Origin of the sequence: Nitrobacter sp., from assembly GCF_047149785.1 — a bacterium.
Lineage (GTDB): Bacteria > Pseudomonadota > Alphaproteobacteria > Rhizobiales > Xanthobacteraceae > Nitrobacter.
Genome location: NZ_BAAGBE010000001.1, coordinates 2,057,765 through 2,172,595 on the forward strand (window position 1 = coordinate 2,057,765; position 114,831 = coordinate 2,172,595).

98 protein-coding genes, 1 tRNA gene and 3 pseudogenes (2 of these 102 only partly in view) are annotated in these 114,831 nt (G+C 62.5%); 53 read left to right on the forward strand and 49 right to left on the reverse strand.

Translation table 11 applies throughout. The annotated features are described in order from the left end of the window. Both wrbA and hemE read left to right on the forward strand, forming a co-directional pair. Positions 1-426: the 3' portion of an NAD(P)H:quinone oxidoreductase gene (gene wrbA / locus ACMDCM_RS09490; RefSeq protein ID WP_412773332.1), read on the forward strand. 174 nt of this gene lie to the left of the window's left edge; 426 of the gene's 600 nt are visible here — the last part of the coding sequence; its start codon lies off the left edge, out of view; it ends in the stop codon at positions 424-426. Positions 427-739: 313 nt separating this feature from the next. Further along, positions 740-1,708 carry a uroporphyrinogen decarboxylase gene (hemE, locus tag ACMDCM_RS09495; RefSeq protein ID WP_412774717.1) on the forward strand — a complete coding sequence of 323 codons (969 nt, stop codon included), beginning with the start codon at positions 740-742 and terminating at the stop codon, positions 1,706-1,708. Here the strand turns inward: hemE and ACMDCM_RS09500 are convergent. After that, on the reverse strand, positions 1,701-1,985 hold the full coding sequence (locus ACMDCM_RS09500) for a sulfurtransferase TusA family protein (RefSeq protein ID WP_412773333.1): 285 nt from the start codon (positions 1,983-1,985) through the stop codon (positions 1,701-1,703). The two genes, hemE and ACMDCM_RS09500, sit on opposite strands and share 8 nt — an antisense overlap. A gap of 103 nt (positions 1,986-2,088) precedes the next feature. Further along, positions 2,089-2,628: a peptide-methionine (S)-S-oxide reductase MsrA gene (msrA, locus tag ACMDCM_RS09505; protein ID WP_412773334.1), complete on the reverse strand. Its 540-nt coding sequence runs from the start codon at positions 2,626-2,628 to the stop codon at positions 2,089-2,091. Positions 2,629-2,946: 318 nt separating this feature from the next. On the opposite strand from msrA (ACMDCM_RS09505), the gene ACMDCM_RS09510 reads away from it, so the two are divergent. Then, positions 2,947-3,177 (forward strand): hypothetical protein, encoded by a 231-nt coding sequence (locus ACMDCM_RS09510; RefSeq protein ID WP_412773335.1) that lies wholly within the window; start codon positions 2,947-2,949, stop codon positions 3,175-3,177. Between the two features lie 106 nt (positions 3,178-3,283). Here the strand turns inward: ACMDCM_RS09510 and ACMDCM_RS09515 are convergent, their stop codons facing one another. Then, entirely contained in the window at positions 3,284-3,997 is a 714-nt protein-coding gene (locus tag ACMDCM_RS09515; protein ID WP_412773336.1) for a glyoxalase superfamily protein, read from the reverse strand. Between the two features lie 639 nt (positions 3,998-4,636). On the opposite strand from ACMDCM_RS09515, the gene ACMDCM_RS09520 reads away from it, so the two are divergent. Both ACMDCM_RS09520 and ACMDCM_RS09525 read left to right on the forward strand, forming a co-directional pair. Next, the gene (locus ACMDCM_RS09520; protein WP_412773337.1) at positions 4,637-6,181 is read left to right on the forward strand and encodes a tyrosinase family protein; all 1,545 of its coding nucleotides are present in this window, start codon (positions 4,637-4,639) and stop codon (positions 6,179-6,181) included. 96 nt (positions 6,182-6,277) lie between these two features. Then, on the forward strand, positions 6,278-6,661 hold the full coding sequence (locus ACMDCM_RS09525) for a hypothetical protein (protein WP_412773338.1): 384 nt from the start codon (positions 6,278-6,280) through the stop codon (positions 6,659-6,661). 333 nt (positions 6,662-6,994) lie between these two features. On the opposite strand, the gene ACMDCM_RS09530 is transcribed toward ACMDCM_RS09525, so the two are convergent. Beyond that, positions 6,995-8,029: a response regulator transcription factor gene (locus ACMDCM_RS09530; RefSeq protein ID WP_412773339.1), complete on the reverse strand. Its 1,035-nt coding sequence runs from the start codon at positions 8,027-8,029 to the stop codon at positions 6,995-6,997. Positions 8,030-8,237: 208 nt separating this feature from the next. After that, on the reverse strand, positions 8,238-8,780 hold the full coding sequence (locus tag ACMDCM_RS09535; RefSeq protein WP_412773340.1) for a hypothetical protein: 543 nt from the start codon (positions 8,778-8,780) through the stop codon (positions 8,238-8,240). Between the two features lie 199 nt (positions 8,781-8,979). On the opposite strand from ACMDCM_RS09535, the gene ACMDCM_RS09540 reads away from it, so the two are divergent. The 6 genes from ACMDCM_RS09540 to pabB all read left to right on the forward strand — a co-directional run bounded on the left by ACMDCM_RS09540 (position 8,980) and on the right by pabB (position 18,706). Beyond that, positions 8,980-9,531 (forward strand): hypothetical protein, encoded by a 552-nt coding sequence (locus ACMDCM_RS09540; RefSeq protein WP_412773341.1) that lies wholly within the window; start codon positions 8,980-8,982, stop codon positions 9,529-9,531. Between the two features lie 288 nt (positions 9,532-9,819). Further along, positions 9,820-10,686 (forward strand): hypothetical protein, encoded by an 867-nt coding sequence (locus ACMDCM_RS09545; RefSeq protein ID WP_412773342.1) that lies wholly within the window; start codon positions 9,820-9,822, stop codon positions 10,684-10,686. Between the two features lie 131 nt (positions 10,687-10,817). Then, positions 10,818-12,737: a hypothetical protein gene (locus tag ACMDCM_RS09550; protein ID WP_412773343.1), complete on the forward strand. Its 1,920-nt coding sequence runs from the start codon at positions 10,818-10,820 to the stop codon at positions 12,735-12,737. A 36-nt stretch (positions 12,738-12,773) separates the two neighbouring features. Further along, the gene (locus tag ACMDCM_RS09555; protein ID WP_412773344.1) at positions 12,774-14,786 is read left to right on the forward strand and encodes a type I secretion system permease/ATPase; all 2,013 of its coding nucleotides are present in this window, start codon (positions 12,774-12,776) and stop codon (positions 14,784-14,786) included. Positions 14,787-14,824: 38 nt separating this feature from the next. Beyond that, a complete protein-coding gene (locus ACMDCM_RS09560; protein WP_412773345.1) occupies positions 14,825-16,168 on the forward strand; it encodes an HlyD family type I secretion periplasmic adaptor subunit in 1,344 nt (447 codons plus the stop codon). A gap of 405 nt (positions 16,169-16,573) precedes the next feature. Further along, entirely contained in the window at positions 16,574-18,706 is a 2,133-nt protein-coding gene (gene pabB, locus ACMDCM_RS09565; protein WP_412773346.1) for an aminodeoxychorismate synthase component I, read from the forward strand. A gap of 52 nt (positions 18,707-18,758) precedes the next feature. Here pabB and ACMDCM_RS09570 read toward each other — a convergent pair whose 3' ends face one another. The 3 genes from ACMDCM_RS09570 to ACMDCM_RS09580 all read right to left on the reverse strand — a co-directional run bounded on the left by ACMDCM_RS09570 (position 18,759) and on the right by ACMDCM_RS09580 (position 20,892). Continuing rightward, the gene (locus tag ACMDCM_RS09570) at positions 18,759-19,019 is read right to left on the reverse strand and encodes a hypothetical protein (protein WP_412773347.1); all 261 of its coding nucleotides are present in this window, start codon (positions 19,017-19,019) and stop codon (positions 18,759-18,761) included. A 45-nt stretch (positions 19,020-19,064) separates the two neighbouring features. Continuing rightward, positions 19,065-19,427, reverse strand: a complete 363-nt coding sequence (locus ACMDCM_RS09575) for a hypothetical protein (protein WP_412773348.1) — start codon at positions 19,425-19,427, stop codon at positions 19,065-19,067. Between the two features lie 319 nt (positions 19,428-19,746). Continuing rightward, positions 19,747-20,892: a PcfJ domain-containing protein gene (locus ACMDCM_RS09580; RefSeq protein WP_412773349.1), complete on the reverse strand. Its 1,146-nt coding sequence runs from the start codon at positions 20,890-20,892 to the stop codon at positions 19,747-19,749. A 767-nt stretch (positions 20,893-21,659) separates the two neighbouring features. Here ACMDCM_RS09580 and ACMDCM_RS09585 point away from each other — a divergent pair. From ACMDCM_RS09585 to ACMDCM_RS09605, 5 genes are all read left to right on the forward strand, one after another. Beyond that, complete coding sequence (locus ACMDCM_RS09585) at positions 21,660-22,889, forward strand: thiamine pyrophosphate-dependent enzyme (protein ID WP_412773350.1); 1,230 nt, start codon at positions 21,660-21,662, stop codon at positions 22,887-22,889. A 302-nt stretch (positions 22,890-23,191) separates the two neighbouring features. Further along, complete coding sequence (locus tag ACMDCM_RS09590; protein ID WP_412774718.1) at positions 23,192-23,443, forward strand: hypothetical protein; 252 nt, start codon at positions 23,192-23,194, stop codon at positions 23,441-23,443. An 84-nt stretch (positions 23,444-23,527) separates the two neighbouring features. Next, positions 23,528-23,857 (forward strand): hypothetical protein, encoded by a 330-nt coding sequence (locus ACMDCM_RS09595; protein WP_412773351.1) that lies wholly within the window; start codon positions 23,528-23,530, stop codon positions 23,855-23,857. A 344-nt stretch (positions 23,858-24,201) separates the two neighbouring features. Next, positions 24,202-25,443, forward strand: coding sequence for a DUF4403 family protein (locus ACMDCM_RS09600; protein WP_412773352.1), 1,242 nt, complete (start codon positions 24,202-24,204; stop codon positions 25,441-25,443). Positions 25,444-25,527: 84 nt separating this feature from the next. After that, the gene (locus tag ACMDCM_RS09605) at positions 25,528-26,037 is read left to right on the forward strand and encodes a DUF6790 family protein (protein WP_412773353.1); all 510 of its coding nucleotides are present in this window, start codon (positions 25,528-25,530) and stop codon (positions 26,035-26,037) included. Between the two features lie 371 nt (positions 26,038-26,408). On the opposite strand, the gene hisN is transcribed toward ACMDCM_RS09605, so the two are convergent. Then, positions 26,409-27,194 carry a histidinol-phosphatase gene (gene hisN, locus ACMDCM_RS09610; RefSeq protein WP_412773354.1) on the reverse strand — a complete coding sequence of 262 codons (786 nt, stop codon included), beginning with the start codon at positions 27,192-27,194 and terminating at the stop codon, positions 26,409-26,411. 492 nt (positions 27,195-27,686) lie between these two features. Continuing rightward, complete coding sequence (locus tag ACMDCM_RS09615; RefSeq protein ID WP_412773355.1) at positions 27,687-28,574, reverse strand: N-formylglutamate amidohydrolase; 888 nt, start codon at positions 28,572-28,574, stop codon at positions 27,687-27,689. Between the two features lie 186 nt (positions 28,575-28,760). Between ACMDCM_RS09615 and cpdR the strand changes: the two genes are divergently transcribed. Both cpdR and ACMDCM_RS09625 read left to right on the forward strand, forming a co-directional pair. After that, positions 28,761-29,120, forward strand: coding sequence for a cell cycle two-component system response regulator CpdR (gene cpdR, locus ACMDCM_RS09620; protein WP_009797255.1), 360 nt, complete (start codon positions 28,761-28,763; stop codon positions 29,118-29,120). Between the two features lie 75 nt (positions 29,121-29,195). Next, positions 29,196-29,270, forward strand: a tRNA-Val gene (locus tag ACMDCM_RS09625). 73 nt (positions 29,271-29,343) lie between these two features. Here ACMDCM_RS09625 and ACMDCM_RS09630 read toward each other — a convergent pair. Further along, entirely contained in the window at positions 29,344-30,288 is a 945-nt protein-coding gene (locus tag ACMDCM_RS09630) for an alpha/beta hydrolase (RefSeq protein ID WP_412773356.1), read from the reverse strand. A 222-nt stretch (positions 30,289-30,510) separates the two neighbouring features. Here ACMDCM_RS09630 and ACMDCM_RS09635 point away from each other — a divergent pair, with 222 nt between their 5' ends. The 4 genes from ACMDCM_RS09635 (at position 30,511) to ACMDCM_RS09650 (ending at position 38,532) form a co-directional block, all read left to right on the forward strand. Beyond that, entirely contained in the window at positions 30,511-30,972 is a 462-nt protein-coding gene (locus ACMDCM_RS09635) for an Hsp20 family protein (RefSeq protein ID WP_412773357.1), read from the forward strand. Between the two features lie 484 nt (positions 30,973-31,456). Continuing rightward, the gene (gene gltB, locus ACMDCM_RS09640) at positions 31,457-36,265 is read left to right on the forward strand and encodes a glutamate synthase large subunit (protein ID WP_412773358.1); all 4,809 of its coding nucleotides are present in this window, start codon (positions 31,457-31,459) and stop codon (positions 36,263-36,265) included. 223 nt (positions 36,266-36,488) lie between these two features. Continuing rightward, the gene (locus ACMDCM_RS09645) at positions 36,489-37,943 is read left to right on the forward strand and encodes a glutamate synthase subunit beta (RefSeq protein ID WP_412773359.1); all 1,455 of its coding nucleotides are present in this window, start codon (positions 36,489-36,491) and stop codon (positions 37,941-37,943) included. 298 nt (positions 37,944-38,241) lie between these two features. Then, the gene (locus ACMDCM_RS09650; RefSeq protein ID WP_412773360.1) at positions 38,242-38,532 is read left to right on the forward strand and encodes a hypothetical protein; all 291 of its coding nucleotides are present in this window, start codon (positions 38,242-38,244) and stop codon (positions 38,530-38,532) included. 116 nt (positions 38,533-38,648) lie between these two features. Here ACMDCM_RS09650 and ACMDCM_RS09655 read toward each other — a convergent pair whose 3' ends face one another. Together ACMDCM_RS09655 and ACMDCM_RS09660 are read right to left on the reverse strand one after the other, a co-directional pair. Further along, positions 38,649-40,271, reverse strand: a complete 1,623-nt coding sequence (locus ACMDCM_RS09655) for an SGNH/GDSL hydrolase family protein (RefSeq protein ID WP_412773361.1) — start codon at positions 40,269-40,271, stop codon at positions 38,649-38,651. A 143-nt stretch (positions 40,272-40,414) separates the two neighbouring features. After that, positions 40,415-41,854, reverse strand: a complete 1,440-nt coding sequence (locus ACMDCM_RS09660) for a lytic murein transglycosylase (protein WP_412773362.1) — start codon at positions 41,852-41,854, stop codon at positions 40,415-40,417. Between the two features lie 293 nt (positions 41,855-42,147). On the opposite strand from ACMDCM_RS09660, the gene galU reads away from it, so the two are divergent. The 6 genes from galU to ACMDCM_RS09690 all read left to right on the forward strand — a co-directional run bounded on the left by galU (position 42,148) and on the right by ACMDCM_RS09690 (position 46,442). Beyond that, the gene (gene galU, locus ACMDCM_RS09665) at positions 42,148-43,023 is read left to right on the forward strand and encodes a UTP--glucose-1-phosphate uridylyltransferase GalU (protein WP_412773363.1); all 876 of its coding nucleotides are present in this window, start codon (positions 42,148-42,150) and stop codon (positions 43,021-43,023) included. Between the two features lie 5 nt (positions 43,024-43,028). Beyond that, positions 43,029-43,298 carry a DUF7662 domain-containing protein gene (locus ACMDCM_RS09670; RefSeq protein WP_412773364.1) on the forward strand — a complete coding sequence of 90 codons (270 nt, stop codon included), beginning with the start codon at positions 43,029-43,031 and terminating at the stop codon, positions 43,296-43,298. Positions 43,299-43,413: 115 nt separating this feature from the next. Continuing rightward, positions 43,414-44,526 carry an acyltransferase family protein gene (locus tag ACMDCM_RS09675; protein ID WP_412773365.1) on the forward strand — a complete coding sequence of 371 codons (1,113 nt, stop codon included), beginning with the start codon at positions 43,414-43,416 and terminating at the stop codon, positions 44,524-44,526. A 167-nt stretch (positions 44,527-44,693) separates the two neighbouring features. Then, complete coding sequence (gene msrA / locus ACMDCM_RS09680) at positions 44,694-45,407, forward strand: peptide-methionine (S)-S-oxide reductase MsrA (RefSeq protein WP_412773366.1); 714 nt, start codon at positions 44,694-44,696, stop codon at positions 45,405-45,407. Between the two features lie 21 nt (positions 45,408-45,428). Further along, complete coding sequence (gene msrB, locus ACMDCM_RS09685; protein WP_412773367.1) at positions 45,429-45,842, forward strand: peptide-methionine (R)-S-oxide reductase MsrB; 414 nt, start codon at positions 45,429-45,431, stop codon at positions 45,840-45,842. Positions 45,843-46,154: 312 nt separating this feature from the next. After that, on the forward strand, positions 46,155-46,442 hold the full coding sequence (locus tag ACMDCM_RS09690) for a hypothetical protein (protein WP_412773368.1): 288 nt from the start codon (positions 46,155-46,157) through the stop codon (positions 46,440-46,442). A gap of 186 nt (positions 46,443-46,628) precedes the next feature. Here ACMDCM_RS09690 and ACMDCM_RS09695 read toward each other — a convergent pair whose 3' ends face one another. Beyond that, on the reverse strand, positions 46,629-47,186 hold the full coding sequence (locus ACMDCM_RS09695) for a DUF4112 domain-containing protein (protein WP_412774719.1): 558 nt from the start codon (positions 47,184-47,186) through the stop codon (positions 46,629-46,631). Positions 47,187-47,465: 279 nt separating this feature from the next. Here ACMDCM_RS09695 and ACMDCM_RS09700 point away from each other — a divergent pair, with 279 nt between their 5' ends. After that, entirely contained in the window at positions 47,466-47,684 is a 219-nt protein-coding gene (locus ACMDCM_RS09700; protein WP_412773369.1) for a hypothetical protein, read from the forward strand. Between the two features lie 17 nt (positions 47,685-47,701). On the opposite strand, the gene ACMDCM_RS09705 is transcribed toward ACMDCM_RS09700, so the two are convergent. Then, the gene (locus ACMDCM_RS09705; protein WP_412773370.1) at positions 47,702-49,243 is read right to left on the reverse strand and encodes a hypothetical protein; all 1,542 of its coding nucleotides are present in this window, start codon (positions 49,241-49,243) and stop codon (positions 47,702-47,704) included. A 55-nt stretch (positions 49,244-49,298) separates the two neighbouring features. After that, positions 49,299-50,591, reverse strand: coding sequence for an adenylosuccinate synthase (locus ACMDCM_RS09710; protein WP_412773371.1), 1,293 nt, complete (start codon positions 50,589-50,591; stop codon positions 49,299-49,301). A gap of 320 nt (positions 50,592-50,911) precedes the next feature. On the opposite strand from ACMDCM_RS09710, the gene ACMDCM_RS09715 reads away from it, so the two are divergent. Next, positions 50,912-52,480, forward strand: a complete 1,569-nt coding sequence (locus ACMDCM_RS09715) for a S10 family peptidase (protein ID WP_412773372.1) — start codon at positions 50,912-50,914, stop codon at positions 52,478-52,480. 216 nt (positions 52,481-52,696) lie between these two features. Here the strand turns inward: ACMDCM_RS09715 and ACMDCM_RS09720 are convergent, their stop codons facing one another. The 17 genes from ACMDCM_RS09720 to ACMDCM_RS09800 all read right to left on the reverse strand — a co-directional run bounded on the left by ACMDCM_RS09720 (position 52,697) and on the right by ACMDCM_RS09800 (position 70,752). Continuing rightward, a complete protein-coding gene (locus ACMDCM_RS09720; RefSeq protein WP_412773373.1) occupies positions 52,697-52,897 on the reverse strand; it encodes a hypothetical protein in 201 nt (66 codons plus the stop codon). A gap of 80 nt (positions 52,898-52,977) precedes the next feature. Next, a complete protein-coding gene (serA, locus tag ACMDCM_RS09725; RefSeq protein ID WP_412773374.1) occupies positions 52,978-54,567 on the reverse strand; it encodes a phosphoglycerate dehydrogenase in 1,590 nt (529 codons plus the stop codon). A gap of 123 nt (positions 54,568-54,690) precedes the next feature. After that, positions 54,691-55,863, reverse strand: coding sequence for a phosphoserine transaminase (locus ACMDCM_RS09730; RefSeq protein WP_412773375.1), 1,173 nt, complete (start codon positions 55,861-55,863; stop codon positions 54,691-54,693). Between the two features lie 172 nt (positions 55,864-56,035). Beyond that, the gene (locus ACMDCM_RS09735; protein ID WP_412773376.1) at positions 56,036-56,428 is read right to left on the reverse strand and encodes a hypothetical protein; all 393 of its coding nucleotides are present in this window, start codon (positions 56,426-56,428) and stop codon (positions 56,036-56,038) included. 218 nt (positions 56,429-56,646) lie between these two features. Further along, complete coding sequence (locus ACMDCM_RS09740) at positions 56,647-57,462, reverse strand: outer membrane protein (RefSeq protein ID WP_412773377.1); 816 nt, start codon at positions 57,460-57,462, stop codon at positions 56,647-56,649. A gap of 207 nt (positions 57,463-57,669) precedes the next feature. Continuing rightward, the gene (locus tag ACMDCM_RS09745) at positions 57,670-58,524 is read right to left on the reverse strand and encodes an outer membrane protein (RefSeq protein WP_412773378.1); all 855 of its coding nucleotides are present in this window, start codon (positions 58,522-58,524) and stop codon (positions 57,670-57,672) included. A 402-nt stretch (positions 58,525-58,926) separates the two neighbouring features. Then, positions 58,927-60,174 carry an MFS transporter gene (locus tag ACMDCM_RS09750; protein ID WP_458575140.1) on the reverse strand — a complete coding sequence of 416 codons (1,248 nt, stop codon included), beginning with the start codon at positions 60,172-60,174 and terminating at the stop codon, positions 58,927-58,929. Positions 60,175-60,315: 141 nt separating this feature from the next. Continuing rightward, positions 60,316-61,662, reverse strand: coding sequence for a phosphoglucosamine mutase (gene glmM, locus ACMDCM_RS09755; protein WP_412773380.1), 1,347 nt, complete (start codon positions 61,660-61,662; stop codon positions 60,316-60,318). Between the two features lie 211 nt (positions 61,663-61,873). Then, complete coding sequence (locus tag ACMDCM_RS09760) at positions 61,874-62,074, reverse strand: hypothetical protein (RefSeq protein ID WP_412773381.1); 201 nt, start codon at positions 62,072-62,074, stop codon at positions 61,874-61,876. Between the two features lie 90 nt (positions 62,075-62,164). Continuing rightward, entirely contained in the window at positions 62,165-64,045 is a 1,881-nt protein-coding gene (feoB, locus tag ACMDCM_RS09765; RefSeq protein ID WP_412773382.1) for a ferrous iron transporter B, read from the reverse strand. Next, on the reverse strand, positions 64,042-64,359 hold the full coding sequence (locus ACMDCM_RS09770) for a FeoA family protein (protein ID WP_412773383.1): 318 nt from the start codon (positions 64,357-64,359) through the stop codon (positions 64,042-64,044). The genes feoB and ACMDCM_RS09770 overlap by 4 nt, the downstream gene beginning before the upstream one ends. 113 nt (positions 64,360-64,472) lie before the next feature. Then, positions 64,473-65,327, reverse strand: a complete 855-nt coding sequence (locus ACMDCM_RS09775; RefSeq protein ID WP_412773384.1) for a shikimate dehydrogenase — start codon at positions 65,325-65,327, stop codon at positions 64,473-64,475. Positions 65,328-65,481: 154 nt separating this feature from the next. Then, positions 65,482-65,751 carry a helix-turn-helix domain-containing protein gene (locus ACMDCM_RS09780; protein WP_412773385.1) on the reverse strand — a complete coding sequence of 90 codons (270 nt, stop codon included), beginning with the start codon at positions 65,749-65,751 and terminating at the stop codon, positions 65,482-65,484. A gap of 137 nt (positions 65,752-65,888) precedes the next feature. Next, on the reverse strand, positions 65,889-67,964 hold the full coding sequence (locus ACMDCM_RS09785) for an elongation factor G (protein ID WP_412773386.1): 2,076 nt from the start codon (positions 67,962-67,964) through the stop codon (positions 65,889-65,891). A 121-nt stretch (positions 67,965-68,085) separates the two neighbouring features. After that, positions 68,086-68,565, reverse strand: coding sequence for a DUF992 domain-containing protein (locus ACMDCM_RS09790; RefSeq protein WP_412773387.1), 480 nt, complete (start codon positions 68,563-68,565; stop codon positions 68,086-68,088). A gap of 153 nt (positions 68,566-68,718) precedes the next feature. After that, complete coding sequence (locus ACMDCM_RS09795) at positions 68,719-69,300, reverse strand: DUF992 domain-containing protein (protein WP_412773388.1); 582 nt, start codon at positions 69,298-69,300, stop codon at positions 68,719-68,721. A gap of 249 nt (positions 69,301-69,549) precedes the next feature. Then, positions 69,550-70,752 carry a pyridoxal phosphate-dependent aminotransferase gene (locus tag ACMDCM_RS09800; RefSeq protein ID WP_412773389.1) on the reverse strand — a complete coding sequence of 401 codons (1,203 nt, stop codon included), beginning with the start codon at positions 70,750-70,752 and terminating at the stop codon, positions 69,550-69,552. Positions 70,753-70,984: 232 nt separating this feature from the next. Here ACMDCM_RS09800 and ACMDCM_RS09805 point away from each other — a divergent pair, with 232 nt between their 5' ends. The 4 genes from ACMDCM_RS09805 to ACMDCM_RS09820 all read left to right on the forward strand — a co-directional run bounded on the left by ACMDCM_RS09805 (position 70,985) and on the right by ACMDCM_RS09820 (position 74,676). Further along, positions 70,985-72,280, forward strand: coding sequence for a glycosyltransferase family 87 protein (locus ACMDCM_RS09805; protein WP_412773390.1), 1,296 nt, complete (start codon positions 70,985-70,987; stop codon positions 72,278-72,280). 174 nt (positions 72,281-72,454) lie between these two features. Continuing rightward, positions 72,455-73,108 (forward strand): glutathione S-transferase family protein, encoded by a 654-nt coding sequence (locus tag ACMDCM_RS09810; protein ID WP_412773391.1) that lies wholly within the window; start codon positions 72,455-72,457, stop codon positions 73,106-73,108. Between the two features lie 188 nt (positions 73,109-73,296). Next, positions 73,297-73,461, forward strand: coding sequence for a hypothetical protein (locus ACMDCM_RS09815; RefSeq protein WP_412773392.1), 165 nt, complete (start codon positions 73,297-73,299; stop codon positions 73,459-73,461). A 60-nt stretch (positions 73,462-73,521) separates the two neighbouring features. Next, complete coding sequence (locus ACMDCM_RS09820) at positions 73,522-74,676, forward strand: PQQ-dependent sugar dehydrogenase (protein WP_412773393.1); 1,155 nt, start codon at positions 73,522-73,524, stop codon at positions 74,674-74,676. A 26-nt stretch (positions 74,677-74,702) separates the two neighbouring features. Here the strand turns inward: ACMDCM_RS09820 and ACMDCM_RS09825 are convergent, their stop codons facing one another. The 3 genes from ACMDCM_RS09825 to aceA form a co-directional block, all read right to left on the reverse strand. Beyond that, entirely contained in the window at positions 74,703-75,287 is a 585-nt protein-coding gene (locus tag ACMDCM_RS09825; protein ID WP_412773394.1) for a hypothetical protein, read from the reverse strand. A gap of 213 nt (positions 75,288-75,500) precedes the next feature. Beyond that, positions 75,501-75,707, reverse strand: coding sequence for a DUF4170 domain-containing protein (locus tag ACMDCM_RS09830; protein WP_292617362.1), 207 nt, complete (start codon positions 75,705-75,707; stop codon positions 75,501-75,503). Positions 75,708-75,722: 15 nt separating this feature from the next. Then, positions 75,723-77,030, reverse strand: a complete 1,308-nt coding sequence (gene aceA / locus ACMDCM_RS09835) for an isocitrate lyase (RefSeq protein WP_412773395.1) — start codon at positions 77,028-77,030, stop codon at positions 75,723-75,725. 369 nt (positions 77,031-77,399) lie between these two features. On the opposite strand from aceA, the pseudogene ACMDCM_RS09840 reads away from it, so the two are divergent. From ACMDCM_RS09840 to ACMDCM_RS09850, 3 genes and pseudogenes are all read left to right on the forward strand, one after another. After that, positions 77,400-78,089, forward strand: a pseudogene (locus ACMDCM_RS09840) (helix-turn-helix domain-containing protein); the annotation flags it as partial. Positions 78,090-78,637: 548 nt separating this feature from the next. Further along, on the forward strand, positions 78,638-78,811 hold the full coding sequence (locus tag ACMDCM_RS09845; protein ID WP_412773396.1) for a hypothetical protein: 174 nt from the start codon (positions 78,638-78,640) through the stop codon (positions 78,809-78,811). 450 nt (positions 78,812-79,261) lie between these two features. After that, positions 79,262-79,500: pseudogene (locus tag ACMDCM_RS09850) on the forward strand (short-chain fatty acyl-CoA regulator family protein); the annotation flags it as partial. 26 nt (positions 79,501-79,526) lie between these two features. Here the strand turns inward: ACMDCM_RS09850 and ACMDCM_RS09855 are convergent. After that, positions 79,527-80,093 carry a c-type cytochrome gene (locus ACMDCM_RS09855; protein WP_412773397.1) on the reverse strand — a complete coding sequence of 189 codons (567 nt, stop codon included), beginning with the start codon at positions 80,091-80,093 and terminating at the stop codon, positions 79,527-79,529. Next, positions 80,080-81,360: a sulfite dehydrogenase gene (gene soxC / locus ACMDCM_RS09860; RefSeq protein WP_412774720.1), complete on the reverse strand. Its 1,281-nt coding sequence runs from the start codon at positions 81,358-81,360 to the stop codon at positions 80,080-80,082. The genes ACMDCM_RS09855 and soxC overlap by 14 nt, the downstream gene beginning before the upstream one ends. A 527-nt stretch (positions 81,361-81,887) precedes the next feature. Here soxC and ACMDCM_RS09865 point away from each other — a divergent pair. After that, positions 81,888-83,177 (forward strand): lytic murein transglycosylase, encoded by a 1,290-nt coding sequence (locus ACMDCM_RS09865; RefSeq protein WP_412773398.1) that lies wholly within the window; start codon positions 81,888-81,890, stop codon positions 83,175-83,177. A gap of 134 nt (positions 83,178-83,311) precedes the next feature. Beyond that, positions 83,312-83,815: a DUF1993 domain-containing protein gene (locus tag ACMDCM_RS09870; protein ID WP_412773399.1), complete on the forward strand. Its 504-nt coding sequence runs from the start codon at positions 83,312-83,314 to the stop codon at positions 83,813-83,815. 41 nt (positions 83,816-83,856) lie between these two features. Here the strand turns inward: ACMDCM_RS09870 and glpD are convergent, their stop codons facing one another. The 9 genes from glpD to ACMDCM_RS09915 all read right to left on the reverse strand — a co-directional run bounded on the left by glpD (position 83,857) and on the right by ACMDCM_RS09915 (position 97,772). Continuing rightward, the gene (gene glpD, locus ACMDCM_RS09875) at positions 83,857-85,389 is read right to left on the reverse strand and encodes a glycerol-3-phosphate dehydrogenase (protein WP_412773400.1); all 1,533 of its coding nucleotides are present in this window, start codon (positions 85,387-85,389) and stop codon (positions 83,857-83,859) included. 158 nt (positions 85,390-85,547) lie between these two features. Then, positions 85,548-85,784 carry a hypothetical protein gene (locus tag ACMDCM_RS09880; protein ID WP_412773401.1) on the reverse strand — a complete coding sequence of 79 codons (237 nt, stop codon included), beginning with the start codon at positions 85,782-85,784 and terminating at the stop codon, positions 85,548-85,550. Positions 85,785-85,977: 193 nt separating this feature from the next. Next, the gene (locus tag ACMDCM_RS09885; RefSeq protein ID WP_412773402.1) at positions 85,978-86,427 is read right to left on the reverse strand and encodes an acyl-CoA thioesterase; all 450 of its coding nucleotides are present in this window, start codon (positions 86,425-86,427) and stop codon (positions 85,978-85,980) included. Between the two features lie 45 nt (positions 86,428-86,472). Further along, positions 86,473-88,563 (reverse strand): 3-hydroxyacyl-CoA dehydrogenase NAD-binding domain-containing protein, encoded by a 2,091-nt coding sequence (locus ACMDCM_RS09890; protein WP_412773403.1) that lies wholly within the window; start codon positions 88,561-88,563, stop codon positions 86,473-86,475. A gap of 206 nt (positions 88,564-88,769) precedes the next feature. After that, positions 88,770-90,053, reverse strand: coding sequence for an acetyl-CoA C-acetyltransferase (locus ACMDCM_RS09895; protein WP_412773404.1), 1,284 nt, complete (start codon positions 90,051-90,053; stop codon positions 88,770-88,772). Continuing rightward, positions 90,053-92,317 carry an acyl-CoA dehydrogenase gene (locus ACMDCM_RS09900; RefSeq protein WP_412773405.1) on the reverse strand — a complete coding sequence of 755 codons (2,265 nt, stop codon included), beginning with the start codon at positions 92,315-92,317 and terminating at the stop codon, positions 90,053-90,055. The genes ACMDCM_RS09895 and ACMDCM_RS09900 overlap by 1 nt, the downstream gene beginning before the upstream one ends. A 361-nt stretch (positions 92,318-92,678) precedes the next feature. Further along, entirely contained in the window at positions 92,679-93,284 is a 606-nt protein-coding gene (locus ACMDCM_RS09905) for a TetR/AcrR family transcriptional regulator (protein WP_412773406.1), read from the reverse strand. A gap of 19 nt (positions 93,285-93,303) precedes the next feature. Beyond that, positions 93,304-96,438 carry an efflux RND transporter permease subunit gene (locus ACMDCM_RS09910; RefSeq protein ID WP_412773407.1) on the reverse strand — a complete coding sequence of 1,045 codons (3,135 nt, stop codon included), beginning with the start codon at positions 96,436-96,438 and terminating at the stop codon, positions 93,304-93,306. Positions 96,439-96,665: 227 nt separating this feature from the next. Continuing rightward, positions 96,666-97,772, reverse strand: coding sequence for an efflux RND transporter periplasmic adaptor subunit (locus ACMDCM_RS09915; RefSeq protein ID WP_412773408.1), 1,107 nt, complete (start codon positions 97,770-97,772; stop codon positions 96,666-96,668). A gap of 515 nt (positions 97,773-98,287) precedes the next feature. On the opposite strand from ACMDCM_RS09915, the gene ACMDCM_RS09920 reads away from it, so the two are divergent. The 5 genes from ACMDCM_RS09920 to ACMDCM_RS09940 all read left to right on the forward strand — a co-directional run bounded on the left by ACMDCM_RS09920 (position 98,288) and on the right by ACMDCM_RS09940 (position 103,530). Beyond that, positions 98,288-100,384 carry a methyl-accepting chemotaxis protein gene (locus ACMDCM_RS09920; RefSeq protein ID WP_412773409.1) on the forward strand — a complete coding sequence of 699 codons (2,097 nt, stop codon included), beginning with the start codon at positions 98,288-98,290 and terminating at the stop codon, positions 100,382-100,384. A 228-nt stretch (positions 100,385-100,612) separates the two neighbouring features. Beyond that, positions 100,613-100,828 carry a CsbD family protein gene (locus tag ACMDCM_RS09925; RefSeq protein WP_412773410.1) on the forward strand — a complete coding sequence of 72 codons (216 nt, stop codon included), beginning with the start codon at positions 100,613-100,615 and terminating at the stop codon, positions 100,826-100,828. 252 nt (positions 100,829-101,080) lie between these two features. Continuing rightward, positions 101,081-101,851 (forward strand): oxygen-dependent tRNA uridine(34) hydroxylase TrhO, encoded by a 771-nt coding sequence (gene trhO, locus ACMDCM_RS09930; RefSeq protein WP_412773411.1) that lies wholly within the window; start codon positions 101,081-101,083, stop codon positions 101,849-101,851. Further along, complete coding sequence (locus ACMDCM_RS09935) at positions 101,844-102,056, forward strand: SlyX family protein (RefSeq protein WP_412773412.1); 213 nt, start codon at positions 101,844-101,846, stop codon at positions 102,054-102,056. Before trhO ends, ACMDCM_RS09935 begins: the two co-directional genes overlap by 8 nt. 157 nt (positions 102,057-102,213) lie before the next feature. Next, positions 102,214-103,530 carry a DUF3422 family protein gene (locus ACMDCM_RS09940; protein WP_412773413.1) on the forward strand — a complete coding sequence of 439 codons (1,317 nt, stop codon included), beginning with the start codon at positions 102,214-102,216 and terminating at the stop codon, positions 103,528-103,530. A 54-nt stretch (positions 103,531-103,584) separates the two neighbouring features. Here ACMDCM_RS09940 and ACMDCM_RS09945 read toward each other — a convergent pair whose 3' ends face one another. Beyond that, the gene (locus ACMDCM_RS09945) at positions 103,585-104,571 is read right to left on the reverse strand and encodes an NAD(P)H-dependent flavin oxidoreductase (RefSeq protein ID WP_412773414.1); all 987 of its coding nucleotides are present in this window, start codon (positions 104,569-104,571) and stop codon (positions 103,585-103,587) included. Between the two features lie 217 nt (positions 104,572-104,788). Between ACMDCM_RS09945 and ACMDCM_RS09950 the strand changes: the two genes are divergently transcribed. The 5 genes from ACMDCM_RS09950 to ACMDCM_RS09970 all read left to right on the forward strand — a co-directional run bounded on the left by ACMDCM_RS09950 (position 104,789) and on the right by ACMDCM_RS09970 (position 111,624). Then, positions 104,789-105,421 (forward strand): DUF2478 domain-containing protein, encoded by a 633-nt coding sequence (locus ACMDCM_RS09950; RefSeq protein WP_412773415.1) that lies wholly within the window; start codon positions 104,789-104,791, stop codon positions 105,419-105,421. A 157-nt stretch (positions 105,422-105,578) separates the two neighbouring features. After that, positions 105,579-105,866 (forward strand): hypothetical protein, encoded by a 288-nt coding sequence (locus ACMDCM_RS09955; RefSeq protein WP_412773416.1) that lies wholly within the window; start codon positions 105,579-105,581, stop codon positions 105,864-105,866. A gap of 232 nt (positions 105,867-106,098) precedes the next feature. Further along, complete coding sequence (locus ACMDCM_RS09960) at positions 106,099-109,359, forward strand: tetratricopeptide repeat protein (RefSeq protein WP_412773417.1); 3,261 nt, start codon at positions 106,099-106,101, stop codon at positions 109,357-109,359. A 257-nt stretch (positions 109,360-109,616) separates the two neighbouring features. Then, complete coding sequence (locus ACMDCM_RS09965) at positions 109,617-110,435, forward strand: formate/nitrite transporter family protein (protein WP_412773418.1); 819 nt, start codon at positions 109,617-109,619, stop codon at positions 110,433-110,435. A 232-nt stretch (positions 110,436-110,667) separates the two neighbouring features. After that, on the forward strand, positions 110,668-111,624 hold the full coding sequence (locus ACMDCM_RS09970) for an NAD-dependent epimerase/dehydratase family protein (protein ID WP_412773419.1): 957 nt from the start codon (positions 110,668-110,670) through the stop codon (positions 111,622-111,624). A gap of 216 nt (positions 111,625-111,840) precedes the next feature. On the opposite strand, the gene ACMDCM_RS09975 is transcribed toward ACMDCM_RS09970, so the two are convergent. Beyond that, positions 111,841-112,050 (reverse strand): cold-shock protein, encoded by a 210-nt coding sequence (locus tag ACMDCM_RS09975; protein WP_412773420.1) that lies wholly within the window; start codon positions 112,048-112,050, stop codon positions 111,841-111,843. Between the two features lie 222 nt (positions 112,051-112,272). Between ACMDCM_RS09975 and ACMDCM_RS09980 the strand changes: the two are divergent. From ACMDCM_RS09980 to kaiC, 4 genes and pseudogenes are all read left to right on the forward strand, one after another. Then, positions 112,273-112,504: pseudogene (locus tag ACMDCM_RS09980) on the forward strand (hypothetical protein); the annotation flags it as partial. Between the two features lie 571 nt (positions 112,505-113,075). Further along, positions 113,076-113,729, forward strand: coding sequence for a response regulator transcription factor (locus ACMDCM_RS09985; RefSeq protein WP_412773421.1), 654 nt, complete (start codon positions 113,076-113,078; stop codon positions 113,727-113,729). Between the two features lie 182 nt (positions 113,730-113,911). Further along, positions 113,912-114,199 (forward strand): circadian clock KaiB family protein, encoded by a 288-nt coding sequence (locus ACMDCM_RS09990; protein ID WP_412773422.1) that lies wholly within the window; start codon positions 113,912-113,914, stop codon positions 114,197-114,199. Beyond that, positions 114,196-114,831: the 5' portion of a circadian clock protein KaiC gene (kaiC, locus tag ACMDCM_RS09995; protein ID WP_412773423.1), read on the forward strand. The gene runs 849 nt beyond the window's last position; the window shows 636 of its 1,485 coding nt (coding positions 1-636); its start codon is at positions 114,196-114,198; the stop codon falls past the right edge of the window. Before ACMDCM_RS09990 ends, kaiC begins: the two co-directional genes overlap by 4 nt.

Consider the following 114,831-nt stretch of genomic DNA (forward strand, 5'->3'; position numbering starts at 1 on the left):
CCGCTGGCGAAGATCGAGGACCTCGCCAACTATGACGCGATTGTTGTCGGCACCGGCACCCGGTTCGGCCGGATGCCGTCGCAGATGGCGAACTTCCTTGATCAGGCCGGTGGCCTGTGGGCCAGGGGCGCGTTGCACGGCAAGGTCGGCGGCGCGTTTTCATCGAGCGCGACCCAGCATGGCGGCCAGGAAACCACGCTGTTCTCGATCATCACCAACCTCCTGCACTTCGGCATGATAATCGTGGGCCTCAATTACGGCTTCGCCGGCCAGATGGGCGTCAACGAGGTCACCGGCGGCGCGCCCTATGGCGCGACCACCATCGCCGACGGCGACGGCAGCCGCCAACCGAGCGCGAACGAACTCGAAGGCGCGCGCTATCAGGGCAGGATGATCGCCGAGACGGCGACGAAACTGCACGGCTGATGACGGTGATGACGGCGGAGCGGCGTTCTCAAAGCGCGAGCGCCGGACCGTTATCCTGCCATTGCTGTCGGCGAAAGCTTCATTGACCCCTCGCACGGCGAGCGCGCGGCGACCGCGTTTTGGTTCGCGACCGCAGCCTTTCGCACCAAACGCCCACAAGCACTGCGAACGCCGTGGCCAAGACCCTGCGGGTCGTGTATCAGACCACCAGGAAACACACCCATTCACGGAACACGCCTTGGCACGGGATTCGACCATCAAGCCATTTCTCGAGGTGCTTTCGGGCCGCCGCCAGACCGTGCCGCCGATCTGGATGATGCGCCAGGCCGGCCGCTATCTGCCCGAATATCGCGAGTTGCGCGCCAAGGCCGGCGGCTTTCTCGACCTCTGCTTCACGCCGGAATTCGCCGCCGAGGTGACGTTGCAGCCGGTCCGCCGCTTCGCCTTCGACGCAGCGATCATTTTCTCCGACATCCTCGTCATTCCCTACGCGCTCGGGCGCTCGGTGCGCTTCGAGGCCGGAGAAGGCCCGCGGCTTGATCCGCTCGATACCCCGGACAAGGCCGCAACGCTTGCGCGCGAAGCCGACATGACGAAACTCGAACCCGTGTTCGAGGCGCTGCGCCGCGTCAGGCGCGAGCTCGATTCAAGGACCGCACTGATCGGTTTCTGCGGCGCGCCGTGGACGGTCGCGACCTATATGGTCGCCGGACAGGGTACGCCCGATCAGGCGCCCGCGCGGATGATGGCCTATCGCCACCCGGACGCTTTCGCGAAAATCATCGATGCCATCGTCGACAACTCGATCCGCTATCTGCTCGGCCAGCTCAAGGCCGGCGCGGATGCGCTGCAGATTTTCGATACATGGGCGGGCGTGCTGCCGCCGCGCGAATTTGCGCGGTGGTCGATCGAACCCACCAAACGCATTGTGGCAGGCGTGCGAAAACAAGTTCCGGATGCGAAGATCATCGGATTTCCCCGTGGCGCCGGCGCGCTGCTGCCGTCCTATGTCGAGGCGACCGGCGTCGATGCGGTCAGCATCGACTGGACGGCGGAGCCGTCATTGATCCGGGACAAGGTCCAGAACCGGGTCGCCGTTCAGGGCAATCTCGATCCGCTGGCGCTGATCGCGGGCGGCGCCGCGCTCGACCGCGCGGTCGATGACGTGCTGACGAATTTTGCCGGAGGCCGCCTGATCTTCAATCTCGGCCACGGCATTCAGCCGGAAACGCCGATCCCGCACGTCGAACAGATGATCCGCCGGGTCCGCGGGATCACTTGACGTAGGGACACCAGGACCGCAACGAGAAGCGGGCGTCCAGCGGCACCGGACCTCCGCCTTTTTTGATCAAAAAAACGATCCGTCGCTCCGCGCGTTCGGTGATTTCCACGGAATCGCCGGTCTCCCGGACCAGGTTCGGAATATCGATCACCGAGAGCGGGTCGGTGCAATGCACCTCCAGCCGGTCGCCGGGCGTCAGCGATTTCAACGCCTTGCGGGTCTTGAGCGCCGGCATCGGGCACTTCAGCCCGGTGAGATCGAGTTTCGTTATCAGCATCCCATGAACATGGCGAATCCAGATGGGACCGTCAACCGGCGGCCCGTCATGTCTGTCTTACATTGGCTCCAAAAATCCCCGTCGAGAGAAATTCCCGCCGCCCTCACCGGCCTTCGCGAGCCATCGCCTGACCGGCTTCCCGCCGGTGCAGCAGCTTCCAGTTTGGCCGGACGAAATGGCAGGTGTAGCCGTCCGGATAGCGTTCCAGGTAGTCCTGATGCTCGGGCTCGGCCTCCCAGAACGGTCCGGCCGGCGCAAGCTCGGTGACGACCTTCCCCGGCCAAAGACCTGACGCGTCAACGTCGGCGATGGTGTCTTCGGCGATCCGCCTCTGCTCCTCGCTGGCGTAGAAGATCGCGGAACGATAGCTCGGGCCGCGGTCGTTGCCCTGCCGGTTCGGCGTAGTCGGATCGTGGATCTGGAAGAAGAATTCCAGCAGTTGCCGGTAGCTCAGCGCGGTCGGATCGAAGACGATTTCGATGGCCTCGGCATGGCTGCCATGATTGCGATAGGTCGCGTTCGGCACCTCGCCGCCGGTGTAGCCGACCCGGGTCGAGATCACGCCGGGATGCCGGCGAAAGAGGTCCTGCACGCCCCAGAAACACCCGCCGGCGAGGACTGCGCGTTCCGTCGAAGCTGTCATACCACCTCCTCTTCTGGCGGCCATCTCCGCCGCATGCCATACCGGATCTGGATATCGGACAGTCGGCTATCAAGCCGTCTGCGCCGACGAGACGACCTGAAATCCGCAAATCTACGGCTTTTTCTGCCGCTTCTGCTTGGGAGCGGCTATGAAGGCGGCCATGAAGAAACAGAGGCCCGAACGTATTGCCGGCCCATTGCATATCCCGGCCATCCCCGCAACCCGGATTCGCCAGTTGCATAACGGCCCGATGCCGAGCTATTCGGAAGGCCAGTCGAGGCCTATTGTCTGAGCCTTCGAATCAAAATGAGGATCGGGATGCCCTTCAAGGTTGACGACACGAAGTTCGCGCTGGACGATCACGCCCCCTTCGGAAAGCTGTGGGGCAGGTTTTTGATCGATGTGGTGGATAGCGATACCGATACCAGGCGGACAATCCAGCTCGAGGTTCTTCTGGAGAAGAGCGACCGGTATCCGTTCTTTCATTATGAAAAGCTGGGGCGGGCAGAAGCCAAGAAATTGCTGAGCACAGTCGCGGAACAATTGTAGGTTCCTCGTCGCTCGTCCAGTCCGACAGCCCTGCTTTTGAACGGTCAGGCAGGGGCATCGCTTTTTCCCGCCGCAGTCGGAGCGAGCCCCCCCCCCGAGATCGTCCTCACCGAATGCGCCGCGCATTGCTCCCTGCTTGCCGCTTTGGGCAATGTCGCGCTCGCGCCGGAAGGCGAGCCGCCAATCCCGCCCGCGATTGCTGTTCGGCTTTCCTGGTTCGATAGCGCTGTGAACGATGTTCGGCGTCGCTCCAATGGCTGGGCGATCGTTCCGTAACCGCCCAGATGTGGCCGAAAGGATCGAAAAACGTCGCGCCGCGAACGCCTTCGATGCTCGATTGCGGCTTGTCTCGAACCGTGGCCCCGGCGACGATCGCTCTGCGGAGCACGTCTTCGACGTTGTTCACCGCCAGACGAAGGATCACGTTGACCGCACCCCTCTCCTTCGGGAAGAACGGCCCTCCCCGCCATGGCTCAGCCTCTCGTCGCGGATTTGCCCCTGCAATTGAAATGACGGTTTCCCCGACGCGCAGGTCAAACCCAACCCATAGATTGTCCGGGCTATAGATGGCAGTTGAAGACGTGTCGAAGGCGTCCTCATAGAATCGAACAGCCTCGGCCTGCCGGCCATGCTCTATGAAAATCGTCAAACTTAGCGACAGATCGCTATCGCATGCGGCCTTCAACACGTTCCAGTCCGAGAAGCCGGCCTGGCTCGCAACAATTTCAAGACAATCACTATGCGACAGATACATGCCTCGCTCGGCGAGCGCATGACGCATCGCCTTCGCCATGGACTTATAACGCGTGAGGCTCTCCATGATTGGCTCCCCTTGGCTGGGCGCATTCGATGTCAGTGCTCGCATTGCTGACGGTCGCCCGGACAGGGTCCAACCTGGGAAGCTTGTGCATTCACCATTCCGAAGGAAGCGAGCGGCAGGCTGCACGGCCTGTTCGCGATTATATCAAGATTCGTTCAATAGCACGAACGCCGATCTCGGAACGAACGCAAGGTCCATCGATCGCGCGGAGCTGGCATTTCCACTTCATCGAGCGATTCTAAGAACACGATAAGCAAGCGCTCCGCGATCAAACTATCTCAATCCGATTGAGTTCGCCGGATTAGCTTAACTGGGCATTTATCAAACGGCAGCAAGCCGGGGGGTATCAAGTACGCCGTCGCCGAAACGTTGTTGACTACATCTGTCAGCACGCGCTCTCTGTTGCACGCCTGTTGCTAACCGGGGGTGCCATGGCTTCCGCAATCAAGCAATATACGAGCTTGTCGGAAGCGGCCGGTGGGAAAAACGCCCGGCTTTCCGCTGCGGGATCTGCCCGCCGCGCTACCGAAAACGCAGCCGCGTCGGAGTGCGAACGGCATCGGCCTACGAACTCCAATCATCAACCTTCTGCAAGCAGATGTCCGACACCGGCTTTCGAGCCGAAAAGGGGGTGACGACATGACGACGACACGACGAACGGTTCTCCTGCAAGGCGGCGCGATCGGCGCCGGACTCATCGCCGCGAACACGTCAGTAGCGCGGGCGCTCGCTGCGACGAAGCCACCTCCGATCCGGCGTTCGCTGCAGGGACTTGCCTGGAACGATCCGATCGTTGCGACTTATCGAGACGCGGTCGGTATCCTGAAGCAGAAGCCCGCCAACGACAAATTCAACTGGGTCCAGCTCGCGAACTTCCACGGCAACATCAATACCGGATTCCGCTACTGTCCGCACGGCGACTGGTACTTCCTGCCCTGGCACCGCGCGTTCACGGCGATGTACGAACGCATCGTCCGAAGTGTGACGAAAAACCAGGACTTCGCCATGCCCTCCTGGGACTGGACGGCGAATCCGACGCTTCCCGAAGTGTTCCTGCCGGAAAAGACGCCCGACGGAAAGACGAACTGGCTGTGCGTGAACGAAGACGGCAGGAAGCGGACGTGGCCGCCGACCAAGCCGATGCCGGCGAACATCGTCGGACCTTCCGTGCTCAAGACCATCCTCAATGCGTCTCCCTATGAGATCTTCGGGACCAGCCGGCCCGCCGGCCAGAATTCACTCGATCCACACTGGATAACTGGCGGGGGCGGCGTGCAGGGCACGCTCGAAGCGACGCCGCACAACCAGGTCCACAACAATATCGGCGGCTGGATGCCGACGGCCGCATCGCCGCGCGATCCGATATTCTTCATGCACCACGGCAATATCGACCGGATATGGGCGCTGTGGAATCTCAAGCATGCGAACAGCACCGACCCGCTCTGGACCAACATGCCGTTCAAGGACAATTACCTCAATCCGGACGGAACGTTCTGGTCGCCGAAAGTGTCTGATCTCTTCGTTCCCGAGGCGCTCGGCTACAGTTACGGGTTCAAGGCTCCGACGGCGGCGATCGCCAGCGCCGCCCGAACGATAACCCTGGAGCGTTCGCTCAATACGATCCTCGGAGCGCCGACTGCCAACGTCAATACCGACAAGATCGCGACCGCCGTGGTTGAAAACACCAGGAGCGCAATGCCGGGGGCGGCGCTGGCGCTGACAATCGAAGTTCCGCCGGCTGCCCTGCAAGGTGTCGTGCGAAGCGTTCCGGTTGGCTCGGGGTTCGAGACGATGGACTTCTCCGCAGCCCGGGACGCATCGGCGCGCGGAAATCATGCACTGGCCATTCTTCGTCATGTCGCCATCACCGACCCGAGCTCGACGACGGTGCAGATTTATCTGGGCGACGAACCCGTTCCGGCCGATGCTTCCTCGTCGGATCCCCGCTATGTGGGAAGCTTTGCCGTGCTTGATCACGGCGGCGGTGGTCATGGCGCCCACGGCGACCATGAACTTCCATCCTTCGTCCTCGATCTGACCGATGCACTTCAGCGCGTCTACGGATCCGCCGGAACGATTCCCAACGCCATCGGGTTACAAATCGTCGTAAGCGACGAGACCGGAAGCGGCAAGGCCGGCAGCGCAACGCCGCAACGTGTCGAGGTCGCCCTGATTTCGGGATAGCGTACGGCGCGAGGGAAGACGGTGCCGATGAAGCAGGCGATAAGTTGTGCGATTCGAACCGTCTTCGTTGCCGTGGCGGCGTTATCGATGATCGAGATGGCTGCAGCGCAAGATCGCGACAATGACGTCCGCGCGAACGTCGACACGCCGGCGCGGGTCGCGATTGCATCCTCGCGCGATCCGTCACGGCGCACGGACGGGCGGCTTGTCATCACCGTGACGGGTTTCACGCCGTCTGAAAACGGACCCGTGGAAGCCGTCGTGCTGATACCCTGCGGAGCGGAGGAGCGGGAGATTGGCCGGTTCGGCATCTTCCCGCAACAATCCTTCAGGGCGGGACGAAACGCCAATGCCCAGCGTTTCGGCTTTGCCTTGCCGAACGCCTGCAAGGCGCCGTCGCGGGTCACCATTCGTATCGAGCCCAGCTCCGGTGATGGGAGCGGCGCCGAACTCGTCATTGGCAGCGCCGAACTCGAATAGGACGGCCGGCTTTACGGGCTTGGAGTCAAGCCAATCAAGAGAGCTTCTCGATACGCACAAGCCGCCTGTCCCCCGAGTTCGACAAAAATAACTTCGGCCGCAACGGCTGATCGATAATCCGTTCGATGATATATTGTCGCGTCGGCACTCAGCCGAGAATGACGTCTCCCTATAGCGTTTTCAAGCGAAGCATGTCCCCGGGGCTCGACCCGAGAATCGATACCGGTTCGCGTGAAGAAAACGCGTCAAAACAAAAAGCTGGAGCCCGTCTTCGATTCCATCAAAGCCGGAATAATTCCAAGGTCACGAACTCATAAACGGGATTGCCTGTCCTCACTTGTTCGAGCCGGACTTTTGATCCACGATTCTGTCGAACAAGCTGCTCACCATCATCGCAACCTCGGTCCGGTTCCGGGCGTTCAGCTTGCGCATGATATGACGGATATGAACCTTCACCGTGCTTTCACGCATCCCCAGTTCATAAGCAATCTGCTTGTTTGCCTTGCCCCGGCAGAGCGCTTCGACGACCATGATCTGTCGCGCGGTGAATAGCTGGCTTTCGCCGTTACCGGCGTTCTGGAACGACGACATCACGCTGATCGGCACGAACGTACCACCCGCCTCGACCAGCCGCACGGCTTCGACGGCGATACCAAGCGTCATGCTTGTCGGAATATAGCCACGCGCGCCGCTCTCGATGGCGCGCATGATCCGTGAGCCATCCTCGACATCGGAGACGATGATCAGAGGCGCGTTCACGATCGTGCGCGCGAGGTTCTCGACGTCGTCGGAATCGTCCAGCGCTTTCTTTTGGCGGGGCTGAACACAGAGAAGGATGACCGATGGGGCAGGAAAGTCATGATGGATTTTCATCCAGTCTGCCAAAGTCGCGAACGCGAAAACCTGATAACCGATGTAAGCAGCTTGCAAACAATGCGCCAGACAGTCGCGAACAAGTGCACGGTTATCTATGACGACAATGATGTTTCCCGCAATCTTTGTCTCATCGGAGAATGAAGCGTCGGTCCCGTTGCATGCACCTTGGTCGGAGTTCGTAACGTCCGGCACGGAGATTAACGGGAGTCCGGCTACGCGAGATTTCGAACGAGCCTGCCAGGGTGGCGTAATATCGGTCAGCCGTGGGTGGCGAACAGCGTTTTGCAGGTACGCCTGCGGTTGTGGCGGCGAGGCCCCGCACGACGCACTTCCAACATTCAACTGGGGCCGGGAAGCAAGTGGAGGACGTTGATAGCTTGCCTGGGCCGTATCCGCCTCTGTTCCTGCGCTTTGGTCTTTTTTCGCGGCGCGTGAAATGAAATGATTGGACAAATGGGCGTTATAAAAATGATTTCGTTCATTGGCGCTCATTGGGGTACCCCTACTCAACCCGTTTCGAACGCTGCTCCGGACAGGCGGTCCACCCTCCTGTCTAAACCTTCCGTCGTCAGCTCAACCCGCACAACAATAAAATACCTGATCCAGACTGTCCCTATCTGAAGGTTATGAACCCTAGTAGATTTTTAGCTCTCGGAAAACATAAAATTATCGGGCGAACAAGGCTGGTTCCATTGAACCTTCAAGGCAGTTTGGCCGACGGAAGCGCTGCGACGAAAGCCTCGAAGGTATCGGTCCAATTGCCCGTGACCGGACCGGATATCGAAGCCATGCTGCTGTCATCTCCGTTTCCGTTGAATGGATATACCTCCGCCGGTGTCGCTTCCTGCCATGGCTCATATCCGATCGAGGCGAGGGCTGCCGGTCCGCAAAGCCGCGAGGCCACCATTGTTGCGCTGTAGCAGCCATACTGGAATTCGCGCGGATGAGAGTTGCTGAGAGTCAGAGCGTCCTCACCGATCAGATCGGCATCCATGCCGGTTATCGCTCCCCAGGCCTGCGATTGGACGACGCCAAGATCGTGATCCTGCAAATTTCGGCTTTCGACCCGGGCGACGATGGTGATGAGCGTCAGCATGAAGCCGACAAGGTAAGGATCGCGCCATGCGATGTCGGGAATGCCGTTCAGAGAGACGCGACTTCGTTCGACCAGAGGACCGATCGTCGTCACTGCCGCTCGACGCCCCCTTCTGACCTCCGCCATTGTGACTACCCAGCGCAGCATTCTTGCCTCCTCGACCAGGTCCTGGCCGGTTTCTCCGCAGAAGGAGACTTGCCTTCCTCCCTATCCTACGAGACGATGGCGTCGCAGGACAGAATACTTACTTCTTGATACGGATCGATCCGCCGCCGATACCTGCTTAAGTTTTCGGCGCCCGTAACGTTGCAGGCAACGGGCCTGCCCTTGCGTGCGATGCCTGATCATGACCGACAGCAGCCTCCCTCCCAAGCCCGATTTCGCAGCGCTCGACGCCGCGGCGCCGGAATCGGCGGATCGCCGAACGACGGTTTTGGCACTGATCGGCAGCCTGGTCTTCAACTGGTCCAACAACGAAAGCCTGTTCATCTATGTGCTGATGTTATTGCTGAAGGTTGACCAAGCCTCCGCCGCCATTGTTTTCGCGACCTTGAACACCACCCGGGCAAGACTTGATCTCATCCAGAGGCTGGCGCGGATCAAGATCAAGGACAAGGCGCTCAGCAAGGAACTCGATCGCGTGATCGACCGCTTCAACGACGGCACGCACATCCGCAACGAATTCAATCACTGCATGTATACCGTCAATGACAACGGTGAGATCTCCCAGACGCAGTCGATGCGCCTGGTGCAAACCCGCAGCGCCCTTCGGTTCGGCGAGACCAAGCCGCTGGACGACGCACGCATCGCGGAGATGGCGGAAGCGGTGCGCGAAATGGCACGGATCAACCGGGACATCTGGGATTTCCTTCCGCGTCTCGAAGCTTACTTGCGATAGCAGCGGCGACGGGTCGCAAGCCGGTCGCTACGCCCACCCTTAAGCCGAAGTCGTAGGCAGCTACGCCTTTCGGCTGATAACGCTTCTCCTCAAGGCGGCTGCCAATCTCCCTAAGGGCAACTAGCCGCAGGGAAGCCATTGCGAGAGCCTCGTGATGCGAAATCGGCCTCTGTGTTGATCTCGCTGCCGGCAGAACCGGCATATCAACCGCATCGGACCCGACAAGGCCGCCGACGTAGAAGATTGGCGCGTTTCGTCGCGACGATGCTCCCTTAACAGGAGCCCACTATGGGGCAGTCATATCACGATCCCAAGCACTATCCGAATCACGACGATAACGATCCCACGCAGAACCAGGGCCAGGCACAAGCCAATCTGCAGGCTCAGTTGCAGGGGCAGGCCAATCTGCAAGCTCAGGGTCAAGGCCAGGGTCAAGGCCAGGGCCAGGGCCAAGATCAGACCCAGACAGCCGTTCAGTCGCTTCAGTCAACCAGCGACAATCTGAACGGCAACGGGAACCTGAACGGCAACGGGAACGGCAACCTGAACCTGAATGGCAACGGAAACTGGAACGGAAACGAGAACGACAACACAAACCACGATACCAATACCAACTCCAATACGGACACCAACACGCTGTCCAACGACCTAACGAACAACGTCGAGAACACCGTCGATAATCACGTCAACGTATGCGTTAACGTCGACGTCGACGCCGGCAGCCTCAGCCATCCGGTCATCGATCTGAGCGGTCTGAGCCATATCCAAGACTCGCTGATCATGCCAGATGTCGTCAACCAAACGCTGAACGGTGACGGCAACATGTTCAATATCGACCAGGTGAACAACCTGGTGGATAATGATCACCTGATGAATCCCTCGGTCAACTTCAGCGCCGGTGGCGACGGCGGCGACTGGTGCGATCCGAGCAGCGGCGGCTCTTTCAACATGGATGCACACATCCATGGCGCGTCGGTCGCAACCGGCAGCCTGGGCAGCATCGATCACGCCAGCAGCGGCATCAGCGCCGACGCATCGGTCACCCAGTCGGCCTTCAACCAGACCATCACAATGGGTGCCAACATCCAGTTCAACAGCCAGACGATCAACGCGGCCGGCCACGACGTCACCATTGACGATCATCACACCGGTTAACTTCCTTTTCGGACCTGCGCGGCGATCGCCGCGCAGGTTTTTTTCCGGCTAACCGATACCGCTCCGAGATTCAGAACTGCGATTGGCGCTCGCGGAGAGGACGTTCGCGTGCTTGAAAGCAGGAGGCTCTCATGGTGCCCGGCGGCGTAACTGAAATCATCTGGCATTTCCTAGGATATCTCCACATCTTCGACGATATCTCCCGCGACCGCATCACGCTTGACGAAGGCGACTATCGCTCCGATACGCAGGACTACACGACACATCCGCCTCAATTCACGCTCACGCCGACCGATGACGATATGGATAGCCGTCCTGTCGCCCTGCAGGACGCCCAGGCGATTGAAGAGCCGGGTCACCATTTTCCCCTTCCACGCCTCCATCCGGCATTGGACCTTGACCTCGACCGGTTCGCCCCGGCTCACGCGCCGCCCACCATTCTGATGCCGATCAGTCCGGGCGCCGGCGGCGGCGGCGGCAGCGACGCCATCAAAATCGTCTATCAGGAAGGCGGCGAGCAGAGCGAAATCCAGACGCATCAGTATAACAATATGTACGACGACGATGCGCTTGTCGGAACGCACAACACCAATCTGCTGACTACCCTGGAGACGGAAGCCAACCATGCCATTGGCCAGATGGTCGCCGGCGCCGATGCGGCAATTCCGACCGACTGGTACGCACCGCAACATACCGATGCGCTTCCGGCTTTCGTCGCCGCGCATGATCAGGCCTGGGCCGATCGCGACGGCGCGGCCGACCCTCACTCGGTCACGCCCGGATACTACCTGAACGGCGTGCTGCAAGATCCCGCGCCGACCCCGCCCGATCAGCTTCCCGCTCCCGACCCCACCCCGGCGCCCGACCTCGGCCACGGCCTGGGCCAGTGGGCAATCGATGGCGGCAACACGGCCAGCAACGCCGCTTACATCGTCGACCTGACGGATTCGGCGCGAACGATGCTGGTGGCTGGCGACTATTTCAAGACCAACGCGATCTTCCAGACCAACTCCTACATGGACAACGATCACGTCACGGTCGGAGGAACCGGAGCCAGCGTCACGACCGGCGGCGATCAGGCCACCAATATCGCAGACTTCGTCCAGCATCCCGGCGTCTATGAATCCATGCCGAGCTACTTTGCCGGCCCGAACTGGTCCGTCGACGTCGTGCATGGCGACTACTTCAGCGTTCGAGCGCTGGTCCAAACCAATTATCTGTCGGACAACGACGTGACGATGCAGAGCAGCTCGAGCACGCATTACGAAATACATGCAGGTCAGAACGAACTCGGCAACTACGTGCTGATCAACGACGGGAATTTCAACTACGACCTGGTCATCGTCGGTGGCAGCTACCACGGCATGAACGTGATCTTCCAGAACAACGTTCTCTACAACAACGATACCGTCCAGATCACGGGCGACGGGACAAACCCGAACCAGACGGTTTCCACCGGCGACAATCAGCTTACCAACACGGCGACAATCGAAAACTACGGCGACAAAGCTCTGCCGTGGAATTCGGATCTCGACGACCTCATCCACAACATCTCTGGCGGCGCCACCGAACTCGATCCCTCATTCGGGCAATTGATCGCCGGCAACGGCGGCACCTTCCACATCCTCTATGTGACTGGCAACTATTATGACGTGAACGCGATCTGGCAGACCAATATCGTCTCCGACGCCAACACGGCTATACAATTGCAGGGGTCGCCGGCAGCCGCGACGGCCGACTACTACGGCGACAGCATGGCGACCCAGAATGTCGCCACGGGTGGCGACGTCCTCAGCAACGATGCCGCGATCGTCGATGTCGGAAACACCAGCACACATGTCAACGGACAGGTCTACGGCGACTCCATCCTGATCCAGGCCAATCTCGTAAATCAGGATTCGGATCACGTCGCTCAAGCGAACCCTCAAACCCTCGTTCCCGAGGTAATCGCCTTTGTCGGGCAGGATACCGCGACGGACAATTCGGATCCGCAGCATCAACCAACCACGACGCTGGCGCATGACGATCCCATGGCCTGTGTTCTTCACTAGATTGCACCAGAGGCTTGTCGGTTGAGGAGAGCTGCAATGAGTCTGAGCGATGATCAAGCCATTGCCGGTCCCCCGACTGATTCAGGCGATCGCTACTCGAAGGACGCGCTCATAGCGCAGGTCAGAAAACTGACGCGCAAGCTATGGCGAAACCCGTTTGAAAAGCGAACCGAAACGCTTGATGCGCGAACGGAAACAATATCGCCGCCCGTCCCAAGGCGCGACGGAGCCCAAAATCCTCCTGCTCCGTCGAACGGACGTGATCTCGCCGGCAAAGGGAATCTCAACGGCGGAGGCGGTCGCGGCGGCCGTCCGCAGCTCCACAAGCGCTCGGGAGACAACGAATTCCGGGACGTCCTCGGCAAAGGACTTTCCGCCGCGCGGCGCAACCTGATCACCGTCGGGATATTCTCGCTTGTCGTGAACCTGCTCGTCCTTTCGATCCCGATCTATCTTTTCAATATGTCGGATCGCGTGCTGACCAGCCGCAGCGTCGATACCTTGATCATGTTGTCCTCGATCGTCATTCTGGCCATCGGAGCGCACGTTCTGATGGACATGCTGCGGCGCTTCATCCTGATGAGGATTGCGGTCGAGACCGAGGCTCGTCTTGGCGGTCCGGTGCTGAGCGCCGCGGCCAAAGCCGCGCAGAACGGCTCAAGCCGTGAATTTCAAACCCTCGCCGACTTGCAGCATCTGCGCGCATTCATAACCGGACCCGTCCTTCTGACCATCTTCGACGCGCCGGTGACGCCGGCTTACCTTGCAGTCGTGTTCCTGATCCATCCGCAACTCGGACTCATTGTCCTCGGGTCGAGCGCTTCATTGATCGCCGTCGCGCTGATCAATCAGCGCATAACCGCGATTCCCTTCACGCGGGCGAATGCCTTTGGCACCCGCGCCAACCTGCAGGCGGAAGCAATGGCGCGCAACGCCCAGGTGATCAACGCGATGGGCATGATCCCGGAAGGCGTCCAGGTCTGGGGGCAGGAAACGGTGGAATCGCTCAAGGCCCAGGTTGCCGGCCACGACCTCAACATCATCATGACCGGCATTTCGAAGTTCCTGCGCCTGGGCACCCAGATCACCATTCTTGGATGGGGCGCCTACCTTGCTCTGGAGAGCGAACTGACCGGCGGCATGATCATCGCGGCATCGATCGTCGCCAGCCGCGCTCTGGCGCCGCTCGAAGGCACGATCGAAGGGTGGCGCCACTTCGTGCAGGCGCGTTCGGCCTACAGCCGCATCAAGACCCTGCTTCAGAACTCCCCGCTCAACCTCGAACGGTTGCGACTGCCGCGCCCGGAAGGCCGCCTCAGCGTCGAACGGATCCTGTATGTTCCCCCGCCCAACAAGAAGGTGATCCTCAACGGCGTCAGCTTTCAACTGGAGCCTGGCGAATCCCTCGCGATTGTCGGTCCATCCGGCACCGGAAAGACCATGCTGGCGCGAATGCTGGTCGGATCGATCATCCCGACCGCCGGAAACGTCCGCCTCGACATGATGGACCTGCGCAATTGGGATCCACGCCAGTTCGGCGAAAGCGTCGGTTACCTGCCGCAGGAGGTGCAGCTATTCCCGGCTTCGATCAAGGCGAACATCGCGCGCATGCGCGCCGACGCCGTCGATGAAGACATTTTCGATGCCGCCGAAACCGCGGACGTGCACGAGATGATCTCGGAACTCGCGCAAGGCTACGAAACCGTGATCGGTATGGACGGCAGCCCGCTGTCGGGCGGCCAACGGCAACGGATCGGCCTTGCGCGCGCCTTCTACGGCAATCCGCGGTTGATCGTGCTTGACGAGCCTAACGCAAATCTCGATTCGAACGGCGAGCATGCGCTTGCCAAGGCGCTGGTGCGCGCAAAGGAAAAGCGGATGACCGTTGTCACCATCACGCAACGGCCGGCGCTGCTGCAAAGCGTCGACAAGATCATGATCTTGCAAAACGGATCGGTGCAGGCATTCGGAACGCGAGACGAACTGATTCCGCTGGTGATGGGCCGCAAACAGCCCGGCCCTCCGGCCGCGCCAATGCTCGACGCCTGACAGCGGAGACCGACTGACATGAGCCTGAGGAGGCGGCCATGAGCACGACAATGACAGGCGATCAACCTTGGCACGTCGATCTGCCGCGCTCGACGCGCGGCCTCACCATCGCCGGCATATTGACCATCGCGATGACGGTCATGGGATTCGGGGTCTGGGGCAACACCGCGCCGATCGCAGGCGCAGTCGTGGCATCGGGCGTGTTCGTCGCCACAGGCCAGAACAAGACCATCCAGCACCTCGAAGGCGGCGTGATCCGCGACATCATGGTTCATGAAGGCGATACCGTCGAAGTGGGTCAGATTCTGGTCGAACTGGACCAGACCACCGCAAAAGCCGAGATGCAGAGGCTCTTCCTTCGCAACGCGCGGCTCACGGCCGTCGATTCCCGCCTGCAGGCCCAGATCCGCGAGGAGTCGGAGGTTCACTTTCCGCCCGAACTGTCGGCCGATTCGAAAGATCCACAAATACGCAGCATCGTCAGTGCCCAACTTCTTGCCTTTACCGCTCAGCGCAACAATACCAACAGCGAAATCGCCGGAATTGAGGACAGCATCAAGGCCCTGAACGAGCACATCGCGGGATCCAAGATTCAACTCGAGGGCGTAAGGCGCCAGATCGCACTCGTCGAAGAGGATATCAAGACCAAGGAACATCTCCTGGCCGCCGGCCTCGTGCGCAAGCCCGACGTTCTCCTGCTGCAACGGAACCAGGCCAATCTCGAGGGCGAGGTCGGCCGCATCATGGGCGACATCGGCGACGCCAAGGAGCGGATCGCTAGGGCGGTCGAGCAAATCAATGGCGTCCGGAAGACCGCGATCAAAACCGCGGTCGAGCAGATGCACGAAATCCGCGGCGAGATGGTCGACGTCCGGGAGCGGATGCTGAGCGCGAAGGGCGTGCTCGACCGCACGACGATCCGGGCGCCAGTCAAAGGCGTCGTCGTCAAATTGCGCTTCCACACGCGCGGCGGGGTGGTCGAGCCGGGCAAGCCCATCATGGAGCTATTGCCGCTCAACGAGCCATTGATCATCGAAGCCCGGGTAAGGCCGCAGGATATCGACTCCGTCAAACACGGTCAGGAAGCCATGGTCCGGCTGACTGCACTGAGCCAGCGTGTCACCCCGATGGTTTCGGGAGACGTTATCTATCTCTCCGCCGACACCGTGGCGGACGAGAAGAAATCTCAACAGACCGGCCCGAGCGACATCTACGTGGTTCGCGTGAGGCTTCACAATTCCGAAGTCGCGGCAATCCACGGCTTCAATCCGACGCCAGGCATGCCGGCGGAAGTCTTCATCAAGACCAGCGAGCGAACGTTCTTTCAGTACATCATGAAGCCGATCGAGGACAGCATGTCCCGGGCATTTCGCGAGCGATAAGGGCTACACGACGGAAGAAACAAACCGGATCTTCCACAGGAGCAAAAGGCTGCCCGGACAGCCCTTCGAACCCCTGGGCCGCTTCCTTGACGCCCGCCGAAGCGTTATGTGATCCGGCTGTGCCGCTTGTCCGGCATACCCTGCAAAATGGCAACGTCGCGCTGGCGCAGCGATGAATCCGGTTCCGCTCCGACGCGGCCCCGGGTTGGAGCGTTTCCAGGCGAAGTGGCTACCGGTTCGCGTAAAGAAAACGCGTCGAATCAAAAACATAGAGCCCCGCTTCTGATTCCATCAGGAACAGAAAGGCTCTAGTATCAACTCCCACCGCTCTTGCGGATCAATTCGGATTTGAAATCGCCGCGCCCGCCGTTTCGCGCGGGCGCCGATGCGTGTCGGGGTCATTCGGTGAGGACGCTCATAATCGACAACTACGACTCATTTACCTACAATCTGGTGCAGCTAATCGCAGACATAAATCAGGAAGAACCCCTCGTCGTCCGCAATGACGCGCTCACATGGGACGAACTCTCCGAGAAACGCTTCGATAATATTATCGTCTCGCCGGGGCCCGGACGACCGGACCGGACGGCGGATTTCGGCCTGAGCAAAGCTGCCATAGAAGCAGCCGCAATCCCCTTGCTTGGCGTGTGTCTGGGCCATCAGGGCCTTGCCATCGCGGCAGGTGGGTCACTGGAGCAGGCTCCGTCTCTCGTTCACGGACGCACGTCCAGAATCGCGCATCGGGGCGTCGGTCTCCTGGCCGACATGCCGCCCCTGTTCAATGCGGCGCGCTACCACTCCTTCGTTGTCCGGCGTCCCCTCCCCTCCATACTTGAGGAAATCGCCTGGAGCGAAGATGGCCTCGTCATGGGCATCTCTCGTCGTGACCGGCCGCAATGGGGCGTCCAGTTTCATCCGGAGTCAATTCTGACCGAAAATGGCCGCATCCTGCTGCGGAATTTTCGCGACCTGTCGTTTCGCGCCTCGGGAAAGCTATCAACGCCGCGCTCCCCGGCACGCGCGGGCAAGCGGCGCGCAACCGCGCCTGCGGCGGCGACTCGCAAAGCCTTCTGGCTCGAAATCCCGCATGCGGTCGACACCGAGGCAGTGTTCTGTTCGCTCTTTGCCGATCAGCCCTTCGCATTCTGGCTCGACAGCAATCTCGGCGGGTCGGCGTTGTCGCGATGGTCCTACATGGGAGACGCATCGGGGCCACACGCGGCGACGGCCCAGTATCGCAGCGTCGAGCGGACGATCGTTATCGACGATGCTCGCGGCCACCGAACCGAGCACGCCGATATCTTCCAGTATCTCGAAAGAGAGCATCCCAGCCGGCCGCAGTCGGCGCCGCCATGCCCTTTCGTCGGAGGGCACGTCGGCTGGCTTGGCTACGAACTGCGACATGATTGCGGCTCGCCGACAACGCGCCGCGCCGCAACGCCCGATGCATTGTTGATCCGCTCGGACAGATTCATCGCCGTGAACCACCTGGAGGCAAAAACATACATATGCGCCCTCGACAGCCCCGATAAGGCCGATCGTGCGCAGCATTGGATTCACGCGACGCTCAAGAAAATCGAAGCGGCACGTCCCCCCCCTGCCGACTTAACCCGCGCGATCGATCGGGGGCCGATCGAGTTCCGCATGAGAGATGGAAAAGCCGCTTATCTCTCCAAGGTCGCGCGCTGTCTCGACCTGATCGCGCAAGGCGAGACCTATCAGGTCTGTCTGACCAACGAGCTGTCCTGCGCCGCCACGGTCGAGCCTCTGCGGGTTTATCGCACGATGAGACGCGTCAACCCTGCTCCGTTTGCGGCTTTTCTCAAGTGGCCCGGCGGCAGCGCCCTCAGCGCCTCGCCGGAACGGTTTCTGGCCGTCGATGCAGATGGCAACATCGAAGCAAAGCCGATCAAGGGAACAGTCCGGCGCGACGCCGATCCGCTTCAAGACAAGGGACTGGTCGACATGCTGCGAGCTAGCCGAAAAAACCGGGCGGAGAACGGAATGATCGTCGATCTCCTGCGTCACGACCTGTCGCGCTGTTGCGAGACCGGAACTGTCTCCGTGCCAAGCTTGTTCGACGTCGAAACGTATCGGACGGTCCACCAACTGGTAAGCACCGTGCGCGGCGTTCTCAACCCCGAACATACACTCATTGACGTGCTGCGCAGCGGCGCCTTCCCGGGAGGATCGATGACGGGCGCCCCGAAACATCGCACTCTCGAGCATATCGATCAAATGGAGCAGCGTGCCCGCGGCATCTATTCCGGCGCGCTTGGCTGGCTGGGTGACGATGGCGCCGCCGATCTGAGCATCGTGATCCGATCCATCGTGTCGATCGATGGACGACTCCTGATCGGCGTGGGAGGCGGCGTCGTCGCAGAATCCACGCCCGAGGAGGAATTCGAGGAAATGCTCTTGAAAGCCGAGGCTTCCATCAAATCGATCGTCATCGCCACATTTGGCAGCTTCAGCGAAGGTCACTATCGTCTCGTGGATTCCAGCGATGACGGAGCAAGCTTCAGCAGGTCTGAATGAAGCCGGAAACCCCTCCGGGTCGGCTTGCAAGACCTCACCGGCCTCAATCCATTCAATTCAGGGCGATCACGACGCCGGTGAGCACAGGCTTATGGGTTTGCAGGGAACTGGACGTCGAATCGCTCCAATCGGCAAGGCTGACGACGTTACCGACTTGCGCGTCCTCTCCTCCGGGCTCGGCCTCTTGCAAAACCTTCAGGCCGCCCTGATCGAGAAAGAAGGTGTGATCACCGAACAACTCGGTCAATTTGCCGACAGCCGGATGATCCTCGGGAAGGGCCCGCGCATCCATCTGGGTCAGGGTTTGCTTCACCTGCGCAGCATTTAACTTCATGATAATTGCGTCCCCTTCGTTGGATCAGGCGGTTCTCTTCGTGAACATGGTCAGAACGCCGTCCTTGTCGAGGTTAATGGCAACGACCTGCGCCGTGACCCTCCCCTTCGCTTTAAGTGCAGAGACGGCTTCGGGCGTTTCATCGATCAGCTTGCGGAGCGACTGCAGTTCGTCCTGCTTCGTGCTCGCGAGGAGCGCGTCCACCTTTCCACGCAAATCTGGTTGCAGATCTTCAATGTCGACGACCTCGATACTCCGAATGACGGTATCGCTTTGTTCGGATTGTATTTCAGCGCTTGACGGTCTCGGCGAGCCCTGCGCAGGCACCACCACCGGCATCCCTATGGCGAGCATCGCAACGACAGCTTGCGCGGTCCATGTTCGCATAACCACTCCTTCCGTTTTTTGCCGTGACGACCTCCCTTAAACTCGGACGGTGGTGCTCATTCGATCTTTATATGATCACTTAGTGAATATGGGATGGTCATAGTGTGTTCGCAGACGACGGATGAATATCAACCGGCAGCGGTTCGTCTCGCCAGATATTGCAAGCCAACCAGCACCGTTATCTTCGGTATATTTTTCTATATATAGATGAAACTGAGAAGCGGTCGAAGCGCGACGACGACGGCGCTTTGCACGACTGTCGGTCCGCCCTTCGGGCTGTTTCCCGGATACCCCTTCACATGCGACAGGTTGTGACTGCTCATCCGCCTGCTCGAGCCGTTTCGTTCAATCCGGAAATGAACGCATGGATCGTCTTTTCGACCTCCTGGGGGACTTCGGCATTGTACGGTCCCTTGAACTGAACGAGCTTGTAGAGCGGTCCTTTGCTGGAGGGCAATTGAAGAAACTCGCCCGACGCAAGCAAGAAACCCGACTTGCTGATCTCGAAGGTCGCAACCCGCCGCCCGTCTTTGCGCACCGAGAAAATCCGGCTGAACCCTCGTATGACATTCCCCGCATAGCTCGCAACGCAATGATGCATATCCGCACCCTCGGCGTGAAGCGCCGCGCCGGACTGCAGCGCGACTACTTCATATCCTTCGATAATCGTGCTCCTCGGCAGGCCGCCGTAATCGATCACATCGTCCCATCCGATCTTGTGGGTGAGAAAGAACGCTTTTTCGCTGCTTGCTCGCGCAAGTTCCTCGTGCCATTCGAGCGCGGCCCGAAACACGCGCTGATAGCTCCACCGCCGATTGAACCCGTCGATATGAAACGCCGCGTAATCCGCGACGGCGGACGCCTGATCCAGGGCATCGCCGGCCATGTTTTCCGCATGACTGCCCATTGCGCACACGGCCCAGCCAAGAAGCGCCCTGGCGCCTTGCTCGCGACGACACATTGTTTCGGACCATTCGCCGAGCGCGCGTAGCCAGACATGCTGCTTGCGGATGGAAGTCGGGATCGCCTGCGCCAGCGGCGACGGCGGAACATCGCATAAATTCTGAATGATCTGATATTCTATCGGGCCGGCCCGGAACGCTTGTCCTTTGAGCGCCCGTAACGGCCGGACAAGTCCATAGTACTTCAAGAGATCGCGCAATCTCGGGCGATCATGAACTATTGCCCGCCAATCCCTCAGGACAAAATCCCGTTCCGTCGGCCGGAAGCACTCCATGCCACGCGCCGCCGCAACGACGAGAACTGGAGCTTGCCTTAGATAGTCGATCGCGAAAGGCTCGACCACGGCCATTGTCACGGCCGCGATCGCCAGCGGCTTTACCGGGAACATATCCTCGACCTGGCGCACGCTGGCCTGGACCCACGGTTCGTCTTGCAGGACACCTTTCGCCGCGAGCTCAGGAGCCAGCCATTGCAGGAGGCTGTTCTGTCCTTCGTCCTTCATGCGCGAGCCTGATTTATTCGACGGGGGGACACCCCAACCCTTCCATCCTCAATCTATGATCGAGCTTACGCTCATGTTATCCCCCATGTAACGCTATCGAGCGGATATCTTGCGGTCGCATTGGACGTCGGCGGCAGTCCGACGACCGGCGGCGCGATTGTCGGAAATCGAGCGCGCCTCCGCGGCTTAGCCCGCCTTGCGGGCATTGCTCCGAATGGAAGCGACCGCTCGTGAACAGTCCGGATGCGACTCGTCAACAACGACTGTTCCACCGTATATATAAGTACATAATTCGATTATTGTTTTAATAAAAATTATAATTGAGTATTTATGTCGTAATATCGGACGTGCTTATGCGTTTGACGCACTATACTTGCAGGCGGCAAATCAAGGCAGCTAAACCGGAGTTGAAGGTCCATGTTGCGTGGCGGATCCGGGGCAGGTCTTGTTGAACTGGGCGAGGCCCGACCTCCATCCAGAGCGTAAAGGCGTCGCACACGGAGCAGCGAATCTCGCGCGACTTCGCTGATTGGCTCCGTATCATGACAAAACAGCAGACCGGTGGTGAGCGCGCCGGCACCTGCGATGGACCGCGCGGCATGGTTCGATCTGCGGCTCGTCCGGTTAACGGGCCGTCTCGTTTCTTGCGAAAGAGTTTGTCGAATTCAGTCTGAATCCAATTCATACTCGTTTGTGCATTCTATCCTCATTGTGGAGGATGTCCGTGCCGGCGTCGCTCTCGCGGATGGCGATGGGCGGCATCGTCGATGCCGGGAGCTTTTCCCGCGCGGACCGAGCGGCTGATCGCCGAAGCGCTTTTTCATCGCAGGCCGGTCTACATGGCGTTCCCGGCGGACTACGCCAATCAGCCCGTGCTCGGTTCAAGCGGCGCAATTCCGGCCCCCGCGAGCAATGAGCCGGCGCTGGATGCCGCGACCACAGCGATCGCCGCGATCCTGGGCAAGGCGCGGACCGCCTGCGTGCTGCCCGGCATTCTGATCGCGCGCAACGGCGTTCAAATGGAAATGCAGGACGTTATCGACAAGGCCGGCCTTCCGTTTGCAACCATGTTCATGGACAAGTCGGTGCTCGACGAGCAGCAGCCATTCTTCGTCGGGATGTATGATGGCGCGGTCATGAGCGAAGAGGTGCGGGCCTTCGTGGAGAGCCGGGATGTCGTCCTGACCGTCGGCGCGCTGGCGTCCGATTTCAACACCGGCGCTTTCACGGCTCGTCTCGATCTGGACAAGACTGTCGCCATCGGTCATCATCATGTCCATGTCGGCGGTAAGACCTACGCGAATGTCGAGATGCGCGATGTGCTCAAGGCGTTGACAAGCAAGCTGGCCTGGCGTGACTGGCCGGGAATTCGGGCTCGATCTTTCGACAAAAAGCAGGGCAGCGGCGCCGAGCCGATTACGGCGAAGGCGCTTTACCCGCGCTGGGCCGCGTTTCTCAGATCGGGCGACATCGTCGTGGCCGAGACGGGGACTGCATCGATGGGACTCGGTTTCGCGCCGATGCCGAAGGACGCGGTATTCCACAATCAGACGTTATGGGGCTCGATTGGCTGGGCGACGCCGGCCGCGGTCGGCGCGGCAGTCGCCGCGCCTGACCGCCGCGTCGTGCTCGTAACGGGCGAGGGCTCGCATCAGCTCACCGCACAGGAGGTCGGACTGTTCGGTCGGATGGGCCTGAAGCCCGTGGTCTTCGTGCTCAACAATGGCGGCTACCTGATTGAGCGGCTGCTCTGCGAGCGCCCGGAGATCGCCTATAACGACCTGGCCCGTTGGCGTTATGCCGAGCTGCCGCATGCGCTCGGTTGTGACGGTTGGTTTACGGCGCGGGTCACGACCTGCGAGGACCTCGACTACGCTCTCGATCGGGCGGCCAAGGCCGAGAGCGGCGTCTACATCGAGATTGTGACGGATCCCTATGCGGCCTCGCCGCTTGCGCAGAAACTCCATGAGAACGTCGAGTCGCTTTACCGGAGCTAGCTGGCCATTGTGCGGCCTCGAGCAGTGCGACCTTCCGTTGCGCCCCCAGGAATTGTCCTTCGCTTTTGAAAGCGCCCTCCGATGTCCAACGTCATCTGTCGCGTCGTCGTGCCCGCGGTGCGTCCGGCTAGGGTTGTCGCAATCAAGATTTCCATCGATGGGCCGAACCTCTCGGCATCGACGGATGAACGGGATGTGCTCGGTGCGCAGCACCAACCCACGGTCCCGGGATGTTAGGCGGTCCTTCACAGTTGACACAAAGGAGAGCTCCCATGTCCAAAACTTTCTTCCGTGCCTCCGCAATGGTCGCGGTCATCCTGGCAGCGGCACTCGCTGCCACGCAGCCTGCGGCCGCGCGAGATGGCTGCGGCGCCAACCGATACCGTGGACCGGGCGGCGCCTGCCACTGGTTCGGCAGGGGACCTTATCCGGGCGGCTATTACGGCCCACGCGGGAGGGCGAACCGCTGCCCTCCCGGCTTCTGGCGAGGTCCGTGGGGTCATTGCCGCAACACGCGGTATCACGGCCGGCTCCCTGGCGGCGGCTGGCAATAGGCAGCGCACCCGCGGCCGCGCGATTGATCTTCCGATCGCGCGGCTCTCGCTCCACTTGCCATGCAGAATAGAGCCGAGAATCCGATGTTCAAACGATTGGGTATTCGCGCGCGAGACGACAGCCTGGCTTCACACATCCTGCCTATATCAGGCACGATGATCGGCGTATGTACGACCTTGATCGGATTGGTCAAGCTCGCGGAAGCGAAGCACGGGCCGTCGCATGTCGACGAATATGCGGCGATCGCGGCGGTGACGTTCCTTGCCAGCGCTCTGACGTCCTATCTCTCGATCCGCTGGTCCAACCACGCCGGGCTCAGCGTTTGGATCGAACAGATTGCCGACATGATTTTCTTTTGCGGCCTGGTCGGAATCACGTTAGTGGCGACCCTTTTTGCATATGAAGTGATCTGAGCCTGTCAAGGCACCCTGTTCAGGAGCGGGCGTCCCCTCCATCTCTGAAATATTGCCATCTGAATTTCAATCGTCATGGAAGATTGAACCCTGCTACCGCGATTGATCAAAAGTTTTTCTTTCACGTTGGCGATGATCTCAATCGGCGCGGGCGGGCGCCTTCGCCGAAGGCACCTTGCAACAACAGAATGTGTGCCGGCCCGATGTCTTCAGGCTGTGCGGCAGTTACATCCCAGATGCCGATGCGATCGCCGCGTGCCTTCGGCACAGCGCAGCAGGCACATCCGCGATGCTGCGCGGGGGTGTGCGCCTTCTTCCATCGATTGGTCCAGCATGAGGCTGCCATGAAGGTTTGGAAAAAATCCCGCGCTGTCGCGCCGCGGCCGGCCCGCTGGTTCAGCGCGCTGCTTTGCGCGGCGGCGCTGTCGTGTCCGGCGGCGACGGCGCAGGCGCAAACCGCATTCTACGAAGCATCCGCCCGGGAGCTCGCAGGACCGCCCGGCAGCCTGATCCGCTCCGAACCCATGATGGTCGCACCCGCAGGCGCCCAGGCCTATCGGGTGCTGTATCGTTCTGCCGGCATGCACGGCGAGCCGATTGCCGTATCCGGCATCATCGTGGTCCCGCCCGGTCCGGCGCCCGCCGGTGGCCGGCCGATCGTGGCCTGGGCGCATCCGACCACCGGCGTGGTGCCGCATTGCGCGCCATCGCTGGCAATCTTCGCATTCCAGCAGATGGCAGGTCTGCGCCGGCTCATCGAGCAGGGCGCCGTGGTTGCGGCGACCGATTATCCCGGCCTCGGGACGGTTGGCCCGCACCCTTATCTCGTCGGCGACAGCGAAGCGCGGGCGGTGATCGATTCCGTGCGCGCTGCGCGCAATCTGCCCGGTGTCGGCGAAGGCAATCGCTTCGCCGTGTGGGGGCATTCGCAGGGCGGGCAGGCGTCGCTCTATACCGGGCTGATCGCCAAAACCTATGCTCCGGAGTTGCGCCTGGTCGGGGTCGCCGCGGCGGCGCCGGCTCCGCTGCCGCCCTTGGGCCACGACGTCGATGCGCCCGGCACGTTCGACGTCATTCTCCCGGTCAAGATCGGCTACGACACGATAAGCGACAGACTGAAGCAGGCGATCGCGGCAATGCCTGCGGTGCAAGGCGTCTCGGTCCGTGACGTCGACGTCTACCCGTCATCCGGCAAGCTGGTGCTTGGTTTGCGCATAGCGAAGGCCTCCGAGACGGATCCGGCCGATGGCAAATGGATCTATCTCACCGGCCGAATTCAGGTCGATGCAGGCGGCCATGCCGTTCGCCTGTCCAATCTCGCGGTGATCTCGGACGACGACGCGCTCGCTCCGTTGATCGCGCCGATTACCGCTGAGCTTGGATCGAAGGCCAGTGTCGACTACGGCATTGCCTACGAGAATTTGCTGAATGCCGCCAATTCCAAGCTTACCCGATCTCTGAAGGATGGCTTCCGTATGGTAGGGCATCTGTCCTCCGCGCAGCTTGAAAAGATCTATCTGCCGGCAGATGGCATTGTGATCGCGCTACGAGCCAGCGGGAATCTGAGGATTCTCTACGGCATGTAGCGGGTCCCGATTATGGTGGATCTCAGGCGCGGAGACCACCGAAGTCGCGCTCCGGGGCATAGCGGAAGGACACCAAGATGCAATATGCGTAATCATCTGCGCGAAGGCGGGACGATTTCTATGACCTACAGTTTGATCGTCGCCTTGACGATGTTCATTCTTCCCGGTGGATCAATCCTGATCGAATGGAGCCATCACCAAGAATCGTTGCTGTGGCTGATCGGAAAATGGTTTGTCTTTTGGGCGGTTGGTATCCGGCTGTTGCTTGCGGGTGTGCGTCAATATCTGCGGCCAGCCTTCACCAGCAGGACCATACTGGGCATCGAAAGTCCCGATGCATTCGTGCTCGTGCGCGAGTTGGGCGGAGCCAACCTTGCGACGGGAGTGGTCGGTGTGGCGTCCATGGCGATGCCTACGTTCGTGCTTCCTTCAGCGATCTTGGCCGGGATCTTCTACACGGTGGCCGGCTTGGAGCATGTGAAGGAGAAGCATCGCGGGATGAATGCAACGGTCGCGATGGTGAGCGATCTCTTTGCAGCGGTTGTTCTCATCGGATACGTCATCGGCGCATTGGCGACGGGTTCGTATCAATAGGGAAGATTTCCGGCTTGCCAACGTGGCGGCCATATAAGCCCGACCGCATGATGGTCGGACTGACTGTCGGCGTTGGCGGGCTTACGCGCCGCCGATAGGCATTGCCGCACTCCGCACCGCACCGCCCGAGTGGTCGAAACAGTAGATGAGCTCGGATTGCCAACGCACTAGAGTCTGTTTCAACTGCGTTGAACCGGACTCGTCGCTCATCTTTTTGTTTGAGCATGATCTTTTCCGAAAACCGGTTTCCACTTTTCGGGATCATGCTCCAGAGACTTTCCGCTTCTGATGGAATCAGAAGCGGGGCTCTATGATTTTGATTTGACGCATTTTCTTTACGCGAACCGGTAGCCACTTCGCTTGAAAACGCTCTAGCGATTCAGCAGTTTCAGCGCGGCTTCGTGCACGCGGGGATCGCCGGCGGCCACAATGCGGCCGCCGCCCTGCGCGGGCTCGCCCTCCCATGTCGTGATCACGCCACCCGCCCCGGTGATGATCGGAATCAATGCGGCGATGTCATAGGGCTTCAGCTCCGTTTCGATGACGAGATCGAGATGGCCCGCGGCCAGCATGCAGTAGGAATAACAGTCGCCGCCATAACGCGTCAGCCGGACCTCGGCCTCGACCTTGCCGAAGGCTGCGCGGTCGTCGGGATTCATCAGTAGCGGGCTGGTCGTGAACGATGTCGCCTCGTTCAGCGACGCACACCGGCGCACCATGAGATTGCGGCCGCTCGACGGGCCGCGATAGCTCGCGGAGCGGTTGTCGCCGCTGAATCGCTCGCCGATGTAGGGCTGGTGCATCATGCCATAGACTGGCAGGCCGCGATGAAGCAACGCGATCAATGTGCCCCAGACCGGAAAGCCCGCGATGAAGGATTTGGTACCGTCGATCGGATCCAGCATCCAGATATATTCGGCGTCTTCGTTCTGGCTGCCGAATTCCTCGCCGATAATACCGTGTTGGGGGAAACTCGCCTTGATCATCCGGCGCATGACCGCCTCGGCTGCCCGGTCCGCTTTCGTGACCGGATCGAAGCCATGGCCGCCGCCCTTGTTCTCAATGTCGAGAAGAGAGGTTCTGAAAAACGGCAGGATGGTTTCGCCCGAGGCCGTCGCGAGACGGTCTATGAAGGCGGTAAAGTCGATCACCGTCACGTCTTTAACCTCACCGGGCGACGTTCGCGCGCTTCGCGCACCACAAGCTGAGCGCCTCCTATACATGTCTGGCTCGAAGGCCGCATCGTCCGCAATCCACTGCAGGGCAGTTATCCCGGCTCAGATCACCCGCTCTCGACGACAGGCATGTTTCACCCCGCCGGCAGGAACTGCGACGTCAATCGTCGCGGCAAAATTGGGGCAGGCCCTCGCGATAATTAAATAACTGATTTTATTTGATAAAACTGTAGCTAGCGTCCACCCTTCGGGAACCGGACTATAGATATTGTAGGGAAAATCATTTGAAATCCCTTGCTTTTTGTGCGTCGCGGTCGCATATTGCTGCGGTGCGGTAGCCCTCGCGCTACCGCTGCCCTCCTTGGGCGTTTCCTCCCTAGACTTGGGCCGCTTGTTTTGACGAGCGGCCCTTTTTCTTTATCCATCGTCTTTGCGATGCGCAGGTTCTTGCCGCTCTTGACTGCGGCTGACGATCTATTCGGCGGCAGACCGGAACGCCCCGAGATCGTCGAGCGGGATGGCGGCAAGCGCGTCGGCAAGAATCATGAAATCCGCCGCTACTTGTCGGAAGCGCGGGCCGCGCTCGCGCCGGCGTTCGTCCATGTAGACCGCGCGGTTGAGTTCGAACTGAACGGCATGCAATCCGCTGGCCGGATTGCCGTAGTGCTCCGTGATAAAGCCGCCGGCATAGGGTTTGTTGCGCCCGACCGAATAGCCGAGGCCGCACATCACATCCTCGATGAGGTTTGGAAGCAGCGGCGCGCAACTGGTGTCGTAGCGATCTCCGATCACGATATCGGGCCGTCCCGGTTCGTCCTGTGAAATACCGGTCGAGGGCATCGAGTGGCAATCCACAATGATGGCCGTCCCGAACGTCTGATGCGCTTTGTGGATCAGCCGTCGCAGCGCGCGATGATAGGGTTTGTAGAGCAACTCGATGCGGCCGAGCGCGTCGTCCACGCTGAGACGCTCGCGATAGATTTCCTGACCGTCCCCGACGACGCGCGGAATGGTGCCAAGGCCGCCCGCGACCCGCATCGATCGCGTATTGGCGAAGCTCGGCAGGCGACCGGTGAACATCCGCGGATCGAGTTCGTAAGGCTCGCGGTTGACGTCGACATAGGAGCGGGGAAAGTTGACCCGAACCACCGGAAAGCCGGCGTCGGCCAAACCGCCGATCAGTTCGTCCATGAACGAATCTTCGGACCGGCGCAAACCGGCCAGATCGATTCGCGACGCGGCCAGAAACTCCTCCGGATAAACAGAGCCGGAGTGCGGGGAGTTGAAGATGATGGGAGACCGCCACGTCGCCGGCTCTGCGATCTCGAAAGGGGGCGGCTGGCCGCCGTCAAACTGGGTCATTGCCGGGCGTCATCCTGAAATTACGCAGATGCCTGTCGAATGTCGGCTGGACAGGCGCTTTTCGAACCTGCATTGTCGATAATCGCAGCCATCCTGCCAAGCCAAAGTTCGCCTTCACCCCAAATTTACCACCATCAGGCTTAGTGGAGCGACTGCTCCTCCCAGTCAGGCTCCGATACCACTGCCATGCACAAAATCCTTCTTGCCGAAGACGACAACGACATGCGCCGATTCCTAGTCAAGGCGCTGGAAAACGCCGGTTTCAAGGTGTCGTCCTATGACAACGGCCTGTCAGCCTATCAGAGGCTGCGCGAGGAGCCATTTGAAATGCTTCTCACCGATATTGTGATGCCGGAAATGGACGGGATCGAGCTGGCGCGTCGGGCGTCGGAACTCGATCCCGACATCAAGATCATGTTCATCACCGGCTTTGCCGCCGTTGCGCTGAATTCCGATTCCGAGGCGCCCAAGAATGCCAAGGTGCTCTCCAAGCCGGTGCATCTGCGGGAATTGGTCAGCGAAGTGAACAAGATGCTGGCGGCTTGATTCAGCGGTGCGCCCATCCTTGCCTGTCCGCGCCGGAGCCGATATAGGACGCGGCGACCCCATGCGGACGTTTCCGGGCGCGTAGCTCAGCGGGAGAGCACTACCTTGACATGGTAGGGGTCACAGGTTCGATCCCTGTCGCGCCCACCACCCCGTCTACCGTTCTGTTATTGTATAGAGACGGATAGGACAGGCCTGCCTTGGCTAGGTTTGAGGCCAAACCCTAGAACAGCGGCGTCCCCGGCACGAAGGCGTCGAACGCGGCCCAGAACTGCGCGCGGTAGCGATTTTGCTCCTGCAGGATCTCGTGCCTCGATCCGGCGATGACGAGGTGCGAGCCGCTGCGCAGATGATAGGCGAACTCCTCGACCGCCGGGGTGGAGACGATGGAATCGGAGCCGGCCGCGATCATCAGCAGCGGCTGGCGAATCTTCGACGGATAGTTCAGAGCGCGAAAATCGTGCATCGCCCGGAAGGCAGTGTCGGCCCAGGCCACCGTCGGCGAGGCGATTCCCAGCGCAGGGGCCTCCTCGAGGATCGCGACGTTGCGGGCAAACCGGACCGGATCGCTGGTCAAGGGATTGTCGGTGAAATCGGCGACGCCGGTGAGTTCGTCGCTGCCGCCGGGAACGTAGCGACTGCCCTGCCCGAACAATCGCATCGCCCGCAATAGCGCGCGCGCCGGAAACGAGGTGCGATGCCCCGGCAGATCGATCATCGGCGCCGACAGCACGATGCGGTCGAACCAGCGCCTGCCGGTTCGCGCCACTCGCAGCAACACCGCGCCGCCCATCGAATGCGCCAGCGCGAAGTACGGGGGCGGACAATCCGGCAGCACCACCTGCTCCATGAACGAGCAAACATCGATCTCGTAATCGGAGAAACGGCGCACATAACCCTTGCGCGGCTCGGGCAACTGCCGCGCCGAGCCCCCCTGCCCCCGCCAGTCGATCATCGCCACTGCGAAACCGCGGTCCCGCAGGTCGCGGACGGTCTCGAAATATTTTTCGATCTGCTCGCCGCGCCCGGTAAACACGCAGACCGTTCCTTTTCGCCCCGGCGGCGGGGCCCATCGGGCAAAGCGCAGGTCGACCCCGTCGGAGGTCCTGACGGCGCCGCTGACGTAATCTTCCGGAACCGGATTGGCGGGTATCGAAACAAGCCTCATGACCGCACAGGCTCGAGGGAAAGGCTAAGTAAGACACAAAGAGGACGGACTTCAAAAAAGAGGGCGCACCCGCCTCTTGAAGGCGTTTGAAGCCCTCCCATATCATTTCTGTGCAGGCCGCTACCAGTGCTCCGCAACCGGATCATGAGGCTGCACACAGAGGAAAGCCCGGCCCGATTGGCGGGCGGGTCCATTCAACGTCGCTCCATGGAGGACTGACCTATGCGTACTTTCGACCTCACCCCGTTTTATCGTTCCACTGTCGGCTTCGATCGCCTCTTCAACCTGCTCGACCAGGCCAACGGCGATGCGCCAGGCTATCCGCCCTATAACATCGAGCGGACCGGCGAGAACGCGTACCGCATTTCCGTCGCCGTATCCGGTTTCGCACCGAACGAACTCTCCATCGTCGCGAAGGAAAATACGCTGACGATCAAGGGCGAGAAGGTCGCCAACGAAAACGGCAAGGACAAGTCCGAGGTGCTGTATCGCGGCATCGCGGCGCGCGCCTTCGAGCGTGCATTCCAACTCGCCGATTTCGTGCAGGTGAAGAACGCCTCGCTTGAGCACGGCCTGCTCCATGTCGATCTCGTCCGCGAGATTCCCGAGGCCAAGAAGCCCCGCACCATTCCGATCGCAACCAGCGCGCCCACAGCGCCCACGGTCGAGAAGGCGGCTGCCTGACGGCCTTCGCAGGCGAACTTCCAAGCGCTGAACGCAGGACGCCCCGGGCAGCCGGGGCGTCCTTGTCTTGAGCAGCATTACCCAAGAGTTCCGGGCCTTGAGTGCGTCTCGCCAACCGGCGGACCATGCCGAGCTTTGGGCATAACTTCCATGCACTCAGGGACTCCCGGACGCTTGTGTGATAGAGAAAAATTTGGCAATGTCCGGGTTAGGACAGTAACACTGTCTTAATTTTGACGGCCGCCCGGTGTTGGATTTTGTGCCGCATGCAGGCGTCCGATGTCCGGCTGTGGACATGGCAAACCGGCTTTCCACCGAATACGTTGGGCGCCTGGTTTGACTTCTCAAAACTTCGGCTCGCGGCGTGCGAGTGGTGGCCCCAGGATTTTAAATCGGGGTGCCGCGACCGTCCAAGGTACGCCATGGATACGGATTGCGTTTCGGGATATCTCAAATCCCGGCTGGGAAAGGTACTGGGCTTAAGATGAGCGGGCCATCGTTCGAGCGGGAGAACATCGGGCTGGAATCACTGACAGGGGATTCGGTCGCGAAACAGCTCGAATACGCGCATGAGCACACAGGTCGTGAACACGCGCCACGCGAACACACCCTTCATGAACATAGTTGTCATGAACATACTCGTCATGAACATACCTGGCGTCCACCGGCGGAAGGCCTCTACGACCTCGGCCAGGAGAAGGATGCCTGCGGCGTCGGTTTCATCGCCAACATCAAGGGCAGGAAATCCCATCAGATCGTTTCCGATGCGATCAGCATCCTCTGCAACCTCGAACATCGCGGCGCGGTCGGCGCCGATCCGCGCGCCGGCGACGGCGCAGGCATCCTGGTCCAGATCCCGCACGGTTTTTTTGCACGCAAGGCGAAGGAACTCGGCTTCACGCTGCCCAAGCCCGGCGAATACGCGGTCGGCGCGCTGTTCATGCCGCGCGAAGCCGCCTGGCGCGAGGTCATCCGAAGCATCATCACCGACCAGATCAAGGCCGAGGGCCTGACCCTGCTCGGCTGGCGCGAGGTGCCGACGAACAATTCCTCGCTCGGCGAAACCGTGAAGCCGACCGAGCCCGCCAACATGCAGGTGTTCATCGGCCGCAACGGCACGGCCGCGACCGAGGACGAGTTCGAGCGGCGGCTCTACATCCTGCGCAAGTCGATCTCGCAGGCAACCTTCGAGCGCCGCGAGCGCGGCCTTTCCGGCTACTATCCGGTGTCGCTGTCCTGCCGCACCGTGATCTACAAGGGCATGTTTCTCGCCGACCAGCTCGGCAGCTACTATCCCGACCTGCACGAGCCGGATTTCGAATCGGCGCTGGCGCTGGTGCATCAGCGCTTCTCCACCAACACCTTCCCGACCTGGTCGCTGGCCCATCCTTACCGCATGGTCGCGCATAACGGCGAGATCAACACGCTGCGCGGTAACGTCAACTGGATGGCGGCGCGGCAGGCGTCGGTGCATTCGGACCTGTACGGCAAGGACATCAGCCGGCTGTGGCCGATCTCCTATGAAGGCCAGTCCGACACCGCCTGCTTCGACAACAGCCTCGAATTCCTTGTGCAGGGTGGCTATTCGCTCGCGCATGCGGTGATGATGATGATCCCCGAGGCGTGGGCGGGCAATCCGTTGATGGACGAGCAGCGCCGCGCCTTCTACGAATATCACGCAGCGCTGATGGAGCCGTGGGACGGCCCGGCCGCGATCGCCTTCACCGACGGCCGCCAGATCGGCGCCACGCTCGACCGCAACGGCCTGCGTCCGGCGCGCTATCTCGTCACCAGCGACGACCGCATCGTGATGGCGTCCGAAATGGGCGTGCTCAAGATTCCGGAAGAGCAGATCATCACCAAGTGGCGATTGCAGCCCGGCAAGATGCTGCTGGTCGACCTCGAACAGGGACGCCTCATTCCCGACGACGAGATCAAGGCTACGCTTGCGAACAGCCATCCCTATCGGGAGTGGCTCGGCCGCACCCAGATCCAGGTCGAGAACCTGCCGGACGCGCCGGTCAAGGCGACGCGCTCGAACCTGCCGTTGCTGGATCGCCAACAGGCGTTCGGCTATTCGCAGGAAGACATCAACATCCTGATGACGCCGATGGCGTCGATCGGCGAGGAAGCCTCGGGCTCGATGGGCAACGACACGCCGATCTCGGCGCTGTCGAGCCGGCCGAAGCAGCTCTTTACCTATTTCAAGCAGAATTTCGCGCAGGTCACCAACCCGCCGATCGATCCGATTCGTGAAGAACTGGTGATGAGTCTCGTCTCGATCATCGGGCCGCGGCCGAACCTGTTCGATCTCGAAGGACTCGCCTCCACCAAGCGGCTGGAGGTGCATCAGCCGATCCTCACCGACGCCGACCTCGAGAAGATCCGCTCGATCTCCGATGTCGCGGACTCGCACTTCGTCTCGCGCACCCTGGACATCACCTTCCACTCGGGCCATGGCGCGGCCGGCATGGAGCAGGTGCTCGACGAACTCTGCGCGCGCGCCGAAGCCGCCGTGCGCGAAGGCGTCAACATCATCATCCTGTCCGACCGCATGGTGGGCACCGACCGGATTCCGATCCCCTCGCTGCTCGCCTGCGCCGCCGTGCATCATCATCTGATCCGCGTGGGGTTGCGCACCTCGGTCGGCCTCGTCATCGAATCCGGCGAACCGCGGGAAGTGCATCACTTCGCCTGCCTCGCCGGCTACGGCGCGGAGGCGATCAATCCCTATCTCGCGTTCGAGAGCATCATCGCGATGAAGGATCGCTTGCCCGGCAGCCTCGACGACAAGGAAATCGTCAAGCGCTACATCAAGTCGATCGGCAAGGGTCTGCTCAAGGTGATGTCGAAGATGGGCATCTCGACCTATCAGTCCTATTGCGGCGCGCAGATCTTCGACGCCGTCGGGCTGAAGGGCGAATTCATCGCCAAGTATTTCGCCGGCACGCATACCCGCATCGAGGGTGTCGGCCTTGCTGAGATCGCGGAAGAAACCGTGCGGCGGCATGCGGACGCGTTCGGCGACGTGCAGATCTACAAGACCGCGCTCGATGTCGGCGGCGAATATGCCTACCGCACCCGCGGCGAGGATCACGCCTGGACCGCGGAGTCGGTCGCCAACCTGCAGCACGCCGTGCGCGGCAATTCGCAGGAGCGCTATCGCGCGTTCGCGAAGATCCTCAACGAACAGTCCGAGCGGCTGCTGACGCTGCGCGGCCTGTTCAAGTTCAAGACCGCCGAGGACGAGAATCGCAAGCCCGTCGCCCTCGACGAGGTCGAGCCGGCGAAAGAGATCGTCAAGCGTTTCGCCACCGGCGCGATGAGCTTCGGCTCGATCTCGCGCGAAGCGCACACCACGCTCGCGATCGCGATGAACCGCATCGGCGGCAAGTCCAATACCGGCGAAGGCGGCGAGGAAGCGGACCGCTTCAAGCCGATGCCGAACGGCGATTCCATGCGTTCGGCGATCAAGCAGGTCGCCTCCGGCCGCTTCGGCGTCACCACCGAGTATCTCGTCAACTCCGACATGATGCAGATCAAGATGGCGCAGGGCGCCAAGCCCGGCGAAGGCGGACAGTTGCCCGGCCACAAGGTGGACGCGACAATCGCGCGCGTGCGCCATTCGACGCCCGGCGTCGGCCTGATCTCGCCGCCGCCGCATCACGACATCTATTCGATCGAGGATCTGGCGCAGCTGATCTACGACCTGAAGAACGTCAATCCGCAAAGCCTGGTCTCGGTGAAGCTCGTCTCCGAAATCGGCGTCGGTACGGTTGCCGCAGGCGTCGCCAAGGCCCGCGCCGATCACGTCACCATCGCGGGCTTCGAGGGCGGTACCGGCGCAAGTCCCCTCACCTCGATCAAGCACGCCGGTTCGCCGTGGGAGATCGGGCTTGCCGAGACCCATCAGACGCTGGTGCGCGAAAGGCTGCGCTCGCGCATCGCGGTGCAGGTCGATGGCGGCTTCCGCACCGGCCGCGACGTGGTGATCGGCGCCCTTCTTGGTGCAGATGAATTCGGCTTCGCCACCGCGCCGCTGATCGCCGCCGGCTGCATCATGATGCGCAAGTGTCATCTCAACACCTGCCCGGTCGGCGTCGCCACCCAGGATCCGGTGCTGCGCAAGCGCTTCACCGGCCAGCCCGAGCACGTCATCAACTTCTTCTTCTTCGTCGCCGAGGAAGTACGCGAGATCATGGCGCAGCTCGGCTACCGCACCTTCAACGAGATGATCGGCCAGGTGCAAATGCTCGACCAGGGCGCGCTGGTGACGCACTGGAAAGCCAAGGGGCTCGACTTCTCGAAGCTGTTCTACCGGCAGAAGGAAGCGCCGGGCCAGACGATCTATCACGTCGAGGCGCAGGACCATCACCTCGACAAGGTGCTGGACCGCAAGCTGATCGCGGAGGCCAAGCCGGCGCTCGACCGCGGCGCGCCGGTAACAATCGAGACCGCCATCAACAACACCGACCGCTCGGCCGGCGCGATGCTGTCGGGCGCGGTCGCGAAGATCTACGGCCATGCCGGCCTGCCGCTCGACACCATCCAGGTCCGCCTCAAGGGTACGGCTGGACAGGCGTTCGGAGCCTGGCTCTGCCGCGGCATCACCTTCGATCTCGAAGGCGAAGGCAACGACTATGTCGGCAAGGGCCTCTCCGGCGGCCGCATCATCGTGCGTCCTCCGGCGAACTCCGGCATCGTGCCGGAGGAATCGATCATCGTCGGCAACACCGTGATGTACGGCGCGATCGAGGGCGAGTGCTACTTCCGCGGCGTCGCCGGCGAGCGCTTCGCCGTGCGCAACTCCGGCGCGGTCGCTGTGGTCGAGGGCGCCGGCGATCATTGCTGCGAATACATGACCGGCGGCATCGTGGTCGTGCTCGGCAAGACCGGGCGCAACTTCGCGGCCGGCATGTCCGGGGGCGTCGCCTACGTGCTCGACGAAGCCGGCGATTTTCCGAAACTGTGCAACCTTGCAATGGTCGATCTCGAACCGGTGCTCTCGGAAGAGATGATCAATGCCGGCACCTATCACCACAGCGGCGACCTCGAGGCGCATGGCCGGGTCGACGTGTTCCAGAACCTGCTGAACTCCGACGTCGAGCGCCTGCACGTTCTGATCACGCGCCACGCCAAGCTCACGGGATCCAAACGCGCCGCCGAAATTCTCGCGAACTGGAAGGCTTATCTGCCGAAATTCCGCAAGATAATGCCGGTGGAATACCGCCGCGCGCTGAAGGAAATGAAGGCCAACGCGGACGCCGAACCGAAAATCGCGATCGGGGCGTAATAAAGTCCATGAACATTAAACGAGAACGCGCGGGTTCGATTACCTCTCCCATGGGGAGAGGTCGGATCGCCCTCGCGATCCGGGTGAGGGGGTACGATCTATCGTTAGGCCGTACCCCCTCACCCCCACCCTCTCCCCATGGGAGAGGGAGCGCGCTTTCGTCGCGGCAACGCGCGGCGCTACAATTTGGTTTTTGAATTCAGGGTTCGAGGCATCAGGTCCGATGGGAAAGATCACGGGTTTTCTGGAGATCGAGCGGCACGACCGCAAGTACGCGCCGGTCTCGGAGCGGGTGAAGAACTTCAAGGAGTTCGTGATTCCGCTGTCCGAGAAGGAAACGCGCGACCAGGCCGCGCGCTGCATGAACTGCGGCGTTCCCTATTGCCACGGCACGGGTTCGGTCGCGCCCGGCACGCCCGGCTGCCCGGTCAACAACCAGATCCCCGACTTCAACGACCTCGTCTATCGCGGCGACTGGGAAGAAGCCTCGCGCACGCTGCACTCCACCAACAACTTTCCGGAATTCACCGGCCGCATATGCCCGGCGCCGTGCGAGGCCTCCTGCACGCTCAACATTGATGACAATCCCGTCACCATCAAGACGATCGAATGCGCCATCGTCGATCGTGCATGGGAGAACGGCTGGCTGAAGCCGGAAATCGCGTCGCAAAAGACCGGCAAGAAGGTGGCCGTGGTCGGCTCCGGTCCCGCCGGTCTCGCCTGCGCGCAGCAGCTCGCGCGCGCCGGTCACGAGGTGCATGTCTACGAGAAGAACGCCAAGGCCGGCGGCCTGCTGCGTTACGGCATTCCTGACTTCAAGATGGAGAAGCACATCATCGACCGCCGCCTGGCGCAGATGCAGGCCGAGGGCGTGATCTTCCACTACGGCAAGCCGGTCGGCGGCAATGCGGCCGGCGCGATCAATCCGCAGCAACTCGTCATGGATTACGACGCGGTGGCCCTGACCGGCGGCGCGGAAGCTCCGCGCGATCTGCCGATCCCCGGCCGCGATCTCGGCGGCATTCACTTCGCGATGGATTTCCTGCCGCAGCAAAACCGCCGCAACGGCAATGAAAAATTCGACGCAGCGGACATTCTCGCCACCGGCAAGCATGTGGTCGTCATCGGCGGCGGCGACACCGGCTCCGACTGCATTGGCACCTCGTTCCGGCAAGGCGCGAAGTCGGTGACGCAGCTCGAGATCATGCCTGCGCCGCCTGAGCATGAGAACAAGGCGCTGACCTGGCCGAACTGGCCGTTGAAGATGCGCACATCGTCGAGCCAGGCCGAGGGTGCCAAGCGCGACTACGCGGTGTTGACGCAGAAGTTTTCCGGCACGGACGGCAAGGTGACCAAGCTGCATTGCGTTCGCGCCGACGACAAATTCAAGCCGGTCGCCGGCAGCGAGTTCGAACTCGATGCCGATCTTGTGCTGCTTGCGATGGGCTTTGTGCATCCGGTGCACGAGGGCATGCTCACGACGCTCGGTCTCGAACGTGACCAGCGCGGCAACGTTCGCGCCAACATGCAGGACTATCGCACCTCTCTGCCCAAGGTGTTTTCGGCGGGCGACATGCGCCGCGGCCAGTCGCTGGTCGTGTGGGCGATCCGCGAAGGGCGGCTTTGTGCCCGCGCCATCGACCAGACGTTGATGGGAGCCACCACGTTGCCGCGATGAGCCGCGCTCCTTCATCAACTCATCACCTTCCAAGAAAGACGTTGAGTCATCGACAGAGGGAAACAACTGTCCGGCGTTAACGAGAATCGTTCCAGACAATTGCGTCAGGAATGTTGAACCCATGCGTCACGCGGGCAGTCATCCACACGCGCCAACGTAACCGTGCACAGAGACAATCTGTGAATTGATCGGCATCCGCCGCAGGTTACTCTCACGACAAAGTGGGGGCGGCGAAGTGACGGCATCGCGTTGGATAGTCTTCTTCTTGATCGTCGTGATCCCGACGCCAGGATGGGCGATGTCGCGCAGCGTCGCCATCAGCGCCGGTTCCTTTTTCGCCGCCGCCGCGCATTGCGAGGAGCAAGGCCTGATCACGTCGGGTCAGACCGACGATCTCTTAAGAGCCCTGTATCCTTATCTTTCGAAATCCGACAAGGCCAATATGGCGGCAGGCCGTACGCGCGGCGAGAAAGACTTGCAGGTGTTCGTCGAGGCGGAGAAAAAGTGGGTGAGCTTCACGCCGGATTCCGCCAGTTGCTACCGCGTTCAGGGCGTGCTCGACGACTACAGGACGCAGCTCGGGGAATAGACCAGCAATCGCCGCAGCCCGTTCGTCGATATTCGAACTTGGGCGATTTCTCGTCGTCGCGCGCCGGCACGCGCGCGGGAGAAGTTGAGACGCGTCCAACCCGAAGATTCGGCGATCTATCGCGAGAACAGGTCAGAGAAGAATCCCGCCGGTCCGGAATGAGCGGGCGGGCGCGATACAGCGCGCGGTTTCTGCGCCTGCTGGGAATGCGGCGGCGCTGCGCGGGATCCCGATGATCCTTCCGACCGAGCCTGCTCGGCGGAATGAGCCGGGCGCGGCTTCTTCGGCGGCGATGCCGAAGCCGAGCCATTCGGCGCGACCGGCGCGTCGGCCCTGGCCGGTTCGAAATTCACCTCACGGCGCGGCCAGACAAAATCGTCGGCACGCCCCGCTGGCGCCGACAACGGTTCGCCCTTCACCAAAATTCGCGCGGCCAGTGCATCAATCGCGGCAGAATGGGTGCCGGGACCGCCGAGCAACTGGTCGGTCTCGACCGAGGGCGCCACCAGCGGCACGATCGGGCCGGCTAGCGGACGCGGCGCGGGCTGCCCCGGCTTGACGTCGGTGTCGGGCGTGCCGGGCTCGGTGGGAATCGCGATCGGAGCGGACCGTGCCGCCAATACGCGCGTGATCTCGCGTTCGACATAATGCGCGAGCTTGCGAGCGCCGGCCTTGGTGAAATACACGCCGTCGTAAGAGCGAAGCCGGCGGATCTGGCCTTCAAAGTCCGGCCCTTGCTGGACGTACCGGCCGGCCTCGTCGACGAACCCGTCCCAGATGTCGACATAAGTAATGCCCGCCTTATCCGCCGCGGCGCGATAGAGCGAATCGAGGAACAGCATATCGGATGTCGATTTCGTACCGCGCACCGCAGGCAGGCCGACCCAGAACACCGGCACGCCCTTCGACTTGAGGACCGCGATCATCCCGTCGATCTTCCTGCTGTAGAGCTCGGCCCAGCGATCGCTGCGAAACTCGGCGATTCCGTTAGGCGAGCGCGCGCTTTTAGCGGCAGCGAGCTGATCGTCGTCGGTCTCGTCGGGCGGCAGTTCGGAATCCGCCGGCTTGTCCTCGGGTACGGCGGCAGCCGCATCCGTTTTGTCCTTCTTGTCTATATCCTTCTTATCAGCGCCTTTCTTGTCCGCTTCGGCCTTTTTCTTGTCCTCCGGCTTGCCGCTCTTGTCCTTCTCCGAAGCCTCGCGAATCGGCATCCGATCGTGCAGGCCGAGCATGACCACAATGGCGTCAGGTTTTTCGGTCGCAAGAATAGCCTTAGCCGCGGCCTCCCAATCGGCCGGTTCACCCTTTGGTTGATAGCGAATGAGGCCGGAAACGGTTTTGTACTTGCGGATCACGCCCATGTCGGGCGTTTCGCTCAGGGCGTCCTCAAGGCCGTAAGCAAGCCAGTCGGCCATGGCGTCGCCGAGCACGACCACATTGCGCGTCGGCACGGTGTCGCGCTTTTCAGGCGGCGGCGCGTGCGAATAATTCTCCGCCGGCCGCTGCTGGTGTTGCGGGCGCTGCTGCTTCGGCGGCGGTTCCTGAAAGGGGGAGAAGAACGGATTGTCGGAACCGAACCAGCCCCCGCCTCCCCCGCGATGCGCCGGACGCTGCTGCTGGAATCCGAAATTGAAGAATTGCGCCGACGCGGGCGCTGCAACCAGCGCCGCAACGACGGCCAGCGCAATCAATGACCCTCGTACTGTCAGTCGGCGGAACAGCGATTTCGGTCCGGGCATGTGCGCGATCGAAAAAAGAGGCCGGTTAAAGAGTTATAATAGCGAAATCCGGCCGCAAGCGGGCGGGCTTCCGCCTCATAGGCCTGGCATCGGCCCACGGCGTCAAGAGCGGGGCCGCAGTGTTCCCGGTGATTCCTGACGGGTTACCGCCGCCGTAGCCGTTCCAGCACGTCGGACGACGCAAATCCGTCGGCCGGCGCCCCGATCGACGCCTGGAAGCCGCGTAGCGCCTCGCGGGTCTGGCTGCCGATCTGACCGTCGGGGGTTCCGCGATAAAAACCTCTCTGCGCCAAAAGCTGCTGCAATTCGAGCCGCTCGGCGCGGGACAGCACCCTTTCCTGCCGCGGCCATGGCTGGATGAACGGCCCCCCACCGCGCAGCCGGTCGGCAAAATGGCCGATTGCGAGCGCATACGCTTCCGCGGGGTTGTACTTCATGAAGACCCGGAAATTCTGCAACATCAGGAAACCCGGGCCTTCGGCGCCGGCCGGGGCGAGCAGATAGGCTCGGTCGGCCGAACTCGGAAACCGCTTGTCGCCGGCGCGCCGGATGCCGAGATGCTCCCATTGCGCGATGGTCATCGTCTTGGCGCGATCCGCCAACATGAAGTTGAAGTTTTTAGGCAGCACGACCTCGTAGCCCCAGGTCTTGCCTCTCTGCCAGCCATCCTTCTTCAGGTTGTTTGCGGTGGACGCGATCAGATCGGCAGGATCGTCGACCACATCGCGGCGGCCGTCGCCGTCGCCGTCGACCGCATAGCGCTTGAACGCGGTCGGCATGAACTGCGTGGGGCCGAACGCGCCCGCCCACGATCCGCGCATCTGATCCGGTCGCAAGTCGCCACGGTTGAGAATTTCGAGCGCCGACAGGAATTCGTCGCGGAAATATTTCTGGCGACGGCCGATGCAGGCCAGCGTCGCCGTGGATCGAAGCACGCTGCGGTCACCCATCTGGGTCGAATAGTTCGACTCGATGCCCCATATCGCCGCGATCGCGTAGCGATCGACGCCATAGGCCTTCTCGGCCGCATCGAACTGCGGCTTGTACATCGCAAGAATTTCGCGGCCGCGCGCAAGCCGGGCATCGCTGACCAGGATGTCGAGATAATCCCAGATCGCCTTGGTGAATTCAGGCTGTGAATCCATCAGGTCCATGATGCGCAGATCGGGCGACAGCCCCGCGGTGAAGCGCTCGAAATTCTCGCGTGTGACGTGACGGCGCGCCGCGTCGGGCCACATGGCCGCAACGCAGTTGGGGAAATCCGCGGCGGCCTGACGAATGGCGCTCGCCGTCATGAGCGGATGACCCGAGGCGCCATCCTCGCCGCTCCAGGGCAATGCGGCCGAACTGGCGGGCTGCTTAGGGGCGGATTGGATCTGCTCCGACCCGACGCGCGGCGCCAGTGACGCACCCTGCTCGCGCTTTGCAAGCGAGCCGGTGAAGAGGTTGTCGAGAAAGTCCTGGATGCCGTTGCCGTTCGACGTCTGCGCGCGCACGGAAGCTGGCACAGCCAGCACCGCCAGCGCCACGGCCGTCGCCATTCCAGTGTTGCGCATCCGCGCCAGCATGATTGTCGAGACCATCCCTGACCCGCACCTCCGGCAAGTATCCCCCATCCCAGGAGGCCCTGTCACGGTTTCCATCGGCTTAACGCCAGGCCTTTTTTGAGGCGCAGGAGGACAATCGGTCACAATTTGACCGCCGGTCAGCGCGCTGCCGGCCGGAGTTTCATGCGACTGCCGTCGCGCCTGCGATCGGCTGTTGTCCCTGCCGGCCGGCCCACCATAGAACCGCCTTTGTTCCCGGCTGCAAACCGGCTAACAAGATATGAACCGGTGGTACTCCTTCCATCCGCAGAACAATCCATAGAATCGATATGAAAATCCGCAAAGCCGTCTTCCCGGTCGCCGGCCTCGGCACCCGCGTCCTTCCCGCCACCAAGGCGATGCCGAAGGAGATGCTCACAATCGTCGATCGGCCGCTGATTCAATACGTGTTCGACGAAGCCAGGGAAGCCGGCATCGAGCATTTCGTTTTCGTCACCGGCCGCAACAAGGGTGCAATCGAGGATCACTTCGACAGCCAGTTCGAACTGGACGAAACCCTGAGGGCGCGCGGCAAGAAAACCGAGATGGATCTTCTGGCGCAATTCCAGCCCGCGGCGGGCGCCGTGAGTTTCACCCGGCAACAGGCGCCGCTCGGGCTCGGCCACGCGGTGTGGTGTGCCCGCGACATCATCGGCGACGAGCCCTTCGCGGTGGTGCTGCCCGACGAACTGGTGCTGAATACGCCCGGCTGCCTCAAGCAGATGATTCAGGCTGCGGCAAGCCTCGGACCGAAATCCAATATCGTCGCGGTCGAAGCCGTGCCCGACGACATGACCCATCATTACGGCATCTGCAGCGTCGGCAAGCGCAGCGGCAATATCTTCGAGATCGACGGCATGGTGGAAAAGCCGCCAAAGGGCACGGCGCCTTCGAATCTTTCCATCACCGGACGCTACGTCTTGCAGCCAGAGATCTTCAACATTCTGGAAACGCAGAAACGCGGCGCAGGCGGTGAGATCCAGCTCACCGACGCCATGATCGGCCTGTCGGAATCGCAAGCCTTCTACGGCCTCGAATTCACAGGCGAGCGCCACGACTGCGGCTCGCGCGCCGGCTTCCTGCGCGCCAACATCGCCTTCGGCATGGCGCGCGCCGATCTCCGCGACGGCTTGCGTGCTGACATGCAGAAATATCTCAAGGCGTAAAAGCCGTGCCGAACTACGATGCGTTGCGCGATTACCTGAAACGGCAGACGCAGGTCGAATTCGTCCTGAGCTTTTCGCAGATCGAGGACATCATCGACGACGATCTCCCGCGCGCGGCGCAGCGCGCATCATGGTGGGACACCACGCGCGCGCCGGAAGAGCGGATGCCGCAACGCCAGGCCTGCATCGAGGCCGGATATGTCGCAATGCGTCTCGGCGACAAGGAGGGCGTGCGTTTCCGCAAGGCCGATGCACGACGGCCGCGCTTCAGATAAGCGTCTCCGGTCAGTTCAATTTCACGAGATCGTACAACTTAACGACGAATCGAATTAACCATTCGGGCACATACGCGGCTGGACTATTGTCTCCGATACCACGGAACATGGGCTAATGACCTACGCCGCACGACGCAAGACCGACACGCCCCCGCGCGTGCAAGCGCTGGATCTGCTCCGACTCGTCGCAGTGCTCGGCGTCATCGTCTATCACTATGGCTTCCGCGGACCCACGACAGGCGATTTCACCCACGTTGCGATTCCCGAGATCGGCACCTTTGCGATGTACGGATTTCTCGGCGTTCCGGCTTTCTTCGTCATCAGTGGATTCGTCATCGCTTATTCTGCGGAGGGACGCAACGCGACCGGTTTCGCCATCGCGCGTTTCAGCCGCATCTATCCGACTTTCGTGCTCTGCATGACGCTGACCTTCCTGACGGTCCTGATGTTCGGGCCGCCGAATTTCACGACCAGTCCTGGCCAGTGGCTTGCGAACCTGGCGATCGCCGCGCCAGCGCTGCATCATCCTTACATGGACAGCGCCTACTGGTCGCTGGTCATCGAGATCACATTCTACGGCTGGGTGACTTTATTCATCGCGACCGGATTGTTTCCACGCCGGATCGACGCAATCGTGCTGGGATGGCTCTGCCTGTCGATGGTCAACGAATTGACCATCGACGCGCGCTTCATGGAAAACATCTTTCTGGCCGACGATGCCGGCTACTTCGCTACCGGCCTGATGATCTATGAGATCTATCGCGGCCGCCGCGATCTCATCGTTTACTGCATTCTCGGCCTGTCAACCGGAGTTGCGATTTTCCACGCGGTGCACTCGCTGGCCTGGTTGCGCTCGCATTCAGGTACGGCCTTCGATTCGTGGATCGTGGCGGCGATTTGTCTGACGTCGATCGTCGTGATCTTCCTGGCAACCCGCATCCGGCGCCTTCCCCTGCCGCCGGCGCTTGTTACCGCAATCGGGGGCGTCACCTATCCGCTGTATTTGCTGCATCAGCAGATCGGCTACACGCTTTTTGTGCGCATGGCTCCGGCCAACGCCAAACTCGGGGCGACAGCGATCGTCCTCTGTATCGGCTTCGCGAGCTGGATCCTTTGGCGATTTGTCGAGAAGCCGCTCCAGAACGCGGTCCGACACCACCTGACCGGCTGGGCGGCGCGGCTGGGATGGCCGTCAAATCCGGAGCTTGCCGTGCACTCGAAACATTGATTCGGCCCACACCCATCACGCTAAATCTTTCACGAATTCGTGTGGCCACCGAACGCCGGCAACCGTAACAATCTACCGGCCTCCGCATATCTTGGAAGATCGGAGAACGGAGCTGTGACAAGCTGCGTGCACTTCCTTCAGATTGACCGGTGCAAAGGACGTCATTCATGCGCGATCCGTTCAGCCGTAATGCTATCGCCGCTGCCGCTGCCGGCGTGATTGCCCTGTCGTGGCTGTTGGCCGCCCCGTCCCGTGCGGCCGAAGACGCCGTGACCATTCCGCCGCCGACGCTGGATGCAAAGGCTGCCGACGGGATCCAGACCGCGGTCGTCGCCGGCGGCTGCTTCTGGGGCGTGCAGGGCGTGTTCCAGCACACCGTAGGCGTTGTCAACGCGATCTCCGGTTATGCCGGCGGCGCGAGAGAAACGGCAAAATACGAGACCGTAAGCACCGGCACCACCGGCCACGCGGAGTCGGTCGAGATCAGGTTCGACCCGAAGCGGATCAGTTACGGGAAAATCCTGCAGATATTCTTCTCGGTCGCGCACGATCCCACCCAGCTCGACCGCCAGGGACCGGACACCGGCACGCAATACCGCTCCGAGATTTTTACGCTCAACGACGAGCAGAAGAAGATCGCCGACGCCTACATCGCCCAGCTCAACGCCGCCGGCGTCTATAAGAAGCCGATCGTAACCAAGGTGGAAACGCTGCAGGGATTTTTTCCGGCCGAGGCCTACCATCAGGACTACCTGACGCTGCATCCCAACCAGCCCTATATTGCGTATTATGACATTCCGAAGATCAGGAATTTGAAGAAGATGTTTGCGGACAGATATATCGACAAGCCGACGCTGGTCAGCGCCAAAGCCACCGATTGACAGTGTCGCAAAGGAGGATCGATGCCCAACAGCAAGGCGATGCCGGCGAAGGTCACGAAGAGCGACAGCGAATGGCGCAAGGAACTGACGCCGATGCAATACGCCGTTCTGCGCGAGAAAGCGACCGAGCAGCCGTTTTCCGGCGAATACGAGCATGAACGTCGCGAGGGCACCTATGCCTGCGCCGGTTGCGGGCAGACGCTGTTCGAATCTGAGGCCAAGTTCGATTCGGGCTGCGGCTGGCCGAGCTTCACCGCGCCTGCGGTCGACAGCCATATTGATGAGGAGCGCGACACCAGCCACGGCATGATCCGCACCGAGGTTCTGTGCTCGAAGTGCAGCGGCCATTTGGGCCATGTTTTCAACGATGGTCCGGGCCCGACGGGTCTGCGTTACTGTATCAATTCAGCGGCCTTGAAACTCGAGCCGAAATAATCGCGAGCGCTCTGAATTCACCCTTTCTCCGCGGTCGGGTTTCAGGTTGCGCGGGACAGGCCTTACTCGCCTGGCGGAGTTCGGCTGGAACGTCTGCTATTCCCGCCATGGCATTGATATCAATATCTTATTTCTGGAGCCTCAATCTTCGCGCGGGATTTCATGATTTCGGCCCCCGAAGGTCGCAATTTCCGCTCCCTACCCTATATAAATGAGACATCACGGACATGCTGCATGCCAAGCGATAGCCGACGGGCGCCGCTTTCAGCACTGGTTCGTTTTCCGAAAAGCGTTACTTGTAGAGGTCCCGCCATGGCATTCAGCTTCAAGAAATCCGCCGAACTCTTTCCGGCTGCGATCCGCAAGAAAAAGCGTGCGGGCTTCGCTTACCGCCGTTTCGAGACTGCGGCCGACGCGGTGCGCTTCGCGATCGAGGAGCTGCCGGCGGACTCGCTGAACGGCGCGTATCTCCAGGTGGACGAGGCTCGCTTCGACCAGAACGGCATCCGCTCGCTCTACGAGAGCCACGATTTTCCGCTGCCCCGCCGCGAGCCAAAGCCGGCACCTGCCGCGGCGAGAACGTCGCAGGACGCCGCCTGACGCGCCCGCGGGTTCCTATTCTCGATCGAGCATGATCTTGTCCGAAAACCGCTTCAGCGATGCGCTGAAACGCAGCCCATACGCTAGAGCCCTTCCGCTTCTGACGGAATCAGAAGCGGGGCTCTATGTTTTTGTTTTGAGGCGTTCTCTTGACGCGAACCGGTAGCCACTTCGCTCGAAAACGCTCTAACGCGGCTGGCGGTCGAGCCAGCGCTTCAACATACGCACGTTGCGGATGTTGGCGCGGAACATGACATCGAAGGCATCGCCGGCCACCGGTACCAGCCCGACCAGCCCATCGAGCGCCACGTTGCTGAGCATTCGCGCCGTGACATGCCAGGGGGCGCCGAGCGCCCGCGCTTCACGCACGAGCCATAGCGAGAACGCGGTGGTGATGATATCGCCGATTACCGGCACCAGTCCGATCAGGCCGTCGATGCCGTAACGGATGTTCGTTCCCGGTATGACAAAGGCGACATCGAGCAGCTTCGCGATCGCCTCGAGTCGCGCAAGCCGCTGCTCGCGGGTGAGCGGCTGGAACGCCGCGCCGAAATCAAAACTGAAGGTCGACGGACCTTGCCGAAACGCCCCGCGTCCGAATCCGCCCGCGTCAAAACCATCAGAACCCAGTGAGCCCGGGCGAATTTCACGGCCGTCCTGATCGATGATCTTTGCGCGCGGCGACGATTTTCGGGAACGGGTGGTGTTTCGCGAAAACAGCTCGTCGTTTGGCATGGAATTCATGGCCTTCAGATGGGCCCGCTCGGCGGCTTTCGCAAGCTGCTGCGGCACGCGGCCGCTCACGATCACAATACGATACCATCATGTCCCCGTTCCGCCCATCCGGTCATGATGGCACGACAATTTCACCGGTCAGCATCTTTCGATCAACATCCCTGGTGCGACGAAAACTTGGCGCAACGAAAAAAGCCCGCCTCCATATCTCCCTTTCCATGACTCAAACCTGCCCCATTGCGACGCCACCCTTTCCAATGATCGCGAGTGAACGAGGGAGCGCTTCGCATGAGTCAGGTTCCGCCGCAGAAATTCGACGCCGAGTATGTTGCGCACCTGCGCGAACTGCTCGACATCGCGGTCGAACAGTTAGGACCTGAACACCGCACACCGGCGACAAAAGCGAAGATGGCCGAAACCCTCGCGCGCAACGCCGCCAGCGGCATCACCGACGCGCGCCATCTGATGGACGCGGTCGTGCGCGCCGGCAAGGACAGCACCGCGTAGCGCGAAACGAGCGAAGGTCATTCGCCCCAGGCGGCGAAGGCCTCGTTGAAGGCGCGCTCCCCGGGCGCCCCTTTTTCGATGGCGATGATCGCGCGACGCTGATTGGTATACACCAACGGCACGTCGAACCACGAGCGCTCCTTCAGGAGCTGGAGATTACGGGCGCGGTCGGCCTCGACGTTGGACAGTCCGACCAGGAAGAAGCCGTCGGTAACCTTGACGGCGAGACCCGCCAACGGCGTGCCGCGCGCCTGCTCGTTGGATTTCATCAGAATGCCAGGCACGTTGGCGACGCCGCCGCCGTCAAAATCCGGCGGCAGCATAAAGGTCAGCTCCGCGGTATGACTCGCAGGCAGCGAGGTGTCGGTATTGCGGCGGAACGACATCGTCATCTTGAAGTTACGCTCCGGGACGTCGATGTCGGCACGCACGGCGATCTCCGGCGTCTTGCCGGCTGCGCCCTTCACCTCCTCGGTGCGCCACACCACCGTACCGACATACTGTTTGCCCTTGGGATCGGACGGGTCCTCGTCATAGAGCACGACGCGTTGCGCCACCGGCGCCAGCGTTTCGGATGACGGGGGCTGACCGACCCGATCGGTAATCTTCGGTTTCATTCCCGGCGAAGCCGGTTGCGGCGTCTCGACCGCCTGCTCCCGCGACGAATCAAACAACCCGCGCAACGCCGAGACCGCCTTCGGACCCCAGACGATGCCCGCGCCCGCAAGGATCAGGACGAGACCGACGGCGATCGCGCTCTTGAACGGAAAGGCGCCGCCGAACGCGCGCTTCGGCTTGTCGCGGCCGGGTTGCGGCCAGGAACGAGGCAGGGCCGGCGGCTGGTCGTCGGCGGTCTCGCCGGATGACGCGTCGTAAGGATGATAGGCTCTCTCGAAAGCACCGCGATCCTCGAGGCTCGGCTCCAGCCGGTCGAATTCAGGCGATGGCGAGGGTACGTTGGCATAGGTGCGGCGGGCCGAGCGGCTGGCTTGCGCCGCGGCGCGACCGAGATCATCGGCGTCCGCAGTGACATCGCTGAAGCCGGGAACCGGTGAAGACGGCGGGCGATCGGCCTCGGGATTGCGGCGCGGCTGGCCCTGCCGCTCGCGGGCGGGCGACGGCGAGTCCTGCGTCGGCCTCGGTGGTGCGGGCGACCGCCACGATGGCGGCGGACCGGGAGGCGGGTCGGCGCGCAGGTTGCGCGGTTGGGGCGTTATATTGGCACGCGGGCGAACGTGGGGCGGCGGCGGCGCAGCCGTATCGTGCGATCTCATCGCTGCGCGGGTCGAGGCGCGGAAAGCATCGCCAGAGCGCGAACCGCCGCCACGCGAGGCGTCTCGCGCGCGCTGTGCGGCTTCGGACTCGACCTTGCGCACGGCCTCTTCCAGCGACAGCCGTTCGCGGGTGATTTCCGATTCGCTTAACGGCGGTTCCACGCTGCGGAGCTGCGCGATCAGCGCGGTCCGCGCCCGCTCATACAACGCGCGCCGCTGCTCGCCGGGCGCATTGGCGTCCAGTCCTGAGATGGCGCGCGCAATCAGCGGGTAATAATCAGCCATATCTTTTCAATAATACCGCGAACATTAACCTTGAACGCATTCCCGTAACATCTCGTTAAGCCTCGAACGGGTTCTGCACCAGGATGGTGTCCTCGCGCTCGGGGCTGGTCGACAGCAGAGCCACCGGGCACCCCACGAGTTCCTCGATCCGGCGAACATATTTGATGGCCTGAGCCGGCAGGTCGGCCCATGAACGGGCGTTGGCGGTGGGCTCTTTCCACCCTTCGATGGTCTCGTAGACCGGCTCGATGCGAGCCTGCGCGCCCTCTCCGGCCGGCAGATGGTCGATCTCCTTGCCGTCAAGCCTGTAGCCGGTGCAGACCTCGATGGTGTCGAAGCCGTCGAGGATGTCGAGCTTTGTCAGGGCCAGCCCGTGGATGCCGCTGGTACGGACAGTCTGCCGGACCAGCATGGCATCGAACCAGCCGCAGCGCCGCTTGCGCCCGGTGTTGACGCCGAATTCCTTGCCGCGCTGACCGATCAGTTCGCCGATCCCGTCGGTGAGTTCCGTCGGAAACGGTCCCTGGCCGACGCGCGTGGTGTAGGACTTGCAGATGCCGAGCACGTAGCCGAGCGCGCTCGGTCCCATGCCGGTGCCTGTGGCCGCTTGCGCTGCGACCGTGTTGGAGGAGGTGACGTAAGGATAGGTGCCGTGATCGACATCCAGCAACGCGCCTTGCGCGCCTTCGAACAGGATACGTTTGCCTTCGCGGCGCTTGTGATCGAGCAGATTCCACACGCTGTCAGCATAGGGCAAGACCCGCGGCGCAATTGCGGCGAGATCCTTCAGCAGCGTCCCGCTATCCACCTCCGCGATGCCGTGGCCGCGGCGCAGCGCGTTGTGATGGGCGAGCAGCCGCTCGATCTTGTGCGGCAGCGTCTGCGGGTCGGCGAGGTCCATCAGGCGAATGGCGCGGCGGCCGACCTTGTCCTCATAGGCCGGGCCGATGCCGCGCTGGGTGGTGCCGATCGCCGTCGCCGCGCTGGCGTTCTCGCGCAAGGAGTCCAGTTCGCGATGCAGCGGCAGGATCAGCGTGACGTTCTCGGCGACGCGCAGATTGTCAGGACCGATTTTGACGCCCTGCCCTTTCAGCTTCTCGATCTCGTCGACAAAGGCTTGCGGATCGAACACCACGCCGTTGCCGATGATCGACAGCTTCGACGCGCGCACCACGCCCGAGGGCAGCAGCGCCAGCTTGTAGGTGTTGCCGTCGATCACGAGCGTATGACCGGCATTATGGCCGCCCTGGAAGCGGACGACGATATCCGCCTGCTCCGACAACCAGTCGACGATCTTGCCCTTTCCCTCGTCGCCCCATTGGGCACCGACGACGACAACATTGGTCATTTTCGCAGGAATTCCTTGCAAAATGAGGCGCGTCCATGCAGCGCCCTCCGTAGCGACCACGCTAGCCGAAACGCGATAGACGCAATACGGGCCGCCAGCATGCGAGGCGCTCCACCGGATAAAGGATGCGTGCGGTCGACGCAAGCCGGAACGGCGGCTTGATGACGTCGAGGCTCTTCCCAAACCATTGATTCGGCCAGAAAATCCAAATGCAGGCCGCCGTCTTCGCAGGGGTCCCGCGCCCGCCACAGTTTCCGGCGACGCTCGATTTCAAGGCTCGGGCTGCGGTCCACCAGCCCGACGAAGACAGGAGTAGCTAAATGCCCGGTCCGATGTTCCGCCATGCCTGCGCCGGAGCGGTACTGCTGGCGCTGCTGGCTGCCTCCGCCTCCCGCGCAGACGACGCGGCGACCGGCGCGCCATCGCATCAGGCCGAAGCGAAGCAGTCCGGTTCGAAGAGCGGCGGCGATGATGCGCACAGCGGATCTGCCGCAGCCGCGACCGACCGTCGTTTGCCGCCGGCCTCCACCACCAGGCACAAGCTGGCGCTGCCCGGCCGCACGCTGGCGTTCACCGCAACCGCGGGCGCGATCCGCATTTTCGACGACAAGGGCGAACCGCAGGCGGACATCGCCACCACAGCCTATCAACTCGATGGCGCCGATCCCCGCAACCGGCCGGTCACCTTTGTGTTCAATGGCGGACCCGGCGCTTCCTCGGCATGGCTGCAATTCGGCAGCAATGGCCCATGGCGCATCGCGATGGACCGCGCGATCGCCGGTTCGTCCGCTCCGCAACCGCTTGCACCGAACGCGGAAACATGGCTCGATTTCACCGATCTCGTCTTCATCGATCCGCTCGGCACCGGCTACAGCCGCATGGTCGCGCGCGGCGACGAGGCCCGGAAGCACTTCTTCACGGTCGACGGCGATGTGGCCTCGATCGCGCTGGTGATCCGCCGCTGGCTGGAGAAAGCCGATCGGATGCAATCGCCGAAATACATCGCCGGCGAGAGCTATGGAGGCATTCGCGGGCCGAAGATCGTTCGCAACCTGCAGACACGGCAAGGCGTGGCGGTCAATGGACTGGTTCTGATCTCGCCGGCGCTCGACTTCGGCGATGTGGTGGGCACCGGACTGACCCGGTTCGTGGCGAGCCTCCCAAGCATGGCGGCGGTCGCACGGGAAAAGAACGAGAAAGACGGAACATTGACCCGCGCCGACATGGCCGACGTCGAGGCCTACGCACGGGGCGAGTTCCTGAGCGACCTCGTCAAGGGCCAGGCCGATGCGGAGGCGACGCAGCGGCTTGCCGACCGCTTCGCGGCGTTGACCGGCATCGACCAGGCGGAGAGCCGTCGCCTTGCCGGGCGGTTCAGCGTCAGCGAATTCCGTCGCGCCTTCGACCGCCGCAACGGCAAGGTGACCGGGCGCTACGACGCCTCGGTGCTCGGGTTCGATCCCTACCCCGACTCGACCACCAGCGACTTCGACGATCCCTCGGAAGAGCCGCTGCTGGCCGCGCTGACATCGGCGGCGTTCGACCTTTATGCGCACAAACTGAACTGGCGGCCGGACGGTTCCTATGAACTGCTCAGCCGCGCCGTCAACCGCGAATGGGACTTCGGCAAGCACCGGAGTTCCGTCGAGTCGGTGTCCGACATCCGCGAATTGCTCGCCGCGGACCCGAAATTCAAACTGCTGGTCGCGCATGGATTATTCGATCTGGCGACGCCGTATTTCGCTTCACAGATTCGCCTCGATCAACTGCCGACCTTCGGCTCCCGCGACCGCGTCAAGCTCGTGGTCTATCCCGGCGGCCACATGTTCTATTCGCATGACGGCTCGCGTCAGGCGCTACGCGACGCGGTTCGCGCACTGATGAAGTGATGCAAACGTTTAGCAGGCTGTTGAATTTGGAACGGCCCCGGATCAGCAGCGCGGCATTTCATGCCGCACCGCGTCCGGGGCACGCCGGAACGCAGTGCCGGTTTTCAATAGCTTGTTAGAGCATGATCCCGAAAAGTGGAAACCGGTTTTCGGAAAAGATCATGCTCAAACAAAAAGATAAGCAACGAGTCTGATTCAACGCAGTTGAAACAGACTCTAGCGAGACGGCGCGTCGATCGGTTGGCAATTGGAACGGCCCGACATCACGCAGTCCTGGATCCGGCTCGCGGAGCCGAGTTCACGCGCGAGCCAGAGACCGACCACCAGCAGCACGACGACAACGATCAGCCCCGCCACTGCGCCGCGGCGACTCCCCCCGCCGGGCTCGGAATCATTCTGCGGAGCGGGCTTATCCATCGGAAAACTCCTTCCTGGATCGGACGCCGCCGGCATGACAGGACGGGCTTGGCCTTTTCGCGCCAACGACCCTTTCGCTGTCAGAACGTCAGCGCCCTCACCTGCTTGACCTGCGGCAACGCCTTCACCTTCGCGAGCACTTTCTCCGGTACGTTGCCGTCGACCTCGACCAGTGCGATGGCGTCGCCTCCCTGGTTGTGACGACCGAGATTGAACGTCGCAATGTTGACGCCCGCATCGCCGAGCAGCGAGGCGAACTTGCCGATGAACCCCGGCTTGTCCTCGTTGGTGACGTAGATCATCGACTTGCCGAACTCGGCATCGACACGAATGCCCTTGACGTCGACCAGGCGCGGCTTGCCGTCGGCATAGACCGTGCCGGACACCGAACGCTCCTGCCGTTCGGTAAAGACAGTGACCGTGATCAGGCTTTCGTAGTCGCTCTGCGCGGCGCGCACGACCTCGTCCACCACCATGCCGCGCTCCTTGGCGACAACCGGTGCCGACACGACGTTGACGTCGCCCAGCATGGGCCGCAGCAGGCCCGACAGCGCCGCCGATGTCAGCGCCTTGATCTTCATTTCGGCGACCTGCCCCTCATAGGTGATGGTCACCTTTGAAATTCCGCTCTCCGTGAGCTGGCCCGCGAACGAGCCGAGCTTTTCCGCAAGCGCAACGAACGGCTTCAGCTTCGGCGCTTCTTCCGCCGTGATCGAGGGAAAGTTGAGAGCGTTGGTGATCGCGCCGGTGAGCAGATAATCCGACATCTGTTCGGCGACCTGTAACGCCACGTTCTCCTGCGCTTCCGTGGTGGAGGCGCCGAGATGCGGCGTGCAGATGACGTTGGGATGGCCGAACAGCACGTTCCTGGTTGCCGGTTCCTCGACGAACACATCGAACGCCGCGCCCGCGACCTGCTTGGCATTGAGCGCATCGACCAGCGCCTGCTCGTCCACCAGGCCGCCGCGCGCGCAGTTGATGATGCGCACGCCCTTTTTCATTTTCGCGATTGCGGCAGCGTCGATGATGTTGCGCGTTTTGTCGGTCAGCGGCGTATGCAGCGTGATGAAGTCGGCGCGCTTGAACAGATCGTCAAGCTCGACCTTCTCTACGCCGATGTCCTTGGCGCGTTCCGGCGACAGGAACGGATCGAACGCGACCACCTTCATCTTCAGGCCGAGCGCGCGATCGGCGACGATCGAGCCGATATTGCCGCAGCCGATGATGCCGAGAACCTTGCCGGTGATCTCGACGCCCATGAAGCGGTTCTTTTCCCACTTGCCGGCCTGGGTCGAGGCATCGGCTGCGGGAATTTCGCGCGCCAGCGCCAGCATCAGGGTGATCGCATGTTCGGCGGTCGTGATCGAGTTACCGAACGGCGTGTTCATCACGATGACGCCCCTGGCCGTCGCCGCCGGAATCTCGACGTTGTCGACGCCGATGCCGGCGCGGCCGATCACTTTCAGTTTTTTTGCATTGGCGAGGATCTTCGCGGTCGCCTTGGTGGCGGAGCGGATGGCGAGGCCGTCGTAATCGCCGATGATCTCGGCGAGCTTGTCCTTGTCCTTGCCGAGCGCGGGCTGGAAATCGACCTCGATGCCGCGATCCTTGAAGATCTGAACGGCAGCGGGGCTGAGCGCATCGGAAATGAGAACCTTGGGTGTGGTCATGGGATGTGATCCGTTGAGCAAGATGACTTGATGTCGTCACCCGCGGGCCTGACCCGCGGGTCCATCTTTTCCGATGGATGGCCGGGTCAAGCCCGGCCATGATGGAATCAGTGTGAGGAAACGCTACGCCGCCTTGGGCAGAGCAGCCTTGGTCTCGGCAAAGGCCCAGTCGATCCACTGCGTCAGCAGCGCGACGTCGCCCGCCTCCACCGTGGCGCCGCACCAGATGCGCAAGCCCGGCGGCGCGTCGCGGTAGTAGGCGAAATCGTAGCCGGCGCCCTCCTTCTCGACAGCGGCGACAAGCTTCTTGACGAAGTCGGACTGCGCATCCGCCGGCAACGACGTGATCGCGGGATCGACGATCTTCAGGCATACCGAGGTATTGGAACGGATCGCCGGCTCCTTCGCCAGGAAATCGATCCACGTCGTCTTTGCCTTCCAGTCGGCGATCACCCTGGCGTTGGCGTCGGCGCGCGCGACCATTCCCTTGAGACCGCCGACCGACTTCGCCCAGTTCAACGCGTCGATATAATCCTCGACGCACAGCATCGACGGCGTGTTGATGGTCTCGCCCTCGAAAATGCCGTGCATGAGCTTGCCGCCCTTGGTCATGCGGAAGATTTTCGGCATCGGCCACGGCGGCGTATAGCTTTCCAGACGAGCGACCGCGCGGGGGCTCAGCACCAGCATGCCGTGAGCCGCCTCGCCGCCGAGCGCCTTCTGCCATGAGAAGGTCACGACATCGAGTTTCGCCCAGTCGAGCACCTGTGCGAAGGCGGCCGAAGTGGCATCGCAAATGGTCAAGCCTTCGCGGGTAGCGCTGATCCAATCCGCGTTCGGCACGCGGACGCCCGAGGTGGTGCCGTTCCAGGTGAAGACGATGTCGGAGTTCGGATCGGCTTTGGCGAGATCGGGAATCTCACCATAACCCGCAGTGAGCTTGGTGACGTCCTTCAGCTTGAGCTGCTTGACAATATCGGTGATCCAGCCTTCGCCGAAGGACTCCCAGGCAATCGCCGTCACCGGCCGCGCGCCGAGCAGCGACCACAGCGCCATCTCGACCGCGCCGGTGTCCGAGGCCGGCACGATGCCGATCTTGTAGTCGGCCGGAATTTCCAGAACCTCGCGTGTCAGATCGATCGCGAGTTTCAGGCGCGCCTTGCCGATTTTCGCGCGATGCGAACGGCCAAGAACTGCGTCCTTGAGATTTCGGGGGGTCCAGCCGGGGCGCTTGGCGCAGGGGCCGGAAGAAAAATGCGGCACATCGGGCCGCGAAGCAGGCTTCGCAACGGTCATGATCTATCCTTCCAGATAGCGAGCCTCCCGTTGGGGGGAGGTGTCCCGCCGCCGGGGATATGGGAATCACCTGCTTTCGTCAATGATTTTTCCGGCGATCACGCGCGAGTGACGACCGGTCGGCTGACTGCTGCGCGGCGCGCACACGTGGAGAAGGTCAAATCATGGGTCGCTAATTGCCGATGCGGCCGGGATATCCGGGAGCGTTGGGATCGTCACCGGGCAGACCACTCGGCGACGCACCGGCGCCGATGTGTCCGGGCGCGGAGGTGTCGGGAACGCCGGACTGATTGACGCCGCCGGTGTTGAGGCCAGTCCCCGTACCAGTCGTTGTGCCTGACGATCCGTTCAGACCGGCACCTGTGGCCGTAGTTGAGGACCCGCCGGGCGCCGACCGGATGCCCGCCGAACCCGAGTTCTGGCTGTTCATGGAACCTGCGCTCGGCATACCCGCGGCTCCGCCTCCGATCGTCGCAGCACCTACGCCTGCGGCATAGGCGCTCAGGGCGAGCAAGCTTATCAGGGTCGCCGTGACAAGCGCAAAAAAGGTCAATCGAGATTGCATGCGTTGCTCCATCGCTATGGATGGAATCAACGGGCCGCATTCACCACTGTTCCGGTTCCCCTAACCGTAAAAAGGTTCCTTATTGGAAAACATAGCGACGATCTGGCGAGTGCGGGGAGCACTCAGACCGCGCCGACCCAGCCTGGCTCGCAACGCATTCGAGCCGCAGACTGCGGCTCGGACGCGCGAAGTGGAGAGCTTCTCGCACTCCTTGGCAATCAGAATTTATAACCGAGACCGACGCGAACAGTATTGACGTCGGTGTCTATCGACGAGGTGAACCGAACATATTCCCATTCGGCGCGCAGGAAGAGACCGGCCATCAAATTGACGTCGACGCCAAGACCCGCGGAATAACCGTAGACCAGGTGAGCATGCTGAACATCCGTCATCGACCCTGAAAACGGAATGACCTGCCCCGTAGTATTGTTGACCTGAGTGTCGGAAATGCTCGCGGTGCGAATGATATCAGCCTGGCCGAGCGCTACGCCGCCGAAAATGTACGGGAGGAAAGAGCCACACACGTAGCCGCCGCGGATACGCAAAGTCCCCATATCCTGAATGGCCATGGAAGCGTTGGCATTATAGGTAACGTAGTGAGTATATCCATCCGACGCAGAGTAAAAGCGGCTCATGCTTCCGCTATCGGAGCCGCCGAAATTTCCGTGGAGGTAGTTCGCCTCAACGCCGAGGACGACATCGTCCCATTGCGAATTGTATCCGACAAATCCGCCGAAACCGGTTCCCCGTGAGGATTTTTTGCCCATGACCGGCCAACCGGAAACATTCATGTCGTTTTCGATGACAGTATTCGTAAGCAGCTTGGCCGTGACATCGTTGGTCGCCCCGGAGAAATTCATGTCAGATTCCCCGATGCCAGTCTGCCCGCCGATGTAATAGCCCTGCCACACCGTCCGCACCGAACTGAGGCCGTCCGGCAGCGATCCGCGCAAAACCGGAAGATCGGGCATATCGGCTGCGTACGCGCCCTGCGCTACTCCACAAATGACTGCCGCCAGCAGAAGTCTGCGCATCGCAACGCTCCATTCGACACAACTTGGTTACGTGACGACCATCGCTCATTAACCTTAATCAATCGTTGTCGCGCGACGCTGTCGAACCGCATTGTCGACAAAATCCTGGCGTGCCCCCGCGCATCGCAACTGTTGAAACGCGACCCCACAAAGAAAAACGGCGCGGGAAAGCCCACGCCGTTAAGACTCGTCAGGTGATGGCAGGGCTCAGCCCTTGGTGATCAGCGGCGGCGGAGGCGGCGCATAGACAGGCGCATCGAAATTCCAACGCACACCGAAACGCACATCCTGCGATGTGATGTCGTGGAATCGCATCGGGTTGTAGACGTTGTTCGTCCCGTCGAACGCAACGAGATCGCCGGTGGCGCCATTGCCCAGATTGACGTAGCGGTACGACATTTCGAGCGTCAGGTTGTTGGTAACCTTGTAAGCAAGACCCCCGTGGAGCGCCCACGCGAAACTCCACTTCGATGCGGTGTCGCCGTAGGCTACACTTGGTCCGATACCGTTTCCGGGCGGGAAGAGCGAGCCAACGCCCTGATCGACAAAATTCGAGATCGTATTGCGCGACATGCCGACGCCGGCGCCGATAAACGGGGTGACGCAATACCAGGTGCCGAGATCGACATAGCCGTTGGCGAGGAACAACCATTCCGACTTGCTGCCGGTGTAGGTATCGGAACCGAAGCCCTGCGCGCCGCCGTTGTCGAAGGTGGTGATGTCGAGGCCATGGAAGTTCGACTTGCCGCGATATTCACCGGTGATGTCGCCGCGGAGCCAGTTGTTGAACTGATAACCGACGCCGAGGCCATAGATTCCCGCACTGTCGAATCCGGTGCGCTGATCGAGCGACGTTAATGAGCTGTAGAGAGCGTTGTCGAGATTCTTGACGCTCTGATTGCTGAATCCGATATCGCCGCGCAGATACCAGCCGCCGAAATCCGCAGCCGGCGGCGGCGCGTAATATTGAGGGGGCGGCGCGATAGGCAAATCGGCGGCGAAGGCCGTCGATGACAACAGTGATGCCGCTCCGGCGGCAACGAGAAATCCAACCCTACGCATCAGCTTCGTCCCTTTGTCAGGTGAGGCGGCGAGGCCCCACTCCCGAAATCGGACGGACGATGACACCAAATGTTTAAGCGTCGCTTAACCCTAATTTTTAAGGTTGATATTCTGTAAGGCTCTGGAGCGACAGGAGACGACGGTGCGAACCGCAGCAGCCCTGCCACACTTTCCAGAGCGGTTCAGGTTTTGATGGAAACACCTGTTCCGTCATGGTCCGGGCTCTGTCCCGGCCACGGGTTGCTGGTTCCGTCTAAAGCAAACCTGCTCGAGAGCCTTTCCGCTTCTGATGGAGTCAGAAGCGGAGCTCTATGTTTTTGTTTTGACGCGTTTTCTTTACGCGAACCGGTAGCCGCTTCGCTCGAAAACGCTCTAACAGTTCGTTGACAAACCCACGGCCGATCAACCTTGCGGGATCTTCGGCATTTTCGGCAGGAACATCGCGAGCAGGCCGATCGCCGGCAAGAACGCGCAGGCGTGATAGACGAACTCGATTCCCCTCGCGTCCGCGACCTCGCCAAGCAACGCCGCTCCGAGTCCTCCGGCGCCGAACGCAAAGCCGAAGAACATCCCCGAGATCATGCCGAAGCGATGCGGCATCAGTTCCTGCGCGAACACAATGATCGCCGGCATCGCCGAGGAGATGACAAAGCCGATGACGACGCTCAGCATCGCGGTCCAGAACAAGTTGGCGAACGGCAGCAACAGGGTGAACGGCAGCACGCCGAGGATCGAGAACCAGATCACATAGCGGCGGCCGATCCGGTCGCCGATCGGGCCGCCGAAATAGGTACCGACCGCGGTTGCGGCGAGGAACATGAACAGAAAGATCTGCGACGTCTGGGTCGAAACGCCGAACTTGTGGATCAGGAAGAACGTGTAGTAGCTGGTCAGGCTCGCCATGTAGATGAACTTGGAGAATACCAGCACGATCAGGATGGCGATCGCCAGCGCCGTCCGCCGCGGCGACGGCGCGTTGGGCTGGCGCGCCATCGCCTTGCTGACGCGTCGGGCGATCCGCGGCTTGTACCAGCGCCCGATGCGCCAAAGAATCAGGATCGCGGTTGCCGCGATCACCGAGAACCAGGCGATGCTCGGCTGGCCGAACGGCACCACGATCAGCGCCGCGAGCATCGGCCCCATCGCCGAGCCGAAATTTCCGCCGACCTGGAACACCGCCTGGGCGTACCCGTAACGTCCGCCCGACGCCATCCGCGCGATGCGCGAGGACTCGGGATGGAAAACCGCGGAGCCCAGGCCGACGAGTCCGGCTGCAACAAGGATCATCCCGTAGACATGCGCCACGCTCAGCAGCAGCAACCCGACGAAAGTCGACCCCATGCCGATGGCAAGCGAGAACGGCTGGGCTTTCTTGTCGGTGACATAGCCGACCACGGGTTGCAGCAGCGACGCCGTCACCTGAAATGCCAGCGTGATCATTCCGATCTGGGCGAAATCGAGCGCGTAGTTCTCCTTCAGGATCGGATAGACCGAGGGGATCAGCGATTGCATCGTGTCATTGAGAAAATGCGAGAAGCTGATGCCGCCAAGCACAAGATAGGCAGGACCGGCAGCGACCTTTTCGGCAATCGCGGGAACCACAACCGGCGCGACGAGGGTCTCCTCGGAGGTGATGACGTGCTTGTCCACGAAACGAATTCCGGATTGTGAGGACCGGCGCCTGTTACGACGCATGCTCCCGACCGACCAGCAACAATAGCTTATAGCAGGGATGCACCGGGAGTCGCTCGCGAATGCCGACTTACAGTCTCGGGCCGCTTAGCGCCGGCGTCACGCCGCCGCCGGTCCGCCCAGTGCGGAAACGATCGTGTCCACGACTTCCTCGACCAGGATACGATCGTCGCCCTCGCCCATCACGCGAATGACCGGCTCGGTTCCGGAGGAGCGGACCAGCAGGCGGCCGTGACCGTTGAGCCGTTTCTCTCCCGCCGTAATCGCCGACCTGACCTCGGCGCGATCCAGCGGCTTGCCGCTGCGATAGCGGAAGTTCTTCAATATCTGCGGCAGCGGCTCGAACTTGTGGCAAACCTCCGAGACCGGGCGCCCCAGCTTCTGCACGACGGCGAGCACCTGAAGCGCCGACACGAAGCCATCCCCGGTGGTCGCATAGTCCGACAGGATAATGTGACCCGATTGCTCGCCGCCAAGATTGTAGCCGTGCTTCAGCATCTGTTCGAGCACGTAGCGGTCGCCGACCGGCGTCCGCACCAGCGACAACTCCTGATCCCGCAGGAAGCGCTCAAGACCGAGATTCGACATCACGGTGGCGACGATTCCGGGGCTGGTCAGCCGACCGTCTTCCTTCCAGCTCTGCGCGATCACGGCGAGAAGCTGATCGCCGTCGACCACATGGCCACGCTCGTCGACGATGATGACCCGGTCGGCGTCGCCGTCGAGCGCAATGCCGATGTCGCCGCGCATCTCGCGGACCTTGCGGCACAGCGCCTCCGGCGCGGTGGAGCCGCATTCCTTGTTGATGTTGAAGCCGTCGGGCTCGACGCCGATCGGAATGACGTCCGCCCCCAGTTCCCACAGCGCCTCGGGCACCACCTTGTAAGCGGCGCCGTTGGCGCAATCGACCACCACCCTCAACCCATCGAGGCTGAGTTCGCGCGGCAGCGTGCGCTTGGCGAATTCGATATAGCGATCGTGTACGCCGTCGATACGGCGGGCGCGACCCATGCTCGCGCTCTGCGCCAGTCTCCTGTCGAGGTTTTGGTCGAGCAACTGTTCGATCTTCTTTTCGACCTCGTCGGACAGCTTGAAGCCCCGAGGTCCGAACATCTTGATTCCGTTGTCCTCGAACAGGTTGTGGGAGGCGGAAATCATGACGCCGAGATCGGCGCGCATCGACTTGGTGAGCATCGCCACCGCCGGCGTCGGCATCGGACCGAGCAGCAGAACATCCATGCCGACCGAGGTGAAGCCCGCAACCAGCGCGTACTCGATCATGTAGCCGGAGAGCCGGGTATCCTTTCCGATCACAACGCGATGACGGTACTCGCCGCGCTGGAACACCAGCCCGGCCGCCTGCCCGACCTTCATCGCGAGTTCCGGCGTGATCAGGCCGTTGGCGCGGCCGCGAATGCCGTCGGTTCCAAAATAGTTGCGGCTCATCCTACCCCCCACGACGCCCTCAAATCGCACGCCGCCTCGAAGCTGGTCCGCCGAATCGTTGGACGACAAGCATAGCGCGAAGCCGCTTATAACGCCCGGATAGCTAAAACGACTTCAAAAAATATAATGAATCGTTACCGGCGTATGACGACAAAAATGACGGTTTCCCCCGGAAAAGATGAATTAATCCCAATTTCTTCGGGGCCCGACCTCAACCGCCGCCATCCGCGCGATTCGAGTGACGGCCGGCCGGCCTGTCCTTTATCGGCCTTGCAGGCGCCGGCTGGGTGACGCTCACCGGATCCGATCCCGGAAACGATTCCTCGAGGCCACGATCCAGTTCCTCGTCCAGTTCCTTCTTGGTTTTCGCCTTTTTCTTCCGGTCGTCCTTCTCAACGTGGCCGCTCGTCATCGCTCTCTCCTATAACAGGGTATAACGGCGCGCGCCGCGTTCCGTTCCTCCGCGAGGCGAGATCAGGCCGGATTTTCGCGGACCCCGCTCTCAGCCCCAGCCCAGCGCCAGCGCGGTGCGGTAGGTGACGAAGGCGGCGAGATAGGCCAGCGCCAGCATGTAGAAAAAGGTAATCAGCATCCAGCGCCAGCCGCCGGTCTCGCGCTTGATGACGGCCAGCGTCGAGGCGCATTGCGGGGCAAAGACGTACCAGGCCAGGAACGCCAGCGCGGTCGCGAGACTCCATTGCGAGGCAAGCATGTGGCCGACCTGGTCCGCCGCCTCCTTGCCGCCCTCGATGGCGTAAACGGTGCCAAGCGAGGCCACCGCCACCTCGCGCGCCGCCATGCCGGGAATCAGCGCGACGCTGATCTGCCAGTTGAAGCCGATCGGCGCGAGCAACGGTTCGATCCAGCGGCCGATCATGGCGGCAAGGCTGAAATCGATCGCGGGTTCGGTTGCGCCCGCCGGCGGACGCGGAAACGAGGCCAGAAACCAGATCAGAACCATCATGGAAAAGATCGTGGTGCCGGCGCGCTTGAGAAACGCCATCGCGCGCTGGTAAAGGTTCATCAGCACGCTGCGCAATTGCGGCAGCTTGTAGTCCGGCAGTTCCAGCATGAAGGGCGGAGTCGCGCTGTCGCGCCAAAAAAAGCGGTTGGCGACGAACGACACCGCGAGCGCGCTGAAGATGCCTGCCGCATAGAGCCCGAACATCACGAGCCCCTGCAATCCAAGAACGCCGAGCACCGGCCGGTTCGGCACGAAAGCCGCAATGATCAACGTATACACCGGAATGCGCGCCGAGCAGGTCATCAGCGGCGCGACCATGATGGTGGTCAGCCGGTCGCGCTTGTTATCGATCACCCGCGTCGCCATGATCCCCGGAATCGCGCAGGCAAAACTCGACAACAGCGGGATGAAGGCGCGACCGTGCAGTCCGGCGCCACCCATGACGCGGTCCATCAGGAAGGCCGCACGCGCCATGTAGCCGAGATCCTCGAGCAGCAGAATGAAGAGAAACAGGATGAGGATTTGCGGCAGGAACACGATGACGCTGCCGACACCCGAGATCACGCCGTTCTGGACAAAACTCTGCAGCAACCCTTCCGGCAGCACGGTCGCCGAGAACGCGCCGAGCGCATCGAACCCCCGGGTGATGAGTTCCATCGCCGGCTCGGCCCAGGCGAACACGGCCTGGAACATCACGAACAGCAGCAGCAGCAGCGCGACCATCCCCCACACCGGATGCAGCAGCACGGCGTCCACGCGCGTGGTCCACGTATCGGGCTTGGCCGGCTCGCTGACCGCGGCGCGGATCACGCGATCGGCCTCGCGCTGTGCCGCGCGCAAGTCCGATACAGCCGGCGTCGTCCAGTCGCTCGCGGCTATGGCGCCGGCCGGCTTGCCGGCGATGTCGTCGATCCGGCGCAACAGATCGTCGATGCCGCCGCGCCGAACGGCGGTCGATGTGACCACCGGCACGCCGAGTTCGGCGGAGAGCTTGTCGAGATGGATGTCGACGCCGCGCCGCCGCGCAATGTCGATCATGTTCAAGACCAGAAGCATCGGCCGGTGCACGCGCTTCAGTTCGATCACAAGGCGCAACGCCACGCGAAGATTGGTGGCGTCGGCGACGCAAAGCAGGAAGTCCGGCGGACTTTCGCTCGCGAACTTGCCGAGAATGACGTCGCGGGTGATGTCCTCATCGGGGCTGCGGCCTCGCAACGAATAGGTCCCCGGCAAATCGATCAGGTTGACGCGGTGGCCGGATGCGGTTTGCAAGGCACCGGACTTTCGCTCCACCGTGACGCCGGCGTAGTTGGCCACCTTCTGCCGGCTGCCCGTGAGCGCATTGAACAGGGCGGTCTTGCCGCTGTTCGGCGTCCCAACCAGAGCGATACGCCAGTCGTTCACATCGATTGCGGTCATGCGATGGCGTTCGTCGTCCGGCCATGATCGCCAACCATGACCGCCATGGCTTCGCGCCGGCGCAGGGCGATCGTCGTGCCGTTGACGCGGACCGCAATCGGATCCCGGCCGATCGGCCCCTCATGCAGGATCTGCACCGACACGCCCTCCACGATTCCAAGTTCGAGAAGACGCCGCTCGATCTCCATCGCCGACACGCCGAGGTGGTCGCCGTCGACCATGATGGCGCATACCCGGCCGCGAAAGCCGCGCCGCGCGAGGCCAAGCGGCGTGGCCTGGGTTGCTTCAAGGATTCTGGTATCGGGATCGGACATCATGCTCGCTGCTTCGGGATCACGCTTCTATCAAGTGGATCAAGCTCCCGTGGGGGTCAAGACAAAGAGCATTGATCGAGCACGGATTAGAATGGTTAAAAACGGCGGGCGCCTCAGGTCGCGGAATGAGCCATCCGGAGATCCGCCTCGACCAAAGCGCGCAATTCCGGCGTCACCGCGGGACGTCGTCCGAACCACAGTTCAAATCCGCGCACCGCCTGATGCAGCAGCATTCCGAGGCCGTCGGCGGTCCTGAGGCCGCGCGCCTTCGCCGCCGCGAGCAACGGCGTTTCCAGCGGAACATAGACCAGATCGGCGACCACCGCGTCAGATGGCAGCAACGGCAGTTCGACGTTCAGCGGAGGTTGTCCCGCCATGCCCAGCGAGGTGGTATTCACAAGCAGCCCGGCGCGCGGCAGCACGTCGCCGATCCCGCTCCAGGCCAACGGCATGACAGTCGCGCCCAATTGAGCCGCAAGCGCCTTGGCCCGTTCCATGGTGCGGTTGGCGAGATGGATGCGCCTGATGCCGCGTTCGATCAGGCCGAACACCACGGCCCGCGACGATCCGCCGGCGCCGAGCACCAGCGCGTCTGCGGTGCGATCCCAGCCCGGCGCGGCGACATCCAGATTGCCGATGAAACCCTCGACATCGGTATTGGTGGAGCGCAACGTCTCGCCTTCGTAATAGAGCGTGTTCGCGGCGCCGACCGTTCTCGCGCGCGCGTCGGGTGCGGTCAGTTGCAGCGCCCGCTCCTTGTGCGGGATCGTGACGTTGGCGCCGACGAAGCCGTGCTTCGCCAGATTCATGACGAATTCGGCAAGGCCCTCGGGGGGAATCGCCTCGATGCTGTAGCCGCCCTCGATCCCGTACAGGCGCAGCCAGTAATGATGGATCAGCGGCGAGCGCGAATGCGCCGCGGGCCATCCGATCAGGCAGGCGGCGGGGACTTCACTTTCGGCTGACATGGCGGGTCCCGTCGCGTGGCGCGCCCGACGATCAGACGGCGCGATCAAATGAGATCATGCAAGGCGCATCCCCTGTCAATGCCGCAGGCCGCCCTCGCCCGCGGCGGGGGACCCGCATCACGCAATCTCGGGACAACGCAAAGCTGCGATGATCTCAACCGGCCGGACGGGGCGGTCCGGGTTGCTTCAGTCGAACGCCGCGCCCGCCGTCTTCGCTACGGGCGTGTTCGCCGATCAGTTCGACGCCGGCGCGATCGAACGCGCCGACCACCTTCACCAGCGTATCGACAAAGCCGCGCACCGGACCCTCGCTCGCCTCCATGCGCTGGATCGTCGGCAGGGACACGCCGGCCATTTCCGCCAGGGTCTTCTGATCGACACCCAGGAGCGCTCGCCCCGCACGCATCTGGAACGACGTGATCAAGGCTCCATCTCCATACGACAACTATTACAACTGATAGTATGAATAATAATTATGATGCTAAATACATCATCGTCGGAGACGAGTCCAGGCCGTCCGCCAAACAGGACCGGAACTCGAGATCGTGAGACGCGTGGCGGCTACGCAGCGGCCCGACGCGCCGCGATGATCTGGTCGGCGGCACGGCCGTTGACTTCAGCCATGCGATCGAACTGGCGGGTGAAACTCCCCGCGCCTGCCGTCGCCGACCTCAGTTCGACAATGAGATCGCCAATCTCGGCTTCCGGCATCACGGCGCGCACGCAATCCCAGCCGGCCCAACCTTCGCGACTGTCGAAACCGAGGATCTGGCCGCGCCGCGCCGACAGGATGGCGTTGATTTTCGCCGTCGCGTCGCTCGGGCAAACGATCTCGACCACGTGGATCGGCTCCAGCAGCACCGGCTGGCATTTCGGCAATGCTTCGCTGATACCTATGCGCGCGGCCGTGCGGAACGCCTGATCCGAGGAGTCGACGCTATGATAGGAGCCGTCGGTCAGCGTCACCTGCACATCGATCACGGGAAAACCAAGCGGACCGCGCGCGAGTCCGTCCACCACGCCCTCCTCCACGGCCCCGATGTAATTGCGCGGCACCGCCCCGCCGACGATCTTGTCGACAAAGACGAAGCCCGAGCCGCGCGGCAGCGGAGCGATCTCCAATAGAACGTCACCGAACTGGCCATGTCCGCCGGACTGTTTCTTATGGCGTCCGCGCTGGGTCGTGGATTTGCGGATTGTCTCCTGATACCCGATCGCCGGCGGATGCGACGTCACGTTGATGCCGAAGCGATCGCGCAGCCGCTCCAGCGCGACGCGCAGATGCATCTCGCCCTGTCCCCACAGGACGGTGTCGTGAGTCTGCGCATTGTGAATGACAGCAAGCGCGGGATCTTCCTCGTTGAGCTTGGTCAAGGCCTGTCCGAGCTTGACGTCGTCCTTGTGGTCTCCGGCCGAAACCGCCATCGCCAGAACCGGCGCGGCAGGCGCGATGCCGGCCAGCGAGGGCGGCGTGACCTTCGCGATCGTCAGCGCATCGCCCGTCTTCACCGCGTCGAGCTTGCCGAGCGCTACCGTGTCGCCGGCTTCGGCCGACGCCCGCTTGGTCTCCTGCGCGCCGGTAACGGCGAGAATGCCCGAGATTTTTCCGCCCTCGCCCGACGACGCCTGCACCGCCACGCCATCCTCGAAACGACCTGTCAGCACCCGCGCCAGCGACAGCTTGCCGCCGTGCTGAAGGTGCATGGTCTTGAACACGTAGGCAAGCGCCTCCTTGCTGTCGGCTACGCCTGCTCGCTTCGCCGTCTCGTTGACGCCGGGCGTCTCGTGCCGCAACGCCTTCATCAGCCGCAGCACGCCGTTCCCGCGCGCCGCCGCGCCGAGCAGCACCGGACAAATCCGGCCTTCGCGCAGTTCGCGTGCGAGATCATCGAATACCGCATCGCGCGGCGGTGGAATGTCTTCGAGCAACTGCTCCATCAGCGCGTCGTCGTGATCGGCGAGTTTCTCCAGCATCGAGAACCGCGCTTCCTTCTCGCGGTCGAGATCGCCGCCGTCCAGTCGGACAACCTCGGACGCCATGTGCTCGCGATAGACAAAGGCGCGCTCCAGCGCGAGATCGACGAATCCGGCGATCAAATCGCCGTTCCAGACCGGAATCTGCCGCAGGACCAGCGGCGTCCGGGAGGCCGGCTGCAGCGTCGCCAACGTCTCGCGAACGCGCTTGCTGGCCTTGTCGATCTTGTTGAGGAACAAAAAACGGGGAACGCTCAGATCTTCCAGTTCGCGCAGGATGATCTGCAACTGCGGCAGCTTGCGCTCGTCGGCTTCGCACACCACCACCGCCGCATCGATCGCGGGGATCGCAGAGCGCATGTCTTGCGCAAATTCGATCGAACCGGGGCAGTCGATAAAGGTATAGGCTTCGCCCATGAAGCTGGTGCTGGCAGAGGTGAGCCCGACGCCCATCCTGTGCTGGCGGGCTTCGGCGCTGGCATCGCCGACGCTGGTCCCTTGATCGACGCTGCCTGCTTTGGGGATTGCGCCCGTGCGCGCCAGGATGGCTTCGAGAAGTGTGGTTTTACCGCTCTGGAACGGGCCCACCAGCGCAATACACCGGGGACCCGGTGCTTGGGTGCCCCGGGGGGTGCCTTGTGGACCTCTGAGGTCATGTCCCATTGCCGCCTCCTGATCTGGAAGTCGGCCCATGATTGGGTCGGCGCCGCAATGCTCCTCCCGCACTCCCTTTTTGGCAAGCGGGAAAAGAACCGATGCGGCGCGAAACGTTTTGAACGGCGCGTCAGCGTCCCGGACGCAGTTCAAGCGCCGCAAGACCCGCCGCGATGTTGAAGCCGACCTGACCCTGCACACTGAGCGGTTGCAATGCGATCGAATTGGCGGAGCCGCCGATCAGGACGTTGCCGCCAAGACCGATGCCGACCGAAGCGCTGCCTTGCGCGCCCGCGTAGTCGCCGGAGAGATCGCCGGGACCAAGCCGTGCCACCGGCGCGTAGACGCCCCAGGCCAGCGCCGATTCCTGGGTGATGCCGAGATCGACGCCGACCTTGCGGATCGTCGCGACGTAGCGATCTTCCGGCAGGCCGTCCGCGTGAAACACGCAGCCGAGATTGGTGACCGAACCGACGATAAATCCGATGCTCGCTGCGCCGCGACATTCGAGAACGCCGACCTTGACGCGCTGCGCCGGCTGCTGCGCAAACACGCCCGAGAGCGGCGCGATCAGCGCCGCCACGCCCGCCACAATTAAAAACCCGCGCATGGCAAACTCCGGTGATGGAGAGATGGCCGCCACAAATGTGGCGCGCGCGTTATGGCACACCGGCTCCCGTCTCACCAGACGCGACCATACCGTCATGAACACCAAAAAAAGAGGCCCGCCGTCGCGGGCCTCTTTCGGTCGTCGTCGATCCGATCAGCTATGATGCCGATGGTGCCGATGATGATGATAATGATGATGATGATGACGGCTATAGTGATGGTGATGCCGATGCCGCCTGTAGCGAGGCGCCGCACGCATATCCGCCGGGCGTAGATCGACGTCGACGATGCCAGCCACGGCGCTGAGGCCGGTCTGGCCCTGCAAGCTCAGCGGCTGCAGCGAAATCGAATTTTCGGAGCCGCCGACCAGCAGGTTGGCGCCGACGCCGACGCCGACCGTTGCGTTGGCGCCCACCCCGCCGTAATGACCGGCCAGCGCGCCGCCGCCAAGCCGGTAGCTCGGCGCATTGACCACCCAGGCAAGCCCGGTCTGAGCCGTCACGCCGAGATCAAGGCCGAAGCGCTGGACGCGTGCGATATAGGGCTGGGGCGGCGCACCGGTGTTGCTGCGGAAGACGCACTGCAGCTCCGTCGTCGAGCCGACTACATAACCCACGTTCTGACCGCCCTCGCATTCGAGGATGCCGGCCTGAACCTGATGATGCTGGGCGTGGGCACCCGCGACCGACGCCACGAGCGTCACGGCGGCCACGGCGAGAAGTCTTGGGAAGTGCATGGAATGAATCTCCGGATGGGAATCTGGGAAGGCGCGTGAACATGATGGAACTGCCGTGTCCAAAACAAGGCAGTTGCCCCATCCCGGCATCAAAATGCCGGCAACGTTGCTAAAACTTCATGAACTCCGCAACACCATGGCAATGACGAAATAACCCGAAACACGACGTGCGGCAGCGGGCCGGTATCGCACGCCAACCGCTGGGGCCGTCTCTGCGAGGCCAGGACGGCGCACGGCGGTGACGACGGCTCAGCGCAGGCTGCCGCAGAAACGCTGGATGCGGTTGCAGGCATCCTCAAGGTCCGCAGTTCTGGTCGCATAGGAAATGCGGAACGCCGGCCCTAAGCCGAACGCCGACCCCTGCACCACCGCGACCCCTTCGGCCTCCAGCAGTTCGCTGACGAAATCCTCGTCGGTCTCGAGCTTCTTGCCCGAGGGCGTGGTCTTGCCGATGGTCCCGGCGCAGGACGGATAGACGTAGAACGCGCCCTCCGGCCGCGGGCAATCGATGCCCTTGGCCTGGTTCAGCATCGCCACCACGAGATCGCGGCGCTCCTTGAATACCTTGTTGTTCGCGCAGATGAACTCCTGCGGCCCGTTCAGAGCCTCGACCGCCGCCCATTGCGAAATTGACGACGGGTTCGAGGTCGATTGCGACTGGATCGTCGCCATCGCCTTGATGAGCTGCGCGGGGCCGCCGGCATAGCCGATGCGCCAGCCGGTCATGCAGTAGGCTTTCGACACCCCGTTCACCGTCAACGTGCGGTCGAACAGTTTCGGCTCGACCTGCGCCGGCGTGGTGAATTCGAAGTCGTCATAGACCAGATGCTCGTACATGTCGTCGGTCATGACCCAGACCTGCGGGTGCCTCACCAGCACGTCGGTCAGGGCTTTCAGCTCAGTGCGCGTATAGGCCGCGCCGGTCGGGTTCGACGGCGAGTTGAGGATGATCCACTTCGTCTTCGGCGTGATCGCCCGCTCCAGCGCGTCGGCCTGCAGCTTGAAACCGAACTCCGCCGTGCAGACCACAGGCACGGATTCACCGCCCGCCAGCGCCACCATCTCGGGATAGCTGACCCAGTACGGCGCGGGAATGATCACCTCGTCGCCGGGATTGATCGTCGCCATCAGCGCGTTGTAGAGAACCTGCTTGCCGCCGGTGCCGACGATGATCTGGTTCGGCTTGTAGGTCAGGCCGTTCTCGCGCTCGAATTTGGCTGATATCGCTTCCTTCAACTCGGGGATGCCATCGACCGCCGTATACTTGGTCTTGCCGGCCTCGATCGCATGGACCGCCGCCAGCTTGATATTGGCCGGCGTATCGAAATCCGGCTCGCCCGCGCCGAGGCCGATGACGTTCCGCCCCTCCGCCTTGAGCCGACGCGCTTTATCCGTGACCGCGATGGTCGCGGACGGCTTCACACGATCGAGCGCAGCAGAGAGAAAAGGCATCATCGTCTCCATACCGGCGCCATGATCCAGCGACGCCACGAATTGTCACAAATCTTCATGATGAGATCGATGCACACTAAAACGCGTTCCGTTGCACCGCAAGAAGATTGGCTATAACTTTTTGGCCTCTTCCGCTTCAGGAAACATTAAAGCGCCGCGGCTAGTGTGCAGACATCGCATGTCCTAGCGTTCCCTGCAGCGTTGCGAAATATTCGCAAATTTAAACAGCGAAATGACTTATTTCTGGGAATCTCGCTTTACAGACAACCTTCGGACCGGTGCGTGGCTGACGGTCGAGCGCGTCCGCGGCTACAGCATTATGCTGCTAGGTTTCTACGTCGTCGCAGCGGTGGTATGGGTCGCGCTGTCCCATGGCCTGATCGACCTCAAGGGTAAACCGCTCGGCACCGACTTCTCCAGCTTTTACGCTGCCGGGTCGCTCGCACTCGAAGGGCGCGCGGTCGAGGTCTACGACATGGCCGCGCATTACGCGCGCGAGCAGCAGATCTTTGGCGCCGGCGTACCCTATTATGCCTGGTTCTATCCGCCGTTCTTTCTTCTGCTCGCAGCGCCGCTGGCGCTGATGCCCTATCCGCTCGCGCTCGCGGTGTGGCAGGCAGCGACATTCGCCTTTTATCTCGGCGTGATCGGCGCGATCCTCCGGCCCCTGCGGCAGGCGCGCGGCGACCCGGCCGCCATCTGGATCTTTCCCGCGCTCGCCTTTCCGGCCATTTTCATCAATGTCGGCCACGGTCAGAACGGCCTGCTCACCGCCGGCTTGTTCGGCGCGGCATTGCTCACCTTGCCGACACGGCCGCTGCTCTCCGGCCTGCTGTTCGGCTGTCTCGCCTACAAGCCGCAATTCGCGCTGGTGATTCCGGTCGCGCTGATCGTATCCGGCCATTGGCGAACCGTTGCCGCGGCGACGCTCGCGGTGATCGTGCTTGCGTTGATCGCTTCGCTCGCATTCGGCACCGATGTGTGGTTCGCCTTTCTCGCATCGACCGATGTATCGCGCCGGCTATTGCTGGAACAAGGCAGCGTCGGGTTCGAGAAACTGCAGAGCGTGTTCGCCGCGATACGGATGTGGGGCGGCGGCTTATCTCTCGCCTATATCGCCCAGGGCCTGACATCGGCCGCAACGATCTGCGGCGTCGCATGGATCTGGCGCGGCCGTTACGACGACAATCTCAAGGCCGCGATCCTGATCGTCGCCGCTCTTCTGGCTTCGCCGCACACGCTCGACTACGACCTGACGATCCTCGCGCCGGCGTTCGCATTCATGACAACTCTCGGGTTCGCCGGCGGCTTCCGGGATTTCGAGATCAATGTGCTGGCGGCGGCATGGGCGTTGCCGCTGCTTGCCCGCACCGTTGCCGGTGCGACGGGCGTACCGCTCGGCGCGATCGCGCTGCTTGCGCTCTATGCGCTCATGCTCCGTCGCGCCTGGCGCGACCGCCAGGATTGGCGCTCCGGAACCGCAAACTCATGCGTATGTGATATCGATCCGCGCGGCTTGCCGACATGATTTTCTCCTGAAACGCGTGGCGGCGGCAGCTATCGGGCTTTTCGCATGTGTTGAACGATCAGACCGTTCCGGACCCTTGCGGTGCGCCGCCGGCGGCATCATTGTTTACCCGCATTGTTTACCCATGCAGCAACACCCGCTTCTTCGGCCCGAACGGATCCAGCCATTCTCCGCATGTACAAGCTCTATTCGATGCAACGCTCGGGAAACAGCTACAAGGTTCGCCTGGCGCTGGCCTTCCTTGGCGTGCCCTATCAGGCCGTCGAGGTCGATATCCTGCGCGGAGAAAGCCGCACGCCGGATTTTCTCGCGAAAAACCCGAGCGGACAGGTGCCGTTGCTGGAGGTGGAGGATGGGCGTTATCTCGCGGAGTCCAACGCCATCCTGTGGTACGTCGCGGTGGGAACCGCGCTGGCACCGGACTCCCCGATCGAGCGCGCCGAAGCGCTGCAATGGATGTTCTTCGAACAGCACGCGCTGGAGCCCAATATCGGCGCGGCCTATTTCTGGCTCTCGCTGGTCAAAGGCGGCCGCGATCTGCAAACCCACGCGCTGGACGACTGGATGGAGCGCGGCTATGCGGCGCTTCAGGTCATGGAGAATCACCTCAAGACCCACGACTTCTTCGCCGCCGGCCAGCTCACCATCGCCGACATCGCGCTTTATGCCTACACCCATGTCGCCGACAGATGCGACTTCGACCTCATGACGTTCCCTTCGATCCGGGCCTGGCTGCGGCGGGTTGAACGACAGCCCGGCTTCGCGCGCATGGACCAGATTGCGGCTCCTTCAGGCAATGCCGCGACCGGCATCGCCGCCGGCATCTGATCCGCGCGAGCGAGGCGTCGATGAAGTCCCTTCGGTCATGCCATAGGATGGACCGCGAGAAACGCGGGCAGTGCCGGGCGCGCCTTGCTTTGGACATCTTTGAATCGCGACCGCCCCAATCCTGCCCGCGCTCGATGAAAGACTGTTGCGTTGCGGGTGATTCGCCCTCTCTTGAGGATTGACGAACAATGCGATCGCAGAGCACGAGCGGAGGATTCGGGGAACGCGTCACGCGCGTCGCATCCACGCGCCTGACCAATGCGGTTGCCGCCTCGCTGGCGGTCGCGGCCGCCGCTATCTGCCTCTCGCTGGCGTTCGCGATCATTCCGGTTTTGCGAGTAGCCGCATCGTGATCTTTTGACGCTCACCTGCGTTTGTCGTCGTGACCATCCGCTCGACGACAGGACGATTCGATGAAAGCATTCAATACGTGGATCACGGCCGTCCTGGGCGCGGCCATCGTGCTGACCGCCCCCTTCGTGATCGCCGCCGGCGCGCGCGGCGAAAGCACGACATTCAAATCGTCGGCCGGGCCACTCAGCGTCAAGACCGTCGCCAGCGGCCTGGTCCACCCCTGGAGCCTCGCCTTCCTGCCGGACGGGCGGATGCTGGTGAGCGAACGTCCGGGCCGCATCCGCATCGTCACTCCCGACGGCGTATTGTCGCCGCCCCTGAAGGGCGTGCCGAAGCCCTATATCGGCGGACAGGCGGGCCTGCTCGACGTCGCGCTCGACCGCGACTTTCCGAGCAATCGCACGCTCTATTTCTGTTACTCCGCCGACAGCGGCGGCAACGCCGCGGTCGCGCGGGCGCGGCTGAATAAGGATGCCACCGCGCTCGATGAGGTGAAGGTGATCTTCACGCAGGTCGGTCCCGGCGGCCAGGCCAATCATGGTTGCCGTATCGCCCAAGGCCCGCGCGACGGCGATCTTTACGTCACGCTCGGCGATCATTTCGGTCCGCGCAACGAGGCGCAGAACCTTCGCGTCGACAACGGCAAGCTCGTCCGCATCGCGCCCGACGGCTCGGTGCCGCCGGACAATCCGTTCGTCGGCCGCGACGGCGCGCGTCCGGAAATCTGGAGCTACGGCCACCGCAACGGACAAGGCCTCGCGTTCAATCCGGCGACCGGCGATCTCTGGGAGATCGAGCACGGCCCGCGCGGCGGCGACGAGGTCAACATCATCGGCAAAGGCAAGAACTATGGCTGGCCGGTGATCGGCTACGGCATCGATTACAACGGCGCGAAGATCCACGAGAGCACCTCGAAGCCCGGCATGGAGCAGCCGATCAAATACTGGGTGCCGTCGATCGCCCCTTCCGGCATGGCGTTCTATACCGGAACGCTGTTCCCGGCATGGCAAGGCAGCCTCTTCACCGGCGCGCTGGCCGGCAGGATGCTGGTGCGGCTCTCGCTCAAGGGCAATGCCGTCACCGGCGAGGAGCGGCTCCTGCAAAATCTCAACGAGCGCATCCGCGACGTCAGGCAGGGCCCCGATGGCGCGTTGTGGCTTTTGACCGATAATGCGGCCGGGCGCATCCTACGGGTCTCGCCGGCCGGGAAGTAAATCGCGCGATCGAACCGCGCCGCGCGTCACGGACTCCTGAGCGCCGCGACCAGCGCGAGACCGAACAACGCGACGACGCCGGCGATGAATCCGAACGCGAACGCCCAAAAGCGGCCGCGGCGCGGCTTCTCCTGTCCGTCCTCCGTGCCTTTCTCCCGCGACCTCTCTTGCTCGGGCAGCGGCGTCGCCGCCATCGCGCGCTCACGCTCGATCATGCGGCGGGCGACATAATCGGTGACGGCATTGACGACGACGGCCGCGTCATGGGATTCCGCGAGCACAACCCGGCCATGGCGGGTATCCTGGACGAAACGGTACATGCGCTTGTCGCGGCCCATGAGAACATGCGCCACCACGTCGATCCACAGCCGCGGCGTGTCTCCCTGGCTGATCCCCCGATCGAACAGATCGACCTGATCGGGGATCTGCGCGAACAGAGGATCGAGCGCTTCGTTCAGGATCTCAAGCCGCGCCACTTCCGCATCGCGCAGGTCGACGACGACGCCGGTGCGGTCGGCAGCCTCGATCCGCGCCTGGCGCAGGGCATCGCGCAGCCGCACCGGCTTCGCAGGTTCCGCCCCGCCTGCTCCCATGCCTCGTGCGTTCGACATCGTAACCTTCAGTTCGCGCCGTTAACCTGCCGGTAACCACGTAACTTAGCAGCATCCGTTTTCCGAGCAAACGCAGTTTAGTTCCAGGGGCTTATAATGGACGTCCCGCGCTCCGGAAGCGGCGACAAATCCTTTCCCTGAACAACAAACGGCCCCGCCCGGTCTCCCGGTCAGGGCCGTCCGTTTCCCTGGACGTTTCTTTTGGGCGATGCGTCAGCCCGCCATGCGGTTCGGCTCCTCCACGATGGAGAAGCGCACGCCGGCGCGGTGACGATTTTCCTCGGACACCACCCGCCAGGCATCCTCGGCTTCCTTCCGCGTCTTGAACGGGCCCTGCACCTGCGCCGAGCCTTCCACGAGCTTGTGGAAGTTCATCGAACCGAACTCGCCGCCAATCACCCAGAAATTGCTGCCGGTCATGAGAGCCTCCTTCTTCTATTCAGCCGCCTGAGCCCTGATCTGCGAACCCTGCGACTTGAATTGCGCGGCCTCTGTCGAGTCGTGAAGCGCTGTCGTCGACGACTGGCCGCCGGTGATCGTGGTCGAGACCAGGTCGAAGTAGCCGGTGCCGACCTCGCGCTGATGGCGGGTCGCCGAATAGCCGAACTGCTCCGAGGCGAACTCGGCCTGCTGCAGGCGGGAGTATGCCGCCATGCCCTCGGCCTTGTAGCCCCGCGCCAGCTCGAACATGCCGTGGTTGAGCGAGTGGAAACCCGCCAGCGTGACAAACTGGAACTTGTAGCCCATCGCGGCGATCTCCTTCTGGAACTGCGCGATGGTGTCCTTGTCCAGATTGGCTTCCCAGTTGAACGAGGGCGAACAGTTGTAGGCCAGCAGCTTGTTCGGATAGACCTTTTTTACAGCTTCGGCGAACTTGCGCGCGCCGTCGAGGTCGGGCTTGGACGTCTCCCACCACAGAAGATCGGCGTACTTCGCAAACGACAGCCCGCGCTTGATGCAGTGATCGAGACCGCTGCCGGGCCTGAGGCGATAGAAGCCTTCCGCCGTGCGCTCGCCGGTGATGAACTCGTGGTCGCGCTCGTCGATATCCGAGGTGATGAGCTTGGCGCTCTCGGCGTCGGTGCGCGCCAGCACGAAAGTCGGCACGCCGCAGACGTCGGCGGCGAGCCGCGCGGCGATCAGGTTGCGCTCATGCGCGGCGGTCGGGATCAGCACCTTGCCGCCCATGTGGCCGCACTTCTTTTCCGATGCGAGCTGGTCCTCGAAGTGGACACCGGCCGCGCCCGCCTCGATATAGGCCTTCATGATCTCGAACGCGTTGAGCGGTCCGCCGAAGCCGGCTTCCGCATCAGCCACGATGGGCACGAACCAGTCGATCTTCGCGCCGCCTTCGGCGTGCTCGATCTGGTCGGCGCGCTGGAAGGTGCGGTTGATGCGGCGGCAAAGCTCCGGCCCTGCATTGGCCGGATAGAGGCTCTGGTCCGGATACATCGCGCCCGCGGTATTGGCGTCGGCGGCGACCTGCCAGCCGGAGAGATAGATCGCGGGCAGGCCGGCGCGCGCCTGCTGCATCGCCTGGTTGCCGGTGACGGCGCCGAGCGAATTCACATAGGGCATCTCCTGGAGTTGCCTCCACAGCCGGTTCGCGCCTCTTTCGGCGAGCGTGTACTTGATCTCCACCGAGCCGCGCAGCCGCTCGACCTCCTCGGGAGTGTAAGGACGGCTGATTCCCTCGAAACGGCCCTTCGGGGCGGGGACGAGCTGCTCAAACGTCTTGGACATAGGTATCTCCAGTCCACATTCATGACATTGCGTTGCAAAATGTTGCTCTAGTTAAACGCCAAACAAATCAATTCGTATAGATATCTTGATTTCAAATGATGATGTCATGTAACATAAACACATGTCGTTCTTGTTATTTTGTAAAATTTGTAAAAATAACGAGCCGGGGCGGCGACACTCCACGCGCCCGCAAATTGATGGGGCGAACCCAAGGCAACCGCGATAGGGCAACCCCGCAATCCGTTGCGGCAAAATCGGGGCAGCGGGGAAAGCGGGCCTGACGGCGGCCGCGAGCAGGCTCGGGCGGCGATCGAACGGTCGGGGGCAAGACGTGCCGGATCGCGCCGGCAGGGAAGCGAGAGGCAAACCATGGCAACGGACTCCCAGGCCAAGAAACTCGACAAGAAACTTTTCGTGGGCCCACGTTTCCGGCGCATCCGCCAGCAGCTCGGGCTGTCACAGACCCAGATCGCGGAGGGACTCGGCATCTCGCCGAGCTACGTCAACCTGATCGAGCGCAACCAGCGTCCGGTCACCGCGCAGATCCTGCTCCGGCTCGCGGAAAGCTACGACCTCGACCTGCGCGACCTCGCCACCGCCGACGAGGATCGCTTCTTCGCCGAGCTGAACGAGGTGTTTTCCGATCCGCTGTTTCGCCGGATCGACATTCCGAAACAGGAGCTGCGCGATCTCGCCGAGCTGTGCCCCGGCGTGACCCATGCACTGCAACGCCTCTACGCCGCCTACACCGAGGCACGACGCGGGGAAACCATGGCCGCGGCTCAGTTCGCCGACCGCGACGAGGGCGCGCGCTTCGAGGCCAACCCGATCGAGCGGGTGCGCGACCTGATCGAGGCCAACCGGAATTATTTTCCCGAACCGGAGCAGGCGGCGGAAACCCTGCGCGACGAGATCAACGTCCCCGCGCAGGAGCTTTTCGCGGCGCTGAGCGCGCGGCTGCGGGAAAAGCATTCGATCCAGACCCGCATCATGCCGGTGGACGTCATGCGCGAAACGCTGCGCCGCTTCGACCGCCATCGCCGCCAGCTTCTTCATTCGTTATGGGCAGGTTTCAGAACTTGGCGATGGCTGGACCGCCACTCCACCTTCGATACGCCATCGCCGGGCAAGTGCAATTCGCAGAGGAAATCGCCGCAGATCGCTCGCCGCCCAAGCGCAGGCGCAGCCGCTGATCGCAATCCTGGGATGACGCCACCAAGGCTACCGATTATCTGATGCCCACGGATCCTTCGACAACGCCGACGTCGCCGACGTGGTGATGCTGGCGACGAGGCCGGGAACTGTGACGCGGCGGCGCTCCAAGGTTAGCGACGGCTGCACTTCGGCGCGCTCCGGAATGCGCGAACTATTTCGTCCCGGGAAGGAGCCGCGACGGCGATCCAACGGCCCTGCCGTATCAGCCAGGCGTTTCATTATCGGCGTCTGCGCGGCGCCGGCAATATCCGGACTGCTCGACGGCAGACGCGTTCGCTACGACCTCAAGGAGTTGCGCGACGTTCCCGCCATCTATTGGAGCGTCCCCGATCGAAGCGATCAGTGGTCGATCGCGGCGACCAACGACGCTTTGGTTTTCCGCATCCATGCCGATGTCACTCGCCCTCATCGAGGCCATTGCCGGGCGAGACAAGGCCGCCGAGTCGGCCGCGAAAATGGCCTTCCCCGGTGGGATGCGAGCCACGACAGCCGCCTTCCGCGCCACGCGGCCGTTCGCGCGGCGTGCCGTTGGAACCGCGAGCAACGGCATCGAACTCATGCGTTGACGTGGTGTCGCTGGCGCTGGTCGCGGATGCCTGGTCGCGGACCTATCGTCTCCAAGCGCCGCCGACCTCCGTCCGGCATCGTTCCTCGTCCCGGATCGGATTACGAAATGGATCGGAGCCCGGCGATCACCGATCATTATCGGCGTCCGCCGGCTATCGTCCTGGCTCAGGTGCTTAACGCCATCCACCCCTACGGACGAAGGACTGCGACCGATCGCCATGCAGCGATTGAGGATGCCGGCGAGGGTTCGGTCATCAGCCAGTGTTCCGTCTCTATAAAGTCCACGCGGCCAGGTCAGGCCATTGCCGGACGCTGGCATTTCGGTGGGATCGACGCAGCTTCACGCGGTTCGCATTGACGGCGATCTTCAACACCATCGGGGATGGAACCGCGAGCAACTGGGCATTTCCACCGGCGCAGTCGCGCGCTGGTCGCATTCGGTTTGGGACCTATCGCTCGCATGCGAAATCCGCCACGCGGCGAAGCTCCCGGATCGGATTACGACGGCATGGCATCGGGCATGGACCTCGACAACGCCGAAGGCACGCCGATCGGCGTCAACTGCCGGCTGTGCGAGCGCGAGAACTGCGCCCAGCGCGCCGAGCCGCCGATCACGCGCACGCTGATCCTCGACGAGAACACCCGCCGCGTGACGAGCTTCGCGTTTTCAAACGCGCGCGACGTGTGAGCACGCATCGCGGATGCCGCGTGAGTTCACCTGTAGAGTTGAAGCTCGGGCCGGGGATCGGGGATGAAGCCATCCCTGTTGGGCATCTGCACTTTTGGCAGGCTTTTCGCGTCCATGATCTCGGTCGGTTTGATGATCCTGGCTTCCGACAGGATGTAGGCGACCAGCGCATACACCTCGTCGTCCTTGAGCGAGCCGGGCGCATTGAACGGCATCGCGCGCTTGATGTAATCGAACAGCGTCGTTGCGTACGGCCAGTAGCTTTCGACGGTCTTCACCGGCGTCTTGCTTGCGAGCGTGCCCTGGCCGCCGATCAGACGATCACCGCCTATGCCCTTGGCCGGATTGCCTTGCAGCTTGTCGCCATGACAGGCGGCGCAGGTATCGGCAAAAATGGCCGCGCCCGCTTTTGCCGTGCCGCTGCCAGCGGGAAGTCCCGCGCCCGAAGGCGGGATCGCGAAGTATTTGGCGATCTCATCCGCCGTCGCGACCCGGCCGACATTGAAGTGATCGACAATCGATTGAGCGCTCGCGCCGCCGGAGAACAGGCAGACGCCAGTCGCGAAAGCGAGGCACTTCCTACGCATGGACATTGCTCACATCTCCCGCCTCGCTGACGGCCCAGCTCTGGATCGCGTTGAGGTGATAGATCGAACCGAACGGCCCGTTGTCACCGCGGATCGCGATGAGTTGCTTGAGGGTGGGCTGGACATAACCGGTCTCGTCGATGCAGCGGCTCTGCAGCACCGCAGCCTTGCCGTCCCACGTCCACGGGAAGCTGAAGCGCACCGTGCACATCGGCTCGGGAAGCGATTCAAGCCGCGCCGGGTACCAGGTCTTTCCGGAATCGAGCGAGACATCGACGGACTGGACCCGCCCGCGCCCCGTCCATGCTAGGCCCGTGATGTTGTAGAATCCCGGACCCGGCAGTTTCATGTCGCCGGACGGGAACGTGATGACCGACTTCGCCTCCATGTCGAGCGTGAAGATGCGCGCCTTACCGTCTCCGAGAAGATCGGTATACTTCGAGGTCTCCTCGCGCGTCATGAACGGCTTGTCGCTGACCTGCAGCCTCCGCAGCCATTTGATGTGGGTGTTTCCCTCATAGCCGGGAAGCAGAAGCCGCAGGGGGTAGCCCTGTTCGGGGCGGATCGCTTCACCGTTTTGTCCGTAGACGATGAGGGCATCCTTCAGCATTTTCTCCATCGGAATGCTGCGCGTCATGACCGCGGCGTCGGCGCCTTCCGCCAGCACCCAGGCTGCGCCCTCCTTCAATCCGGTCTCGCGCGCGAACGTCGCGAACTGAACGCCGGTCCATTCGGACGTGCTGAGCAGCCCGTGCGTTCCCTGCACGGTCTTCATGGTCGGCTTGTTCCACTCCGTCAGACCGTTGCCGGAACACTCGATGAAATGCTTGCGAGTCACGGAGGGCAACCGCTTGATATCGGCCATCGAGAACGTCATCGGCCGATCCACCATACCGTGGATCAACAGGTTATGCTTTGCCGGATCAATCGTCGGGATTCCGCCGTGATGACGTTCGAAGTGAAGCCCTGATGGCGTGATGTTGCCGAGTCCCTTGGCGAGCGGAGTCAAACTCCAGGAGGTGTTCTCGTTGGGTGTCGGATAACGCACGCGAACTTCGGTCTCGAATTGAGACCTCGTTCCATAGCCTCCATCGGCGGCAACCGCCCGTCCTTGCACTTTGGTCGGATCATCAGGCACATCGTAAAGAACCGCACCGGGGGGTGCCTTCGGCGATTCCGCGCGAGCGATCGAAGTTGCACCCGCTGCGCCGACGAGCGATCCCGCTGCAAACAAAAAGCCGCGCCGGCTTGAGATCATGCGACGCGGAAACATTCCGTCCTTGCAGTCGCAGTCTTCCTGGAGACGCTCGGCGATATGGCGTTGTTCGGCCATAACCATCTGCTCGGCCATGTGGCGAGCCTGGTCATCGTAGACGACCTTTTCACCGCTTTTCAAGTTGCTCTCCCTAAGAGATCTTACGACCGGTCGAGACCCGCACTACGCCTGGTGAAGCCTCAACTTGACGCTCAACTCGAAGTTCCCGTGGCAAAAACGCGCACAACAGCGCAGCCTATCTGCCGGTGGTCATGCTTGTAAAATGACATGCCGGTGATGGCGGACTTGATGTCGGTGAGCCGGCGGATTCACGGTGCAGTGTCTTGTCGCGTTCTCTCGTCCACAGATGCACAACTGCATATCGGGGAATGACGAAAAAGTGCGCACGTCCATTCGCGCAAATTCCATTATGCTTGACCCGGCGATCCATCCAAACAAGAGTTACGTTGATTCTTTTTCAGATAGCCAGCTAGGCGAAGACTTGCTTCGCGCTTTTGTTCGGCCATGACGCACAGGGATTCCCGATGCTCCTTCGCCTTTTGCTGCCCGCCGCCGTCTCTGCGTTGCTCGCCACGATCGCCCTCGCCTCCCCCGCGCTCGCCCAGCACGGCGCGTCGTGCCACAACGGCATGAGCTTTCCGCAATTCCTGGCGAGCCTCGAACAGGACGCGCAAAAGGCGGGCGTGTCGCAGCGCGCGATCAGAGCAGCCGAGCCCTACATGGTCTACGATCAGAGCATCGTGAACCGCGACCGCGGTCAGCGCGTGTTCGGGCAACTGTTCACGCAATTCGCCGGCCGCATGGCCTCGGAGGCGCGGCGGGTGCGCGGCCGGCAGCTCATCAGACAACACGCGCAGGCCTTTGCGCGCGCCGAGAAGGAGTACGGCGTGCCGGCGGCCGTCATCACCGCGTTCTGGGCGCTGGAGAGCGACTTCGGCGCGATCCAGGGCAAGCTGCCGACGCTGCGCTCGCTGGTGTCTCTGGCCTACGACTGCCGCCGTGCCGAGATGTTCCATGACGAGACCATCGCCGCGCTGAAGATCATCGACCGCGGCGATCTCACGCCGTCCGAAATGATCGGCTCGTGGGCTGGCGAACTCGGGCAGACCCAGTTCCTGCCACGGCATTATTACGACTACGCCGTGGACTACGACGGCGACGGCCGGCGCGATCTGATCCATAGCGCCGCCGACGTGATCGGCTCGACCGCGAACTACATCGCGACGGGACTGAAATGGAAGCGCGGCGAACCATGGTTGCAGGAGGTGCGCGTTTCCGCAAATCTCCCATGGGATCAGGCCGATCTCACCATCAAGCATCCACGCAGCCAGTGGGCGGCCTGGGGCGTCGTCTTCGCCGACGGCAAGCCGTTGCCGAACGACAACCTACCGGCCTCGCTGCTGCTGCCGATGGGACGCAACGGCCCGGCGTTTCTGGCTTACGACAATTTCAACGCCTATACCGAATGGAACAACTCGCTGATCTATTCCACCACCGCCGCCTATCTCGCCACGCGCATCGCAGGCGCTGCGCCGATGCGAAAGCCAGCGGGAAATGTGGCGCAACTCCCCTTCGCGCAGATCAGGCAATTGCAGCAGTTGCTGGTCAAGGCGGGTTACGATGTCGGCAAGGTGGACGGCGTGCTCGGCCAGCAGACCCGCAGCGCGGTCAAGGCAATGCAGCTCAAATACGGCCTGCCGGCGGATTCCTGGCCGACCGCCGAACTGCTGGCGCGAATGCGCGGTCACGTTGCGCCCGCAAGCGGCGCGCCCGAAGCGGCGGCGGAGCCACGTCCGGCCCAGCCGCATCGTTGAGACGCTGTTTTCCTGTCGTGCCGAGCCCATGACGCACCGGGAAATTCGCCGGCGCAATTCAGGCGCGCTTCCGTTTTGAAAGACGCGCCCTATATGCCTGAAGCAAACGTCGCCCCAAACACAAAGAGCAGCTCATGTCATTTTACGATTCCGCCGCACCGGCCTTCCTGCAAACGCTCGGCGCCCTCTCCGACATCCTCAGGAAAGCTGAAACCCATGCGAGCGCGCGAAAGATCGCGCCCGAAGCCCTGCTGACCGCGCGGCTTTATCCGGACATGCTGCCGTTGACCCGCCAGATCCAGATCGCCTGCGATTTCGCCGTAAAAACCTGCGCGCGGCTATCCGGTTCGGAGGTGCCGAGCACGCCCGACACGGAGAAAACATTTGACGATCTCCAGCAGCGCCTCGCCAAGGCAACGGATTACGTGAAAGGTGCGACGCCGGCCAAGTTCGACGGCGCGGAAGCACGCGATGTCACCTTTCCCGCGGGTCCGGACAAGACGATGACGCTGAAGGGCCAGCAATATCTCACCCATTTCGCGTTGCCGAACTTCTACTTCCACGCGACGACCGCTTACGACATCCTGCGCCACAACGGCATCGAGATCGGCAAGCGGGATTTCATGGGCGTGAAGTAGGGCTCGGTCGAGCTGAGCAGCTCCCCGTTATTTGTGCGGTATCACGGACGAAGGCCGGGTCGTCCTGTCTTCGTCCGTTGCGCGGCAAGCCAGTCGTCGAGCGCCGCGATCTCCGCCGCCGACGTCCGCAAGCCCAGCTTGGAGCGCCGCCAGAGGATGTCCTCCGCAGTGCAGGCCCATTCGTAAGAGATCAGATAGCGGACCTCGCTCTCCGTCAGCGTCGCGCCGAAGTCACGCCCGAGATCGGCCATGGATTTCGCCGGGCCCAGCACCTTGGCCGCGCGGGTGCCGTAGGCGTGGGCAAGACGGTTCGCATGCACCGGCGTCAGGAAGGGATAGCTGCGCACCAACTCCGCCGCGAGCGCCGCGACTGCCGACACCTCCATGTCGCCGCCGGGCAGAGACGCCTTCGCGGTCCAGCCCTCGCGCGCTTTCGCGCCCTTCAGATAGGACGAGAGCTTTTCCAGCGCCTCCTCGGCGAGCCGGCGATGGGTGGTGATCTTGCCGCCGTAGACCGAGAGCAGCGGAACGCCGCCGGGCGTATCGAGTTCGAAGGCATATTCGCGGGTGGCGGCCTTGGCTTCGCTCGCGCCGTCGTCGTACAGCGGCCGCACGCCGGAATAGGCCCAGACCACGTCCCGCGGCGTCACCGGCTTCGCCAGATATTCGCTGACGGAGGCGCAGAGATAGGCGATCTCCTCGTCCGAAGCCTTCACCCTGGCGGGATCGCCCTCGTAATCGCGGTCGGTGGTGCCGATCAGGGTGAAGTCGTCCTGATAGGGAATCGCAAACACGATCCGGCCGTCGCCGTTCTGAAAGATGTAGGCGCGGTCGTTGTCGTAGAGTTTCCTGACCACGATGTGCGACCCCTGCACCAGCCGCACGCGGGCGCGCGTGTTCACGCCCGCGCCCAACGTCAGCACCCGTTCGACCCAGGGGCCACCCGCGTTGACCAGCACCCGCGCAGCGACGGCGCTGCGTTCGCCGCTCAACGTATCCTCGACCGTGAGGTGCCAGAGGCCGTCGGCCTGCCGGGTTTCGACCGCGCGCGTCCGGGTCCGGATATCGGCTCCGCGATCGGCCGCGTCGCGCGCGGTGATGACGACGAGGCGGGCGTCGTCGACGAAGCAGTCGGAATATTCGAACCCCTTGCGGTAGCGGCCGGGAGCCAGCGGCTTGCCGACCTCGTCGCGCGCGAGATCGACCGTGCGCGTCGGCGGCAGCAGCTTCCGTCCACCGATGTGATCGTAAAGGAACAGGCCGAGCCTGAGCATCCATGCCGGTCGCAAGCCCGCGTGATGCGGCAGCACGAAGCGCAGCGGGCGGATAATGTGCGGCGCAATCCGCCACAGGATTTCGCGCTCGATCAGCGCCTCGCGAACCAGATGGAATTCGTAATATTCGAGGTAGCGCAGCCCGCCATGCACGAGCTTGGTGGACATGGACGACGTGCCGCTGGCAAGATCGTTCATCTCGCACAGGAAAACCGAATTGCCGCGTCCCGCCGCATCGCGCGCGATGCCGCACCCGTTGACGCCGCCTCCGATGATAGCGAGGTCGAAAACCCGGCCCACCGACGCGGCCCTTACGTTTTTTGAAAAATATGAGGGCCAGTCACTGCAGCAGCACACCCCGGAAAATCCCAAAGGGAATCTCTCCCAAAGGGAATCCCATGGTGCTGGCGTTATGTGACGGGGTCAACGCCGTATTTGCGCGGGGCGGGACCTCGGCGCTAGAATTTAAGCCTCGGCAAAGCGCGGCGGAGCGATTTCACCAAACGGGGGTATGCGGCTTTCGGAGATAATGCGCGCTTTTTCGCGGCACGCTCCGCATCGCGCGCGCTACGGAACAACTTGCCTTCCAGGGAGCTGAACCGCGGCGAGGCAGAAAAGAACCGGAACCCGGCGCGATCGCGCACCACGATTCCAGCCGATTCCGAACCAACTTCGATAATGTAGGTGTTCGACATGTCCCACTCGCATTTTCCCGGTCGCAAGGGCGCGCCGATAACGGGCAACGGGAGGAAACGTTCCCTGTCGTTATAGGGGATATGGACATGGTTTAGACAATCGCAACCTTGAATTCATCCAGATTCGGTGGCGCGCCGTCATACCGACTCCGACCCGGCCTGGCGTAAGCGCACGAATAACCGACGGCGAATTTCAAGCCGACGCCGGCTCCGCGGGGATCGGACGGTTGGCCTGCGGAACTTCTTGGGGGCGGCCCTGATCGTCGATCGCGACGTAGGTGAACTTGCCGTCGGTGACGAGGATGAACTGCATCTCCTTGCGTCGCATCACCCATGCTTCCAGATGCACCGTGATGGAGGTCCGGCCAACGCGGACGAGCGTGGCGTGAACGGACACGAGATCGCCGACAAACACCGGCTTGCGGAAATTCATGGCGTCGATCGCGACCGTCACGGTGCGCGACTTCGCGAGCTTGGACGCGAAGATGCCACCGCCGATGTCCATCTGGCTGAGCAGCCAGCCGCCAAAAATATCGCCGTTCTGGTTGGTGTCCGCGGGCATCGCCAGCGTGCGCGTGCAGAGTTCGCCAAGCGGCGCGGTTTCAGCGATCAGCGGGGCATGAACGGCTGTTGCGTCGGTCATGTGAGCGTCCATCTTCGGTCTGTCGGGGCTATATCACGCGTGACTTCACTTGAACGTATCCCAGCCGGCGTCCGGCGCAAAGCGAACGCCGAATTTCTGCGCAAGCTCGCGCAGGTTGGCGGCGACATTCTCCGGGCCGCGGGTGCGCGCATAATTCAGCGGCCCGCCGCGGAACGGCGCATAGCCGGTGCCGAAGATCATCGCGCCGTCGACCAGATCGGGATCATCGACGATGCCTTCGCGCAAACACGCGACGCAAACATTCGACATCGGCAGCACAAGGCGATCGATCATTTCCGGCGTGATCTGCGACTTGCTCGCGGTGCCCTTGTCGGCCTTGCCGTCGCGCCATGTGTAAAAACCCTGACCGGTCTTGCGGCCGAGTTCGCCCTTCGCAACCTTGTCGCGCAGCCAGTCCGGCGGCTGTGGAAGAGCTTCACCGAACTTCGAGCGCAGTTCGTCGCCGACGGCGAGGCAGATGTCCAGCCCGACCTGGTCGGCGAGTTCGATCGGCCCCATCGGCATGCCGAATTGTTCCGCCGCGGCATCGATCACGGTCTTGTCGATCTTCTCGTCGAGCATGACCATGGCTTCGAGCATGTACGGCGTCAGCGCGCGGTTGACGAGGAAGCCGGACGAACTCTGCACCGGGAGCGGCAGCCGGTCGATGGCGCCCACGAACGCCATTGCCTCTTTCAACACCTGCGGGTCGGCGGCATCATGGCTGACCACCTCGACCAGTTGCAGCCGCGACACCGGATTGAAGAAGTGCAGGCCGACCAGCCGTTCGGGATGCTGAAGCGAGGTGCGCAGCTCCTGCAGCGGAATGCTCGAGGTGTTGGTGGCGAGGATCGCGCCCGGCTTCATCCTCGGCTCGATGCCGGCATAGACCTTCTGCTTCAGGTCGAGCTTTTCCGGCACCGCCTCGATGATGAGATCGGCGTTGCGCACGCCCTCGCCCTCGAGGTCGGGCATCAGGCGGTCGAGCGCGTCGCGGATGTCGGTGCGCTTGCGCGTGATCTTGCCGTAGAGGACCGCGGCGCGCTTGATCGCGCCGGCGATCGGCTCCGGCTTCATGTCGGCGAGCGTCACGCGGATGTCCTGATGCGCGCACCAGGCGGCGATATCGCCGCCCATGGCGCCCGCGCCGATGACATGCAGATGCTTGACGACGTTGCCGCCTCCGGCGAGTTTTTTCATCTGCTCGCGCAGGAAGAACACCCGGATCAGGTTCTGCGCCGTCGACGTCACCATCAGCTCGGCGAAGGAGCGCTTTTCAGCCGCAAGCATCGCGCTTTTGCTGCCGCCATGCCTCTCCCAGAGATCGATCAGCGCATAGGGAGCCGGATAGTGCTCTTGCGATGCGGCCTTCTCCGTTTCCTTGCGCATCCGCGAGGCCAGAAAGCCGCGAACGGGGCCGAGGTTCAGCAACCCATTGAGCGCAGCAGACCGGGCGCGCTTCAGCCGGCCGGCCACCGCGTCCCTCACCGCGCCCCGGACGTGGCGCTCCTGCGTCACAGCATCGACAAGCCCCAGCGATTTCGCCTTTCGCGCATCGATGGTCTTGCCGGTCAGCATCAGCGTCATCGCCTGCATCGGATTGACCAGCCGGGTAAACCGCGCGGTGCCGCCGAGACCGGGATGCAGGCCGAGCATCACTTCCGGAAAGCCGAACCGCGCATTATCGATCGCGATCCGCGTCCGGCACGCCAGCGCCACCTCGAGCCCGCCGCCGAGGCAGAAGCCGTGGATCACGGCGACGGTCGGAATCTTCAGCGCCTCCAGCCGGTCGATGATGCCGTGGGCGCGGCCGATCGTGGTTTCCACCTCGGCCGGATCGGCGGCGCCGCGGAATTCGTTGACGTCGGCGCCGGCGATGAAGCCGGAGGTCTTGGCCGAGCGGATCACGATGCCGGCGGGCGGATGGCTTTCCAGCGCGCTCACGATCGCGCCGAACTCCTCCATCACGTCCGAGGACAGCGTATTGGCGCTGGAATCGGCGCGGTCGAACAGCACCCACGCCACGCCGTCGGCGTCGCGCGCCAGCTTGAAGTTGCGATAAGGACCGCTCGCATCGGGTTTCGGTCCAAGCTCCAGCACGCGATCCTTGAGAACGTCCAGTACTTTCGAATCCATGACGCCCTCTCAGCAGCAACTAGCGTGTCGGTCACCTCTCCCGTGGGGAGAGGTCGGATCGCATCGCCAGATGCGATTTGGGTGAGGGGTTACATCCTCAACCAGCGCACGGTCCCCCCTCACCCCAACCCTCTCCCCGGCGGGGAGAGGGAGTCGGGCAGCATCCGGGGCATGTTTTGCAGTCAATAGTGTGCTTCCTCGCATCATCACACCATCTCGATCAGCATGGCGCCGCCCTGCCCGCCGCCGATGCATTCGGTGGCGACGCCGCGCCTTGTGCCGAGCCGCTTCATGGCGTTGACGAGATGCAGCACGATGCGGTTGCCCGATGTGCCGACGGGATGCCCGAGGCTTACCGCGCCGCCATCGACGTTGAGCCTGGCGCGGTCGATCGTACCGGCCGCGCCGTCGAGACCGAGCACGTCGCGGCAGAATGTCTCGTCCTCCCATGCGGCGAGGCAGCCGAGCACCTGGGTGGCGAACGCTTCGTTGAGCTCCCAGGTCTCGATGTCGTGGAGCGAGAGCTTGTTGCGCTTCAACAGTTCGGTCGACGAGAGCACCGGGCCGATCCCCATGATCGAGGGATCGAGCGCCGCCCACTGGCTGTCGACGATCATCGCCTTCGGCTTGAGGCCGTGTTTGATGACGGCATCTTCCGAGGCGAGAATGGTCCAGCAGGCGCCGTCGGTGATCTGCGACGAATTGCCGGCGGTGACCTGGCCCCACGGCCGCTCGAACACCGGCTTCAATTTCGCCAGCGTCTCCATCGAGGAGTCCGGACGGACGCCGTCGTCGTGATCGTAGAATTTTCCGTCGCGCGCGAACGCGGTCTCCAATTCGCCTTTGAGCCAGCCTTCGGCCTGCGCCTTCGCAAGCCGCTTGTGGCTTTCGACCGCGTAGGCGTCGGACTGTTCGCGGGTAATGCCGAAGAGATAGCCGACCACCTCGGCGGTCTGGCCCATGTTGAGTTCGGTGATCGGATCGGTCAGCCCGCGCTCGAGCCCGATGACCGGCTTGAAATCGGGCGGCCGCGCTTTCGCGATCGCCTTGATTTTCGCAACGATGCCCTTGGCGCCGGCGACGCCCGCGAACCAGCGCACGCCCTGCTGCGGCCACACCAGCGGCGCATGGCTCAGCGCCTCCGCGCCCCCCGTCAGGATCAGGTTGGCGTTACCGTCGCGGATATAGCGATAGCCGGTATCCATCGACTGCATGCCCGAGCCGCAGTTGATCTGCACCGTGAACGCCACCATCGCCTCGCCCAATCCGAGCCGCAGCGCGGCGACGCGGGCGGGGTTCATCTCGTCGGCGATGACGTTGACGCAGCCGAGAATGACCTGATCGAACGCGTCGGGCGCGAACGGCTGACGCGCCAGCAATGGCCGTCCGCATTGCACCGCCAGATCGACCGGCGTGAACGGCCCCGGGCCGCCGCGCGCTTTGAGAAAAGGGGTTCGGCTACCGTCGATGATATAGACCGGACGCGCCATCAGCCTGCCGCCCTCGTTTCATTCCGATCCTGCACGACCTGCACGCTAACGGACTTCTTGAAGGGCGACAGTGCTTCCGGCGCAAAATCGTCGACCTCGATGACGCGAAGCACCGCCTCGTGCGCAGCCTTGTATTGTTCGGCCTCGACCTGAGTGATGACGCCCTGCTTGATCGCCGCATCCGCATCGTGCAGACGTGCCGCGTGCATTCGTTTGAATACGTCCTCCGCAGCGGTCACCAGCAGAAACGCCTTTTCAAGCCGCGCCACGCCATTGTCGTCATCGACATGCGAAAGACCCGGCGTCAGGCGGTCACGCGCGACGGAGGGCTCCAGCACCAGTTGCGCGCAGGCATGCACGACCTTGTCGCTCGGGCCCCGCGCCCGCGCGCCCATCGGCTGGATCATGAATTTGAGCATGATCGCGACGGCGCGGTTCGGCAGGTTGGCCAGGATGTCCGCAAACCGCCGCTCGATGGTGCGGAAACCGGTCGCCATGCACCATTCGACCAACGGGAGATCGGCCTCCTGCCGGCCCTCGTCGTGCCAGCGCTTGAGCACGGCCGACAGCAGATACAGTTCGGAAAGAATGTCGCCGTAACGCGCCGACAGCATCTCCTTGCGCTTCAGCTTGCCGCCGAGCGTCAGCAGCGCCATGTCCGCGCACAACGCGAAGGCCGACGCATAGCGCGAGAGCTGGCGGTAGAAGTCCCTCACCGGACCCGCATCCTCCGGCGCGGGCGCGAACGCCCCAAAGCTCCAGCTCCGGCCCCAGGCGCGGAACAGCGTGGTGATGCTGTGGACGACGTGAACCCAGAACGCCTTGTCGAAGGTATCGAGGCCCCTTGCTCTGTTTGTATCGCTGAGCCCATTCATCTCCTGCAACAGGTAGGGATGCGCGCGGATCGCGCCCTGCCCGAAGATGATGAGGTTGCGCGTCAGGATGTTGGCGCCTTCCACCGTGATCGAGACCGGCACCCCGCGATAGAGATTGCCGAGATAGTTCTGCGGTCCGTCGATCACGGCCTTGCCGCCGTGGATGTCCATGGCGTCGTCGATCACGGTGCGCAGACGCTCGGTCGCATGCAGCTTCATGATGCCGGATATGACGGCGGGATGGTGACCCTCGTTGAGGGCTGCGCAGGTCAACCGCCGCGCCGCGTCGATCAGATAGGCGGTGGCGGCGATGCGCGCCAGCGGCTCCTCGATGCCCTCGAACTTGCCGATCGGAATGCCGAACTGCTCGCGGACGCGGGCATAGGCGCCGGTGGTGCGCGCCGCGAAGGCCGCGCCCGCCGCCGACAACGACGGCAGCGAGATGCCGCGCCCGGCCGCCAGCGCCGTCATCAGCATCTTCCAGCCCTGACCCAGGCGCTCCTTTCCGCCGATGACATGGTCGAGCGGAATGAAAACGTCCCTGCCCCAGTTCGGGCCGTTCTGAAATACCTGCATCGCCGGCAGATGGCGACGGCCGATCGATACCCCCGGCAGATCGGTCGGAATCAGCGCCACGGTGATGCCGAGGTCCTCCTGCGAGCCGACCAGATGATCCGGATCGTAGGCCTTGAAGGCGAGGCCGAGCAGCGTCGCCACCGGACCGAGCGTGATGTAGCGCTTGTGCCAGTTGAGGCGGAGCCCGATCACCTCGCGGCCCTCGAACGTGCCCTTGCAGATGATGCCGGTGTCGGTCATCGACGCGGCATCGGAGCCGGCTTCCGGACTGGTCAGGCCGAAGCACGGAACGTCGCGGCCGTCGGCAAGGCGCGGCAACCATTTTTCCTGCTGGTCCCTGGTGCCGAACCGCATCAGCAATTCGCCGGGGCCGAGCGAATTCGGCACCATCACCGTGACCGCGGCGGTCAGCGAACGCGACGAGATCTTGCGCACCACTTCCGAATGCGCATAAGGCGAGAAGCCGAGCCCGCCATACTCGGTCGGGATGATCATGCCGAAGAATTTTTTCTGCTTGATGAAATTCCAGACATCCGGCGGCAGATCGCGCCATTTCCAATTGATCTTCCAGTCGTCGAGCATCGCGCAGAGTTCGTCCACCGGACCGTTGAGGAACGCCTCTTCCTCCGCCGTCAAACTCGCGGGCGAGGTCGCCAGCAGTTTCGCCCAGTCGGGATTGCCGGTGAACAGGTCGGCGTCCCACCAGACGTCGCCGGCCTCCAGCGCCTCGCGCTCGGTATCCGACATTGACGGCAGCACGCGGCGCGCCCAGGAGAAGATCAGCTTGGAGATCACGTCACGGCGAAAACTCATCGCAATGTCCTCTTGTTACTCGGCGTGCCCGGTCCCGGTGGGATCGCTGCAGGCAACGATCTTATACTCTTAAAGACAAATATTCTTACTAAAGGGAAAAGCGAGTTTCATTTCATGTTTCATAATTGAAAATTAAGCGAAATTGCGGGCTGGCCGGGCTTCCAAGGCAAGATAGCGCAAGAGTTCCGGAATTGCGATTTGCGAAAAAGTGACTGCGCCGCGGCAAAAATGCGGGGCGCGAGCGGCCGCGCGAAGGAGCAGCCCAAAACCGCGTTGAATCGACGATGGTTTGCAGTTTGTCGGGGTCATCGGGCGACACGCGCCGCGAACGGTACGCCCCTGCGGGATCAAGGCTTCCGCACTATTTTTCGCCGCGTGGCGCCAGACCCGCAAGCACGAAATCGATCATCTGGTCGAGTGTCGGCCCCGGCTTGTCGACGCATTGCGCGATCATCTGCGGGTGGAAGAAACGCATCATCGCCGTGCACGTGCACAGCGCCGCCAGCCGCACGTCCGGCGCCTCGAACTCGCCGCGCGCCACGCCCTGAGCGATCACCTCGCCGATGGTCGCGGCGATATCCTCCATATGCGCCTTGCAAACCTCCCAGTCCTCCTCCATGGCGATGGCGACCATCTCGTGCAGCTTGGCGTCGCCGACATAGCGCTCGCTGTTCATCTGGTGGATCGTGGACAGGAGTTCACGCAGGCGCCGCGCAGCCGGACCGGGCATGGTCGCTATGGCTTGCGCCGCGTCCTCGACCTCGCCCATCAGCCGCCGCGCCACGCCCTGGTGAATTGCCTTTTTCGAATCGAAGAAGCGATAGACGTTGGCCGGCGACATCCGCAGCACTTTTGCGATATCGGCGACGGTCGTCTTCTGATAGCCGATCTCGCGGAACAGCCGCTCCGCCACCACCAGAATCCGGTGGCGCGTATCAGCCTCGGCGTTGTCTGTAACCATGGTCATGAGAGAGCCGATCTTTCAATTATTCCGCGGCCTGAGCAAGCGGAAAAGCGAGCTGCGTCTCCCGCGGCGCAGGTTTCGCATGGCCGGACTCGCCGCCGCGCTCATCCAGGCTCTTTCTGAACCAGAGCGCGTAGAGACCCGGCAAATATAATAACGTCAGGAAAGTTGCAACGAACAGCCCGCCCATGATGGTGATCGCCATCGGTCCCCAGAACGCGGAGCGCGACAGCGGAATCATCGCAAGGATCGCGGCCAGCGCCGTCAGCACCACCGGGCGCGCGCGCCGCACCGTGGCTTCGACGATCGCCTCGCCGCGGGTCAGGCCGTGCGCCACGTCGGTCTCGATCTGGTCCACCAGAATGACCGCGTTGCGCATGATCATGCCGGCCAGCGCGATGAGGCCGAGCAACGCAACGAAGCCGAACGGCTGGCCCGCGACATTGAGGCCGAGCGACGCGCCGACAATGCCGAGCGGCGCCGTCAGGAACACCAGCACGAGGCGCGAGAAACTCTGCAACTGGATCATCAGCAGCGTCAGCATCACGGCGGCCATGACCGGAAACAGCGCGAAGATCGAGGCGTTGCCCTTGGCGGACTCCTCGAATGCGCCGCCCGCCTCGATCCGGTAGGCCGGCGGGAGGTGATCGCGAATCTCCTGCAATTCGGGCCAGATCTGGCTGGTGACGTCGGGCGCCTGTACGCCGTCCACCACGTCGCCGCGCACCGTGATCGCCATGTCGCGGTTGCGCCGCCACAGGATCGGCTCCTCGTGGGCGTATTCGATTTTCGCGACCTGCGACAGCGGCACCGCGACGCCGCCCCGCGAGGTCACGGTGAGATCGCCGACGCCGGCGAGATCGAGACGCTCCGACGGGATCGCGCGTGCGACGACGCCGACCTTCTCGATGCCGTCGCGCACCGTCGTCACCGGCACGCCCGAGATCAGCATGGCGAGCGCCTGCGAGACATCCTGCGGCGTCAGGCCGAGCGCACGGGCGCGATCCTGATCGACCACGAGCTTGAGGTACGGCGTCTGCTCGTTCCAGTCGAGACTGGGATCCTTGACGTTCGGATTGGCCCGCACGACGTCGCGCACCTTATAGGCGATGTCGCGCACCATCTTGGGATCGGGGCCGATCACCCGGAATTGAACGGGGAAGCCGACCGGCGGGCCGAAGTTGAAGCGGTCGACCCGCACCCGCGCCTCGGTCAGCGCGCCGTTGTCGACCGCCTTCTCGATCTTCGCCTTGATCCGCTCGCGCGCTTCGACGTTCTTCGCGACGATCACGATCTCGGCGAACGACTCGTTCGGCAGTTGCGGATTGAGCCCGAGCCAGAAGCGCGGCGAGCCCTGGCCGACATAGGCGGTGTAGGTGGCGATGTCGCTGTCGTCCTTGAGAAGCTTCTCGGCTTCCTTCACCGACTTCTCGGTGACGCCGAACGCCGTGCCTTCCGGCAGCCGCAGTTGCAGGAACAATTCGGGTCGCTCCGACAGCGGGAAGAACTGCTGCTGCACATGGCCGAAGCCGACGATGGCGGCGACGAAGATGCCGGCGGTCGCCGCGACCACCTTGATGCGGTGGTCGACGCACCACTGGATCACGGCGCGCAAGCTCCGATAAAGCCGCGTCTCGTAGATCGCATGCGGATCATGATTGTGGCTGACCTTCATGTCAGGCAGCAGCTTGACGCCGATGTAGGGCGTGAAGATCACCGCGACGAACCAGGATGCGACCAGCGCGATCGCCACGACCCAGAAGATACCGCCGGCATATTCGCCCACGGCCGAATTGGCGAAGCCGATCGGCAGGAAGCCGGCCGCCGTCACCAAAGTGCCGGTCAGCATGGGAAACGCGGTGGATTCCCAGGCAAAGGACGCCGCGCGGATGCGGTCCCAGCCCTGCTCCATCTTCACCACCATCATCTCGACGGCGATAATGGCATCGTCGACCAGAAGCCCGAGCGCGATGATCAGGGCGCCGAGCGTGATGCGGTGCAGGTCGAGCGACATCGCTTCCATGACGATGAAGACGATGCCGAGAACGAGCGGCACCGACAGCGCCACCACGATGCCGGTGCGCCAGCCCAATGCGAGGAAGCTGACGAACAGCACGATCGCCAGCGCTTCGACGAAGGAGCGCACGAATTCGCCGACGGCGTGCTCGACCACTTTCGGCTGATCGGCGATGCGCTCGATGTCGATGCCCTGCGGCACCGCCCGCATGAACTCGTCCGTGGCCCTGGTGACGTCCTCGCCGAGCTTGAGAATGTTGGCGCCCTTCGCGGTCACGACGCCGATGCCGAGCGCGGGCTTGCCCTCCTGCCGCACCTTGAACGTGGGCGGATCGACGAAGCCATGGGTGACGGTCGCGATGTCGCCGAGGCGAAACACGCGTCCGTTGCTTTCGACCGGCGTTTCCGCCACCGCTTTGGCGCCATCGAGCGCGCCGGTAACGCGCAACGCCACCCGCTGCGACGAGGTTTCGACCGTGCCGGCCGGCGTCACCGCGTTCTGTTTTGCGAGAGAATCGAAGATCGCCTGCGGCGCGATGCCGAGCGTCGCCAGCTTGGCGTGGGAGAACTCGACGTAGATGCGCTCGTCCTGGGTGCCGTAGAGGTTGACCTTGGTGACGCCGTCCACCCTCAACAGCCGCTGGCGCAAACCTTCGGCGACCTTTTTCAACTGCGCGTAATCCGCGCCGGCGCCGGTGAGCGCATAGAGAATGGAATCGACGTCGCTGAACTCGTCGTTGACCACAGGCCCGATGATTCCGGCCGGAAGGCTTCCTTGCGCATCGGCAAGCTTCTTGCGCAACAGATAGAACAGATAGGGCACCTGCTTCGGCGGCGCGGAATCGAGGAACGACACCTGCATCGCCGTGAAAGCCGGCTTGGAATAGGTCTGCACCTTGTCGAAATACGGCAGCTCCTGCAACTTCTTCTCGATCGGGTCGGCGACCTGCGTCTGCATCTCCTCCGCGGTCGCGCCGGGCCACATCACCGAGACGTTCACCACCTTGACCGTGAAAGAGGGGTCTTCGGCCCGGCCGAGCTTCTCATAGGAGAAGAAACCGGCAACGCCGAGCGCCACGATCAGAAACAGGATCAGCGCCGGATGGCTCACGGCCCAGGCGGACAGATTGAAGCGCTTCATGGCAGCCTCTCCGCAACAGGATTTTGTTTTGTCTCGGAAGTCTCGGCGATGCCGACCCACTCCCTCTCCCATGGGGAGAGGATTGGGGTGAGGGGCTCCGACGTATCGATGGGTGCAAATCCCCTCACCCGGATTTGTCGCTTCGCGTCAAATCCGACCTCTCCCCACCGGGGAGAGGTGAAGCCCACCTCATATTGATGTTTCAATTTCATGGCTGTGACCGGTAACTAGAACGACAGCGACGACACGCCACGCACCTTCTGCGCCGGATCGAGCTTCTGCACGCCGAGCACGACCACCTTCGCGCCCTCCTCCACGCCGCCGGTGATGATGACGTCGTTGCTCTCGTAGGATTTGACGTTGACAGGCTTCAGCGCGACGTCGCCCTCGCCGTCGACGACATAGAGAGATGACGGACCGCCCTGACTGAACAAGGCCGACAGCGGCACCCGCGCCACGCGCGAGGTGGCGGCGTCAGTCAGCGTCAGCGTCGCCGTCATGCCGAGCGATACCTTGTCGTCGGCGTCCGGCAGCGAGAATTTGGCGAGATAGGTGCGGGTTGCGGGATCGGCGGTCGGCGCGATCTCACGCAGTTTTGCCGTATAGGTCTTGCCCGGCTCCGACCACAGCGAAACCCGCGCGGTGCCGGTCTTGGCCCGGCCGATCAGCATTTCCGGAATCGCAACCACCGCTTCCTTCTCGCCAAGGCGGGCAACGCGGATCGCGCCCTGGCCCGAAGCCACCACCTGTCCGGCATCGACCAGCGTCGCCGTGACCACGCCGCGGGTATCGGAGGTCAGCGTCGCATAGGACAGAGAATTCCTCGTCAACTCGACCGAGCGCTGCGCGCGATTCAGCCGCGCCCGTGCTTCGTCGGCCGCGGCCCTGGCCTGATCGAGCTGGGCATCCGTGCTCCAACCCTTCGCGCGCAACTCCTTCGCGCGGGTTTCGGCGGCGGCAGCCTGTGCCAGCACGCCTTTGGACGCGCTCAATTCCGCCTGCGCCTGCTCGGCCTGCAGTTTGAGGTCGACTTCATCGAGGGTGGCGAGCGGCTGGCCGATCTCGACGCTCTGGCCGACCTCGACGAGGCGCTTCTCGACCTTGCCGGGCACCCGGAAGCCCATCTCGGTCTCGATCCGCGGCTTGATGGTGCCGACGAAGCTGCGCTCCGGAGTCTCGGCCTCGTAATGCACCGTGGCAGTCAAGACCGGGCGGCCCGGCTCGACCTTCTCCGCGGTCGATTCATTGCAGCCCCCCAGCGCCAGTGCCGGAAGGACGACCAGAACGAGCGGCAAGCATCTGGAAAACCAGAAGAAAAAGGAATGAGACTGCATCGGAAAATTCCTTCAGGAGCCATTCTTCCATTTACTGTGGAATATTTATTGATGAATGTCAATATTCATCATAAATCATGAAGCCGCGAACGATTGGGTGGTTCCGTCGCGGTCCGGGACACAGGAGTCCGGAAAAATAAACAGCGCGCCGGACTGCGCGATGGAACGCCGATAGTCCACCGCCCGACGGATCGGCAGTTCAAAGCTCAAGCCGTTTTGATGAAGGCAATCCGAGGTTTAGCCAGAAGCGGCCATGCAACCGGAGAGTCCGTTCAGGCGCGATCAGGCGACGCCGACCGCAGGTCACGGTCACGGACCGCGCGTACCCTCAGGGTAGATAAAATTTTAATGATGCCCGTTCAAAGATACCGCAGGCTTCAACGCGGATTGCGCGGGCACTGCGGACTTATCGCCATGCGCATCAAAGAACGTCACAAGCCTGATCGGAGGCGCGTTCCCGTCCGACTAGAACTGTGAATCGGTGAGAATTCACCTGCATTGGAAGGACTCCAAAAATGAAGGCGAAGATAAGCGTTATTCTGCCCGCAATCGTCTCCGCGCTTGTCATGATAGGCGCCGTTTCCGCCGGAATTGCGGCCTATCAGGCGTACGAACAGCGCCAGAAATCCGAAGCATTTCTCGAAGTGAACCATATCTCGCAACTGCTGCTGCAAAGCGCAGGGCAATGGGCGATCGAGCGCGGGCTGACGAACGCGCCGCTGAAGTCGCCCGATGCTCTCCCTGCCGAACTCCGTCCCCAAATCATGAGCACGCGACAAAAAGCCGATCGCGCATTTTCGGAGGCCGCTCAACTGCTGCACGGAATCCCGACGATGAAATCTGCAGAAACGCAGATCTCGGACGCCGAGAGTACGTTCCAGTCGTTTGTCGGCTTTCGTACCAGACTCGATGAGAATCTTCCCAAACGGGGATCGGAACGGAGCCCGGACGTCGTTGAGGGTTTCTCGCCGGCAATCACCAAGCTGATCGACGTTTCCGGCAACAAGCTGCGACTGACGTTGGAAACGCTGAGCCGCCCGCCTTCTGCGGCTCTGACGCAATTGGTCAGCTTACGTAATTTGACTGCGCAAATGGCCGAGAACGCCGGAAGGGAGCGTGCATTCCTCGGAGGAATGGTCGGCTCTCGCGCCAAGCTCACAACGAGCGGCTTCCAGAAGATTGCCGGTTTCCGCGGAATAGTTGAGTTGGCATGGGACACGATCTTACCGATCCGGATGCGAGCCGACTTGCCGAAAAAAGTCGATAATGCGATCGCGGACGTCGAGAAGGATTATTTCCAGGTCTACGGCCAGACGCGCGACGGCGTGCTCGCAACAGCCGAGACGGGCGAGTACAACATCAGCGGCAACGACTATGTCGCGCGGGCGACCACCGCGATCAATTCGATCCTTCGGCTGGCCGATGCGGTCGGTGAAGCGGCCGACCAGGAGGCCGCCAAAGAAGCGGCGAACAGCACGTCCAAACTGATTGTCGCCGGACTGATCCTGCTGGGCTGTATCGCTCTCGCGCTGGTCAGCTTCTGGATTGCGTTTTCGCGGATCCTGCGGCCGCTGTCTGCGCTGACGGGCGCGATGGGCGAACTCGCGAAAGGCAACTTTTCGGTGGTCCTGCCCGGACTCGAGCGCCAGGACGAGATGGGCGACATGGCGCGCGCGGTCGAGACCTTCAAGCTCAAGGCCGAACAGAAAGCGCGCGACGAAGCGGAAGCCAAGATGAAGCAGGATCAGCTTGCCGCCCAGCAGCGCAAGGAAGACATGCACCGGCTCGCCGACAGCTTCGAGGCGGCGGTCGGCGAAGTGATCCAGACGGTCACCTCGGCAGCGACCCAGCTCGAGGGTTCGGCGACCGCCCTGACCCGGACAGCCGAGCAGACCCACCAGCTTTCCTCCGCCGTGGCGGCGGCCTCCGAGGAAGCGACGGTCAACGTTCAGTCGGTGGCCTCCGCCAGCGAGGAGATGGCGGCGTCCGTCAACGAAATCAGCCGGCAGGTCCAGGAAGCGTCGAGGATCGCGAGCGAGGCGGCGCAAAAGGCCCACAGCGCCGACCAGCGGATCACGTCGCTGTCGCAGGCATCGACCAAGATCGGAGACGTGATCGAACTCATCAATACGATCGCCAGCCAGACCAACCTGCTGGCGCTCAACGCCACGATCGAGGCCGCCCGCGCAGGCGAGGCCGGCCGCGGCTTCGCGGTGGTGGCGTCCGAGGTGAAGGCGTTGGCCGAGCAGACCGCCAAGGCGACCGCCGAAATCGGTCAGCAGATCGCGAGCATCCAGTCGGCGACGGACGACTCGGTCGTCAACGTGAAGGAGATCGGCGTCGTCATCGGCAGGATCGCCGAGATTTCCTCGACGATCGCCTCAGCCGTCGAAGAGCAGGCCTCTGCGACGCAGGAGATATCCCGCAACGTCCAGCAGGCCGCAGCCGGCACCTCCGAGGTTTCCTCCAACATCATCGAGGTCAGCAACGGAGCATCCGCAACAGGCGGCGCCTCCACGCAGGCCCTGGCCGCGGCGAAGTCCCTGGCCAGCAATACGTCCCGTCTCAAGCTGGAGGTCGATAACTTCCTGGCAACGGTCAGGGCCGCCTAGGGCCCTGTCAAGACGCCTGAGGTTGTCGCGGTCGATCCTGTCGCGCGATGGCGATGGCCTCATTCAGAGTTCAATCCATTCATGAGCGATTGCCCCCCCGCAATCGCTCATGAAATTTTCGTCCGGGAACTTCAGCCGCGACCGTCTGCCCTCTCCCACTCTCCGCCCGCAGCAGGAACCCACCGCAGCTCTTCGCGTTGTTGAAGCTCAACGCAAAGGAGACGACCTATGGGTTCCACGACGGACAAGATCAAGGGAACAGCCAACGAGGCGATCGGCAAGGCGAAGCAGAACATCGGCGAAGCCGTCGGCTCCGACAAGATGCAGGGCGAGGGTGCAATCCAGGAAATGAAGGGCAAGGGTCAGAAGGCGCTCGGCGAAGCCAAGGAGGCGGTGAAGGAATCCGCCAACAAGGCGGCGAACGCGGCAAACAAAAATCTTTGATCTGGACATTGCCCGTTCAAGCAGAGGACCGGCCCGGTAGCCGGTCCTTTTTTGGCACCATCAGCTATCCACGCACCTCTTGAGCCTTTCCGCTTCTGACGGAATCAGAAGCGGGGCTCTATGGTTTTGATTTGGCGCGTTTCTTTACGCGATCCGGTATCCATCCTCGGGTCAAGCCCGAGGAGATGCTTCGCTCGAAAACGCTCCAACGCACGGGTTTCGCGACATGACGCGGACTGATAAACCCGCGTCATGCTCAGGGTCGCCGCTCTCTATCAATTTACGTCACTGCCGGATTTCCGCGAGTTGCGCGAACCGTTGCGCGTGATTTGCGCCGGGCTTTCCATCAAGGGCTCGATCCTGCTCGCCGAAGAAGGCATCAACGGCACCGTCGCCGGCCTGCCCGACGCCATCGATGCGCTGGTGACGGAACTGCAATCGGGTCCGCTGTTCTCCGGCCGGCTCGACAATCTCGAACTGAAATTCTCGCAGGCATCAGTGATGCCGTTCGCGCGGCTCAAGGTCCGGCTAAAGAAAGAAATCGTGACGCTCGGCGATCCCGCCGCCGATCCGACCCGCGCGGTCGGCATCTATGTCGAGCCGAAGGACTGGAACGATCTGATCGCCGCGCCGGGCACGCTTCTGATCGATACCCGCAATGCCTTCGAGGTGGCGATGGGCACCTTCGAAGGCGCGATCGATCCGCAGCTTGCGCGGTTCGGGCAGTTCAAGGATTTCGTCGCGCAAAAGCTCGATCCGCACCGCCACCGCAGGATCGCAATGTTCTGCACCGGCGGCATTCGCTGCGAAAAGGCGAGCTCCTATCTGTTGTCCCGCGGCTTTGAGGAGGTCTATCACCTCAAGGGCGGCATCCTGAATTACCTCGAAGCCGTCCCCGAAAGCCAAAGCCGCTGGCGGGGCGAATGCTTCGTGTTCGACGAGCGCATCGCGCTCGGCCACCGGCTGAAGGAAAAGACCCGCTCCGGCCGGCTCATGGAGGGAGCGCCACCCCGCGATGACTGACAGGACCTTGGCCGATCGCATCGACGCGCTGGAGATGCGCCTGACCTACCAGGACGAGACCATCGAGGCGCTGAACCAGACCGTCACGGCCCAGTGGAAGCAGATCGACGCGCTTTTGCGGCAGGTCGCCGAACTCAGCGAGCGCGTACGGGAGGCCGAAGCCGCGCGTCCCGCCCCCGCAAACGAACCGCCGCCGCATTATTGAAGGGGGACGCCGCTGCTTGTGCGCCGACGCCGTATCACCGTTGATCGGCAATCGTTATCGGCCTATCAGGGGGCGGGCAACGCGCCTCGCTGACGGGCGATTGCCACGCAAATCGCCGCCGCCTGCAACAATACGATGCGCCGCCGGAAAGGATCGCATGACCGCGGAAGTCTCGATCGGGGACGGAGAGTCCGCCCGGCTGACGCCGCATCCGCTGCGGACCGCGATCCTGGGCGAACTGCATGCGCGGCCGTTCACGGCGCTGTCCGTTCCTGCCCGCATCCTGCATTTCGCCTTCGAGACGGCCGGCGAGCGGGCTCAGGCCGACCTCGACCATCTCGCGGCGTTCTGTTCGGCGCGCGGCCTGCCGGTGCCGACCTCCGCCGAGCGGCACTATCGCGTCGCGTTCGGCACCACCGTGCTGCGGTGGGAGCAGCACTCCGAATTCACGACCTATACCTGGGAGCTGCCCTCCCAGCCTGACGGAATTCCGTTTCATCCGGCGGCCGCGGCGCTCGCCGCCCCGATGCAACTCGTGCCGCAACCCGGACCGCTTCTGGTCGCCATCGACATGCACGTGCTGGCCGACGGCCCCGCCGTCCAGCCGCCGGAGCGGCTGTTCGATCGCAACAGCCTCGCGCTTGCCGAAAACAATGACGGCGCTGCGATCTATGCGACCGACTTCCAGCCCGACCCGTCCGGCTTCGTGCGGATTCTGATCGTCGACCGCAAACTCAATCCGGATCGCGCCGGCGCGCTGGCGCAACGCGTGATCGAGATCGAAACCTATCGCACGCTCGCTCTGCTCGGCCTGCCCGAGGCGCAGCGGCTCGCGCCGTCGATCAGCGCGGTCGAGCAACGGCTCGCCGAGGTGACCGACAAGATGCGCAATAACGGCAATCTCGCCGACAACCGCCACCTGCTCGACGAGCTGACGGCGCTGGCCGCGGAAGTCGAGGCCGGCGCGGCGGCGAGCGTCTTCCGCTTCGGCGCCAGCCGGGCCTACTATGAGATCGTGCAGCAGCGGCTGGCGACCATCGGCGAGCGGAAAGTGGCCGGGCTGCCGACGTGGACATCGTTCCTGGCGCGGCGCATGGCGCCGGCGATGCGAACCTGCGTCACCACCGAGGCGCGTCAGGAGAGCCTGTCGCTCAAGCTGTCACGCACGGCGAACCTGCTGCGCACACGGGTCGACGTCGAACTCGAACAGCAGAATCAGGAACTCTTGAAATCGATGAACGCCCGCACCCGGATGCAGCTCCGCCTGCAGACCACCGTCGAGGGGCTGTCGGTCGCGGCCATCACTTATTACGTGGTCAGCCTGTTCGGCTATGTCGCCAAGGCGCTCCACGAGTCCGGGCTGATTCCGATCGAGCCGGGTTATCTGACCGCTGGCTTCATTCCGGTGGCGGCGCTATCGATCTGGTCGGTGGTGCGCCGCATTCGCCACAAGCACATCGGCCGCGACGGTTGACTCTTTATGAAGGAGCGGCAAACCACCCAAAGATTTCGTTTCCCGAAATAGCTCTCACGCTGGGTTGCCGTCGAGCATGCCCGTCAGACGCTGGCGGATGATGCGCTCGGCATCCGCCATGATGCGGTCGATCAGTTCCTTGCAGCTCGGCACGTCGTGGATCAGGCCGGCGGTCAGGCCGCAGCTCCAGGCGCCGGCGTCCATGTCGCCCTCGATCATCACCTTGGGATAGACGCCGGCGACCTCCTCGATGATGTCGCCGATCTTGAGGTCCGCGCCTTTCTCCCGTTCGATCTCCATCAGCCTCTCGACCTTGCGGTTGTTGAGCACGCGCTCGGTGTTACGCAGCGCGCGCATGATCAGCCGGGTATCGCGTTCGGTGGCCGCGACCAGCGCCTTCTTGACGTTGTCATGCACCGGCGCCTCTTTGGTGGCGATGAAGCGCGTACCCATGTTCATGCCTGAGGCGCCCAGCGCCAGCGCGGCGACCAGGCTGCGCGCATCGGCCATGCCGCCGGAAGCCACGAACGGAATCCTGAGTTCGTCGGCGGCGCGCGGCAGCAGGATCATGTTGGGGATGTCGTCCTCGCCGGGATGGCCGCCGCACTCGAAGCCGTCGACGCTGACCGCATCGCAACCGATCTGCTCCGCCTTCAGCGCGTGCCGCACCGCGGTGCATTTGTGGATCACCTTGATGCCGGCGGCCTTGAGCGCGGGCATGTATTGTTCGGGGTTGCGGCCCGCCGTCTCGACGATCCCGACGCCGCCCTCCACGATCGCCCGGATGTATTCGGGATAGGGCGGCGCGGTGAACGCGGGCAGAAACGTCAGGTTCACGCCGAACGGCTTGTCGGTCATGCCGCGGCAGCGCGCGATCTCCTTCGCCAGCAGGTCCGGCGTCTTCTGCGTCAGTCCGGTGATGATGCCGAGGCCGCCCGCATTCGAGACCGCGGACGCCAGCTCCGCAAAGCCGACGTAATGCATGCCGCCCTGGATGATCGGATGCCGGATGCCGAACAGTTCGGTGATGGCTGTTTTCACGGAAAAACCCCCGGTTCGCTCATGGTGATAGCTGCCTTGACATACCGCTTCAGGTCGGTTTCACTCATAAAACTATGCCATTCTGTGATTATTTCCTGCAGAATGAGGCAGCGTGCGCTGCGAAAGGAACTGCGGCGCCGCTTCGAAAAGCATCTGCGGTTTCTCCGCGTTGCGCCGGAGACTGAATGTACCGCAGACGGATGCCACCGAGCAGATCATGACAGACCCCGAAAAGGAAACGACGGAGCGGCATCGGCATGCCCCCCGCGTTTCCGCCGAGCATGCGGAAACCGGCCTCGGACAGATCGGACTCATCACTCACGAGGACGGTCTCGTCAGGGATTCTCTGATCGCCGAATGCGCCGCAGCGCTGGCTACGCGAGGATATCGCCTGGGCGGCGTTGTTCAGTCCAACCCGCATCGGGAAGGCCGGCGCCGCTGCGATATGTATGTGAGGGACCTGCTGGGCGGCGGCGAGGTCAAGATTTCGCTGGACCGCGGCAACGAAGCGAGAGGATGCCGCCTCGATCAGGACGCGTTCGCACGCATCGATGCCTGGATCGAGCGCGCGGTGCTCGAGCATGTCGACCTGGTCGTCATCAACAAGTTCGGCAAGGAAGAAGCGCAAGGCCGGGGGCTGCGGTCGGTCATCGCCGAAGCCCTGATCGCCGAAATTCCGCTGATCATCGGCGTCTCCGAACACAACCTCGATGACTTCCTGGCGTTCGCCGGAGAGTCGGCCACCCGCCTGAAATCCGATGTCGAAGCGATAACGGCATGGTGCCGGAACGCGATCGAACGCCGGGCTCATGGCCGGTGCGAGCCGGGATTGCCGTCCGGGGGAGCATAAGGGATACGCAAAAAAGCTGCTGGCTGGAGAGGCCGGAAAAGGATAACCTCCATTTCAACGTGTCATAACTGTTGCCAGCTTGCACCCATGGCTTCAACCGGCCCCATTTCGAACAGCGAATTCCCCGCTCTCCAGCGCGATCACGCGAAGTCACGCGATGGACGATAAGCAGATCCTCCAGAATGCAACGCGCAGCGCTGCCCAAGCGGGTATGATCACGCTTGTATTCGAGAATTTTACTGCGCAGCTCATCAAGTTCATCCTCAGCGGAAATGTCCTTGATGACATTTCTCTCATGATGCTTCGCGATGATTGCATCCGCGATTTGAAAAACTCCACGATAACGGGAATATCCCTGGAGGAAGAGGCCGAAATCTTCAAACAGGCTGTCGAAAACGCCGAAAAATTGCTCAACGCCGCAATAGCGAGAGGACGCGACATCTAGTCCCCGAGCGATTTCAGGTCCCGTTCCAGGCTTCCCGGGTCACCTCGCAGCGGCCGGCTTGTCGGATCGCGCCTCGGCCCCGAGGCCCGCACTTGCCAGGTCCTCGGCCTCGGCATTCCCGATTGCCGGAGATCGGATGCACGTTGACGCAATGGGTTCAAGCCCGTACAGAGAGCGCGCACAATACCGCAGGATCATAGTGTTGCCTGTGTTCAGTGAGGTTCCCCCTACGATGTCGCAATCGCGTCCGGTATCCGTCAGCAGCACGATCGATGACATGAAGGCCGAGCGCAGCGCGCTCGAAGCCTTTGCCAATGATCGCGCCCGCGATTTCGTGGGCAGGCAGTCGGTCATTGCGCGCATCACCGATCTCTGTCTCTCTCCCGCGAAAGATCTCTCCCCTACGAGAGAAATAGCGCCATGGGGAATCTGCGTTACCGGCGATCCGGGTTCGGGCAAGAGCGCGCTGTTCGGTGAAGTTCTGCGCCGGATGAAGGAGACCGACGCTTTTGTGCTCGCGCACGCCGCCGGCTCAAGCCCGCAAGCTTCGTCGGTCGACGCCATGCTGCGCCGCTGGATCGACGAACTCAGCAGCGCCCTCGGGGTTGGCGAGGTCGACCTTCCGACAAATATCGAACCCGAGATCCTCGAGAAGGCTTTCGCCTCGCTGCTTGCGCGCATGGCGTCGCAGCGCCGCGTGGTCATCCTGATCGACGCGCTTGACCGGTTCAGGAAGACCGCGCGCGGAAAGCTCACGACCTGGGTGCCGCGGCCGTGGCCGATCAATGCGCGGCTCGTCGCAACCGCCATTGCCGGCGGCGCCTCCAAAGCGCTGGCCGAGCGTCCGGGCGTGGAGGCGTTGACATTGCCGCCGCTGGACGCGAACGAGGCGCGCGGCCTCGCCGACGCCATGCGCAAGCGTTATCGCAGCAAAATCGGGCAACCGGTGATCGATGCGCTGCTTGAGAAAAAACATGCCGGCGCGCCCGCTTTCGGTCATCCGTTGTGGCTGGTGGTGGCCATCGAGGAACTCGAATTGCTCGGAACCGAGCACTTCGCCGACATGCAGCGCGAGTATTCCGGTGATCCGGCGGAACGCCTGCACAATGCGATGATGGACAGCGTCGGGAGCATGCCATCGGACATTCTACCGCTCTACCGCGCAACGTTTGACAGTGCTTCGGCAACATTGGGCGCCGCCCTCACCTCGGCGTTCATCGGCCTTATCTCCGCGAGCAGGTCGGGATGGCGAGAGAGCGATTTCCTCCAGTTGCTGCCGAAAGTCAGCGGCGAGCCGTGGGATGCGAAGCGTTTCGCCGCGCTGCTTCGCATGTTCCGTAGCCAGATTCACCAGCAAGGCAACCTTGCGCAGTGGAATTTCAACCACGCCCAGGCGCAGGCCGCCGCCCGCTCGCGCCGCGCTGGCCTGCGTATCTCGGATTCGCAACTGCACCTGCTGATCGCCGATCACCTTCTGGCGCTGGCGTCCGACGATCCCCTGCGCGCGACTGAAACCATGGTTCACCTGCTGGCGAGCAAGGACGCCGCCCGGGCCGTCCGACACTACGGCGACTCATCGTTAAGCGGAGCGGAGCTGCAAGGCGCCACGCGCGCGCTCGCCGATGCCGTGATCTCTCCGGCGGCGGGCACTCCGGCGAGCGCGGCGCAAGAGATTTGCCGCCTGCTTGAGAACTCCGACGATTCTGCCCGCGCGCTCGTAGCCGAGCGTTTCCTCTTCAATCTTGATGAAGCGATCGAGCGGCACGTGTCTCCCGATGTCCGCCTGATCCTCCTGAGTGCGATCGAAAGAGCGTTCGAGCACCTGTTACGCACGGATGCCGATAACGCTCGCTGGCAGCGCGGTCTGTCGGTCTCGCGCGACCGCATCGGCGACGTGCTGGTCATGCAGGGCAAATTGCCCGATGCACTGAAATCCTTCCGCGACGTACTCGCGATCAGGGAGCGGCTGGCGAGCGCCGAGCCCGACAACATCGAGAGGCAGAGCGATCTGTCCATGTCGCACGAGAAGATCGGCGATGTGCTGGCTGTGCAAGGCAAGCTGCCCGAGGCGCTGGAAGCCTTCCGCAAGCAGCTCGCGGTCGCCCAGCGGCTGGCGAACGCCGCCCCCGACAACGCGGACCTGCAGCTCGGTCTGTCACTGTCGCACGAAAAGATCGGTGAAGCGTTGATGGCGCAGGGTAAGCTTCCCGAGGCGCTGGAAGCCTTCCGCAGCCAGCTCGAGATCACCGAACAGCTTGCGCGCGCCGCCGACACCGATGACACCCCATGGCAGCGCGATCGAACGCTGTCCTACGATCGCGTCGGCGAGGTGCTGATGGCGCAGGGCAAGCTGCCCGAAGCGCTGGAGGTTTTGCGAGACGGGCTCGCGATCAAGGAGCGGCTGGCAAAGGCCCATCCCGACAACACCGGCTGGCAGCGCAGTCTGTTGCGCTCTTATGATCGTATCGGCGACGTGTTGGTGTCGCAGGGCAAGCTGCCCGATGCGATGACAGCTTTCCGCACGGGACTTGAGATCACCCAGCAACTGGCGCGCACTGAACCTGACAATGCCGGCTGGCAGCGCGATCTGTCGGTATCCCACGCCAAGATCGGCGACGTGCATGTGGCACAGAGCAGTCTCCCCGACGCGCTGAAATGCTTCCACGAAGGGCTGACGATCAGGCAGCGATTGGCGAACGCCGACCCCGACAATGTCGACTGGCAACGCGGCCTGGCGGTGTCCTACGATCGGATCGGCGACGTGCTGATGGCCCAGGAAAATCCGTCCGAGGCGCTGAAGGCCTTCCAGGACCAGCTCGCAATCGCCGAGCGGCTCGTGCAGGCAGACCCGGGCAATTCGGGCTGGCAGCGCGATCTCTCGGTGTCCCACGAGAAGGTCGGCGACGTGCTGTTTACGCAAGGCAATCTGCCCGAGGCGCTGAAATCCTTCCGCGATGCGCTTGCGATCCGAGAGCGGCTGGCGCGCAACGATCCCGGCAACGCCGACTGGCAGCGCAGCCTTTCAGTATCGCACGATTGCATCGGCGACGTGCTGGAAGCGCAGGGTGACCTGCCCGAGGCGTTGAAAGCCTATCGTAACGCGCTTGCGATCCGGCAGCGACTGGCGCAAAGCGACCCCGGCAACGTCAGTTGGCAGCGTGATCTTACGGTGTCCTGCTCTCGTGTCGGCGAAGCGCTGGAAGCGCTGGGCAATCTGGACGAGGCGCTGAAATCCTTTAACGAAGGGCTGGCGATCCTCGAGCGGCTGTCGCTTGCCGACCCCGGCAACGTCGACTTGCAGCGCAACGTCGCCATCAACCAGGGGCACCTTGCCGATGTGTATCGCCGGTCGAATGACCCCGACAATGCAATGACTGCGCTGCGGCAGGGACAAGCCGCCATGGAGCGGGTCGTCAGGCGCGCGCCGGATAACGCCGGCTGGAAGAAAGATCTGGATTGGTTCAACGAGCAGATCGAGACCATGACGGAATAATCCGTCTGCATCCGGATAAACATGGTCGGCGGCGACGCGCCTTGCGGCATCGCTGAATCGATCGCGCGCGCTGCGCTACGGCCGCCCGGTCGCTCTCCTTTCCACGCCTGTCAAGTCCTCGCATGCGAAATCTCTCGCGGCGCGCGAATCACGACGACGTACATTGCACGGTATGCAGATATCTGATATGCGTTTGCGCGATAACGGTGCTGCCTGAGGGGTGGCGATCGGAAAAATCAAATTCAGGGGGGAACGTAATGGCCGATTATGCGAATGCCAGCGTTGTAATCGAAACGGTACCGCCGGCAGAGATGGGAGCCGCGCTGGCCGCAGATGCCGCCAAGAAAGCCAAGTTCGGCACCATTCACCTGCTCGTTCGCGGCTTTTTGTGCACGCCCTTTCTGGCCTACGGAGCCTGCGTGGTCTTCGCGATGGTCGCCGCCGGCATCCCGCTCGGTGCGGCCGGTCTCATCTTCCCGGCCGGTTACGTCACGCTGAGCTTCCTCGGCCTGGAGATGGCGACCGGCAGTTTCGCGACGATGCCGATCGGCATGTACGCCGGAACGGTCACGCCGTTCCAACTGGTTCGCAACTGGACCTGGACGCTGATCGGCAACCTGGCCGGGGGTATATTCTTTGGCTGGCTGCTCTGGTTCTCATTGACCAAGGGCGGCTCCATCGAGCCGGACAGCATGCTCAAGGTCATTGCCAAGACCGCCGAGGCCAAGGTGAGCTATATCCACTACGGCGTTATTGGCTGGTGCGCCGCCATCGGCAAGGGTGTGCTTTGTAACTGGCTGGTGAGCCTCGGGTCCGTCATGTCCAAGGCCACGCGCAGCACCGTGGGCCGGGTAATCCTGATGTGGATCCCGATCGGGATGTTCTTCGCGCTGGGGTTCGAGCACACCGTGGTCAACATGTGGCTGTTCCCGACCGCTATCCTCTCCGGCGCCCATGTAAGCATCTACGAGTGGTGGGTGTGGAACCAGATCCCGGTCACCATCGGTAATATCCTTGGCGCGATGGTTCTGAACGGTACGCTGTGGTACTTCACTCATACCCTGCAAAGAGACTAAAGCGCGTCAGATTTGACTGAGTTGTCATGCCCGGCCTCGTGCCGGGCATTGACGTTTTGAAGCGGAAATCTCAAAGACGTGGATGGCCGGGACAAGCCCGGCCATGACGTGTTGAAACACTTCATCCTCAACCCATCCCGCGCTAGGGCGCTCTTTTCCGGAAACGGGGCTCGAAGTCCTCGAACCGGAGCATTAGTTGAAGGAGGATCAGCAGCAACTTGTGAGGTGATCCATGCGCATTTTCGTTGCCGGGGCGACGGGCGCTGTCGGACGCCGTCTGGTTCCGCGCTTGGTCAACAGAGGGCATAGCGTGGCCGGATTGACGCGAACGCCCGCGAAAACGGACCTCTTGAGGAAACTCGGCGCCGACCCCGTGGTCGCTGATGCGCTCGACGAGAAAGCCATTCATGCCGCGGTTGTGGCAGCGCGCCCGGATGTGATCGTGCATCAACTCACGGATTTGAAGGGTGCGTCAGACCTGCGCAAATTCGACCGCACCTTCGCGAGCAGCAACCGGCTGCGCACAGTCGGAACCAACCATCTCCTCGCAGCCGCGCAGGCCTGCGGCGCGAAGCGAATGGTCGCGCAAAGCTTCTGCGGCTGGCCCTATGCACGGATCGGCGGTCACGTGAAGACTGAAGACGATCCGCTCGATCAGGATCCGCCGCAGGAACTCCGCGGCACGCTCGACGCGATCCGCTATCTCGAGCACGCCGTTACGACGACGCCGGGCCTGGTCGGCGTTGCGCTACGCTATGGCGGATTCTATGGCCCCGATACCGGGTTCTGCGATCCGTCCGTTTTGGAACAGATTCGCAAGCGCCGCATGCCGCTGATCGGCGGCGGAACGGGATGGTGGTCGTTCCTGCATGTCGACGATGCCGCCGAAGCGGCCGCGCTCGCGGTCGAGCGTGGCGAGGGCGTTTACAATATTGTCGACGATGATCCCGCGCCGGTGCATGCCTGGCTCACGGAGATCGCCAAGATGCTCGGGGCAAAACCGCCGTTCCGTGTTCCCGCATGGCTCGGCCGCCTTTTGGCCGGGCAGCATCTCGTCGTCATGATGACCGAGTCCCGCGCGGGATCGAACGCCAAGGCCGAGCGGGAACTCGGGTGGTCGCCAAGCTATCCGTCCTGGCGGCAAGGCTTTTCCGAAATCATCGGAAAGGAAATGCGGTCGGCCGCATAGATCAAATTGGCCGCAGGAAGACAATCATCATGTGCGGCCAGCATGTGCGGCGACGGCTGGCGCGGGGATGCCGCCTTATTCCGAGTTGGGAATATGGTGGCTTCCGCGACACCGTGTCCGCATTGTTGAAGCGTTTCCAGCCACGCGAGAAGCGCAAGTCGGAAGCGAGGCTTAACGCAAGCTCCTAGTCCATCCGTAGGCAGCCTGCATCACCCATCAAACGAGCGACAAATTCTCTGCGCTGGTCTTGCCGCGCATCTTATCCGTCTTCGCCTCGAAATTGACCTTCTGGCCTTCGGCGAGGCCTGTGAGGCCCGCACGCTCGACCGCGCTGATGTGCACGAACACGTCGTTGCCGCCGTCGTTCGGCTGGATGAAGCCAAAACCCTTCTGGCCGTTAAACCACTTCACTGTACCTGTCGTCATAACTTCTCTCCCAGAGCACGCATGCTTATAGTCTCGCGCGACCTCCGCACGAGTGTCGATCCAATTTCAGCGATGTCCAAGGAAAGAGCCCGAAGGCGCGCTTACAAGACAACTGCGCAAATCGAATGATCTCACGCTATAGGTATTCTGAGGAATAGCAAGCGCTCAATTGTATTCAGCTGAAGACGAGATTGAACGCCATTCGGCCTTCTCGTTCTGCAGATGGAAAATAGCGGATATCGACAAGACCTAATATCACGACCAGTGATGCCAACGGCGCTGCCACCGAGGTCGCTGCATCGAGAGATGAACCGGCTGTTCGACGACGCCTTTCGGGGTTTCGACGGCCGCCTGCCGACATTTGGCTAGCCTGTCGTCCTTCAACGGGATCTGGCCGAACGTCGAGATCTCCGAGACCGACAAGGAGATCAAGGTGACGGCCGAGATTCCTGGTCAACGGCGAATGGCTATCCATCGTCATTTTCGAGTGAGAGAAGGCCGAGCAGGCTTCAAGCTCGAGCAGCGGGTGGGGCTATGTGGAAGGACGCTCAGGAGCCGCTGCGTCGGCTTGGTCACGCGGATCGGCTTTACGCGGCGGGTCTTTATCCCGCGTCTCGTTTGACAGCCATGGTGCACCTCGCACGGCGTCCCATACGACCAACACCGCCCCAAGCAATGTTGAGAGTAACAGAAGAAGGATCTCCGTCATGATCGGTACCGCAGGTGATCTCCAAAGGGGAGATGGCAACTTTTACGCGTCCGTCGCCCATCCGTATCAGACTCCGGTTCGACCGAACGAGCGCACTGGTATCAGCTTGGTTCCTCCGCCCCTATTCGTCATCTACTGATCGTCGGGACCACGCCTATCATGCGTTTTAGATATTCGCGCAGAGCCGATGCGGTTCCTGCACCAAACTAAATGGTGCATTTCTACTAGAAAATGGTGTTGAGGAACTAACTGCAGTTCAGGGCGTTGTCTCCTCGATTCAGCAACATCGACACATCCTTCAACACAGGGGACAGCCATGGACCAGGTGGTGAGTGATCGTCTCCATGAGACCGAATGGGAATTGCTCCTTAGTGGCTTGAGCAATGGGCTTATTCTCGTCAGATCGAATGGCGAGATCGCCTGGATGGACGATAAAACCCGCCGTCGCGTGAACGGCGGGTTGCAAAATCTCGACCTTCCCATCCGAAAATCCGACGGATGTGCGATCGACTGCTTTATTACCGCCGTCCCTGTAACGATCAATGGCGAGCGGACGGTAGTGTGCGTCATGCAGGAGATGAACGATCGGAAGGAATTCGGGCATGACCTGCTGGCCGCTATTGAAGGCGTCATGGCCGATACGTCTCGTGCAATCCTCGATAAGCTCAAGGCATTGCGCCAAACCGCCCCGTTGCGGGCGCCATCATCGGACTTGGATCTTCTGACGGACCGTGAACGCGAGGTTCTGGGGCTCATTTGCGAGGGCCGCAGTGACGCCGAGATGAGCCGTATGCTGCATCTGTCACCGAATACGGTGCGTAATCACATCGCAGCGCTGTTTCGCAAGATAGGCGTGAACAGGCGTAGCGCCGCTATTATCTGGGCGCGTGAGCGCGCCATCACCACTCGAGACGCACTCGGGACGAAGCGGCAACGCTGTGGCCCCTCGGACGACAAACCCTCCGCTTGAGGCAAGTCTTCTACTAGTAGGGTGGTATTTTCCAATCTCTTGCACAAGGCGCGCGCGCACTGTTTCCTAGTGCGACCCGTCATGTCGACGAGGTGCTCAGGCCTGAGCGGTGCCACCGTTTGTTAGGCCGCACCACGCCATGGCGGGACGACTACCTTGTAACTCCAACAAGGCGATAGCCGGTGACCGAGTTCGTGCTTCGACTCTACATTGCTGGACACTCCGCCGTCTCCCGTCGGGCAAAGCAAAATCTCGATCGCTTGCAACGTCTCATCAAACCACAGGGCGGGGACGTGGAAGTCATTGACATTCTCGCGCAGCCGGAGCTCGCCGAGCAGGCTCGCATTCTGGCTACACCGACTCTCTCTTATGAGCACCCCGTGCGCCCGCGCCGCATTGTCGGTGATCTCAGCGACACGAGAAGCGTTCTCGATTTTCTGGGGATAGAGTTGAAGAGGGATACCGCATGAGCGAGCAGGATCTCGACGCCGCCGCCGTGCTGGAGCGAGTCAAAACCGGCGTCAATGCGTTCGACGAACTGGTCATGGGTGGCCTGCCACGTGCACGCACCACGGTGGTCAGCGGCACGCCGGGAAGCGGAAAGACGGTATTCGCAACCCAGTTTCTCGCCCATGGCATCACGACCCATGGCGAGAACGGCGTGCTTGTCACATTCGAGGAGCCGCCGGCGGATATCGAAGCCAACATGCGTGGCTTCGGCTGGGAGCTTGCAAAGTGGCGGCAGGAAAGTCGGCTTGCATTTGTGGACGCCAGCCCGCCATCGAGCGATGAATTGATCGTCGGCGAGTTTGATCTTGCCGGCCTGCTTTCACGGATTCAGCATGCCGTTAGAACAGCCGACGCCAAGCGCGTGGTGCTGGACTCGCTGACCCAACTCTTCGACCATTTTATCGGCGACCCGAAGATCCTGCGCCGCGAGCTGTTTCATATCAGCAGCGCCTTGAAGAAGGCTGGGCTGACCGTGCTCATGACGGCGGAGCGCAACAGCGAGTATGGCGAGATCACGCGCCATCGCCTCGAGGAGTTCGTCGCTGATAACGTCGTCATCCTTCGCAACGTCCTTCATCGCGAGAAACGTCGC

What these genes read in the sequence shown, in the direction of transcription:
- hemE (WP_412774717.1), top strand. Translation starts at nt 740, where the DNA reads ATGATGCGCCAGGCCGGCCGCTATCTGCCCGAATATCGCGAGTTGCGC.
- ACMDCM_RS09500 (WP_412773333.1), bottom strand. Translation starts at nt 1,985, where the DNA reads ATGCTGATAACGAAACTCGATCTCACCGGGCTGAAGTGCCCGATGCCG.
- msrA (WP_412773334.1), bottom strand. Translation starts at nt 2,628, where the DNA reads ATGACAGCTTCGACGGAACGCGCAGTCCTCGCCGGCGGGTGTTTCTGG.
- ACMDCM_RS09510 (WP_412773335.1), top strand. Translation starts at nt 2,947, where the DNA reads ATGCCCTTCAAGGTTGACGACACGAAGTTCGCGCTGGACGATCACGCC.
- ACMDCM_RS09515 (WP_412773336.1), bottom strand. Translation starts at nt 3,997, where the DNA reads ATGGAGAGCCTCACGCGTTATAAGTCCATGGCGAAGGCGATGCGTCAT.
- ACMDCM_RS09520 (WP_412773337.1), top strand. Translation starts at nt 4,637, where the DNA reads ATGACGACGACACGACGAACGGTTCTCCTGCAAGGCGGCGCGATCGGC.
- ACMDCM_RS09525 (WP_412773338.1), top strand. Translation starts at nt 6,278, where the DNA reads ATGGCTGCAGCGCAAGATCGCGACAATGACGTCCGCGCGAACGTCGAC.
- ACMDCM_RS09530 (WP_412773339.1), bottom strand. Translation starts at nt 8,029, where the DNA reads ATGAGCGCCAATGAACGAAATCATTTTTATAACGCCCATTTGTCCAAT.
- ACMDCM_RS09535 (WP_412773340.1), bottom strand. Translation starts at nt 8,780, where the DNA reads ATGCTGCGCTGGGTAGTCACAATGGCGGAGGTCAGAAGGGGGCGTCGA.
- ACMDCM_RS09540 (WP_412773341.1), top strand. Translation starts at nt 8,980, where the DNA reads ATGACCGACAGCAGCCTCCCTCCCAAGCCCGATTTCGCAGCGCTCGAC.
- ACMDCM_RS09545 (WP_412773342.1), top strand. Translation starts at nt 9,820, where the DNA reads ATGGGGCAGTCATATCACGATCCCAAGCACTATCCGAATCACGACGAT.
- ACMDCM_RS09550 (WP_412773343.1), top strand. Translation starts at nt 10,818, where the DNA reads ATGGTGCCCGGCGGCGTAACTGAAATCATCTGGCATTTCCTAGGATAT.
- ACMDCM_RS09555 (WP_412773344.1), top strand. Translation starts at nt 12,774, where the DNA reads ATGAGTCTGAGCGATGATCAAGCCATTGCCGGTCCCCCGACTGATTCA.
- ACMDCM_RS09560 (WP_412773345.1), top strand. Translation starts at nt 14,825, where the DNA reads ATGAGCACGACAATGACAGGCGATCAACCTTGGCACGTCGATCTGCCG.
- ACMDCM_RS09575 (WP_412773348.1), bottom strand. Translation starts at nt 19,427, where the DNA reads ATGCGAACATGGACCGCGCAAGCTGTCGTTGCGATGCTCGCCATAGGG.
- ACMDCM_RS09580 (WP_412773349.1), bottom strand. Translation starts at nt 20,892, where the DNA reads ATGAAGGACGAAGGACAGAACAGCCTCCTGCAATGGCTGGCTCCTGAG.
- ACMDCM_RS09585 (WP_412773350.1), top strand. Translation starts at nt 21,660, where the DNA reads ATGCCGGGAGCTTTTCCCGCGCGGACCGAGCGGCTGATCGCCGAAGCG.
- ACMDCM_RS09590 (WP_412774718.1), top strand. Translation starts at nt 23,192, where the DNA reads ATGGTCGCGGTCATCCTGGCAGCGGCACTCGCTGCCACGCAGCCTGCG.
- ACMDCM_RS09595 (WP_412773351.1), top strand. Translation starts at nt 23,528, where the DNA reads ATGTTCAAACGATTGGGTATTCGCGCGCGAGACGACAGCCTGGCTTCA.
- ACMDCM_RS09600 (WP_412773352.1), top strand. Translation starts at nt 24,202, where the DNA reads ATGAAGGTTTGGAAAAAATCCCGCGCTGTCGCGCCGCGGCCGGCCCGC.
- ACMDCM_RS09605 (WP_412773353.1), top strand. Translation starts at nt 25,528, where the DNA reads ATGCGTAATCATCTGCGCGAAGGCGGGACGATTTCTATGACCTACAGT.
- ACMDCM_RS09615 (WP_412773355.1), bottom strand. Translation starts at nt 28,574, where the DNA reads ATGACCCAGTTTGACGGCGGCCAGCCGCCCCCTTTCGAGATCGCAGAG.
- cpdR (WP_009797255.1), top strand. Translation starts at nt 28,761, where the DNA reads ATGCACAAAATCCTTCTTGCCGAAGACGACAACGACATGCGCCGATTC.
- ACMDCM_RS09630 (WP_412773356.1), bottom strand. Translation starts at nt 30,288, where the DNA reads ATGAGGCTTGTTTCGATACCCGCCAATCCGGTTCCGGAAGATTACGTC.
- ACMDCM_RS09635 (WP_412773357.1), top strand. Translation starts at nt 30,511, where the DNA reads ATGCGTACTTTCGACCTCACCCCGTTTTATCGTTCCACTGTCGGCTTC.
- gltB (WP_412773358.1), top strand. Translation starts at nt 31,457, where the DNA reads ATGAGCGGGCCATCGTTCGAGCGGGAGAACATCGGGCTGGAATCACTG.
- ACMDCM_RS09645 (WP_412773359.1), top strand. Translation starts at nt 36,489, where the DNA reads ATGGGAAAGATCACGGGTTTTCTGGAGATCGAGCGGCACGACCGCAAG.
- ACMDCM_RS09650 (WP_412773360.1), top strand. Translation starts at nt 38,242, where the DNA reads ATGTCGCGCAGCGTCGCCATCAGCGCCGGTTCCTTTTTCGCCGCCGCC.
- ACMDCM_RS09655 (WP_412773361.1), bottom strand. Translation starts at nt 40,271, where the DNA reads ATGCCCGGACCGAAATCGCTGTTCCGCCGACTGACAGTACGAGGGTCA.
- ACMDCM_RS09660 (WP_412773362.1), bottom strand. Translation starts at nt 41,854, where the DNA reads ATGGTCTCGACAATCATGCTGGCGCGGATGCGCAACACTGGAATGGCG.
- galU (WP_412773363.1), top strand. Translation starts at nt 42,148, where the DNA reads ATGAAAATCCGCAAAGCCGTCTTCCCGGTCGCCGGCCTCGGCACCCGC.
- ACMDCM_RS09675 (WP_412773365.1), top strand. Translation starts at nt 43,414, where the DNA reads ATGACCTACGCCGCACGACGCAAGACCGACACGCCCCCGCGCGTGCAA.
- msrA (WP_412773366.1), top strand. Translation starts at nt 44,694, where the DNA reads ATGCGCGATCCGTTCAGCCGTAATGCTATCGCCGCTGCCGCTGCCGGC.
- msrB (WP_412773367.1), top strand. Translation starts at nt 45,429, where the DNA reads ATGCCCAACAGCAAGGCGATGCCGGCGAAGGTCACGAAGAGCGACAGC.
- ACMDCM_RS09690 (WP_412773368.1), top strand. Translation starts at nt 46,155, where the DNA reads ATGGCATTCAGCTTCAAGAAATCCGCCGAACTCTTTCCGGCTGCGATC.
- ACMDCM_RS09695 (WP_412774719.1), bottom strand. Translation starts at nt 47,186, where the DNA reads ATGAATTCCATGCCAAACGACGAGCTGTTTTCGCGAAACACCACCCGT.
- ACMDCM_RS09700 (WP_412773369.1), top strand. Translation starts at nt 47,466, where the DNA reads ATGAGTCAGGTTCCGCCGCAGAAATTCGACGCCGAGTATGTTGCGCAC.
- ACMDCM_RS09705 (WP_412773370.1), bottom strand. Translation starts at nt 49,243, where the DNA reads ATGGCTGATTATTACCCGCTGATTGCGCGCGCCATCTCAGGACTGGAC.
- ACMDCM_RS09710 (WP_412773371.1), bottom strand. Translation starts at nt 50,591, where the DNA reads ATGACCAATGTTGTCGTCGTCGGTGCCCAATGGGGCGACGAGGGAAAG.
- ACMDCM_RS09715 (WP_412773372.1), top strand. Translation starts at nt 50,912, where the DNA reads ATGCCCGGTCCGATGTTCCGCCATGCCTGCGCCGGAGCGGTACTGCTG.
- ACMDCM_RS09720 (WP_412773373.1), bottom strand. Translation starts at nt 52,897, where the DNA reads ATGGATAAGCCCGCTCCGCAGAATGATTCCGAGCCCGGCGGGGGGAGT.
- serA (WP_412773374.1), bottom strand. Translation starts at nt 54,567, where the DNA reads ATGACCACACCCAAGGTTCTCATTTCCGATGCGCTCAGCCCCGCTGCC.
- ACMDCM_RS09730 (WP_412773375.1), bottom strand. Translation starts at nt 55,863, where the DNA reads ATGACCGTTGCGAAGCCTGCTTCGCGGCCCGATGTGCCGCATTTTTCT.
- ACMDCM_RS09735 (WP_412773376.1), bottom strand. Translation starts at nt 56,428, where the DNA reads ATGCAATCTCGATTGACCTTTTTTGCGCTTGTCACGGCGACCCTGATA.
- ACMDCM_RS09740 (WP_412773377.1), bottom strand. Translation starts at nt 57,462, where the DNA reads ATGCGCAGACTTCTGCTGGCGGCAGTCATTTGTGGAGTAGCGCAGGGC.
- ACMDCM_RS09745 (WP_412773378.1), bottom strand. Translation starts at nt 58,524, where the DNA reads ATGCGTAGGGTTGGATTTCTCGTTGCCGCCGGAGCGGCATCACTGTTG.
- glmM (WP_412773380.1), bottom strand. Translation starts at nt 61,662, where the DNA reads ATGAGCCGCAACTATTTTGGAACCGACGGCATTCGCGGCCGCGCCAAC.
- ACMDCM_RS09760 (WP_412773381.1), bottom strand. Translation starts at nt 62,074, where the DNA reads ATGACGAGCGGCCACGTTGAGAAGGACGACCGGAAGAAAAAGGCGAAA.
- feoB (WP_412773382.1), bottom strand. Translation starts at nt 64,045, where the DNA reads ATGACCGCAATCGATGTGAACGACTGGCGTATCGCTCTGGTTGGGACG.
- ACMDCM_RS09770 (WP_412773383.1), bottom strand. Translation starts at nt 64,359, where the DNA reads ATGTCCGATCCCGATACCAGAATCCTTGAAGCAACCCAGGCCACGCCG.
- ACMDCM_RS09775 (WP_412773384.1), bottom strand. Translation starts at nt 65,327, where the DNA reads ATGTCAGCCGAAAGTGAAGTCCCCGCCGCCTGCCTGATCGGATGGCCC.
- ACMDCM_RS09785 (WP_412773386.1), bottom strand. Translation starts at nt 67,964, where the DNA reads ATGGGACATGACCTCAGAGGTCCACAAGGCACCCCCCGGGGCACCCAA.
- ACMDCM_RS09790 (WP_412773387.1), bottom strand. Translation starts at nt 68,565, where the DNA reads ATGCGCGGGTTTTTAATTGTGGCGGGCGTGGCGGCGCTGATCGCGCCG.
- ACMDCM_RS09795 (WP_412773388.1), bottom strand. Translation starts at nt 69,300, where the DNA reads ATGCACTTCCCAAGACTTCTCGCCGTGGCCGCCGTGACGCTCGTGGCG.
- ACMDCM_RS09800 (WP_412773389.1), bottom strand. Translation starts at nt 70,752, where the DNA reads ATGCCTTTTCTCTCTGCTGCGCTCGATCGTGTGAAGCCGTCCGCGACC.
- ACMDCM_RS09805 (WP_412773390.1), top strand. Translation starts at nt 70,985, where the DNA reads ATGACTTATTTCTGGGAATCTCGCTTTACAGACAACCTTCGGACCGGT.
- ACMDCM_RS09810 (WP_412773391.1), top strand. Translation starts at nt 72,455, where the DNA reads ATGTACAAGCTCTATTCGATGCAACGCTCGGGAAACAGCTACAAGGTT.
- ACMDCM_RS09815 (WP_412773392.1), top strand. Translation starts at nt 73,297, where the DNA reads ATGCGATCGCAGAGCACGAGCGGAGGATTCGGGGAACGCGTCACGCGC.
- ACMDCM_RS09820 (WP_412773393.1), top strand. Translation starts at nt 73,522, where the DNA reads ATGAAAGCATTCAATACGTGGATCACGGCCGTCCTGGGCGCGGCCATC.
- ACMDCM_RS09825 (WP_412773394.1), bottom strand. Translation starts at nt 75,287, where the DNA reads ATGTCGAACGCACGAGGCATGGGAGCAGGCGGGGCGGAACCTGCGAAG.
- ACMDCM_RS09830 (WP_292617362.1), bottom strand. Translation starts at nt 75,707, where the DNA reads ATGACCGGCAGCAATTTCTGGGTGATTGGCGGCGAGTTCGGTTCGATG.
- aceA (WP_412773395.1), bottom strand. Translation starts at nt 77,030, where the DNA reads ATGTCCAAGACGTTTGAGCAGCTCGTCCCCGCCCCGAAGGGCCGTTTC.
- ACMDCM_RS09845 (WP_412773396.1), top strand. Translation starts at nt 78,638, where the DNA reads ATGTCACTCGCCCTCATCGAGGCCATTGCCGGGCGAGACAAGGCCGCC.
- ACMDCM_RS09855 (WP_412773397.1), bottom strand. Translation starts at nt 80,093, where the DNA reads ATGTCCATGCGTAGGAAGTGCCTCGCTTTCGCGACTGGCGTCTGCCTG.
- soxC (WP_412774720.1), bottom strand. Translation starts at nt 81,360, where the DNA reads ATGTTTCCGCGTCGCATGATCTCAAGCCGGCGCGGCTTTTTGTTTGCA.
- ACMDCM_RS09865 (WP_412773398.1), top strand. Translation starts at nt 81,888, where the DNA reads ATGCTCCTTCGCCTTTTGCTGCCCGCCGCCGTCTCTGCGTTGCTCGCC.
- ACMDCM_RS09870 (WP_412773399.1), top strand. Translation starts at nt 83,312, where the DNA reads ATGTCATTTTACGATTCCGCCGCACCGGCCTTCCTGCAAACGCTCGGC.
- ACMDCM_RS09880 (WP_412773401.1), bottom strand. Translation starts at nt 85,784, where the DNA reads ATGTCGAACACCTACATTATCGAAGTTGGTTCGGAATCGGCTGGAATC.
- ACMDCM_RS09885 (WP_412773402.1), bottom strand. Translation starts at nt 86,427, where the DNA reads ATGACCGACGCAACAGCCGTTCATGCCCCGCTGATCGCTGAAACCGCG.
- ACMDCM_RS09890 (WP_412773403.1), bottom strand. Translation starts at nt 88,563, where the DNA reads ATGGATTCGAAAGTACTGGACGTTCTCAAGGATCGCGTGCTGGAGCTT.
- ACMDCM_RS09895 (WP_412773404.1), bottom strand. Translation starts at nt 90,053, where the DNA reads ATGGCGCGTCCGGTCTATATCATCGACGGTAGCCGAACCCCTTTTCTC.
- ACMDCM_RS09900 (WP_412773405.1), bottom strand. Translation starts at nt 92,317, where the DNA reads ATGAGTTTTCGCCGTGACGTGATCTCCAAGCTGATCTTCTCCTGGGCG.
- ACMDCM_RS09905 (WP_412773406.1), bottom strand. Translation starts at nt 93,284, where the DNA reads ATGACCATGGTTACAGACAACGCCGAGGCTGATACGCGCCACCGGATT.
- ACMDCM_RS09910 (WP_412773407.1), bottom strand. Translation starts at nt 96,438, where the DNA reads ATGAAGCGCTTCAATCTGTCCGCCTGGGCCGTGAGCCATCCGGCGCTG.
- ACMDCM_RS09915 (WP_412773408.1), bottom strand. Translation starts at nt 97,772, where the DNA reads ATGCAGTCTCATTCCTTTTTCTTCTGGTTTTCCAGATGCTTGCCGCTC.
- ACMDCM_RS09920 (WP_412773409.1), top strand. Translation starts at nt 98,288, where the DNA reads ATGAAGGCGAAGATAAGCGTTATTCTGCCCGCAATCGTCTCCGCGCTT.
- ACMDCM_RS09925 (WP_412773410.1), top strand. Translation starts at nt 100,613, where the DNA reads ATGGGTTCCACGACGGACAAGATCAAGGGAACAGCCAACGAGGCGATC.
- trhO (WP_412773411.1), top strand. Translation starts at nt 101,081, where the DNA reads ATGCTCAGGGTCGCCGCTCTCTATCAATTTACGTCACTGCCGGATTTC.
- ACMDCM_RS09935 (WP_412773412.1), top strand. Translation starts at nt 101,844, where the DNA reads ATGACTGACAGGACCTTGGCCGATCGCATCGACGCGCTGGAGATGCGC.
- ACMDCM_RS09940 (WP_412773413.1), top strand. Translation starts at nt 102,214, where the DNA reads ATGACCGCGGAAGTCTCGATCGGGGACGGAGAGTCCGCCCGGCTGACG.
- ACMDCM_RS09950 (WP_412773415.1), top strand. Translation starts at nt 104,789, where the DNA reads ATGACAGACCCCGAAAAGGAAACGACGGAGCGGCATCGGCATGCCCCC.
- ACMDCM_RS09955 (WP_412773416.1), top strand. Translation starts at nt 105,579, where the DNA reads ATGGACGATAAGCAGATCCTCCAGAATGCAACGCGCAGCGCTGCCCAA.
- ACMDCM_RS09960 (WP_412773417.1), top strand. Translation starts at nt 106,099, where the DNA reads ATGTCGCAATCGCGTCCGGTATCCGTCAGCAGCACGATCGATGACATG.
- ACMDCM_RS09965 (WP_412773418.1), top strand. Translation starts at nt 109,617, where the DNA reads ATGGCCGATTATGCGAATGCCAGCGTTGTAATCGAAACGGTACCGCCG.
- ACMDCM_RS09970 (WP_412773419.1), top strand. Translation starts at nt 110,668, where the DNA reads ATGCGCATTTTCGTTGCCGGGGCGACGGGCGCTGTCGGACGCCGTCTG.
- ACMDCM_RS09975 (WP_412773420.1), bottom strand. Translation starts at nt 112,050, where the DNA reads ATGACGACAGGTACAGTGAAGTGGTTTAACGGCCAGAAGGGTTTTGGC.
- ACMDCM_RS09985 (WP_412773421.1), top strand. Translation starts at nt 113,076, where the DNA reads ATGGACCAGGTGGTGAGTGATCGTCTCCATGAGACCGAATGGGAATTG.